Raw genomic sequence first — 94,916 nt, 5'->3', positions numbered from 1 at the left:
TGGGTCAAGCATCGGATGTGACACGATCACCGAGGGCGTTAGGATGGCAATACGGTTAACTCCGTGTTGAACCACGAACATAGACTGAAGACAGGTGTCACGACGGGTAATGTAAGGTAGGCGCTGCTTATTGAAAGATAAGTAATCCACGGATATCAGCATGACAACCGACGAAATTACTTGCTTCATCGACTGTGTTAGCTCAATCCCAATTGAGTCAAAAGAGCAAAAGCAGGCTTAAATATTTAGGCCGAAAGAGTGGTGTTCTGCTTGACGTGGGGAGTCATACCAACGCCCATTTAAGGGGCTGATAATAGTTTGCTAAAATTGTGTAGCGTAGCGAAACCGAGCAAACTGTTAGAAGTCCCGCTTTAAATGCTTGTTAGGCAGTAACTGAAAAGCCTAGGCCTTCAATGATTAAAATAAATACAGTTACTGCAATTAGAAGCAAAACTAAGCAAATAATGCTTGTCCATAAAATCCCCCAGTTTGACTGGTATTTTAGTCCTTCAGATATTTCAATATCTTCTTTAGTAAACTGGAATTTCTCAACTAATGCTTTAGTAATAGTTACAGTCAGTATTGGGATTATCATATTAGGAAAATTATCTGGCAAAAATGGTAAAATTAATAACAAACAAAAAATAATAATACTGCCTAATGCTATAGTGTTTTTTTTGCTCTTTTCACTTTTTAATACTTCAAAGTTAGTTTTGAGAAAATAGAGTGAAGCAAAAGGGCCCCCAAGAAATGATCCAAGAGCCGCCTGAGTTGGCGAATAAACAACCCCTGTTACCCCAATTAATTTTGGGTTTATCGATAGTTTTGTATTGGAGTCTGACTTTTTCGTGAGTCTTTTATTTAGTTCTTCTTGGATTTTTTTAGTTCTTTCTGGGTACGCTTCCCTGTCAATATGCTCAAGTACATCTTCCAATTCTTCTAAATTGTAGTTTTCATAATCTGGTTCAGAACTCACAATGTATCCTTACTGCCTAACGCCTTACTAAGCGGCGATAAAAAGTTGGCTAAAATTGCGAGGTACGAAGCTAGCCAACTGTTTAGCGTCCGTTTGAGTAACTTGTTAGGCTAATTTACAATTTTTCAGTGATAAGTATCATATTATCTATTTCAGATTTTCTCGGAATAGTTAACGATACGCCATGCACCAGATGGTTTCTCTGATCTGCCATTTTCCCCAAAAAAACAACATCACCTTCGTTAATTAAGCTATGTTGTTGAAGTATTCGGATTAGAGACTTACCACCTAAAGGCGCTCGTTGAGATACTAATTGAACTACTTTTTTTCGAGCCACTTTTTCAAAATCTATCCATGCTGTAATAAAGCACGTAAATCCAGAAACAAACATATACTCTTCATTGTTAATATGAGGCAAATGACCTACCACTGATAAAATCATATCATTACGTAAATCAAAAAGATCAAACTCTAGGTCTTTAGCTACGAGAACGCTGGCATCATCCAAACCAAACTCTAACTTTAATTCAGTCATTTTTTGATGAAGTTGTGGTGGAGCACCTTTGTACTTATCATTTAAAACGAAATAAAATTTTTTAACTGGGCACAACGCATCCCAATGATTAAGTAATCCTTCCAAGTCTTTTTTAAGTTTAGTAACGGCACTATTAATACTTTTTGTTACATCGCAAGGTGCATAAACTTGAAAGTATGTATTTTCACTTTCAATCCATCCATCATTTTTCCTATCACCTATATTGCCGTATGGTCTTACAGCTTGGAACCCACGATGTTTGTAACCCATAATTTTGGAGAAAAGATCTTCAAATCTTTGCCCGTCAGCTTCATGGATTTGTAGGTGGAACATATTTCTAGCAATAGCTAAAGTGACATCATTCATATTACATTTACCCTATTCTACTGACACAGCATTTTTGTTTCATTTTAAATGCCTTATCAGGCACCATACACTTTTTCACCTTTAGCCGAGAGAATAAGGTCATCTAATATAGCTGCTTCATCTTCCGTTATTTGGAAACTAGGACAATCCTCAATGAAAACTGTCAGATTGGTATAGTCATAATCAGTTATCTTTACAACCACTTGCTTCCCTGACTTATAGTAGACAGCACCTCTACTTGCAGGGTGTAGCTGTATGGATAAATTATCTATGTCAGCATAGTCAAGATGATATATGCTACCATTTATTAAAATTTCTAAGGTTTCTCCAATCCATTTGATTGGCTTGAAGTTTGATACAGTACAACCGCCATTAAGTCTGAATGGAATTAGAAGTTGGTTTGCACTTTTGTATCTCAAGTATAGATCTTCCACACACGGCAAATCAGTATGATCAATATGAATTATTTTATTTCTAAACTTCCTAAGTTCATGTAACTCTTCAATATGATTGTGCCATTTCTGGTTTTCAGTATCTATATCTGCATAAGGGTTCAAGTCTTTCAGCTCATTAAGTAATCCATACACATTTTTATTCTCAGAGTTGCTATTTTGCAATGAAATACCTTGGTGGGAAGCATAATCCTTGACTCTTTTTTCGAACAGCACTACCTCAAGTTTTAAGTCTTCAACTGAAGGTTTTCCATATCCTGGAAGTTCAACAAACGAAGAGCAAAAAGATGGCTTTCGTTCACTCTTGTTGAGCATCTTCTTTATAAAATCTATCAATGAAACCTCTATCCTTGATAAGGAGCCTAACGACCTAGTTCACGAGCCGTAGGTCTCGTGTAACAGCTTGTTCTTTAATTCGGAGAGAGGAGGTTGAAGCTACTCAATCCGTGAGTTTATATTCCATGCCCTTCGGGCTTAATTGATGCTCCCTGCGGCGTGAGGGAAGCATCGCTTCTTTACTTGAAGTCAATTGCAGATCTCTTTAAAAGCTGCGCTTTACGAGCCTTAGCAAGTGCCTTCAAGCTATCATAAATTAGGCGTTTCTTCCATCGCGTTTGGCTCTATCTATTCCCTCGGCTAGACTTAAATATCACTTCTTTTTTGCTAAAAATCGTCTACCGCAGGTCAAGAACATTTTTATATACGGCTTGCGCGTTTTGCCAAGCCCTCTTGGGAAATCGTGCGCTCAACTCATTGATAAAAGCCTATTTAAAACAATTGAATAACCAAACAAAACTCAAATTGTATCCAATACACTCTTGGTGTAAACGCGCAAGCACATTTTGTTTGCCTGCTATCTCAACTTTTTAAGGTCGCACACTTTTATCTTACTGAATCTACATCTACTTTTCCTTTCGCTCAATAGCAAACTGCGAACTGATTGCGCATAATTTGATGATTATCCGCACAAAGCCAATAATACTGTATAAAAACACAAACACTGATCTTTCTGACTGATGAGAAAAATATTGCAAAGCGGTTAGTGCTGCATTGGACGAATTGCTGACGTAAACACGTTTTGGTGCATAAATGAGTTTGACGCTTCGATGAACTGGCTAGCAGCCTGTGAGCTGAGTGGCGTGCAAGCTTCTAAATCAAGGATGATTAAGCAGAGCCTACATGGAGGTATCCACGGCGGTTTGCAAAGACACTAGCGAATTGACTGCGAAACGTTGAAGTCAGCTTTATCTCACTATGGGGCAATAATGGCTCACAAACTCTGCCCTGAGTTACCAAAAGCTACAATCGAAGAGACAAATAACTCTGTGTAGATACGGCTGAGAGCTTCGGCAGCATGGACGCTGCCGCAGAGGCTATAGGGACGACTCTTATGAAATCAACAGGCGGCGTGTAGCTGAATCTTCTCAAAAAAGAGTACACATGCCCCGCTGGCCAGGCGTTAGGTTGATAATATTCCTGACATCATTCGACATTTTCCTTCATCCATGGAGGTCTGATTCCGGCTTAAAAGCGCTGCCGCAATGACGGTTATATCAACAAAAATGTAACCAGCCTTCATTCCAAGGCTGGCTAATTTTTTGGGAAAGCAGTGTCAAACTCGCTACTTTTTTCTTGGTGGGTCGAAATGGGTTTCGCTCATATCGCTGTGCAGTACGGCGATCTTAGTTGGTGCTCCGTTTTCGGCTAAGTGTACAAGGCCTATTCCGCTTTGGTTCATTAAGCGTTTGCTACGCTCACCATTTGGGCGACGGCCTCGAATAAACATACGTTTACGCTTAGTGAAAAAGTTAAGGGGCGAGAAGTGACCGTAGAGCCAGCCATTAAGCTTATCAAAGATAGGTAGTAGCTTTTCGGGAAACTGGTTTTTTATGCCACTGCAGGTGATCTGATAGATCTTGGGCCCGCCCCTTCTAAAGCGAATACGCACGTCATAAGCAAATGAATAATGCACATCCCCCGACAAGATCACAAATTGCTCAGGCGTCTTTCTGTGCTGAAAAATACTCAGCAAGGTATTGGCAGTACCGGGGTGGGCCATCCAGTTTTCAGCATCAACCAGTAATGAACCGCCAAACATAGTGGCCGTTCGCTGCACTGTTTCTATCAGCTTTACACCAAACATAGGCGCGGCAGAAACAATAATGACATTCTCTTGCCCCACTAATTCTTGTTGAAATTCCATTAAGGCTTCCCAATCCATTAACCCTGAAGGTTTAGCCAGATCGGATTCACTACGCCAGCGGTTGGTACGTGTATCAAGTACCACCAATTTGGGTGAGGTGTTAAGCGTATAGTGCCAATGCTCAAACCTAAGTAGCTCATCGATGAGTTGGTTTTGCTTCTCATCATCGGGTTGTGAAAAGTAGCTGTCGATCAGTGGCGTTATCTCTGCTTGAAACTTCTTAGGCGCGTTGCCTAACCCCTGAAATAGTGCATAACCTATCAGTGCATTACCGATGATCCGTTTTGAGAAGGCGTGGCCATAGGCTGCTTCCTCCCACTTTGCCGTGAGGTTCCAGTCATCAGTCACATCGTGATCATCGAAGATCATATAAGTGGGTAGATGGGCCATTAAACGCCGAACCTGAGTAAGACCTGTTTTAAACTCCAGCAGATGTACCCACTGATTTTCCCAGCGGGTTTTATTTGCTGCCGACAAGCCTGCAACGTCTTTAGGGATCTCAACTTGATCCCAAAGTTCAGGTGACCAAGTTAGCAGGTACAGTGCAATAATCTCACCCAGAGTGACAATATGGTTCTCTGCCATTGAAGAGGTGAATATTGGGTGATTGATATACCATCGCCTGAATGCGCCAGTGGCTGGGTATTGAGTATTGGGAAGCAGGTTTTTATGTCTTTGGTAGAGCGCGGCAGGATGATAGCTAATTGCCTCACTGCCAGCGAGTGAGGCATCGGTAAATGTCTCTTGAGGCAAGCCCAAGAGCTTAATCACCTCTCCAATAGCAAAGATCATCGGCCCAGCAATATCATCAACATAGACTTGATCGCCACTCATCATTAGCAGAGAAGGTCTGGCTTCAATGCTAAGGTCTTGGCTTAGTCGAGTATCGGCTGCAACTAAAGCATCACCACTGTGATGGTGAGGATTACGGCATGAGCCGTGCAGTATATTTTCGACCTTAGGCTTAATGATAAACTCAGGTCTTGTTCGTTCTGGATAGTGTAGCTGTTCGATATTGCTAAATAATGCGCCATGTTGACTATCTTGCAGTTCGTAGCCGATAACTGCATCTGCTTGAAGCAGGGCGTCTTGATTAACTTGTACTAGATATTGCCAAGCATGAGTTCCAAGCTGGACTTGATGGCACTGTTCGGGCTCAAGGACTAAGGTGTGTTCACCTAAGGTTAAGGTCAACTCATTCATTGCTTTTGAGCTGACGAACCATAAGGTGAAGTTATCCTGATCGCAATGACGAAGTGTGGGGCCAGCAAGGACAAGGGGTAATGCAGCGGGCATCATTTAGTGTAAGTTCCAGACGTAATGGGTGAGTTCACAGAGTAAACAAAAGCAATGAATTTGCAAAATATTAATCGTCACAGAGTATGAAGATGAGCAAGGCGAGGTGTTTAACTTTGAGCCTAACCTCTGTAAAGGTAGAGAGTGTAAAGCTAGAGAGTTAAAAGGAAATTAGCGTAAAGGTTGCCAGTTCATATAGGCTTCGTCAGCAAGGGCCAGCATTGACAGATCTTCATGGGTATCACCGTAGGCATAGATCTTGTGGTAATCCTGCAAGGGATAGCGGGCTTTAACTTTACTGGCTTTTCTATCGCCGCTGCAATCACCTGCGAGATAACGGCCTGAGTACTTGCCGTTGATAATCTCCATCTCACTGCAGATCAGGGTGATCGCCATAGCATCACACCAAAATTTCAAATAGATATCTAAAGACGCCGAAACTAGCACGACTTGATCGCCACGTTCGATATGCCAGCGTATCTTGTTTAGGGCAACCTCTCTGATATGAAGCGGAATAATGTGCTTCGCATAATAAGCCCCTAAGGACTCAAGTTGCTGGGCATTGCGTCCTTTAAACGCAATATAAGCCACCATAGGACGCAATACTCGAGCAGGAAACAGACCCGCTTTAAAAGCGATAAAAAAGGGAAGAATAAAGCTGCCCCATAAAATAAAGCGTCTTTTTTTGGCTGAGTGGCGGATAAACTTTGAGAACATATCAGCGTGGGTGATGGTGCCATCAAAATCGAATAGCGCCAAACTAGGTTTGCTGTTTGTCATTATCCCCCCAATTTAACTTATTCGATAGGCGCTATTTTAGCGTGATTTACAGTTGCGAGCGAATGAAGATAAAAGTGCATCATTTATGGTGCAGAACAGAAAACAATCAAGATGTTAGTTACTAGCAAAGTATGTAATTATTGGCATCTCTTTGACGGTTGTGATTATGAGCGATATATGGATATGTTTGCGAGTTCTTATTGGTGTAAATTAAGTAAGTGGGCGCTTGTGTCTGCTTCCTTATTCACCTCATCTGCTTGGGCTGATATTGGCGATACGCCGGTGATTGGTGGAGTATTTAATGCCAGTGAGATAATGAAGCAGCAGATTGTTTCCTCATTAACCTATTCAACTAAGCTGACAAGGGATATTACTCTTTTTACTATCGGCGGTATGTCGCTCGACGCTTACATCTTGACCTTACCTTTGGATAGTAAGACTAAAACCAGAGTCATTGCTCAGCTCAGCGATCCAACCTACGCCATTCCACTCGGGCATTTCCTCTATAGTTTTTATGACAGGTATACGGGACTCAGTGACGCAGATGAGTTTAAGCACTATCTGGCGACTATCTATGATGAAGCGCAGCTCAAGCAGTTTGAGCATAGCCTTTATCACTTTGGATCGGCTCAAGAGAAGCCTTCAGAGCAAGAGACAGGTTCTGCCAAGCATCAGGGGGCACATAGTCAAGGGATAAAGGCAGATCGCCAGTTTATCGCCTCTATGGTGACGATTTACGATGCACTGGTCGATATAGGTATGTGGCAGGATATGGATACCGTACCCGCTAACTATACCTATCTCACTCAAAGCGCTGCCGATCTGCAGTTAGTGGACAAAATACAGCCCATTATTATCGAGCTCACAGCCAAGGCGGCGAGTAGTATGGATGCTGGAGAGATGAAGGCATCGGTTCTGGCGATTATCGAAGACAATAAGCCTGAACATAAAGGCAAGGTCAATAATAAGGCGCAGGCTCTGACCATTACCTTGATAGACTTTGTGCGTTTAAATGTCCTTAAGGCTTACCGTCAATTTGTCTTCAAGACTGAGCGAGAGCAAGCGTTAAATGCCTGGATGCAGGATACGTTCGATGCTGACAGCGATGCCTTGATCGGTTTTCTAGAGTCACAACAGCAACGCCGTTACTCGGTTCAGGTGACTGTCGATGGCTTGCAGCAGAGTTTAATTGAAGGCTTAGTGGATCAGTCTAACCCCTTTATCCATCGCGCCTATCAGATGCACAGTAGAGCTGCTGATTTTAAACCTCAGGTTGAAGTGACCGTAGAGCCAGAGCACCAACAGCAGGTTAAGTTTATGACTCAGCTTGCTAAGGAGACATATCGCGATCCCAATTACCTGCCATTCTTTAAACGTTTATATCGTGATAACCCTAATTCTATAGCGCAAGTTGGTATCTCCTCTACACCAACAATCAGTGTACGTAATCTGCCAATTATCAAAACAGGGGCTAAAGTCTCTGGTGAGGGGGGAACGGGGATCCCTAACTTCCACTTTGTCGATCGCAGTGAAGATCGCGCTTACTACTTTTTTGGCAATGATGCATTGCAACTCGACAGGTTAATGGACAGCCATGGGGTGAGAACCATGTTTGATCGCCTCGATTACCTGATCACACTCAACTGTAATGGCCAGTATGATTGGAATGCACACACAAGCTACGACGGTCTCGTCAACTTAGGCTTAGGTGAAGCGCAGCGAGATTATGGTGAGAAGCGCTGTACCAGGGAGTTGCAGGAGCGGGCTAAGGTTGAAGTAAAGTTGAGGAAGGATAGATCTGAACTTATCGATGATATTCGCGGTTATCAAGGTATCTCGTTCGTCGATATTTTCACTAAATTAACCAAAAAATGGAAGATTGAGCAAGCCATCTCAGAACTGGCGAAGCTTGATGGCCAAGGCATGCCAGATCATACCTTGATCTATAACCCTTGGTCGGATCATTTTGCACATTTCACAGGGCCTTTCAGTGACGAGATTATTATGCCCACCGGTGAGTTGAATCGACTCGATTTTTGGTTAGATAAGACTGAGCAGGTTTATAAAGATGCAGGGATCTACGATCAAACTCTCTGGGGAATGGCTGGCGATCATGGACTGTCTCCAGTTTTTTACGCACTTAACCCTGAGAGGCAAGTGTTTGATAACTTGTCGAAGCAGCTTGGCTACCCGCTTTTAGTGAAGAAGATCTCTTCCGATGAGGGGGAGGGGCCAAAAATGACCAATGCTCTCAATTATGCCAGTAACAAAGGGGTCGATGTCGTGGTGGCCTCGACGGCTGGTGGCAACATGATGATGGACTTTTTCAATGCTAAATCAGGCTGGGATCAACAACCGATCTACAGTGACCTGATTAACTGGACACCTATCAATGCGCCAATGCAATCCGATACAGTCGATATTGTTACTGAAACCGCCAATAGCCTGTCAGAGTCGTTAGATTATATGGTGATTAGGCAAAGGGCTTGCCACGCTGAGGGCTGTCAGGTGCGATTAATTGGCCATCGTGATGGTGTGCGACTCGATGAGCTGGTGGAGCGCAGAGGAGATAAACTGTTTTACTCAAGCACTAAGGGCGGTGTACCCAAGTTACTGGATATCACCAGCCTAAATCCATACAGGCACTCTCCCTCTCAAGCTGAGATAGCACATTTTACTGAGCTGCAAAATCTATGCATGACTCAAGCGAAGGTAGATGATGTGAGCTCCTGGTGCAATGTGGCGCAGTGGCGAGACTTAACGCGCTATACTCCTCGCCCTGATTCGGTGAGCCAGATAGCGAGCTTGTATGATGAACCGCGTGCGGGAACCATCAATCTGTTCCCTAAAGCGGGGATCGGCTTTAACACTAAGGTTCCGGGTCGCCATGCCGGAGAGAGTTTTTCTGAGAAAGATGCGTTCATCGGTTTTTGGGGCACGCCAATAGGGCCTAATGCCAATACGCTCAAGATTGAAGAGAACGGTTCGTTAGCACCAACCCTGTATGAGTTTTTAACGGGTGAGCAAGTGGTACCGGGTGAGAACGGTTGGGGCTACCCATCTTTATTAAATAAACTCGATATTCAGTGAGTTTGGCAGGCATGTGCAGACAGATATGTACAGACAGGCACGTATAGACCGTCATGTACAGAAAGTCATGTACAAAATAGTGATAGCAGCTTGGAGAGCAAAATGGCGAAAATAATGATAACGGGTGCGACAGGATTACTCGGCAGGGCTGTGAAAGCTCAGCTTGAGAAGGAGACTGAGCATCAAGTGATTGCCACAGGCTTTAGTCGTGCTCAAACGGGTATATACAAGTTAGACTTGACCCATGTCGATGAGATAGCGCAATTTATTGCACTGCATAAACCCGATGTGATCGTGCACTGCGCCGCCGAGCGCCGTCCCGATGTCTCGGAGCAAGATCCAAGCGCCGCATTAGCCCTCAATGTCAGTGCGACCAAGGCGCTCGCCGAGTCAGCCAAAAGGCATGGCACTTGGGTTATCTATATCTCCACCGATTATGTCTTTGATGGTACAGCACCTAACTACAGCGAGTCAGATAAACCAAACCCTGTGAACTTTTATGGTGAGTCAAAGTGGCAAGGTGAGCAGGCGTTGTTAGAGGTATCTAACGAGTTTGCTGTGCTTAGATTACCTATTCTCTATGGCCGTGTTGAACAGGTCTCTGAGTCCGCTATTTTAGTTCTGCTTAATCAGTTAATGGATAAGCAGACTCAAGAGATTGACCATTGGGCGGTTCGAAGCCCCACATCGACCATGGATATTGCTCAGGCTATTGAGCAGATGCTGGCGTTAAAACTGAATAATAGTGAGCTGTCGGGGATCTATCATTTCAGTGGCACAGAGACCATGAGCAAGTATCAGATGTTGCTCAGGTTGGGCGAGCTTTTCGAGCTGAGCACACAGCACCTAAAGCCTATCTCAGAGCCAATGGACAGTGCTAAACGCCCTAAAGATTGTACCTTAATCTGTGACAGGCTCGCTAAGCTTGGCATTCAATCTGAGGTATTATTCCGTGAGGGGGCTTTGGCTGCTTTGCGTGAGTCTCCAAACGCGCTTGCAAAAATTGGTTTGAGAATAGAATAATTATGCCGCATAAATTAGTGCCGAGTTTAAAAGCCTCCGATCAGTTGGCTTTTTTAAGAATATTTGGGTTAGTACTTAAGTTAGGTTTGACCTTCTTTGCCGCTGAGACCTTCGGTTTATCTATCCATAGCCCGGTACTCAATTACGCGCTATTACTAGAGGCGGCCTATCTGACGCTGACCTTTGTGATCCGTCAGCCCTTGATGGCGAAAGACTCTGGGCTGTTTATTGCGTTACTGCTAGATACCGCTTTTTGGATCACTTGGCTCTATTTCTCAGGTGGTGCGACAAACGCCTTTATCTCGCTCTTGTTGCTGCCTATTGCGATTGCGGCGATAACACTCCCTCGCTGGGCACCTTGGACACTGACCCTGATTTCGACATTAGCCTATAGTTTGATGCTCTACTCTGTGCCTGATAATCAGATGCAACATCACGGTATGGATATGAGCTCCCACTACTTAGGGATGTGGTTTAATTTTGTTATCTCATCACTGGTATTAACCACCAGTGTGGCCTTTATCGCTAAGCGTATGCGCCGGCAAGACTCAGAGCTCGCCTACATGAGAGAAGCTCAGCTTAGGCAGGAGAAGCTGTTAGCATTAGGCACGGCATCCGCGCAGATGGCTCATCAACTCGCAACCCCTCTATCGAGCTTGCGCCTGCTGGTGGATGAAGTCGCCGAAGAGCTCGAGCCTGACTCGCCCTCCGTTAAGGAGATGGAAGTGGCGCTTTGTCGTTGTGAACAAACGCTGACAGAGCTTAGGTTTGCTACCGAGTCTATCCGTGAGCAAAAACAGGTTGAGGTTGAGGCGAGTAACTTGATTGCTATGCTAAGGCAGCAAGTGACGTTATTGATGCCACAGCTTAAACTAAAGTTAGTGGTCGATTCTGAAGTGAAACAAAGCCCAGTGCTGACCGATACCAGCCTGCTGCCAGCACTGCTCTCGCTGATTGAAAATGCAGCCCGCGCCAGTGAAGATAAAACTGACGAAAAGCGTGTCAGAGTCGAGATTGATTTAGAGCCTGAGCAGTTGAATCTGCGCATTAGAGTACGGGATTATGGCGTCGGCATACCTAAGCACCTATTGTCTCAACTCGGGCATAAGTTAGTCGACAGCCCAACGGGTATGGGGATGGCATTGATGCTAAGTCATGCAAGTTTTGAACGGTTAGGTGGTACCTTAATGCTAGGAAGCCATAGTGAAGGTGGCGCTGTTGCTGAAGTTATCTTGCCAGTTATAGAGCATTAGTTAAGTGCTGTATTCAATAGTAATCTTGTGGAGAGCATGTGACAGAAAACAATAGATTATTGATCATCGAGGATGATCTGGCCTTTGCTGGCATATTGGCAAGGCGCTTAACGCGCCATGGGTTTGAGTGTCAGCTTGCCCATGATGCGACGCAAGGTTTGTTGCTGGCCCGTCAGTTTCAGCCAAGTCATATCCTGCTCGATATGAAGCTTGCAGAAGATAATGGTTTGGCACTGATTGAACCTTTAAGGCAGCACCTGCCTAAGGTACTGATGGTGTTGCTCACAGGCTATGCGAGTATTGCGACTGCCGTTGAGGCAATACGTCTTGGCGCAGATAACTATTTGTCAAAACCCGTCGATACACAAACATTGCTCAATGCGTTGAATGCTCAAGCTGAAGAATCTGTGGTTGCGCAAGTTGATGAGGAGCCGTTAAACCCTAAACGACTCGAGTGGGAGCATATCCAGCAAGTACTTAATGCGAACAAAGGCAATGTATCGGCAACTGCCAGACAATTAGGCATGCATAGGCGGACATTGCAGCGAAAATTGCTCAAGAAACCTGTTTCAGCCAAATCAACATAAGTAAATCAGTCGTTCTCTTCTATGATTAAGGGATATTTCACTGTAGTTTGCTTATATTGAAGATAGAGGGCCACATAAGATGACTCACAGTTCTGTATTTGAAACCGATAAGTTTTTACTCGACAACCCCAACGACCTTATCTCTATTGATAAGTGGCAGAAAACAGTAAACTTATTGGCAAAACTTTTCGATGCGCCTGCAGGATTTCTTGTACAACATACACCTGATGGGTTTCAGGTCACCATTGCCAGTGAGCAAGATTCCAACCCCTATCCCGCGGGTGTAGTGATTGAGCCCGATGTGAATATATTCTGCCGAAAGATCGTTGAAACGGGTGAAGAGCTGTATGTGGCTAATGCCCCTATCGATCCTTGCTGGGATAGCAATCCTGAAGTGCACAATGACGGCTTTACCTCCTACCTTGGAGTTCCTGTCTTTTGGCCTAATGGTACCGCCTTTGGCACCTTTTGTGTGATGGATTATAAGCAGACAGACTATCAAGAGGATTATCTAGAGCTCATTCGTCACCTGAAGGATATTCTTGAAGCTGACCTCGCTATGTTGGGGCTTTATGAGCAGATGCAGAAGTTGGCGATTACTGACCCTTTGTGTGGCATCAATAACCGACGTGGTTTTACCGTATTAGCAGAGCAAAGAGTCAAGTTAGCTAAGCGTACAGGCGGGCTATTGGGGTTACTTTATATTGACGTTGATGACTTCAAGTCAGTCAATGATCTCTATGGGCATAATATCGGTGATACTGTTTTGATACACTTAGCGAATACCATAGAGGAGTGTGTAAGGCATTCAGATGTGATCGGCCGTATGGGGGGCGATGAGTTTGTTGCTTTAGTCGTGATGGAGCAAGAAGATGATCTGAACAAGATTGAACAGCGTATTACTCAAGGGATCGCCTCCAGAGACGCCGCTCTACCTGAGTATGCAGTTTCAATAGGGCATGTGAAAGTTAAATTGCAGCAAGATTTTCTCTCTATTCTCGACAGAGCCGATAAAGAGATGTTGATCCGTAAGCGGGAGAAAAGTTGAGCTCTCTTAACTCTGTGCTTTTGATATAGCGAGTATAAAAAAATCCCCGAGGACTCGAAGTTGAAAATCGGAGTCGGCTCGGGGAGGGAAGTGCAGTGGTGATCCCTAAAGTTAAAATACTTCTACCTTGGCTATCAATCTAGCTGGAAGGCTTAAACGGCGCGTTATTAAAATCTGTACTCTCCAGATAACCAAGCGTTCATTCCAGTACCGGGCATGCGTTCACCTGGCGATAAATCTCCTCCCATTACTCGGTTATATCCCGCTAAGTGATCTTCATATTCAGTATCAAACAGATTGTTAACCCCAGCCTTAAGCATCCAGCTATCAGCATCATAAGCAACAGAGATATTCATCAAGCCATAGCCAGCCGTTCTCTGCTCAAACTGAGTCTTAGAGACCTTATCCTGTGCACTGACACCAAGGCCTTCAACTCTAGCTAACCAGTTGTTGCTTTTATAATTAACGCCAAGAATAACTTTAGGTGGCGAGATGCGATAAAGGTTGTCTTCGATATCACGACGCTCACCACTGACATAGCTGGCATTCATATCTAAGCTCCAGCTGTCATTTAACTGATAGGCGGCTGCTAGGTCCATACCAAAGAGCTCTGCATCGACATTGGCAAACTGCATCGGATTGTCATCGCCCATCATCATAGCTGCCATTTTAACGGCGGGATCAGTGGCGGGTACTCCTTGAATATAATCATCGATACGGTGGAGAAACACCCGAGGGCTTATGGTTAATTTGTCACTACTAAAGTCAGCGCCCAGCTCCAGTTGATAAGCGGTTTCGAGTTCAAGATCCATCTGGCCGACATAAGTGCGACCATCGGCAAGCCCTCCAGTTGACTGCATAGGTACCCAAAGGTATCTCTGCTGGTAGCTAGCACTTGCCTGCTTGCGCGCAAGCCCGAAGATCCAACTTAGCTCGCTGTTCACCTGATAGCGGCCGTTAAGCACCAGATCCACACCTGTTTGTGACTGAGTGCGGTCAGCATTGTTAAACTGGGTCATCAACATCTTAATGGCGGGCATCATCTCTGCCATCGAGTGAGAGACCTCACCCGCATCAGTCATATAATGCTTAACGCGTGCCCCCAACTGCCAGTTCCACTGGTTTATATCTTGCTGCCATTGAGCAAAAGCACTGTAGGTATCGTCTTGAACATCATTGAAGTTGTCGACATTGAACATCGCCATGGTGGGATCGGAGATCACAGAGTTGTGCTGGCTTAGTTGGCTGTCGATACCAAATAACCAAGTATCTTTACCGACAGAGATAGCACCGTCGAAACTAGCGCTATCGGCATTGTTATACCTTGCATTCATGCTAGGCATCTTCATACGTTGGCTAAAGTTATCCATGCCATGCTTGGCATCGCTGTAGGCGAGGTGCCAGTTTAGCTCCCAGCTTGAAAGTGCATGAATACCCTCAAGTTTGACTCTATCGCTACGAATAAAGTCGATATCCATAGGTAGGGCTGGCGTGCCAGCTTCTGTTGTTTCAAGGTGTTGGTAGCCGATAGCGATTGATTCATTACCTGAATCGCCTAAGTTAAAGCGGTATTGCCCGCCAAAGATATTTTTGTCGTACGTGGTGGGGGCTATCTCGTTGCCGCTACCCGAAGTGGTGTTTTCGCTGCCTTTGAGCAGGTCGCCATAAACAAGGAGTGCGTGGTCCTGATTGGCGATATTGGTTTTAGCACCAAGATGACTTCGTTGGCCGTTATCCTGATATTGCGCTGCCACTTTTCCGCTAATCTCATCGAAACTGGCTTGAGACTCTATCACTTTAACACTGCCACCTATGGTGTCTGTGCCTGCGGATACTGGTGCTATGCCACGAGTCATCTCTAGGCGCTCACTATTCACTAAGCTGGCATAGCTAAGTGGTGTATCCATGGCGTTAGGGCCAGCACTGGCAAGTGTCACACCATTAACTTGGGTGTTGACTCTATCGCCATATAGACCTCGGTATTGGGCGATACCTGTTAATGGACCATTACCATTAACAGCGGCGCCTGGCAGCTGCTCTAGTAAGCCACTGATATCGACTTGAGGTGTCGATGAGTCAGTCGATACTGAGCTATAGCTGCCTTCGTGATGACCAGTAACCTCAATCACTTCAAAGGCGGAATCGTCGGCGAAGGCGATAGAGTGAGTGGTAAGGGCGAGTAAAACAGAGGCTGAGATAACCGATAAGCGCAACGTCATAAGTATTTATCTTCGTGTTATGTGACTATTGTTAGTTTGTGCTTTTATGTAAACACCTTGATTCGCAACGGATTGTGTCAGTCATGATAATGGCTGACAAAGGTTAAGGTGCAAACTGCGACAAGCTGTCGCAGGGGAGATGGATATCGGGCTGTTTTTACTGGGGGAACGCCAGATTACTTAGTGATTAAGGGGAAGGCTGTTGAAAATGCTTCAATGCGCTCAATAATAAAGTCTATGGTTTTCCTCGTTTTTAGCGCCGGGTAGTCGGTTTGTAGATAGACCAGTTGTAGCGGAATTTTCTCCGCCAGTTGATCAGGAAAAAGTAGTACCAACTTGCCTTGGTGCACATCGGCTGCGACATCCAACCAACTCTTATAGGCAATGCCTTGACCGGCTAATGCCCATTCATGAATGACGGCGCCATCATTGCTGATCTTATTGCCCTTAACATGTGTTTCGTAACTCTCGCCTTTATGGCTAAAGCGCCAGCGATTCCAAGGCTCTCCGCCTCGATTAAGCAGTAATATTTTATGCTGACTGAGCTCATTCGGGTGCTTAGGCGTGCCATTTTGAGCGAGATAATCGGGAGAGGCGATGGCTACTCTGTGAGTCATGGCCAGCTGGCGACGCTTAAGGTTTGAGTCCTCTAACTGCCCATATCTCAGTGCCAGATGCAGGTTCTGATTGATGAGATCGGATATTTGATCGCCGAAGAAAAGGTTGAGGGTTAAATCGTTTGCCTGACTGGCAAATTCATCTAACCAGCCGCGAATGAGGTTACGTCCTAAATCTGAGGGTAAGGCAATACGTATCTCCCCTTTAAGCTCACCACGATTATCGGCCAGCGCATTACTCGCACCATCGAGGAGTTGCAGCGCCTTTCGACCTGTCTCGATAAAGACTTGCCCCTCCTGGGTGAGTTTCATGCTGCGTGTGGAGCGGGAAAATAGTTGGCAGTCAATCTGCTTCTCCAGCCTTTGTAGCGCGGCGCTGGCGGCAGCTGGTGTCATAGCAAGCTCACGTCCGGCGGCCGAAACACTTTGAAGGTCAGCGATCCTGATGGCGAGGTGGAGATCTTTGAGGTGATACATATCAAATATTTTTTGAAAATGATTCCAATAATAGCTCAATTATCAAAATTTGTTAACGGGAGTAGACTGAGCTCATGTTTTGGAACGATAGGAATTACCCCAATGGCGATCACTTTTAATCATCTCAATCTATTAGCGTCGACGGACAGTGATGCCGCTAAATTGCTTGTGGGTGTGTTAGGGCTAGAGATAGGCAGCAGGCCTAACTTTCCTTTTAAAGGTCAATGGTTATACCAAGGCGATAAAGCCTTAATACACATTATCGAATCAGAGGAGCAGGCCTGTCGACTGGGTCATATCGCGTTTGAGATCAATATGAACCTGACTGAGTTAACCGCGAAGCTGCAAGAGCACAGATTGAAGTACAACATTTTCCAAGTACCCGATAGCAAGATAGTGCAGGTATTCGTCAAGATCGGCGAGCTTGTGTTTGAGCTACAAACCCAGCATGAAAACAGCCAACAAGCATTCGACACTTTTAATCATCACCAGGAGCTATTATGAGTCTTTTTACCCCATATAAAAAATCACATCTGTCATTGAGTAACCGTATGGTGATGGCACCTATGACCCGTTCGAGAACGACTCAGCCAGGCAATACGCCCAATGAGATGATGGCCGAGTATTATGCACAGCGGGCCTCAACGGGGTTAATCATCACCGAGGCGACGCAGATCTCAGATGATAGCCAAGGTTATTCATTTACCCCAGGAGTCTATACGCCTGAGCAGGTAGCGGGCTGGAAAAAGGTCACATCGGCTGTGCATCAAGCTGGTGGCACCATTTTTAATCAGCTTTGGCATGTAGGACGGGTATCCCATCCGGTGTTTCAGCAGGGACAAGCTCCTATGGCCCCGTCGCCAATTAAGCCGACGGATACCCAAGTCTGGGTGGTCGATGAGCGCTATCCCGAGGGGCGGATGATAGATTGCCCAACGCCAAGAGCGATGAATCAAGAGGATATAGACCGTGTGATCAATGACTTTGCTCAAGGGGCAAAAAATGCCATCGATGCGGGCTTTGATGGGGTGGAGATCCATGGTGGTAATGGTTACTTAATCGATCAGTTTTTACGGACTAACTCTAACCATAGAGCTGATGAATATGGCGGCACGCCCGAGAAGCGTATTCGTTTTTTAATCGAAATCGTTAAAGCTGTCAGTGCTGAGATTGGCGCTGAAAAAGTGGGTGTCAGGTTAGCGCCTTTTGTCACCTTTAAAGATATGGCCTGCCCAGAAATTGTTGAGACGATATTGTTAGCTGCCAAGCAATTAGGCGAGATGAATATCGGTTATGTGCATCTCTCTGAAGCGGATTGGGACGATGCGCCGCAGATCCCAGAATCATTTCGCGTTGAGCTCAGAGAGGTGTTTAGTGGCACTATTATCGTAGCAGGGCGTTATGATGTTCAGCGTGCCGATGCGATCTTAGCTCAGGGTTATGCTGACCTTGTCGCGTTTGGGCGTGCCTTTATTGCTAACCCTGACTTACCTTACCGTCTAAGTAACCAACTGCCGTTGGCGAATTTTGATAAGGGCCCACTGTTTGGTGGCGGCGCAGCTGGCTATATCGACTACCCTGAATACCAAAGCTAGCTTACTAGTATGTAGGGAGTGAAGGGCGGGTTTTTCAGTGATTATTGCCGAGTTGCACTAACTAGCTCGGCAATGTTGTGCACTTCAAGCTTCTTCATCACTTTGGCGCGATGAACCTCTATGGTGCGTAGAGAGAGAAATAGCGCTTCAGAGATCTGCTTGTTGGTTTTACCTTCCGTCAGTAAGTGCAGCACTTGATGTTCTCTTGGGGAGAGGGTGCCAAGCTTACGTTTTAGAGACTGCTCCTCAAAGGTCCGCTGGCTATAGATTAATGCCTTCTCGATGGCATCGGCTAACTCAGTGCCTGAAACTGGTTTTTGGAAAAAGTCACAGGCGCCTTTACGAAACGCATCGACAGCCATAGGCATATCTCCGTGACCTGTGAGAAAGATAATACCAAGTGGGCTATCGGCTTTGAGTAAGCGGTTTTGCACCTCTTGTCCGGTGATCTCTGGCATCCTGCTATCTAAGATCACGCAGCCTGCCTGCTCGAGTGAGATCTCAGCTAAAAATTGAGTGCCGCTGCTAAATGTGCTGACCTGATAGTTAAACTGCTTAAGCATAAAGCTCAGTGAGTCGAGGATCGCCGCATCATCGTCGACAAGATACAGTGGCAGGACTGGGGAAGCTTGCTCAGGCATAGTACTCTCAATGTTGTTCACTCACATTAGAGTAATCTTATGTTGTGGCAGACACAATTTCACTCGCTTCACTTTAGAGGCAGATCACGGATTTGCTCGCTCTTTTATTTTTGAACCTGTCTTGTTTCACAACAATATCGCTTATATTAGTTTAATCTTAGGCAGTCACTGAGTTACTTATTCTTGCTGGGTTTATCGATGCAATTGCTGATCCGTGTTTTGCTTGTTTTACTTGCCTTTATGCTATCTCCTGCCTCTGCTCAACATGAGCCGTTAGCGACTCCTCATGTAGAAGCTGTGCAGACGTTTCGAGTGGGTGTGTTAGCCAATCATGGTGTGCAAAAAGGCAAGCTGCGGTGGCAACCTATGATGGAATATCTAGAGCAGAATGTGCCGGGAACCCAGTTTGAGGTGGTGCCAGTCGACTTTGATGAGATGAGTCATCAGCTGCTTAATCATGAAATTCAATTTATTGTGACTAACCCCGGTCAATATCTAAACCTGAGCACTAATTTCCCGCTGTCTTGGCTGGCAACCATGAAGAGCGATCTGCATAACGGGGCGACCTTTGCTATCGGCTCCACAATCATAGTCAGAGCCGATAGTGAGCTCTACACGTTGCAAGATCTTGAAGGTAAGCAACTCGTGGCTAGCGATCCTCAGGCATTGGGAGGCTATCAAGCGGCTATTGGTCTGTTCCATCGCATGGGCTATACCCCAGAGAACTTCTTCCACTCGATTCGCTTTCTAGGTTTTCCTCTCGAGCCTTTGGTCTATCAAGTGCGGGATGGCACTGTCGATGCGGCTATTACCCCTTTTTGTACATTAGAGGAGATGATTAGCGATGGCTTAGTGAGTGCTGATGACTTTAGGGTGATACACCCGACACAGCCCAAAGGTTATGACTGCTTGGTGAGTACCCAGCTGTATCCCAATTGGTCTTTTGCCGCTGCAGACTCAGTGTCTCCTGCAATGACGCAACAAATTGCGCAAGCACTCTATGATCTACCAGCCGATCATATCGCCGCGAAAACGGCGAAAACCTTAGGCTGGACAGCACCTATCAGTCAGCTAAAGGTCATCAAACTATTTAAAGAGCTACAACTCAAGATGCCGCCACCGCCATTGCATCACACTATGCTCAAATGGATGGAGCGCAACAAAGAGTGGGGCATAGCACTGCTTTTACTGTTTCTGGTGTCGACCATCTATCACCTTTGGCTTGAGTATAAGTTCAGGGAGAAAAGTGAGTACCTGCTTGAAACTGAGCGCCAGTTAAAAGATAAGGCGCTGCAAGTCGAGCGCATGCAAAGTGCTGCCATTTTAGGGGAGATTGGTTCAGGTTTAGCCCATGAGCTAAATCAACCCATAGCTGCCATTACTCAATACAGCGAAGGCGGCATGATGAGCCTAAACCATCAAGGTAAAGGCGAGTCAGAGATGTATGAACTGTTGGCCAAGGTTAACGCTCAGTCTGTACGTGCTGGAGCTGTTGTACACCGTATTCGAGGCTTGTTAAAGCGGCGCACTAGTGCCAAAGAGCCGCTAGATATGACTCATGTGGTTAACAATGCCTTGGTGCTGTTTAAGCGTGAGTTTACCCAGCAAGGGATCCACCTGTCACTGCAAACAAGTGGTGAGCCCTATCAGATAATGGGTGATGAAGTGGGCATGAGTCAGGTATTGGTGAACCTGTTAAAAAACAGTTTAGATGCCATGAGTGATATGGCTACCTCCCCTGATAGCGAACAGAAGTTGATCGCTGTGCAACTAAACTTTAACCCTAACCAGTTATCATTTTCGGTTATCGATAATGGCCCAGGGCTTAAAGGGGATGCCAGTGAGCTGATGGCCTCTTTCTACACCACTAAAGAGCAAGGCTTAGGGCTTGGCTTAGCTATCTGCCGTGATGTTGTGACGCAACATGATGGTAAGCTTAGCATCTCAAATTGCAATACCAGCCCGCTAACCACTTGGTCTAGAGGTTGCGTGGTGAGTATCACTATTCCTGTTTAGAAAATCGAGATAAGTGCTAGGTAAAGGCTCGTATCTATCTTGGTATCTCTCCTTACACCTTAGTCAGCACTAAACCACCTACTTCGGTAGGTGGGTTCGCTACAACAGGGCCTCTCTTATGCCATCGAGTTCCCTCTCCCTTGATGAGAGCGCGGTTATGCCGTTTGGTGAACTTCACCTCAGTTGCATCACAATTTTTCAGCAAGTTATTTAAATATCCCTGCGTAAGATCACACTCAGTTTGCCTATGTGGTTTACCACAATACCCTCACATTTCTTATGGGATAACAATGCTCATAAGCCCGCTGAAGAGCTGGGCAACGAAAACCATAATTAGTGAGCGTTCATCTGCACTGCAGGTGAGGAGGAAACAATGATTAAGCTTGATAGGCGTAATTTTATTAAGGGAGCGGGAGCCGGGGGCGCAAGTTGTGCACTCGCAACCATGCTGCCAGGAACGTTAGCTGCACTGGAAAATGCACCACTTAAAGCGGTCGGTAAAGAGGTCGCGAGTATCTGTGAAATGTGCTCGACGCGTTGCCCAATCTCGGCGCGGGTCGTTAACGGCAAAAACGTTTACATCACAGGTAATAAAGAAGCGAAATCTTTTGGTGGCAAAGTCTGCGCTCGAGGCGGCGCGGGTCACAGCTTACTCTATGATCCTCAGCGTATCGTTAATCCACTAAAACGAGTCGGTGAGCGCGGCGAAGGCAAATGGGCTGAGATTAGCTGGGATGAAGCCTACAAGACCATCGCGAATCAGCTCAATAAGATTAAGCGCGAACATGGCGCTGAAGCTGTTGCCTTCTCATCAAAGTCAGGCTCACTATCGGGTCACCTGTTTCACTTAGGTAAAGCCTTTGGCTCACCTAACGCCTTTACCCATGCCTCTACTTGTCCCGGCGCCTATGTTGTCGCAGCCAAAGCGATGTTTGGCACTAAAGTGAAGCGCGACATGGGTAATTCTAAATACATTATCAATTTCGGTCATAACCTCTATGAGGGGATCAATATGTCCGAGACGCGCGCCATGATGGACGCGCAGATGGAGAAAGGCACTAAGCTGGTGGTCTTTGAGCCACGTTTCTCGATTGTGGCCGATAAGGCCGATGAGTGGTTTGCTATTAAGCCCGGCACCGATGTCGCCGTTGCCTTAGCCCTTTGTCATGTATTGATTGAAGATGACCTGTATGACAAGGCATTTATCGAACAATATGTTGAAGGCTTCGATGAGTTTGCTAACGAGGTAAAAGCCTATACACCAGAGTGGGCGGCTGGGATCAGTGATGTGCTCGCCGCTGATATTCGCCGTATCGCCTATGAGTACGCATCCCACGCGCCTCATGCCGTGGTCGACTTTGGCCACCGCGCAACCTTTACCCCTGAAGAGTTCGATATGCGCCGCGCCCTGTTTGCCGCTAACGTCTTAATCGGCAACATCGAGCGTAAAGGTGGTTTATACCTTGGCAAGAAAGCCAAAACCTACAATAAGTTTGCGGGTGAAACCGTCGCTCCGGCACTGGGTAAGCCTGGGGTCGAGGGGCTACCTAAGCCTACGGCCAAACGTATCGATCAGGTCGATGAGCAGTACGCCATGATGTGGTCATCGGGCGGAATTTATCAAACCATTCTAGATGCAACGCTAGAGGCTACACCTTACCAGCTGAAAGCTTGGGTGATGAGCCGTACTAACCCAATGCAGACCATGACAGATAGAGCGCGTGTCGTTGAAACACTGAAAAAGCTCGATTTTGTGGTCAGCTGTGATGTCTATATCAGCGAAACCGCAGCCTACGCTGACATCATCTTGCCTGAGTCGACTTACCTTGAGCGTGATGAAGAGATAGCGGATAAGTCGGGTAAAAACCCAGCCTACTATGTACGTCAACGTGTGGTTGAGACCATAGGTCAAACCAAACCAAGCTGGCAGATATTCAAAGAGCTCGGTGAGGAGATGGGGCTAGGTCAGTTCTTCCCTTGGTCTAGCATGGAAACCTTGCAGATGCTGCAAGTTAACCGTGACACCACAGAGCTTAGGCGCATTAAAGAGAAGGGCTATGTCAGCTACGGCAAGCCATTAATGCTCAGAGAGCCTGAGATGGTGAGCACTTTTACTCAAACCTATAGCAAGGCTAAGCCAGTTGACGCCGATGGCACCTATGGCAGCCAACTTAAGTTTAAAACTCCAAGTGGCAAGATTGAGCTGACCTCTAAAAAAGTTGAGGGAATGGCTGCAGGCCGCGGTGTGATCAAGTACCGAGATGTGTCACTTAAGCAAGCCGATGAGCTCTACTTTATTCAGGGCAAGGTGGCGATTCATACCAATGGCGCCACTCACAATATCCCTATGTTGGCTAACTTGATGTCCGATAACGCAGTGTGGGTTCACCCTGTTACGGCTGGAAAGCTCGGGATCAGTTCAGGTGATGCTATTCGTCTTTCAAGCAGTGTCGGCAGCGAAGAGGGCACGGCCTTAGTTACTCCCGGCATACGTCAAGATACCGTATTTGCTTACATGGGCTTTGGTTCTAAGAACAAGGAGCTGGTGCGTGCAACAGGTAAAGGGGTGCATTGTGGCAACTTGCTACCACATAAGACTGCGCCTGTTTGCGGCATGAATATTCACACCACTGGCGTCAAGCTTGCGAAGATTTAGTAGGAGTTAAATTATGTCTAAGCGACTCATAATGATACATGACGAAAATAAATGTATCGGCTGCCAAGCTTGCAACATAGCTTGTCGCAGTGAAAATGGCACCCCAGATGAGGTGACCAGACTGCAAGTTCGAGTAGAGGGCCCGTTTGGTGATGCCCCTAACCTGCACTTTAAATATAACCGTGTCTCTTGCCAGCAGTGTGAAGATGCCCCTTGCGTTAAGGTTTGCCCAACAGGTGCGGCCTACGTCGGTGAAGATGGTCTAGTGTCTATCAAGGCTGAGAAGTGCGTTGGTTGTATGTACTGTGTAGCGGCGTGTCCTTACAAGGTTCGCTTTATGAACCCTGAGACTAAGGTTGCCGACAAGTGCAACTTCTGTAAGGAGACCCGCCTTGCCAAGGGTGAGTTACCAGCTTGTGTGACAGCTTGTCCAACCGATGCCTTGATCTTTGGTGATGCAAACGATCCGAGCAGTGAAGTGGTCAAAGTGCTCAACACTAAACCTAGCTACCAAGATAAAACACATCTTGGTACTAAACCGAGACTCTATCGTATTCCGACTAAGAGAGGGGGGATCCCATCATGAACAATATCTGGGGCGATATGGCGCAATATGATCCGGTCACTTGGAACTGGATCATCGCAATCTATCTATTTATGGCCGGTCTATCTGCCGGCAGTATCTTAATCGGCATCGGACTGCGCTGGTATCGCAGCGATGAAGATAAAAAAGCGGCTAAAGGAAGCGGCGCACAGGAAAGCGCGATTCTAAAGGCGGCCGCAATCATCAGTCCGATTGCGATAAGCTTAGGTTTGGCCTGTTTGGTCTTCGATCTCACTAAGCCGTTCCACTTCTGGTTGATTCTGATTAACTACAACTTCCAGTCAGTGATGGCCATCGGTGTGTTAGCCCTGCTTGCCTACTCTCCGCTGGGTATCGCCTATGCACTCATCGTGCTACGTGATGAACTGCCTAAGTGGAAACTTGGCTTCCTGCTACCTGTTGTTCAGATGCTCATGCCATTTAGAAAGGCGATTGAGGTCTTGCTGTTTATCTTAGCAATCGGCGTTGGCGCTTATACGGGCTTCCTTATCTCAGCCATGAACGCTTACCCTATGCTGAACACTGCGGTACTGCCTGCGCTGTTCTTAGTTTCAGGCCTATCGGCGGGTGCTGCAGCTAACTCAATCGTGGCGCTGTTAATGTTTAAAGTAGACAGCCATGACAAAGAGCTGAGTAAGATGCACGGACTTGAGCTACCAGTGATGGCGACTGAAATCATGTTCCTGTTTATGCTGTTTTGCGCACTCTACTTCAAAGGCGGCGCAGCGGCATTAGCACTCGCATCGTTGACTACAGGTGTGTGGGCGGCAGTATTCTGGATAGGCGTAGTGGGGATAGGTTTTGGTATTCCACTGCTATCTATGTTGATGCCAGGTTCAGTGCGCCATACCAAAGGCGCTATGGTCATGGTGGCCTGCAGCGGCTTGACAGGGGTGTTAGCACTGCGTCACTTTATTATCTATGCAGGACAGAGCTACATTCATTAGGTATAGGTTCGATTCACTCGACAGATGAAAGCCCAGATTAAACCTCTGGGCTTTTTTTGTTTTTGGTCGGTAGTGAATGTGTATTGAATCGTGTTATTTGAAGTCATACTTCATTGTTATCTAACGCCTGCCCTTTGGACAGAAACATCTTAGTTAACCTTAACCAATATTGGAGTGCAGAGCATGAGCTATGAGTCTTTGCGACAGGCCGTGGCTTTTGAGCTCATAAGAAGTATCCCTATAGGCTCTGCGAAATCAAACAACGTCCATGTTTAAAGGCCAGTTCGGTATCCATACCTCTCGTTCGAAGAGTTCCACTTCGTGAAACCTCACCCTTTTTTCGAAGTTCGCACACCTCTCAGCAAATGCTCAGCTAGCGAGTTCATAGCAGCCCTCTCACTTAACAACACTCTTTCTAACTTAGTTGCGAGCACCTATAACAGTAAAAAGATTGTGGACGCACTGTTAATAGCTTGGCTAGACGTTTTTTTCCCCTTAATTAATAGCTCATCGTACAACTAGTTTCAGACCTCTTAAAAAGACGAACAACAGTCGCCATGGCCATTCGTCACAATCAATAACAAAAATTACTAGCTAAAACAAATTTCATTATTAATCAGTAGATTTGACTTATTTTTTTATAAATCAGTATTCCCAATAAATCGTAAGTCGAATTCTAACTCGCAGCCAGTTGGTTTGAGCTATTAACCAAGTTGAATTTTAAATCGATAATACTCCCAACTTAACAACACAACCTAACTTAAAAGGTAATATGATGAACACTTCTAAATCACTTACGGCACTTGGCTTAATCGCAGCACTTTCACTTTCAGCTTCAACTGCTGTATTTGCAGAAGACACGCAAGTCCATGATGCTGACCCACGTAACACATCTTGGCGCGGTGGTATTGCTACAGACCACAATGGCGAAATTAAGTTAGTCGCAGGTGGTGGTTTTAACAACCTATATGGTGATGGCGAGTATCAGACTCAAACCATTATGATTGGTGAGTACTTCACTCAATCTGAGGACTTCAGATTCCGCCTTGCTAACTTTGATGAGCGCTTTGGTGGTGTTTACCTTGATGTTAATGTCACTGACGCTATGAATTTATATACCGCTGGTTACATGTTGCCACTTACCGCAACCAATGACAAAACCACCTTTTTCCCATCGGTCAACTACACCTACATTGACTTCGATACCAACAAGATTGCCGGAGATTTAAATGCGGGTATGGCTCCTTCACAGCTTGATGGCTATTCATTAGGCAGTGGTAACTCGTTTGCCTTGGAGTCGATGAATATTTCTGGTGGTGACGTAAAATCTATGCTCGGTGGCGATGATGCCCACATGGCGTCAGTTAACGTATATGGGTTGCACCCATGGAATGATACTCACTACACAGTATTTCAAGCATTTGGTGGCTCAACTTACGGCGGTGTAGAGATGCAAATGGTTGACTTAGTATTACTGCAAGGTACACGAACTAAAGTCGGTGATGCAGTATTCAATATCTACTTAGAAGCTAAGTACACCAACATCAGGCTAGATGACATTAACAACCCAATGTCGAACAGCACTTACATTCGCGGTGAAGACACTAAGATTTCTGTCGGTTTCGATTGGCGCTTCTAAGGGCATTAACCCCGTAGCTGCATCAACCTGATAGGGCCTGTATTGGGCCCTTTCGTTCACCCAAGATAATGGTTAACAATTTTATTTCCCTTACTGAAGCCATCGAAGCCGTCAATTAAAGAGCCCCCTATGAATAATTTAGATCTTCGTACCCTGCGCATTTTGTCGGATCTGTATCAGACAAAAAACACTTATCAAACTGCTGAAAACATGGAGGTCTCACAATCATTGGTCAGTCGAGCGCTAGCTAAAAGCCGTCAATCACTCAATGACCCTTTGTTTATATGTCAAGGTAAGCAACTCAACCCAACTCCACTCATGCAAGCACTGGCTATCGAGCTTCCAAACATCGCCGACCGCCTCAACGATATTGTGATGAAAAATACTTTCGACCCGGCCAAGCTGTACGGGCACTACCACCTATTTGTCGCCGCACAATTACCATCTCAAATAAGCACTGCACTGTCACAGCAGCTATCTACACAGGCCCTCAACGCCAGCTGGACGATCACCGATTGGCAAAGTCAAGCCATTGAAAAGTTCCTCGACCAGCGCGTTGTTTTAGGGCTCGACTACGTCAATCAAGATTTACCCAGCTTGATTGTTCAAGATAAAATCGTAAACGATGAATTGGTTGTTTGGGCAAACAATCAACACCCAATACATGACTTACCAGGTGTCACCTTGGCACAACTGGCACAGTATGAATTTATTTCATTGCCATTAAACGCTAACGATAAGTTCAGCAATAACCGCTTAGAGCACCTACTTGGTCAACACTCTCAGATCAGCTCACGGATACACACTCACTCTTTACCGCTGGCGACACAAATTGCCCACAATCAACCATTGTTATTTATCGGCTCGGCACTCAGTCTCGGTGAACAATGCTCAGCGCTAAAAGCGGTCAAACTGGCTGATCATCACATGCCGTTAATGCTCACCTGTGCATACTCGGGTAAACAGGCTCAAGAGCCGCTAACTTTATGGTTAAAATCGCTTATCAAAGAGACCATTACACCGCTGTACAACCCTTCATTGACTGTTGCCACTCGCCCCTGTCAGTCATAACCTATCCAGCTCGCCTTACAGCATTGTAAGGTGTTCGCCCTTACATAGTGTCCAGCACCTATCAATGACAAGTCATTATTCGACTTGTGCAAACTCGCTTAAGGCTATTAAACAAGTCGGTTAAAAACTTCATAATGGCCCCACGTTATTAAGCAGCACACCAACAGCGCTGGGATTAACACTTTACTTTACATAATGAGGCCTCTGATGAGAATCAACGATACAAGCTTACAATTTGAAGCTTTACCGCAGGTATACCCGCTACTCAACTCCATTGAGTTTATGTGGTTTATCGTCATAGTCACTATTGCCATCATCAGCTGGATAGCGGCCAAACTGTGGCAAATACACTCTATTCCTAAGCATTTAGCCAAAGAAAAAGGTCTCGCTCAAGCTAAGCTCATCTTCTGGCTATGTATTCTAGGTCTGGCATGGAAACCCCTATGGTTTCTCGCGGCGCTTGCCATCGTTACCGACTGGGATAAAGTTCAAACTTGGATAAAGGGAACAAGATAATGAAAGAGATAATGCTACCTTACATTCTTATCGTATGGTTATTGTTTAAATTTAAGGTACTTAACCGAACGCCAAAAAATTACTTTATCACTACTTTTATTGGTGTATTACTGGCGTTGTCACTGTTTTTCGGTCACCGGTTTTATTCACCGGCCGATTTGACTAACTCAACCACGGTAAAAGCCCCCCATGCGGTGCTCTCACCAGCACTTGGGCAGCATATTGATAGAGTCTATGTCGATCATAACCAAGCGTTCACTAAAGGTGATGTACTGTATGTACTCAAAGATGATAATTTGACCGCTAAAATTGCAGAGTTAGATGCTAAGCGAGTGAAAGTGCAACGCCAACAAGCGGCCTTACAGGTCACACTATCTCAGGCTAAGCGCGATCATCTGCGCCACCAAGGGTTGCAGCAACATGTCTCTTTAAAAGAGAAAGAGCAAGCTGCAGATCTTGTTGTAAAACTTAAAGCTGACCTCGCTGTTTTTGATGCAGAGAAGCTAAGCTTAGAAGCGCAGCGGGTTAATTTTGAGTTTGAGCTTGAGCGTTTAACAGTTACCGCCCCATTTGATGGCATGGTGACTCATGTGTTTATCGCCGATGGCTCGCGTGTTGGTTCATTGCACCTTTGGGACACAAGCAAAAAGTTTGTTGAGATGCGGATCCCAGATCAAGCTTATCGAAACATCCAGCCAGGACAGTTCAGTGAATTTTTTGTTCACAGCCATCCCGGCGAGATTTTTCGCGCTAAAGTGCACAGCATTGTTAAAGCGACCGGTGAGGCACAAGGAAGCTTATTACCTCAGGAGCAATTTGTTTCTCAGCATATACAGCGAGGCTCGGCACCCGTTGGCAGAACTGTGATTCTAGAAATAGATGCCGAGACGATGGCAAGGCTGCCTATTGGAGCCACTGGCTCAGCCTGGATTAGTGCTGACAAGCCAACACCGTTACTTGGCTTTATAGACATTATTGGTGCTGCGACCGTGAGAATTACTGCAGTGAAATCTTACCTACAAGCGCTGTAATTACGCACGCTAATCATCTTGATGGATCGCTTTATTCTCAGCTTTATTTCACTGATGGGAGTAAGGCGGTTTTTGCACATGTTAAATGGGCGGCAAGCTATCCCCTTTGCCCCCTGCATCACTTTCAAACAAGCTGTGACCAGTTAACAGTAACCCCCGCTAAGCACCAAGCGCTTCGCTCCCCAGTGACTGACTTTCCCTAAATAAACAAATTGTGGCCATTGTTGCGCTTTTAAGCCTAGGTGCTAATTCAAGTCCAAGCTCAAGTTTGACATCTCAAGCCCTAGTTCAACCCCAATACTAAAACTAAAACTAAAACTAAAACTAAAACCTGAGCCATAAGCACAAGTCTAATCTCAAGTACTAATCCGACTCAATGTTAGTCGGTTTAAGCTATTAATCAAGTCGATTTCAGTTGTAATAATAGCACCAGATTTAAACATAACCACTAACAACTTTTGAGGTAAACATCATGAAAAAAACTAACACATTAAGTTCTTTAGCCATCGCTGTTGCACTTGGAATGAGCACTACAGCCATCGCATCAGAAGCTCCAAATGCGCCTGCAAACGACACCAAAGCAGTCACTGTAAATAACTTTGTGGAAGCTGAAATGGATGCTCGCCTTTACCGCTTTTTTGATGAAGGTGGCCTGAATGTAGGCATGGTTTTCAATGAGGTGACCCCAACTGATCGTCAACCTGTACCAAGAATGAATCGCGACACCTTATATGCCGGTATTCAAGTTGATACCAGCAAAGGCTACACCATTACAATCCCAGAGCATGCCGATGACCGCTACGCTTCTGTATACATTTTAGATAATGAGCACAAAACGCTGCACATCCTAAAAGGATCTGGCACCACACATCACTTCGACAAACAAGAAGATACACGCTGGATTGCTGTGATCCCACGCGTTCAGGTCTTTGATGCAAAAGATGATGCTGATGTCGCTATTGCATCAAATATTCTAAACCAGATAAAAATTGAATCAGGCAACATGCAGCCTAAGCCGATGGTCAACTGGGACTGGGAGCAGATGATTGAGCTGCGATCGCAGTATGAGGTCGAGATGCGCGACAGCATTACTCAATATCCAAACGACTGGCAAGGTGCGCGCGGTGAAGTTGACCGATATAAAGGGCATAACATGGCAGTAGCGACATCTTGGGGGTTGTTCCCAAGCTCTGAAACCGTCTACATTGCTCAAGCACCAGAACTAGGTACTGACATCTGTTACAGCTCAACCTATCAAGAGCCTGAAAACACAGCGTTTTGGTCAATTACCGTTTACAACGACCAAGGCTATATGTTCTCAGATGACAATAACATCAACAGCCGTGTGGCGAAACAGAACCAAGATGGCTCAGTCACCATGCACTACGGTAGTGCTGAGGTTTGTGGCGATATCGACAACCGCTTGGACACCACTGAAGGGTGGAATATCTTAATGCGTGTATATGAGCCAGATCAAAGCGTTCGAGACGGCGAATACCTGCTACCGCCAATTATTGCCAAATAAGTGAGATCTAGCTAACTTGAGAACAAGCTAAGCGCTCTGCTTAGCTTGTTTGCTTGCGTTATATTTTCAATTCGCGCTCGGTTTCTGGTAATCTGGCCTAAGTAATAGTCAAGACAACCAGCGACTTCTTCCGCCTGTGTTTGGGAGCGAAATGGATAACTTAGATTTTAAAGCACTTAAGGTCTTACTCAACCTCTACAATACACGTAATACCTATGTGACTGCCGAACAACTGGATATATCCCAGTCAGCGGTGGCTCGGAATCTGGCTAAGTGCCGGCAATCATTTAACGAGCCATTGTTTATTCGCACTGGTAACCAACTCTCACCCACATCATTTACCGAAGCATTAGTAGAAAAACTGCCGAGTCTGCTCAATAGCATTGATGATATCGTCGCAACCAATAGCGAGTTTAATCCATCACAGCTAACCGGGCGCTATGTGATTTATCTGAATCATCAATCGCAACTTATCTATGGCAACAAAATATTTGAACTACTTAACCGCGATGCGCCAAAAGCGACTTGGTGCATCAAAGGCTGGGATCAAAGCTCTGTGGAGCAATTGTTAGATAATCGTGCAGCAATTGGCGTCAACTACTATAGTGCCACTTTACCCAACTCTATTTATCAAGAAAAAATTGTTGATGACGTATTTGCTATCTTTGCTCATAAAGATCACCCACTACATCAATTAGAACAAGTCACCCACAAGGCATTAGAGCAATATCACTTCGTTTCCATTGTCATCCCCAATATTGATGAAAAAAACATATACGTAGATTCAGTTCTTGAAGAAATGGGAGTAAAAGCAAGCGTGGGCTGTCAAACAGACAGTTTAAACCTTGGTATGCAAGTTGCTGAATCACAAAATATGCTACTACTGAGCACGATAGATATTGCTCTTTATCCATCAACTAACCTACGCCCGATCAAATTTAAAGTTAATTCAAAACGATTACCTGATTCGCATATAGTCTGCACCTATGCAAGAAAAAATCGCAATAAACCACTGACTAAATGGCTAAAGAAAATACTAGACGAAACAGCAACTCACTTTCCTCCTTTTGAGTTTTAACCACAGCTTTTAAGCTAACCCTTAGACTAGGCCACCTCTTAGACTAAGTCGCTCTACTCCTTTAGCCATTTATATCCGTTCTATACCCAGTCAAGTTCAAAATAGACTTGAACTAAGTCTTATGCAGCTATTTATCAAGTCAATATTAGCCTTCAAAATAGTCAGCAACTTATTACAACAAGATTAATTAGGTACTGATTATGAAAAACTCAACTGCATTAACTTCACTTAGCTTAGCCATTACTTTTGCCTTGAGTACTCACGCTATTGCCGAAGAAGTTGAACTGCAAGATATGTCCGATCCTCTCGCGGTTTACACCCAAGCAGGGCTTGGCTATACCGATAAGGGACTTAATTTAAAAGTGGGTCAAACCTACGACACAGGTTCTGATACAACGATGGGAATGAATGTATTAGAAGTGAAGGGCTTTGCCGGAGATGCCATTGGCTGGAAAAACCGAGAAGGAACAGACAGCATCGACTCGCTGCGCTTTCGTAACTACAGTGTTGACCTGACTAACGGCCGTGGCAGCCAGGTTGATGTCAACTTTGGTTTCACACCGACCCAAGGTACGCAAGGCAGTGCATCGTATAGCTTCATTCAAGCGCTTCCTAAGATGGGTCCCGTTAGCTTATACCCGTTGGCGGGTCTAGGTGTTGCATTTGGCGAGTCTTTTGATAGCAACAATACCGGTGCAGCGCAAGCACAAGACCGCTGGGATTTACACGGCACATTCTACGTTGCCGGATTATACGGAAAAGTCGAACTCAGTGATAAAATCTGGCTTAACTATAACCCAATGTACATGGGGACCATATCAGGGTCAGACACTTTTAAGCAGCATGGGCTGCAAGGCGAAGATAGCGTGTTGCTGCATGAAGCGGCACTCAGTTACCAACTGAATCCCCGTACTACGATACGATACTTCGCTAATTGGAATGAAAACCTTAGCTTTGAAAATGGTGATCATCGAATAGAAGTTAACTATCAGTTCTAAAGTTAAAAACGCCTCTTATCTTTTGAGGCGTTATACTTTTATGGGTATATGAAAACGTTAAAAATTAAACTTTTCAGGTACTCCATTTAAACGCAAAACACCCTCTAATTGATAAACTAACGATTCATAATTTATGTTTTGCGGTTAGCAGGTCAACCTCTTGGCTACTTATCTCCGACTTCTTAATCTGACGAAAAACTTTCTCAAAACAAGAGTGCACATTCCTCGCCGGATAGGCGTTAGGTTGCTGTGAAGGTACGACCTTCAAATAGCCTACCCAATATCAAAACCGCCCAATGAACCCACCAAAAAGATACTTCTGCCATGTTATCTGACAAGGTAATCCCCCAACCTTGGGAGAGATTTTAATCTCTGGCTCAGATACGTTTATTACAATTAGTGACATTATTGTATCTTTCAAAAGTTAAAAGAGGGACTTGTTATCATGACTACACCTAGCGCCAAGCCAGATCTAAAGACTGCTGCTACCTCGACTCGCCGTATGCCTTGGGTTGCAATCGGTGTTATCACTTCAATCGTGATAGTCGTAGCTATGCTGTTAACTGTGATGCCGAAAGGGTTTAAATCGACCCATGAGCAGATAGGTACGGGTAAACCTGCTTTAGTATTTGTCTATGATCCAAACCTTGCAGTAAGCGGTAGCCAGACTGAGCAGATGAATGAAGTGCGTGCCTCTATGAATAGTGGTGGTGAAGAGCAGATGTTCTTTCTTATTGCTCAAATTGGTACGCCAGATGGCGACAAGCTGATCGCTAAGCACAGAGCCAGACAGGCAGAACTGTTACTTTTTGACTCAGCCGGTAGCCTAATTAAAAGAGACTTTGCATTTAAAAGTGCCAGAGATATAGCCAAGTGGGTCCGCTAGAAGTAGTTAAAGAAAGAGGTTGTAGCAATTTGTTTTTTAAGATCTTGAAGGCGTAAATAGAAACTCGCTTGCTTGTAACATCATCTGGTGTGAACGGGGCTGTGACCTTCGGCAGCAAGGATGCTGCCGTAGAGGCTATAGGGACGACTCTTATGAAATCAACAGGCGGCGTGTAGCAGAACTTTATCAAAACAAGAGTGCACTACCCTCGCCGGGCAGGCGTTAGGTTACTGTGAAGGTGCGACCTTTAAATTACCTGCACAATATCAACCCTGTAAAATGAAACCCACCAAAAAGTATTTCAAACTTGTTATCTGACAAGTTCAGACTTATCTGGGTAATGAGATAAGCCTGAAAGTCAGATAAGCCAATTCAAATGTCTCAAACTAGTGTCTCAAATCGTTGAACACTCTCCACTGTCGACGGCCTGTCTCTAAAATAAAGCCGGCGGCTAATCCTGCGGCGGTATTGACTAGTAAACAGATTGCAGCGGTTGAGAGGATGACGAAGATACAGAAGGGGCGGCCATCGATAAAGCGTTTTGACCAGGCAAGCTGTAAGCCCGCTATGGCTAATAGACTGCCTAAGACTGCTAGTGGAATCAGTGACAATATGGTCGCAATGCCTTCTCCCCAGGTGAGGGCGATAAGCAGGCAAGTGCTGCCAAATATCGTTGGGGCCAGCCAAGTTCTGGCGCCGAAGTGATGCTGCACAGCAAGGCCGCCTGCACCGTGGCACATAGCGGTGGCACCGAAAGGGGCTAACACTAGGTTCATTAAACCTGAGCTGGTGGCAAGGCGTTTGGGAGTGAAGTTCTCTTTACCATTGACCATATCGGCAGGAAACTTATCCTTTGCCATTGCCGTGGTAGCGATAACCGCATTGGTGAGCGTTAGTGCTAGTTGCGGCAATACCAATAGTCCAGCTGCTGAAGTCCACTCATTAAAGCTAGGCCAGCTTAGCTGCCAGCTGGTGTCGACATTGAGATTAAAGCTAGGTGCCATACCACTGTTATATTGCCATATCATGCCCAATCCGAGCACTAAAGGCATAGCAAGGTAGCGTAGTGGCAGGAAGCGGCTGGCAAACAGCATGGCAAAGGCTGCAGCTCCGATAAACCAAGTCTCTCCCATCATCTGGCCACCCATCCAGATAAGTTGCAGTCCAATAGCAAGTTGGATACCAATACTGATCGCGGGAGAAAGCTGCTTTGCCATCCAAGTGATAGCCCCACTAAAAGCGAGCACTAATAATATAACGCCCATCATCATGCCGCTGGCTTGTAACATGCCGGGAGTTAAGCCTTGAGCGATCACTAAGGCGGCAATCACCTTCATAGGTTGAACTGGGATAGGGCGTCTGTAGTAAAAAGCGGTAAATAGCGCAAACAGCCCAAAACCCATAAATATCCCCTGAGGAGAAAAATGGTTAAGGGCAATAAGGCCTAGGACAAGTGGTAAAAATGTCCCAAGATCGGCGAAGGCTCCACTGAGTTCACCTGAGTATTGATCACATCTGTTAAGAAATGTGCTTTTGCATGTCATATAGCTTGCCGTGAGAAAAGAACATCTTATTCTTTACAATTATAGTGCCAATTTTCACTATCACATTTTAGGTACTTAGGGAGCAATTATGGTGGTTATAAACAGTAAGGTGGGACAAAGTGGCCATATAGTATGGTGACCTGTATCTAAATGGGCATTTATCAGGGAATACTAAATATGCTTAGCCTGACGGGTTAAGGTTCAATTTGTGCCGTTGCAGATAGGTGCATGGGATAAAAAGGTCAACCACCCTAAGGATGGTGAGTGGTTGACAAAAGTGCACCCTCTTGGGGGGGGGAGTGCGTACCTAGTTGAAGCTAGTCAGCATGACGAGCTCCCTGCTTATTTTTCATCGGATCGCCATCATAACCGAGCGTTTTCCAGTTCATGCGGGTGCCTTTGCTGTGGCAGTCGTTGCATTTAAGTGACTCCTCTTTGGGCGAGACCATGTGGTTGATGCGCCACCACATCTCAGTTGCTGCAAAGTCGTATTCACCGCTATATTCAAGCCCTTTTTCAACCATAGTTTCATTGGCCTGCATGCCCAGTTTTGCGGCGAGATCCCAATCAAATTCACTCCAGTAACCACCGATGCCGAATGTCTTAGCTGTGATGAAAACATTGAGTTTCTTGTCATATATCTGCTTACCAGTATGGACTTTGAAGGGGTAAATCTTGGCCTTGGAATCGTTAATATCACCGAGAGGATAGGTCAGCTTGGTGACTTGATTAGGCACCATCTTATCGCCCGCCATGTAGGCATCTGCGCGACCATTGAACCAGGCATAAGTCGGTTCAACCATTTTGCCCCACTCAAAACTGCCTTTTTTCTTTTGGAAGGTTTTCTTACCGTATTTGTCCTTGGTTTCAGGCCTATCTTCACCTGCTGTTGACCAGTCCCAACTCAGCTTTGTCGGTTCATTCTTAGCAAAGAATGGGATATGACAGGTCTGACAGGCAACCGTTGCCGTGTGAGTGTTGATGCGCTTGTTTTTATGGGGAGTGTTGTCGTGACAGTTTTCACACCCGATATGATCCAGACCACCCGGTGAGACTCCCATGGCATTACCCGTGATCTGATGCTGCTCGGTCGTATGACAGGCCTGGCATTGGAAGTCATTGCCGTCGGTGTCCATATGCACATCAGTGGCCTTGTCGGGGTAGGACATAGATGAGTCCAGGTCGCCATGCTTCACCGCATCGCCACCGCCACCGTAGAAGTGACAGCTACCACAGTTATCACGTACCGGAGTGCCAACATTTTGCGCGACTCGCTCCAGGTTGACTTTAGCCAGAGGCTCACCGGCGCCAACGGGATCTTTAATATAAGTCCCTGTGGTGTCGTGACAAACCAGACAATCGACCTTAGTCATATCGGTAAAGTCGAAGTTATTGTCTTTCCAGCCATAGCCGGCATGACAACTGGTACATCTGGGCTCGTTGCCTGAGATGGCGGTACAGAAGTTATTGATACTATTTTTCTTACCACGTTTCACCGTACGATCCGGAAGCTTTTGTTCCAGTTCCCAGGTCCAATGCGACGACTTCATAAAGTCTATGGCATGATCTTCATGACATTCGATGCATTGCTGGGTCACTTGAGTCCCTTCGGTGAAGGGGCCTTCAATATAATCTTTATGTTGATTGGCGGCATTCGCAGGGCTGCTGAGTAGAGATAAACCAGCTAGCGCGAGGGCAAAGGGGATCAGAGTGTGTTTCATATTATTTTTCTCCCCCCCCGGCCGAAGCCGGGGGCTTGAGCTGGACTAGAAGTTAACAGTCAAAGATGCATTGATATCAAAAGCGGTATCGACCACTGGCAGCATCGAATATGCATTGCCTGCGATAACGTCATCAATATCTTGTGGAGCACCGACGGGAGTGCCGCTACCTGTGTACTCGAAATCGTAATAGAGGCCAGCGAGCTTGATGAACATACGCGGGTTGATATCGAACATATAGTAGGCTTCACCTACGTGTCCGCGAGTGGCTAACTTACTGCCGATAGGGTCGTCTTGTGCTTGAGTAAATGGCGTCCAATATTTAGATCCATAGTTATATTCGAGACCGAACTTACCGTAAGGGGCTGGGATCTGAATGCCCGTATAGAAACCGTAACCATCTTTCGCACCACTGTCGTCTGCAGCGCTTGGCATCATAATTATTTCACTGCCATCGGCATTGAGCTGGGCTTCAAATACTGCGTCGCTAAGCATGCCACCGAACATTCCGGCATTACCGTTACCGTCGGCGCGCGTCCATCCGCCAGAGACAAACCATTTAACGTCGTTATCTTCTTCGCGAGCGAAGCCGATCCCGCCGAGGAACATGTCACCAATTACACCGCTGGGCTGTACCCGAGTTTCGAAGTTAAAGTTACTGAATTTCTGCATATCTTGATACATGGTTGGCGCAAAGATCCCCGCTAGTTGAGTCGGGAATGCCATGGTGCCTTTGAAGCCATCGTTAACATCTTTAGCGCCAAAGAGGGTAAATTGCAGAAAGTTCTTCCCGTCATTAATCGCATCTATGTTGAAGCCGCCAAGATGAGTATCTTTAGTGACAATATCACCGAACATCTCACCGTTGCCGTATTGAGACTCGAAGCCCTGACCATAACAAAAGCGAACAACTTGGCCTTCTACTCCAGTGATGTCACTTAAGTGATAACCCATGGTTGCGCCATCGAAGTTGAAGTTAACTAAGTGGCCCGAAGGTGTGCCGCCTCGCTTCTCATTTTCACGATACTGGGTCGGCGGGCCATAGGTTGAAGGGCGGCGTCCGATAGAGAGGTAAAGCGGTGAGCCATTGATATTTTTCCAATCGAAGTAGGCGCGCTCTACTCTTAACCAGTCACCGCTTGGGTTACCGCCGTTGGTGCCATCCATGGTGAATGAACGCCAGGAGTCAAATACCTGCACGCCGGTCGAATCTCCCCAGTTTTTGAACATGCTGAGGCGGCCAGCAAAACTGACGTTGTCCCATACCTTGGCTTTCAGGTTCAGTCTGAGCCTAGTGGTATAAAAGATATCGTTATCGATATCCTGCGTGGTCTTCTGGGCTAATAGATAGGGCATGATGCCCTGCAGTTGACCGTTTTGAAATGCTGCCGCTAGGTTAGGATCGGCTGCCATCATCTTACCCAGAGGTGAGGTCGGATCGTTTGGCATACCAAATGCGCCAGACATCGCCTTAGCGCCAAAATCGCTGAAATTCACCTTAATTGCAGGGTTCCAGGTGACATTTTGGTAGTGGAGGGAGTGTGCCTTGGTGCGGAAATCACCTGTGATTAGAATTCTGTCGAGTGCCGAGTGACGTTCGTTGTTATCGACGCGATCGTTGATATCGTCTAATTCACTGGTGATATCTTCTAGCTGTCTTTTTAGGTCGGCAATCTTTTGGTCATCGGTTTCACTCGCATATACCGATCCTGACAGTGCCAGTGCATTTGCAACGAGTAGTGATATTAAGGTTCTCATAACATCTCTCCTTAGGAGTGCTCGATCGTTTTTAGCTGCTTGCCGAGTCACTCATGAGCTAGGGCCCTTAACAAGGTTCAGGCCATAGCTTTATTGATGAAATCTGACTGACAATTAACAAATTTAGGCTGATGGGAGGCCTAGGGAGTCGTCCCCATATTTTTAAATTTGTCTCTAGTTAGTCGTTGATTAGCGTTTAATTGCTAACTCTATTAACCGCAGGTTTGTGGTTGGTCTGAGTCAGCTGCATGGTCATAAAGAAACTGCTGAATATCTTTGAGATCTTTATCAGAAAATGCGTTAAAGGCTTCTTGATCGCCTTTATGCTTCATGCGCTTAAAGAAGCGATCCCACTGACTCATGGTTTTGCTCATTGGGGTCATCTCTTTGCCTACAGCCCCTGGACTATGACAGGCTTTACACTCCTTTTTATACAGATGTTTTCCTTTCTTAGGGTTACCGCCATCTGCTGCGTACACCTGAGCACCAAATGAGAGTGTGAGTAGGATACATGCAGCTGCTTTTATTATCGGTTTCATCATCTTTTCCTCAGTCATCGGACTACGTGACTTTTCTTAGTGTTAGCAGAATTGTTCCGCCTTGTTACGTAACTTATCAAAAAGGGGTAGATGTTAATTTGATGTTGATCACCATTCATTATAAAAATCTAATTGATAAAAATATCATAAATAAAAATCTAATGGATTGGGTTGTTATGTTGTCCTTTGAATTTAAAGGGTTTCTGTTGGTTTGTTTTTGTGGGGTAATTTAGGGTTGAAATATCAGGATGTGAAAAATGAGATTCGCATCACTATTTTTTAAATTTAAATACTACTTAGGTAATAGCTGTGTGAAGAGGGGTTAAGACTTGAGATGAGGTAGTCCAAGGAGAGCGGGGGGATAACCTTTGTTATTATGACACTTCGCAGTCAACATAATTGCAGTGTCACTATGACACCGCGATGTCGAAATGACATTCGTTGAGGATGTCATAATGACACCTTTAAGTCTTGATGGATATGCAAAATCCTTTAAATATAACTAGTTATAACTTTGGCTTGGCTTGTGCAATAGACAGGGTAAGTTTAATAATTTAAATATATTTGAGGTTTTATCATGGCTATTAAGGTCAAAAACAATATTGAATGGGTTGGTCAACGTGATTGGGAAGTAAGGGACTTTCATGGTACTGAATATAAGACCGAAAGAGGGACTAGTTATAACAGTTACCTGATCCGAGAGGAAAAAACGGTACTGATTGATACTGTCGATCACAAGTTCAGTCATGAATTCGTGCAGAACTTAGAGCTGGAGATCGATCTAAAACAGATCGATTACATTGTCATTAATCACGCCGAAGAAGATCACGCTGGCGCCCTGACAGCCTTGTTAGCAAAAATTCCGGGCACACCTATTTATTGTACCGAAAATGCCATTGACTCTATTACTGGCCACCATCATCACCCTGAGTGGAACTTCAATATCGTTAAAACTGGCGATAGTTTGGAGTTAGGTAACGGCAAGCAATTGATCTTCATTGAGACCCCAATGTTACATTGGCCCGACAGTATGATGACCTATATGACCGAGGATGCCGTGTTGTTCAGTAACGACGCCTTTGGTCAGCATTACTGTGACGAGCGCCTATTTAACGATGAGGTCGATCAGACTGAATTGATGGATCAATGTCTACGCTATTACGCCAATATTCTTACCCCGTTTAGTCCCTTAGTGACGGCGAAGATCCAAGAGGTACTTAGCTTCAACTTGCCCGTCGATATGATTGCCACCGCTCATGGCGTAGTGTGGCGTGAAGATGCGACGCAGATTATTCATAAGTATCTGGAGTGGGCCGATCAGTATCAGGAAGACAGGATCACTATCTTCTATGATTCTATGTCTAACAATACTCGCATGATGGCGGATGCCATAGCGCAAGGGATCTATGATGTCGATCCCGGTGTAGCGGTGAAAATTTTTAACGTCTCACGTCACGATAAGAACGAGATCTTGACCAGCTTATTTAGATCTAAGGGAGTACTTGTTGGCTCATCGACCATGAACAATGTGATGATGCCTAAGGTCGCCGGGATGCTGGAGGAGATCACAGGTCTGCGCTTTAAGGACAAGAAGGCCGGGGCTTTTGGTAGCTTTGGTTGGAACGGTGGGGCTGTTGACCGTATTCACGCTCGTCTGACCGATGCAGGTTTTGAAACTGTGTTTGGATTAAAGGCTAAATGGAAGCCCGATGGCAAGGCCCTGTTGGCGTGTCGTGAGCATGGTAAGGAGGTGGCGCGCCAATGGGCTTTACATCCTCTGCAAGCACTCGATACCAAAGCAAATACACCAGCGGTCAACGATCCTGTTATGCCTATGAGTCAGTCAGCAGAGCTAGCGCATCAAGAAGAGGTGACTGTCGACAACGCCACAGATTTTGCTGGGCAGAGTCAAGTATGTACAGTGTGCCAGTGGGTCTACGATCCGGCATTGGGTGAACCTAATCAAGATGTCTCCCCTGGCACTGAATGGCAAGATGTGCCGGAGCATTTTCTTTGCCCTGACTGTAGCTTAGGTAAGGCAGTTTTTGAACCCCTTGCTAAAGAGGTGGCAGCATGAGTCTGCCCATCGTCATTATAGGCAGTGGTTTTGCCGCTTATCAGTTGGTGAAGACGCTACGCAGGCAAAATACAGAGCAGGCGATCACTGTGATCACCGCCAGCGGTGGTGATGATTATGCAAAACCCGATCTGAGCCATGTGTTTACTAAAGCGCAGTCGGCTAACGATCTGATTAAGATGAGTGCCGATGATTTTGCCAAGACCTATGGCATCACTTTGATACGTCATAGCCGTGTAGAGCGTATCGATGCGATACAAAAAACGTTGCGCTGTAATGGTGAGTCGATTGCTTATCGGCAACTGATCTTGGCAACAGGTGCCAAGTCGCTAGTGCCTCCTTTTAAGGGGGACGCGGTGGGGCGAATAATAACGCTCAACGGCTTGGAGGATTATGCGGCCTCCCAAGGTGAGCTTGAAAAGGCGCAATCTGTGCTGGTAATAGGTGCAGGCTTAATTGGCACTGAGATCGCAATGGATTTGGCCAGCGCGGGTAAACAAGTGATATTGACTGACAGATCTGAGGCGCTATTGCCGAGTCTGCTTCCTGATTTTGTTTCTGCGCAGCTCTATCAGTCTCTAGGCAATCAAGGGGTGACGATGGCGCTCAACACGCAAGTTGAGTCGATGCGACAAGATGAAGAAGCGATCGCCATCAGACTGGAAAGCGGTCAAGAGTATCGAGTGGACGCTGTGGTGTGCGCGGTTGGATTGCGGCCGAATATCGGTTTAGCCGCAGAGGCAGGCTTGAAAACCAATCGCGGTATCGTGGTGGATCGTCAATTGCGCACTTCGAATCCATATATTTTTGCGTTAGGGGATTGCGCCGAAATTGAAGGCAATGTGCTAGCTTATTTACAGCCAATTCTGTTGAGTGCCAATGCGTTAGCAAAAACCTTGCTGGGTCAGGACAGTGATGTGGCTTTGCCATCTATGATGGTTAAGATAAAGACCCCGCGTCTCCCCATGCAGTTAAGTGGTCGCACTGCTAGCGCCGATGCTAGCTGGCAAGTGAGTGCAAGTAGGGATGGAATGACGGCCAGAGCCTTAGATGATGAGCAGCAACTGATTGGTTTTGTGGTTACCGGCAGTCACATGAAGCAAGGGTTCTCCTTGTTACGTGAGCTTCCGCCAACTCTTTAATTAACAAACGCGTAAGCATAACCCCAGTATCATTGATGAGACTGGGGTTATCGATATTTACACAGTTTTTACTATGGCTGTTGACGTGTTGGCGCTAAAACGATTTCACGAACACAGACACTTTGTGGCTGCTCAAAAGCAAACAGTGCAGCATCTGCAACTGCTGTTGGCTCGATAACCCCACCCATAGATTCTTTCCAGTCTTGGTAGCCAGCTTTAATCTCTTCGCTAGTCGTGTGACTCAGTAAGGCAGTTTCAACCGCACCTGGCGCTATGGTGATCATACGAACATCGTCCATAGCCACTTCTTCACGGATATTTTCAGTCAGCGCGTGAACGGCAAACTTAGTGGCGCAGTAAGCGGCATGATTTGGGAATGTTTTACGGCCTGCAATTGAGCTGACGTTAATGATAGTACCGGTTTTACGTGCCTTCATATCCGCTAGCACCGCATGAATACCATTGAGTACGCCCATAACGTTAATGTTTAACATCTGGCTCCACTCTGCAGGGTCTTGCACATCTGCTGCACCAAGTAACATCACACCAGCATTGTTGATTAATCCGCCCACTTTGCCGTATTTAGCTTCTGCGGTTGCGATAGCCGCCTTCATTGCTGCTGCATCAGTCACATCGACACTGATGCATAAACTGTTTTCTAGCGCTAATGCCTGCATAGGCTCAACACGACGAGCGAGTAGAAGTAGAGGATGACCTTTCGCACTGAATGCTTGTGCCATTGCTGCGCCAATACCTGAAGATGCACCTGTAATTACGATTAGTTCTTTCATCTGTTTAAGCCTTTTATCTGTTTAGTCAAAGGGAGTGGCTATCTAATCATGCCAATCAGTATTAGCTGCTCCATTAAGTTGTATGCATTATAGGGCTGACGTTATTGTTGATATATGCCTTAAAAAGAACATGATTGTTTCCATATGGTGACAAGTGGAAGTATGCTTTCAGTTGAGAGTGTTATTTATCAAGACTGTTTATCAAAATAGTGATTATCTAGACTGTGGTTATTGAGATAGTGGTTATCAAGACAGTGACTATCGAGACAGTGATTGCCTATAAAGAGGAGAAGTATGAGTAAGCGTGAGATAAACCTAGCTGACATCAAGGCATTTACTGTTATTGCCGAGCAGGGAAGTTTTACTAAGGCAGCTGAGGTGCTCGATTGCTCTCGCTCCCACCTTTCAAAGCAACTCACCCAGTTAGAGGCTTGTCTTGGAGTCACACTTATCACCAGAACGACGCGTGCTCAGCGGATGACAGAGCAAGGCGAAGCGTTCTTTAATCGTTGTCGCGGTGCGTTTGATGATATTGAGCAGGCTATTGAGATCGCGGTCGATAACGCTCAAAGGCTGCAGGGAAGTATTAAGGTTAACTGTGTTGGTGGCTATCTCGGTGAAGAGGTCGTCGCACGCTTAGTGAATGAATTTATCGCTAAGTATCCTGGTATCTCGGTTGAGCTGGATTTCAGCAGTCAAAGGGTCGATCTCTTGGTGGATCAATTTGATCTGGTATTTAGGATGGGGGAGTTAGAAGATTCCGGCTTAGTGGCACGTAAGTTAATGGATATCACCAATATGACCCTTGCCTCACCTAAATATGTAGATGCCCGAGGTTTACCTGGCGATCCTAAAGCACTCAAGGCGCACCAATGTATTACTGGCTCAGTCAATAACTGGTCGTTTTTTCATATTGCTAACAGGGCTCAAAAGCTTGATGTGCATATTAATGGTGCCTTTCGTTGCCGTAATGGCAGGGCGATGAAGCAAAGTGCCTTAATGGGTAATGGGATTGTGAGGTTGCCTGAATTGTATTGTAGCGATGAGCTTGCCCGTGGCGAGTTAGTCTCTGTATTTGATGATTGGCAGGTCGCCGATACGCCTTTATACCTGCTTTATCATAAGGACAGGTATCAGCCAGCCCTATTAAAGGAGTTTGTGGGTTTTACCATTGATCACTTTAAGGAATACCTTGCCTAAATAGGTGTTAGATCCCGCTTTGATCTTAGCTTGAATATAGGCAGATCTAAGTTGGATCATAGTCAGATCTGACGAGAGTTCTTAATTAAAAATGCTCTGCTTTAGTCTTGGCTAAAGTAGGTTTTTGCATGATAGAAATAGAGTGAATCTTGTTATTTATTATGTGGTTAGTTTTTATTCATATTGGATGTAAAAAGCGGCACAAAAAAAGATCAAAATAAATTGCCGGAAGTGTTGGTTTTTTGAGCGTTTGTCGTACACAATCCTAAATGTTGGACTATCTTTAAATTCGACTGTTTTTTTACCTCTTCTGCTTATTTTGAACGATATTATTGAGTGCGCTAAGCTGAATTTTATTGAGTAGGAAGGGGATTGATGAACATCAGATAATAAAAATAAAGATAAGGGCTGAATGGATGAAAATGCTCAAGTTGGCACTTTATAGTGCACTCTTACTTTCTGGCTTACTCTCTCCTGCGATAGCTATCGCAGGGCAGCACTACTATGAGGCGCGAAGCGATGCCATGGGCGGCGCAGGCGTAGCCTCGTCAAACCGAGATGGCGCTGTTTTTATTAATCCTGCGCTGTTGGCACTACAAGCTCCTAAATTTAATGATTTCGCCACGCTATTACCTGCCTTTGGATTTGATGGGGCTAATAGCGAACAAGTGCTTGATAAATTTGGTGCATTACAATCTTCCTATAAAGGGCTAGATACGCCCATTGGTACAGTTGATGCCGCAAAGGTATCGCTATATCGTGATGAGTCACTGCAAAATAAGCATGCCTACGCCAGTGCAGGCCTTGGTTTTTCTGTTGTACTGCCTACTCATAAAATGCCGATGGCGGTATTTTATAAGAGTTATATCGATACCTTAGGCGTTGCCGCGATTGCACACTCAGATATCGACAGCTTAAATACATTAGCTTCCAATAATCCCCCCATGCTTACAGAGCTAGACGCTCAAGGACTAGGTTCTCAAGGATTAGGCTCACAAGGAACAGTCGTTACGGCCAGTGTTTCAGATCTAGGGGTGGCGTTAAGCTTTCCGCTATCAATAGTGAATATGCCTATTGCTATTGGGGTATCACCTAAACTGCAAAGAATAGATACCTACAGCAATGTGGCTAGCGTTAGTCACTTTGAGTCGAATGATTTTGATGACGCCCAATATCGCAATGATGGGACGGCATTTAATGTCGACTTAGGTGTGGCGATGGAGCCTGTTGATGGATTAACCGTTGGCCTATCGGGGCGTAATCTGATCAGTCAGGAAGTTGAAACGATAGAGGCACAAGGCAGACGGTTTACCTTCCAAGTTGAGCCCATGTATGCCGCTGGAGTGGCTTATGATTGGGAAAGCTTAACTTTGACCTCTGATATTGATCTTAATGCCCAAAAACGTTTTGAAGAGGTGGGAGATACCCAATATTGGCACTTAGGTGGCGAGATGCAAGCGACCGATTGGTTAGCGCTTCGCTTAGGTTACCGCCATGATATAAAAGATAATACTGCTAACATCTATTCACTCGGTACTGGCTTTGAGTTTGGTCGAGTCTTTTATCTCGACTTTACCGGCATGGTAGGCAGCAATGAAGCGATAGGTGGCGTGCTGCAAACTTCATATCATTTTTAGTTTACAGAAGTTTCGAGAGCGCTTCGCTTCGAGTCCGTTCGTAAACTCACTTCGATGACGCCAACAAGGTGAATATGGTGAAGCCATGAGCTTATGAACGAGAGACATGGATGACTAACTGGTTTAGTCAATGGATTTACACTGGCTGCGAGCTAAAAGCCCATCGCTTTTGATTTTTCTTGAGCTAGCAGTCGCGTAGCGACGTACTCGAAGGTGTTTCCCAGCCGTTCTCGAAGGGCGAAGCCCGAACTCGTAGCTGCTTTTCTCCCTTTACCCTAACTCCATTATCGACTTCACAGTTAACACCAAAGCGCTGATTGAGCAAAGAATCAGTGTTGCGCTGCGAGTTCTGTTTTTATCGACTCGGCCAACAAGTTTACCTGCAACTAGGTAACCTAATATCACAGAGGGGAGTAGGAACAGAGATAACCACAGGTGCTTAATCGTGAGTAAGCCTGTGATTGCTAGAATAACGAGGGCGATCATCGAGCTGAAGATGAAGAATGCTGATAGCGCCGCTCTAAACTGACTAGCATCTCTGCCCGAGAGTAAAATCGCCATAGGTGGCCCGCCTATGGCGGCGATATTGCCAAAAATACCCGACACTACACCCGCTGAAAATAAACTGGTTCGGTTAACCACAATATTGAACTTAAGTAAGCTTAGAATGACGGCCGCTGCAACTATGCCGGCAATTGCCAGACCTAAGATCGGTTGGGGGGCAAATATCAATAAGGCCGCACCGAGAAAACCACCCGGTATTCGCCCGAGTAGGGCATATTGCAAACCGTTAAATTCAAGGGCACCACGTTCACGAAATAGCGTTAGCAGTGAGATAGAAAAACCCATGATGATAACTGGTGCTGGCACAAGTTCAGGGTCAACGATGTAGAGTAGTGGCGATGCCACAACCGCTAAACCAAAACCGATAAGGCTTTGAGTCATTGCACCAAAGAAGATGATCAAGGAAGCGAGGGCGAGTGTGGTTGGATCTATCATAGCAAGCACGGCATTTACTCTTAACTATTTTCAGATATACCGATTGCGATTAAAACAACCGAGTTTTGATGGCGAACATGGACGACGAACTGAGTGTAACGCTTATTGGCGTTTAAGTATTGAGATAAGGTAAAGGCGTAGAAACAACTAAGGATCGCAAAGCGATCCTTAGAAATTGACTGGGAGTGGAGTAAGTGTGAGGTTACTCGACATCTTCCCATTCAATGCCCATCTCATCCATCAAGCGTTTCACTTCTGCTGGAATCGTATCAGGCTTATCTTTAGAAAGATCTTCATCATTCGGTAGGGGCTGACCCGTATACGCATGTAAAAATGCTTCACAAAGTAGTTCGCTGTTGGTAGCGTGGCGCAGGTTGTTTACCTGACGACGAGTACGCTCATCGGTAAGCACCTTGAGTACCTTAAGAGGAATGGATACGGTGATCTTCTTTACTTGTTCATTTTTTTTGCCGTGTTCAGCATATGGGCTGATGTAATCGCCATTCCACTCAGTCATTGACTCACCTGTAATTTCAAAATTCGGGGCAGATTTTAACCCTTTAAATTGTGTAGTCAAATTATTGCCTCTTATTTATGACAAATGCAAATAGATTTCTATATGTTTGGACGTCTAAACGTCTATAATTAGTTGACGCTAGCGCTCCCCTTAGGTACATTTAGACGTCCAGACATCTCTTTGTACCTTTTGATGTCGAAAAATATAACAATTGAAGTTCAGTATTATTTCTAGGAGTTGTAGATGAGTGAACGTAAACTAGCCACAATTGCAGTGCGCCAAGGGATTGAGTCCGATACCCAACATGGTGCCGTGGTGCCTCCCATCTATCTATCTACTAATTACTCCTTTGACGGGCATAAGAACCCAAGAGATTTTGATTACAGTCGTTCAGGTAACCCAACGCGATCAATTCTTGGGGATGCCATTGCAGGCCTTGAGAAAGGCGCGACTGGCGTTGTGACCTGTACCGGTATGGCTGCGATAACCTTAGTAACGAGTTTACTGGGCCCTGATGATCTATTGATCGTTCCTCATGATTGTTATGGTGGCAGCTACCGTCTATTTACCAACTTAGCGAAGAAGGGCGCATTTAAGCTTGCTGTCGTGGATCAAACTGACGGCGCGGCACTTGAAGCCGCTATTGCCCAAAAGCCTAAGATGGTTTGGCTAGAAACCCCCTCTAATCCGCTGCTACGTGTTGTTGATATCGAAGAGATAGCTAAAGCAAGTAAAGCCGTTGGCGCCCTTGTGGTAGTTGATAATACTTTCTTGTCTCCTATTTTACAGCAGCCGCTTTTGCTAGGCGCTGATATCGTTATTCACTCAACAACTAAGTACATTAACGGTCACAGTGATGTGGTTGGCGGCGCAGTGGTTGCGAAAGATGCCGAGCTGGGTGAGTTATTGCATTGGTGGTCAAATACTTTGGGGCTGACAGGCTCTGCATTTGATAGCTACCTAACTCTACGTGGTATTCGCACCCTTGCAGTACGAATTCGTGAACATCAAGCGAATGCTCAGCGAGTGCTTGAGGTGTTAACATCAAGTGCGGCGGTGGATAAAATTTACTATCCAGGGCTTGCTGATCACCCAGGTCATGAGATCGCAGCGAAACAGCAGAAAGGCTTTGGTGCTATGCTGAGTTTCGAGCTAAAAGGTGGTGAAGATGAGCTGGTAGCTTTTCTTGACAAATTAACTGTATTTTCAGTGGCAGAAAGTTTAGGTGGGGTAGAGAGTTTAGTCGCAGTTCCTGCGACAATGACCCACAGAGCTATGGAGCCAGAGGCTCGAGCAGAAGCTGGGGTAAAAGAGACCCTAATCCGTCTTTCTGTCGGTATTGAAGATGCTGACGATTTAGTTGCCGATATTGAAGCTGGACTTGCCGCAGCAGCCGCTGCAAGTTGTTAATCTCGGTAGAGTAGGAGTTAAAGATGGCGCGTGGTCATTTGCATAAATTTGGTGGTTCTAGCTTAGCGGATGCTGATTGCTACCGCCGTGTTGCTCATATTCTTCTTACTCATGGCAATAGCGACGATCTGGTCGTTGTATCTGCCGCGGGTAAGAGCACCAATTTTCTTTATAAGTTATTAGAACTCAAAGACAGCAAGCAGCTGTGGCAAGAGGAGCTACAAGTATTAATTAGCTTCCAACAGAATTTGATTGAGCAGCTGCTCTCCAATGAGCAAGCAAGAAGTTTAAGAGAGCGCTTATCTATCGATAAGTATCAGTTGATCAGTCTTTTCTCTCTCGATGAGCTAAATGAATACAAGCGCAGTGAAGTGGTGAGCTTTGGTGAGCGCTGGTCGGCGCGATTACTCGCTGCCTTGCTAAGAGAGTCTGGGGTTGCTGCATCGGATATCGATGCCAGAAGCTTGCTGATTGCCGATGAAGGCGCAGTGCCACAAATTAGACTCGATGAGTCTAGCGCTCGCGTTCAAAAAGCCGTTGAGACACACCCTAATGAGCGTTTGATCATCACAGGTTTTATCTGTGCTAACAGACAAGGTGAAACCTTGCTGCTAGGGCGTAATGGCTCTGATTACAGTGCAACCTTGATTGCCAGCCTAGCTAATATTGAGCGAGTGACAATTTGGACGGATGTTGAAGGGGTATTTAACGCCGATCCAAATAAAATTAATGATGCTAAGTTATTAAAAAGCTTGTCTTTAGATGAGGCTAACCGTTTAGCTCACTTAGGCTCTCCAGTACTGCACAATCGTTCACTACAGCCACTATTTGATACTGAAGTCAGCCTAGCGGTGCGCTCAAGTTACGCCTCCCATACCGATTTTACCTTGATTGCGCCTAAAAGCTCTCAAGCTAGTGCACCTGTGGTCACCAACCTGTCATCTGTGTCTCTGTTTAACTTCAGAATCGCCAGTGACGTTGCTCAATTAGCGGCTCTGCTGGAAGAGGCTGGGCTTATCCCGTTAGCTCACTGGAAGTTAGCACATAACCGGGTTGAGCTTGCTTTTACCCATGAGAATCAAAAGCAGGTTCAAGCTATTTTAGACACTGAAGAGCTGGCGATCTCAGATCTATCACTGCGTGAAGATCTTGGGCTTGTGGCACTTGTCAGTGCTGATGCTGGTTTATATCGTCGTGGCTTTGCCCGTCTGCTAAGCCGAGATGCAAGACCGCTATTTAAAGATGGCTTAAGTTTAGTCACCTTAGTGCCAGGCTCTCAGGTTAACTTGTTAACGCAGAAGGTACATCGCCGCTGCGCTGGTCCTCGTAAGCGTATTGGCGTGCTACTGCTTGGTGTTGGCAATATTGGCGAGGCTTGGGTCGATCTCTTTAACCGTGCTAGAGGCACGCTTAATAAAGAGCTAGAGGCGAGTGTTGAACTGGTGGGGCTACTGAGCTCGAAAAAGGCGTTACTCAAGGAGGAGGGGATTGAACTCGACTCTTGGAAAGAGGCGTTTGAGCAGCAAGCTACGCCTTGGTTATACGATCACATGTTTGAGCAGTTACAAGCGCTTGAATGTGATGAAATTATTGCCTTAGATATCAGTGCTAGTGCCGATCTTACCTTGCAATATCCTGAGTTTTTCTCTCGAGGTATTCATGTTGTCAGTGCTAACAAGCTCGCAGGTTCAGGTCCGCTAGCATTCTATCGTGAGCTGAAACAGCAGCTGGGTAATCGCCGACTATTTTGGCGTTACAATGCGAGCTGTGGTGCAGGACTTCCGGTGCAACATGCACTGAATGATCTACACAATAGCGGCGATAGCATTGAAGCGGTTGGTGGCATATTTTCTGGCACCCTCTGCTGGTTATTTGAAAACTATGATGCCAAAAAGCCGTTTTCTGAGTTAGTCATGGAAGCTAAAGGTTTAGGTATTACCGAGCCTGATCCGCGCGACGATCTTTCTGGTCGTGATATGCAGCGAAAACTACTCATTCTTGCCCGTGAAATAGGTCATGAAATTGAGCTGGAAGATATTGAGCTCAACTCGTTAGTCCCCACTGAATTAGCCGATATTCCATTAGCACAGTTTATTGAGCGAATTAGTGAACTTGACGGCGAAATGTTACAGCAGTTCCAAGCTGCCGCTGAGCAAGACAAGGTACTTAGATATGTCGCAGGGCTAGACCTTGTTGATGGCCAACTCAAAGCGGCTGTCGGCATTGAATGGGTTGACACTGAGCATGCTTACGCTAACTTAACCCCAGGTGATAATGTGTTTGTTATACGTAGCGCATTTTACCAAGACAACCCGCTAATTATCAGAGGCCCAGGTGCAGGGCGTGAAGTCACTGCAGCTGCGGTGCAATCTGATCTTGCCCAGATCTGTCGGGATCTGGTGCAGGAATAAAGCAGGACGCTGCGCTTCGAGTCTGTTCGCAGGGTGAATATGGTGAAGCCATGAGCTCATGAACAAGAGTCATGGATGACGAACTGGCTTAGTAAATGGATTTACATTCACTTCGAGGGCGCAGCGCTTCGAGTCCGTTCGTAAACTCACTTCGCTTTTGACTGTTCTTGAGCTAGTAGTCGCTCACTGCTAGCTGACCTATCTTTTTCTCGCAGTCGCGTAGCGACGTACTCGAAGGTGCTTCACAGCCGCTCTCGAAGGGCGAAGCCCGCACTCGGAGGCGTTTGGCGAAGCCCGAACTCGCAGTGACGAAGTCACAGTCTCGTTGCCCCCTGTTATATCTTATTTGAATTTACTCATCTTTTTACTATTGACTTCAACCTCAGCTTCTTTAATATAGCCATTTAGACGTCCAAACGTCTAGATGGATTTGTGCTAGATATCTTCAAGAGTGGGTTTTATTACCGCTAGTGCGAGCGTTTAGCTAATTTTTAGAGTGTCGTAGAGGGATAAGAAATGGGTTTTCATCATGCACAACATGCAACATCACTAAACCAGAGCTTAGCTGAGCTTAATGGTGATATTAACGTTTCTTTTGAGTTTTTCCCCCCTGCGTCACCTGAGATGGAAAAGATCCTCTGGAATTCGGTGAGACGACTAGAGCCACTTAACCCTAAATTTGTCTCTGTGACTTACGGTGCTAACTCTGGTGTTCGTGATCGTACCCATGGGGTGATTGAGCGTATTCAAAAAGAGACAGACTTGGTTGCAGCGCCTCACTTAACCTTAGTCGATGCCAGTGATGAAGAGCTAAAAGAGCTGGCTAAGCATTACTGGAGCTCAGGTATTCGTGACATAGTGGCTTTGCGCGGCGATCTACCCGATGGCAGCCCAAAGCCAACGCGCTTTGCAAATGACCTTGTTCGTCTGCTTCGCTCTGTTGCTGATTTTGATATCTCAGTCGCTGCTTATCCTGAGGTTCACCCTGATGCAAGAAATGCTCAGGCAGATCTTATTAACCTTAAAAAGAAGATTGATGCAGGTGCTAACCGCGCCATTACTCAGTTCTTTTTCGATGTAGAGTCTTACTTAAGATTCCGTGATCGCTGCGTTGCTGCAGGCATCGATGTTGAAATTATTCCTGGTATCTTACCAGTCACTAACTTCAAGCAACTTAAGCGCTTCGCTGGCATGACCAATGTGTCTATTCCAGCTTGGTTACATAAGCAGTTTGAAGGTTTAGATGACGATCCAACGACGCGTCAGATGGTCGGTGCTAACGTGGCTATCGATATGGTTAAAGTGCTGTCTCGAGAAGGGGTGAAGGATTTCCACTTCTACACGCTTAACCGTGCTGAACTCACTTATGCAATCTGCCATACATTAGGCGTGCGTCCTAACGTCTAGTTTTAGCTCTTGTTATAGCTCTAGCAAGAGTGCGTTAAACACTACTTTCATAAAACGCTAATGCCCCGTCTTTTGATGGGGCATTTTTGTTTCGATATTCTCTTAATTCTTTATCGATATAGGCTTAACACTTAGCAGTGGGTGAACTGTATTCGCTGTTTAGTCATTTTAGCTATGCTAGTGTGTTCAATTGACGTTAGCATTAATGCTAGATATTTAAGGAAGAATGTCATGAAAACCTTTGTGTTATCGCTTTTAGCTGTCTCAATATCGGCTTGTAGTGGAGTCAAATTTCAAACGAATATGAGTCCAGATATCAATGAGCATATTCAAAGTGCAGCCAGTGCTGACAAAGTTATTGAGTACAGCGCTGAAGAGATTCAACGTTATAGGGCTGACTCTCTTGGGCTATTAGTCTCCTCCTTTTGCCAGTCAGATCTTAACTCACCTAAACCTTCTAGGTATTCACTCAAGCAAGATCTAAAATATCAGACTCAGAAAGCGGGTGGGAATGGGTTTGTGGTTATGGAGTGCATTGATAACCCCTATCCTGGCTGCAATGCCTTTCTTGAGTGCCGAGCACTCGCCTATAGTGTGAGTTATGATGGCTAGAGGGAGAGGTCAGTGATTAACAAGAGAAGTTATACAGCGTCTTGTCATTGCGGTAGCGTCGAGCTGTCGCTTCAGCTCGGCGATGAGTTAGTCGATCCGCGCAGATGCGATTGCTCCATGTGTCGACGTCGCGGTGCAATCGTTGCGTCTGTTGCTTTAGCCGATCTTGAGGTGGTGAAGGGAAGCGAGCTGTTAACGCTTTATCAGTTTAATACCATGAGCGCTAAACATTACTTCTGCTCAAAGTGTGGTATTTATACCCATCATCAGAGGCGTTCTAACCCTCATCTGTATACTTTTAATCTGGCTTGCCTAGTGGGAGACAATCCATTCTCATTGCATCAGCTACTACGAGAGGGCGTTACACTAAAAGATGGGGTTAACCACCCAAGCGACACTTAACTATGTATCGGTAATTAACTAAGGTGTTGAAAATTAATTTGAATAACAAGCAGGGTGACAGCTTGAGTAAGCAAAAAGGTAATCAGACTTTATGCCCACTGTGCCAAAGTAGTAATGAGTGCGCAGTTAATTCAGGTGGAGATATTAATGCGTGTTGGTGTAGCAAAGTCTCTTTTCCATCGAAAGAGATAGTGGCTAAATCTCTGCTCTCTAAAAATACCTGTATTTGTAGAGCCTGCATCGAAAAACTTAAGCAAGAGGAGCAACTAGGTATCAAACGTGTAGATTGATACCCATTTTTAATGTAGCCCCGTGTCTATTTAACACGGGGGATATCAAACTTACAGCTTGGAACTTACAACTTACGGCTTAGTAAACTGCAGAAGCGATCAAGTTAACCCCACGCTGAAAACAGCCATCAGTCAGCCTTTTATGGGCAATACCGTGGAGCATAAAGGAGATATTATATCGATCGCCTTTTACAGGTAGCTTGCTAATGGCTGAGCCCCTTACGATAAAGCTTTCAGTATGGGTTGCGACATCTTTTTTACGCTCTATTGCTGTCACCTTGTACACTGTGGTGTCGAGCTTTTCATTTCCATCAACGACCATCGCCATCTGGCCTGGCTTGACCTGTTTCCAGTCTTCGTTCATTGCGTCTATGGCTTGATTATCATCAAGATCAAAGATGATTGGGTCACTGATTATCTCTTGCTTGTTGCCAGTTTTATTCTCTGTTTCGCTCTCTGTTTCACCGTAGGCTCTTTTGTAGTCGCGGCCTTTTAAGTTATTAAAGTAGATCATTTGTGTCTCGAGATAGATTAGCTATGCTTTAATAATACATAAAGATATACACTTGTATAGCTTGTTTTTGTAAAACTCTGATTTTAAGTGTCAATGAGCGTAAGTAAAAATTTACTCTTGTCGATCAAAACTGGCTTAACCCAGCTTAATACAAGGAGGTGCTGATGGCGGTCTTGAAACAAGTTTCTAAGAAAGAAGCGCACAACTACCGAATAGCTCTATTGACTTATATAGTGATAATGCTTTGTGTGTTAAGTGCTTGTCAATTGAATCGAGAAAAGCCGATGGGTAAAAGAGATGCTGTCATTGTGCTGCTTGCCCACCCAGATGATGAAACTTGGATTTCGGGAACATTGGCCAAGTTAGCGGTTAGGGGGCTTGAGGTTATTCCTGTATATGCAACCTCAGGCGATAAGGGCAGTGATCGTTCTGGCCGGGGACTATCTGGGGATCAGCTCGCTGAAGTGAGGGAGCGTGAAGCCATTATGGCTTGCCAAACCCTGGATGTAAGCTCACCGATTTTTTTACGTTTTGCTGACGGCAAGTTAAACCAGTTTCAATCTGAGTTACTCGCTAAATTTCAAGAGGTCGTAGAACAAGTTGAGCCTGCATGGATCCTATCTTTTATACGCGGTGGAATAACAGATAATCGGGATCATAAAGTGGTCAATAAACTCGTGTCACAACATTACTCATCCCGCGCTGTTTATTTTGCTGTTTCAGATACTCGCGCCATTGCTTTGAGGCGTTCTGCTGAAAAGTTTGGCATCAACTATTCAGTTGCGGTGCCTATCGAAAATAGTTTGGTTACCCATAGAGTGGATGTCTCTCAGTATCAAAAATTGCGTACTCAGGCTATGTCTCAGCATGTCAGTCAATTTCCGCCTGTTATGGTTAGCGCTTTTGGCGACTTTACGCAAAACACTCACTATGAAGAGCTAGTGTTAGGTGAGAATGAGGAGCTTAATGGGCTACTGCAATACTTAGACTGACATACTTAGACTGAAATAGGTTTACCTTTTTACTCCTATCAACTATTGCTGAAACCTTGTTCAATAACCATTATTTAGTCTGTTGTTAATGTTTCCGTATGAGCATTTGCGAGTGCTTTTTATAAAGCGTACTGGTTATAAGAATGATTATTATGAAGTGTGATCATTATGAGATGAAATCAACATGTATGCGTTCACGGAGTGGCTTATTTTCTATCTGGCGAGGGGAGACTCGATGAGCATACTGTATGACTATCGATGGCCAGTATGGCTACTAGATTACTGAGAGTTACCTTTGGGTACTTAACTGTTATAAAGGCGAGCTTGATGACTCCTTTAATAAGATGGGGCCAGCGTTAATCAACCTGCAGCATAGCCATTAGCTATACAGAATGGCCATTAGCTCTAGATAACAACCATTAGCTTTGATAACAGCTGCGCTAAAACTGGCGTAGCTGTTATCACGTTTATTGCTAGCGATTATCGATTACTTAAATCGATCATCTTTTGGGTAATGTCGCCAGCAAGCTTAGGATCATCGAGTTTGATACTCACGGGCTTGCCGTTTTCAATCAGATCGTAGAAGTTGACGTTAAAGCGGGTAAATACATCGCCCCAAGTATATTCTAAGAAGGTTGTTCCAGTCTCCAGACTCTGGCTAATAGTCCACTCGGTGGCGTACTCGGTCATCTCGCCATTTACAATGCGATTCGGCGCATCATGGGGCACTTTTACCATAGTCGCTTGTAACTTCATTAAGCCATTAATCGTGCTTTGCGGCTCGGTTAAATGCGAGAGAAAGTAACGAGCGTGCAGGTATCTTTGCTCGGGGTTAACGTTACCTTTTGCGCCTATGATGCTCTTAGCATTTGATGACTGTAGATCTTGTTTAGACCAGACCTTATCCCAGTTATCGATATGTGCTTTTACGCTAGGTTGATTAGTCATGACTTTAGCGTCATCACCGGTATATACATTCACACCTTCAGGATCTAGCTCTATGATGGCGCGATCGCCGCTCTTGTCTGTCACAGTCCAGTGAAACTTAGGCGCAATAGGTAAGCCAGGTAGATCCACTAAGGTGGACTTTATCTGATCAATATTAGCGATGACCTCTTTTACACTGGCAAAGTTAGTGGCTAAATACTCACCGTAGGTAAGTTGAGATACACTGCCTTTTTTAGGCTCACCCATAGTCATAGGGCCGTAATACAGTACGCTTGCTCTCATTCCTTCACTATTGACCACATCATGTACTAAGCCGCCGTAAGAGAAGATCCCTGCTATGGTGTACTTAGTTTTATAGCTGCCACCTGTTTTATCTAATCCTAGTAATAAGCGCTCAGAGCCAGCAGGCAATACTCGAATTTCACCTTTGGTCGGCTCGAGCCAATCATTGGTTCGACTGATCAAGGTGCCGAACTCTTTGGTGTTCCAAGCAACGTCAGTACAAGCTTCAGCGTTAAAGGAGCTAGCACTTGCTAGGCCTAAGGTGATCATGCAAGCCAGTGCTGTAGAGTGAATTTTCATATCTATGCCTCTAGTCATCAATGTAGGGCTATCATATGTGGTATATTTCATTAAAACACATCAGATATGTTGGGTTTAATCCACGATCTAGGGAAAGGCTATGAGCTTAAGTTATGAGCAGGTAAGGGCGTTTGTTACGGTTGCTGAAACAGGTTCTTTCAGTGCCGCTGCTAGGGCTCTAGGCAGAGATAGGTCAACCCTCAGCCAAGTCATTGCTAACTTGGAGATAGATCTGGGCTACGGGCTGTTCGATCGTTCGGCAAAGCTTCCCGTGCTGACACGAGATGGTCAGGCTTTGTTAAGTCATGCTAAAAACTTAGCGGAATATACCTCCTCTTTTGAGTCATTAAGCGCCAGCATAGGTAAGGGGATTGAGAGTGAGTTAACGATCGTGCATTGCGATCTTATCCCCAAAGAGTTGATAACCTTAAGTGTTCAAGCCATACGAGCGCAATTTCCCGATACCGATATTCATTGGCTTCATAGGAGTCGAGAGGAGATCATTGCAGAGCTAGAGGCGGGAGAGGCTGATTTAGGCTTAGGCATCGCTTTTAAAGCTAAGGCGATAAGTCGGATGCAGTATATTCACTTAGCTAACTTACATTTTATCCCGGTGGTTGGAGCGGCTCATCCCTTGGTAAAAGCCAGTGCTGTTGAAAAGGTGGGTATTACCCAGCTCAAAGAGGTTCGGCAGCTGGTGCCCGAAGATTGCATCACCGCAGAGATGCAAACCACAGTCGTTTTATCTCCTCATTATCAAAGAATAGAAAATATGAGCGTGCTTAAATCTTTATTGGAGGTTAATGAAGGTTGGGCGCTACTGCCTAAAGGGCTTGTTCATGAGGAGCTGCAGCAAGGAAAACTTGTCAGGTTGGAGGTTAAAGAGTTGAATCAGCCGATCGCATTTCCGTTAAGCTTGTGGTCATTTAAATCTAAAAACCCCACACCAGTTAGGCAAGCCTTAAGTAAGCGTATTTGTGAGGTAATGAGTGAGCTTGTCGGCAAGTACCAGCAAGTTTAAATGGGTTTAATGCTTCTTTTGAGTACCGATACTTTTTTCTGTTGTCCCATGATCTCAAATAGAACATGACAGCGCTTTTCACCACTTTTCTCATCGAAAATAGCTTCTAGATCAACAAAAGGCCCCTCAGTAAAGCGCACCTTATCGCCTGAGTTTATTTGCGGTAAATCAGCATCAGCTTTTGGGGGCAGCTCTGATTGCAGCGCATCGGCAATTCTTTGCTCGCGGATCTTGATGTTCTCAATGATATCATCGTCAATTGCAGTCATCAGCTCACTACAGCCTACAATTTTACCCACTCCGCGTGTTGAGTGAATTCTAGCGACACTAAACACCTTAGGGTCGAAATGAATGAATATATAGCCAGGAAATAAAGGCACATGTTTGATGCCAGCCTTGCCTCTAGTCACTTTTTTCTCGGCGAGCGTCGGCAAGTATGTTTCAACGTCCTGAAGAGCAAGGTTATGTACGGCTCTGGCTTCAGAGCGGAGTTTACAATAGAGGAGGTACCAAGCTTTCATTAATATTCATCATTTAACAGTTGGCTACAGAAAGGAACTTTCACTTTGAACCCATAGATCATAGCAAAACTCGATTTTTAAGTACAAAGTTAACCGCATTAAATTAATGTTACTGTGAAGGCTGTTCGCTAAAGGCCTATGGTTAAAGTGAGTGACCATAAAGGTTTTGCTGTGGCGCTGTTGTTAGTAAGTATAAGTTTATTAGGCTCCAATATTAGTAATATTCTCCATATTTCCATTTAGAAAAATGGAGAATATATAGGGGGAAGTAAACTGTACTCAAGAGGCGTAGGTATGATTATCTCGACCAACGGAAACCAGAAACTAAGATGAGAGCTCAAGTTGTTTCTCCGTTAAGAGTTGCTCTTCTAACCAGTTAATCGCTGTTTTGCTTCCGTCATTCACACCGGAAAACAGGCGTATGTTGAGCTCATCAACTTGGCGTCGTTCTGTGAGTTGCTGGGGGAGCTTGGCGTCTTGCTCATCATAAAAAACCACAGCAGTAGCCTTGAGGCGCTCGTGGGAGGCCATACAAAGTTGCGCCTCGAATGAGTAGGTATATTTGTGCTGTTTGTTCACTAAAAGGGCGTAGTCATGATTGAATGTTTGACTCATATACTCATCAAACTCGCCTAGCATCTCTAAGGTGATTTCAACACCAGGCTCTATCGTTACTTGGGCAATATTGTGAGTTAATAGCTCGACCGAACAACCAAAATTGAATTTGTGCATCTTATTCTTCCTTGTAATTATTATCTTTATAGCGCTTTAACAGCTTAGTCTACAGCTGATAAAACCGTGAAATGTATCCGGTTACATTTTTGTCAGTTTACACAATTTAGTACATGAGGCTTTGTCGTGATATAAGCTTCACTAAGTATCTCAAAGGGTTAGAGTCACAAGGTTTGATGAAAGTTCAGGGATTAAAAATGATTAATTTAAAATGGTCTTTAACCAACTCAAGGCAGCCTTAGTACCTAACTTGGTGGCAGGAAAACTCTTAATAGTGATGTTATCCATTTTTCGTCGCTTATCGAATTGTGACGGGATCGGGTTTTCATTCAACTCATGGTAAAGCACGGCGATAGCTTTTTGTTTATCTAAAGAGGCGAGGCAGAGTTGAGCTTCGTAGGTGTAGGAGTAGCGGTTAGCTTTATTAACTAATAGCGCAAAATGCACGCTGTAATGTGCGTCCAGGTAGTCATCAAGCTCTTCAACCATTTCAATAGACAGTTCGATCCCTTGGTCGACAATCACTTCGGCTATGTTATTGTCGAGGTGGTTGATCGTACAGCCAAAACTTAATCTGGGCATCGCCTCTCTCCTTTGAGCTTTTTATTAATATAGTTCAATCAGGATATAGGGTAAATATGTACACTCTTTGTTGGTTTCAGAAACTGTTTATTTTGAGCTAGATTTAGCTTTTTATGCAAAAGGGGAAGTTGTGGAGCAACTTGATGCCGTCGTGGTTGGTGCTGGGGTGATTGGGCTAGCGATTGCTGCTCGGTTGAGTCGCCAATTAGAAGATGTACTTGTTATCGACAAAAACAGCCATTTTGGTGCGGAAACCAGTAGCCGTAATAGTGAAGTGATCCACGCTGGGATCTATTACCCTCAACATAGCCTGAAAGCCAAATTATGTATTGAGGGCAAGCAGGCCTTATATCGCTACTGCGACTTAAGAGGGGTCGCTTATCAGCGTTTAGGTAAGTTGATTGTGGCGACGTCACAAGCTCAAGAAGCCAGCCTTGAAGCTGTGATGACAAAGGCTGCTGCAAATGGGGTTACAGATTTAGTCAGGCAGTCGACTGGTCAATTATGCTCATTTTCATCAGAGTTAAATGCCTCTGCTGCATTACTCTCTCCCTCTACTGGCATTATCGATAGCCATAATTATATGCAAAGCTTGCTGGCTGAAATTGAAAGTCATGGAGGCTGCTTTGTGCCAAATACAGGCTTTATTGCTGCAGACCCTGATGATAAAGGCTTTATTGTGCATTTAGATATCGATGGGGAGCGGTTAAAAGTTAGAACTCGATATCTTATCAACAGTGCGGGTTTATATAGCACTCAGGTCGCCTCAGGTATTCAGGGAGTGCAAAGCAAGCATATTCCAAGGCTTTATTGGTGCAAAGGGCATTATTTCTCTTATAGCGGAAAAAAACCTTTCTCTAAGCTTGTTTACCCAGTCCCTGAAGCGAATGTAAAAGGGTTAGGTATTCATGGGACTCTAGATATGGGCGGACAACTTAAGTTTGGGCCCGATACCCAATACCTTAGCGAGACACAGCACCCTGATTACCATGTCTCTTCAGCATTAAAACCAAAATTTTTTGAGGCTATTAAGCAGTACTTTCCCAATATTGACATTAATAAGCTGCAGCCAAGTTATGCTGGTATACGCCCAAAATTACAAGGGGCTAATGAGAGTTTTAAAGATTTTCAAATTCAGAGCCAAGCTGACCACTCAATTAACGGCTTGGTTAACCTACATGGCATAGAGTCTCCTGGTTTAACGGCAAGCCTAGCTATCGCCGGCTATGTTGCTGCCAGCTTAGGATTAACAAGCTAAGGAGAAATAGATAAGGGTAAAGAGTGAGGGCTAAAGGCACAAAAATCGAGCAAGATAATAATGCCATGCTCAAAACTGTACTAAGTTTATAGTTAGTTAGTGCAGTACAGGACCTCTCTTATGGAAAAGTTTATCGCTAGATTGAGGTGTTCATATGCGAAACGTCAAAATCGATTGGTATCGATTACTCGCTTATAGCTTACTCTTTTTATTTTTTTCTCTTATCGTAACCGTAGGCTTTGTTTTATCATTAACTGGTGAGGTTAAACACCTATCTCAGCTCAGAGTGCACCTATCGGGTATTGAGCTGGCGTTCTCCTTAGCCATGTTTATCAGTATTCCCGTATTACTGATCCGCTTTGGCTTCTTCTTTTATCAGATGATAAAGCGAGGAAGGCGAAATGGTATCGGCATCATCTGTTATCAAAACCTGTTCAACCCCTTCAACTTTCTGCTCTTCCCCAGTCTGCTTAACCACAATGGCCTTGAGTCCAGAAGGCGATGTATCGTCGCTGTCACACTGCTCCTCATACTCTACCTAGTGGTGTTTTTTGACACACAGATAAAGCCCGCATTGATGGGACTAGCTTGATTTTAAAGATGAGATAGTTGCAAATTTATTTTAACTTAAAGTTTATGTTTTTTTCGGTGACTTTTTGTTACTTGTTCACTTTGATTGATAGGTTTTCCCCATGTTTAAACCGAAGGTTTCAGGTTGGTATATTGTTAAATGTATTCTTGTTTGATTTTTATTTATTTTAATTGTTTTTAATTTTTAAGGTGAGTTCTGTGGATTGCTCTGCTTAGGTGTAAAGGAATGTGAGGTTTTATGTTTACAGTATACAGTTGAGTATATCACTTTGTATGTTTATGTTCTTTGGGGAGTTGTGTTGATCGTTAAATAATTTTAATAGATGTTGTTTTACGGTGCCGTTTGCTTGTGTTTAATAAGTGGTTTGTTTACATGTGGGGGGTAGGTCAAAATTAATTAATATTATTCATAATATATTTTAAGTTAATGTTTAATTAATGTTTTTGGTTGAACATGAAAACTCTTACCTATAAAGTAATAGTCGAGTGGTTACTGTTTTATAAGTAAATATAAACCTGGTTGAGTAACCAATTTATTAAGAGTTACAGCTTAATGTATATGGGGTTGGTGAGTTAATTCAAAACTTTCCGACGCCTAGTCATGTCATAAGTTTTTTACGTTCAGATTGTGAGTTAAATTTCACTCATCGTGCGGTAGCTATGCTTAAAATTTATGCTTTACACTCTGGGAATGGCTAAATAGTCATTGCCGTGCGGTAGCTATGTCTTTAATAAAATAAGTTTTTCTATGTTTAAATGTAAAGTCTTCTCTTTGTTTTATTGGCTTGTGTCTATAGTAACAATAAATTGAATGATAATTTAAACTATGAATCTTAGTTTGTTTCTGATTGATAATAGAAAATTCCCTCTACATTAAATTTAATTTTTCTAATATTTGTCTCTCAGCTGTATATGGAGTTAAGCCTTTAAAGGTGTTTTTAATTTGCCCTTTATATTTGCATGCCTATTATTTAATAAGAGTTATTAATGTTAATTAAAAAACGTACCTCAATTAATATTATGTGCGATACCGTACATGCATTAATGATGCGGGAAATAAAAACACGATTTGGTTCAAATCGACTTGGTTATTTCTGGGCGATTGCAGAGCCTGTAGCAGCTGTTGCCGTATTAGGGATTATTTTTACCCTGATGGGGCGTAGTAGTATCGCAAATATACCCATTGCCCTGTTCCTGTTTACAGCAATATTACCCTTTAATCTTTTCAAAAAGTTACTAACCCAACTTTCCGCAGCGGTTGAGTCCAATAAAGGCCTGTTAAGTTATCGCCAAGTCAGTGCCATTGACCCTGTTATTACTCGAATTCTTATCGAGCTTGCGACTTACTTAGTGGTTTATGTGTTGATTTTTGGATTTATGGCCTGGCTTGGGTTTGAGGTGATTCCCTATGACCTGTTAGGTGTATTGGCTGCAAGTGTGCTGGTCGCTATAACGGCCATCGGGTTAGGACTTATGTTTTGTAGTGCTGTTACCTATTGGAAAGATGCTGGCAAGGTGGTGAGCTTAATCAACCGACCTATGTTTTTCATGTCAGGTATCTTCTTCTGCGCCCCTATGATTCCGCCACAATATTGGTACTTGCTTGATTGGAATCCAATATTCCATGCTATTGAGCTTAGCCGTGACAGCTTCTTTAGCGTTTATGTCACGCCGGTAGGCAGTTGGGTTTACCTATCAGTTACTGCACTGATTAGCTTTACCTTGGGCTTATCTATATTCCAACTCAGTCGTTTTAGGTTTATCCGCACATGATCCACTTCGAATGCTTAAACAAATACTACCCCACTAAGCGTGGACGGCACTATGTATTTAAAGATCTGACGATTAGCTTACCAACAGATAGAAACATAGCCGTACTAGGGCCTAACGGTGTGGGTAAATCGACGCTAATACGCATGATGGGCGGATCCGATATGCCCAACTCAGGTCGAATTCATTCCGATAAAAATATCTCCTGGCCGCTCGGGTTGCAAGGTGGCCTTCAAGGCTCAATGACTGCCCGTGAAAATGTGCGCTTTGTAGCCAGAATTCATGGTTATAAAGACACCAAACCGATAGAGCAACAAGTTCAGAGATTTGCAGAAATTGGTAAGTTTTTCGATGAGCCAGTGAAGACCTATTCAAGCGGCATGCGCTCTCGTATCACCTTTGGTCTCACTATGGCTTTCGACTTTGATTTCGATGTGTTGCTGATCGATGAGTTAGGCGCTGTAGGTGATGCCAACTTCCGTAAGAAGAGTGAGAAATTACTCTTAGATAAATATGACCAGACCAAGCTTTTTATGGTGAATCACTCTATATCAGGTTTAAAAAAATTCTGTGATTCAGGGGTCGTCATTAAAAACCAAAGCTTAGTCTTTTTTGAAAAATTAGACGATGCAATCGAAGAGTATCAAGAGGTTTACGTTAAATAGTATGGTAAATAAACAAAACACTCAGTTAAAGAAGGCTGAGGCAATATCAGAGACTGAGGTTATTACACCTTTACAGCGAAAGGTACGAAAGCTGAAACGTAACCCTAAAGGTTTTATTGCAGACTCTAAGGCTTATGTGGGGGCTAAACGAACTGTATATCTTACTCATGCCAAATTAGGCTCCTTTGCCTTAGTGCTACTGGCATCGCTACTGGTCATTATCTATTACAGTGTTATCGCTTCCCCTAGATATGTCAGTCAGGTTCAATTTGTTGTAAAGCAAGCCACTAGCAATGAGTTGCCTGTTATAGGTTTAGCCGCTATGGGGACAGCTTCACCATCGACAAGAGATGCACTTATTTTACAGGAGTACATTCAGTCAAATGAGATGGCTCAAGCGCTCGATGAGCAGCTGGAACTAAAATCTCATTATCAACAAACAAGTTGGGATATGCTAAGTCGCTTAACTGCTGACAGTACTCAAGAAGAGTTTGTTGAGTTCTATCAAAAGCATATCAAGGTTACCTACAATGATATGTCTGAAATCTTGCATGTGGAAGTTCAAAGCTTCGACGCTGAGTACTCACTAAAACTTGCCCAAGCAGTACTTGCTACCAGTGAACGTTTTATAAATTCTCTGGGTGAAAATATGGCAAACCAGCAGATGAAGTATGCACAAAGTGAGGTGCAGCGAGCCTATAAAGAGTTAAAGCGACAACAAGTACAACTACTGAAGTTTCAGGATGAAAATATTCTATTTAACCCAGAAATTCAGAGTGCGGCATTAGTCGAAGCAATTAACCAACTTGAGTCATCAATCATTTCACAGAAAACTGAGCTTAAGTCACTAGAAGCCTATATGCGTTCAGATGCAGCGCAGATAAAAAGTAAGCAGTTTGAAATTCAAGCCCTAGAGCAGCAACTTAGTGAAGAGAAGCTAAAGCTTACTAGCCAAGACCAAGATGCGCTCAACAAGGTCAACGTCGACTTTAAAGATCTGGAGCTTAATAACTTATTGGCAGCAGATCTCTACAAGTCTGCTTTAGCTAGCCTAGAGCTTATTCGCGCCGAGGCATTTAAAAAACTTAAACATCTGTTAGTGGTTGAACACCCAAGACTGGCTCAGCAGGATAAATACCCTCAACGTCTCTACAGCATATTTACCTGGTTTATCTCACTCATACTCATCTATCTAGTAGGCCGCTTAATCGCCTCTGTGATTAAGGAACACAAAGAATGAAACCATTAACCAAAGTCGTAAAGCTAACAACTGCAATCGCCTTGATGTGCAGCCTAACTCTTAGCGTATTTAGTAGTACAGCTAACGCTTCAATGTCTATGCAGGCCGATGTTGATGATCAACAGCAGCAAAGCATCACTGAATCACTAGAAAATCAAAGATACGGTAATTGGCTTTTTAAAGGCGGGTTTAAAGGGCAGTCATTTTCAGCCATTAACCCAGAGTACCGCATCAGCCAAGGTGATAACCTACTTATTCAGCTATGGGGGGGGATAGATCATCAAGCCGAGATAACCGTTGATGCTCAGGGCAATATCTTTATCCCTAAAGTGGGCCCAATAAAGGTGTTAGGCGTTAAGAATGCCGATCTTAACGAAGTGATTTTTAAAAGTGTTAAGCGTGTTTATAAGTCAAATGTAGAAGTGTATGTGTCACTGGTATCTAGCCAAAAGGTAAAGATCTTCCTATCGGGCATGGTAGTTAAACCAGGTTTATATGAGGGACAAAGTGCCGATAGTGTATTGCGTTTTATCGATCAAGCTGGCGGTATTCGAGATGATTTAGGTAGCTACCGTAATATTCAGGTTAAGCGCAACAACAAGTCTAAGTATAAGATTGATCTCTATGAGTTTTTGCAAAGCGGTAATATGCCTGCCATTCAGCTTCAAGACGGCGATGTTGTCTTTGTTGGTGCAAAACAAGCTGAAGTCACACTTGAGGGCGACCTTGGTTTTGCTGGGAGATATGAACTTAGTAGAAATAAACAGGGACAACTCGAAAATCTCAGTCAGGTGTTAGCGGCAGTGGTTGCAAATAAAGATGCCACCCATGCTACCGTCATTGCGCCTGATAGTAATCGTGGCCCTAACATAACCTCTTCCGGCATTAGCGCTTCTAGTGACAGCGCTTCGAATATGAGTAATAGCAGCCAAGTGCGTGAAGTTACTGCTAAGCAGTACCTAATCGAGCAAGCACCTAAGGTTAACCTGCAAGCGGGTAGCCTAATCAAAATAACCTCACAACTGCGAGCGACCAGCATTAGTGTCGAGCTGTTGGGTGAGCATAACTCAGCGAAAGAGATGGTAGTGCCGTGGGGCTCAAGTGTTGCAGATCTGCTCGAGCAGATGGAATTTAGTGCTCTGTCTAACACTGGGGCAATCCAGCTTTACCGTGAATCAGTCGCTAAACGTCAAGCTGAGATGTTACAGGCATCACTAAGTTCGCTTGAGCAGAGTGTTCTTACAGCGCGTTCAGAGACTAAAGAGGCGGCACTGCTACGCCAAGCTGAAGCGGACATCATATTGCAGTGGGTGGCCAAAGCGCGTCAACAAACGCCAAAAGGGCAAGTGCTGCTGTCTGAAGGCTATGATGCCAGCAAGATCATTCTCTCCCAAGGTGACAAACTGGTTATTCCTGCTAAGCGTAACCTGATTATGGTACACGGTGAGGTGATGTTCCCTACTGCAATTACCTACCAAGATGGCATGTCTATTAACGACTTTATCAACAACTCTGGTGGCGCGACTCGAGATTTGAGTGACATGAATATTCTAGTGATGAAGCCCAATGGCAGCTTTATCGATATGAACGGCCAATTGAAAAAAGACTCTGTAATCAATCCTGGTGATGAAATTTTTGTGTTGGCCAAACCTGACTTTAAAGGCTTTCAGCTAACTAAAGATATCACGCAACTTATCTACCAGTTAGCTATGTCAACGGCAGTAGTGTTGGCGTTGTAAAAGAAACTGCTCCTATTTTATAAATATTGCTTAACCGCTTCTAACATGCGGGTTTTACTAAGAATGAGGAAGAATTAATGCTAAATAAATTTAAAAAGTTAGTAACGAAACCAAAATTATTTATTCGAGATAGCAAACTAATTCGTAAAATGAATGAGCCTAGTGACAATCTTAATATTCAACCAGTTAGTACTAACCATATAAATGCTGAACGAACGGGTGAAAAAGATATTAAACTATTCGTAAAAAATCATTTGTCCACACATTCTAGAGTTGCATTCATCGATCCAAAACCAGGTAAAAGAATGATTGCATTTACAAGATCTAACTATATTGAAGAATTATGTTGTTCTATTTGTAGTTTAGAGTCTAATGATTTTGAGCTAAGTCATATTACGAGGGAAGGGTTAAAAAAAGGAGTCTCACAAAAAGAACTTTATAATTCATTCTGGCTAAAACCAATTCAGCAGTTTAGACTTACAAACAAGTCGAATCGTGTAGAGAGGGTGTATTTCGAGGTACAGAAATGGACTGAAGATGAAGGATTTATAATGTCACCCTCTTCAAATCATATTTCAAGGAAGTTATGGGAATCAACTATAGATACCCATCAGTTATTTGACAAAGGAAAAGTTAATAATTATAGCAAAATACTTGGAGAATCTTGTGAAACAGAATGTAACTTTGATATTGACTACGTATTCACCTGGGTGAATTCTGAAGATAAAAACTGGCAGTCAATGTACAAGATTCATTCTTCCACCGAAATGACTGATTCTGATAATGAGTCTCGATTTTACTCGAGAGATGAGTTGAAGTATGCATTGAGATCTATAGAACTGTATGCTCCATGGGTCAGAAATATTTTTATTGTAAGTAATTGTCAACCACCAAGCTGGTTAAAGGTTAGCGATAGGTTACAGTGGGTCAATCATGAATCAATTATTAACGAAGAGCACCTTCCAACCTTTAACTCCCATGCTATTGAGTCTTGCCTTCATAAAATAGTGGGGCTGTCGAATCACTTTATATATGCAAATGATGACATACTTCTCATGAGACCTACTGACAAGTCTGATTTTTTTGAGCCTAATGGCAATTGCAAAATAAAACTTGAACCATATGGTAATGTTAATGGTGAGGTATGCGATAGCAGTCCTGATTACTTAAACGCATCGAGGAACAGTCAAAGGTTATTAGCTTCAAAATTTTCAATTATGCCTTCACAGCTTCATCGGCATACCCATCAAGCATTAAGAGTTGATATTCTAAACGAAATTGAGTCAGAGTTTAAGCATGAGTTTGAAAGAACAAGAAGTAGTAAATTTCGAACTATCTACGATATAAATATAACCTCATTCCTATTCCATCATTACTCATACTACTTAGGTCGATCAATTAAAGTCTATCCAACAGTATTACTAGCCAAAGAAAACTCAAAATATGTAGAGCAGTTTAACAGCCTCCTTAATCAGAAAAGTGAAGTGATATTCAATGATAAGTCAAGAGCACTGACGGTTTGTATTAATGACGGAACTGATAGCCACAAGAATGAGCACTGGAATAAAACAATTGTATCATTTCTTAATACATATTTTAAAGAAAGGTCTGTGTTTGAAGTTAATTTAAATAATAATGTAGGTTAATTGAGGTCACTGGTATGAGGGAGGGGTTGATATAAAAATTAAACAATATTCGTTCTACTAATGTATATTGAAGAAAAGCAAGTAAGACTACAATGATATTCTAATAGTTTCTCCTGAAGCCAGTGGTACCCAAGATGAGTTAATCGGTAACGATACCCTCTCCAGCAGTTATATGCTTGAATCTGCAGTTGAGGTAGGGCTATCTGCTCCAGAGTCAATGTTACCTTACTTGCCTCAATACCATCTTTGCAATTGCTTGCCGAATATTCACATTCAGAGTGGGTGCTGGAGTGGTAATAAGATCTTCGCATAACTTGTTAATAATATTAGCATCAAGTTTCTCTTATTACTGACTGTAGTGCCTACCTGCGCTTAAGTTATGTTATTTCTTAGTTTAAGGTTCATCTCGAATAATGCATACAGCTTACCCCCCACCAATTCTCGCCTTTATAGTGCCTTATACTCAGCGGCCCTATTTAGCTGGTGACAATAGACTCACTGAATTGGTAGATATTTTACTTAGAGTAGATAACTGCGAAGTTGTACTACATATTACAGGTGAGTTACCGAGAGAGAGCGTAGCGCTGATAAATTTGCTAAGTGTTGAAGCTGCAGGGAAGTTAACTGTACTAAATAAACAGATGTGTAGTTCAACTCCCTATTCCCCAGGCCAAGCAAGGAATGAAGCTGTAGGCAGTGCTAAGGGGAAATATCTGTTTTTTATGGATGTTGACCTTATAGCTTGCCCTAAGCTGCTTGCAACCATTGTCGATAGAGCAGAGCGTCTTACCTCAATTGGTGAGCAGGCCTTTGAGATGTTTCCCTGTTTGTACCTAAGTCAGCAAAAGTCGGCTGAACTGCAAGTACAACTTCAAGAGCTGGCTCAATCACAAGCTAAAGTGGTTTTGGCTGCTGATATGTCAGCTAACTTTAAAAGCTACCTTGAATCATTTATGCAGGGAAGTAACTGCAGCACAGACGGCATAGCATTAGCGAGTAGTTGTTTATTGGTAAATAAAGCATGGTTTAAAAAGCTTGGTGGATTTGATGCCTGTTTTATAGGTCATGGTGGTGAGGATCTGGAGTTCGTTCATCGTCTTTGTATGCATTATTCTATAGGTAAGCTACCTGAAGATTACACTGCAAATATTAAATCACAGCATCCTGCCCACTATCAGGGCTTTCGACGGTACTTCAGTTTATATGCTGTTCAGCACCTATTTGAGGAGCGATATTTTGTCCACCTTTGGCATCCTCGGCCCCTTGCAAGTTATTACCACAGGCGGCGTAACAGCAACGATCATCTACTTGAGGTGAAGTTAAAGAGTAGTGTTGAACAAGTGCGTCTAGAATCAAGTCATTCACCAGCGATCAAAAGTGCTTGTGGGGTTGATGAAAGAACAGTTTTAGTGCTTAAAACTCAATTTCATAAGTGGCTAGAAGAAACTCAGACAAGGTATGGCTTTGATAGAAAAAGCTATCCAGGGTTATTTCACTGGGCTGAAGGTGTAACAGTTAAGCGTACTAGGTCGCGTAAGTTCAGGAAGCTATTGTTAAAACCTAGATTGTTTTTTACTGATCTTTTTATGAAGCACCTATAAAGGTGACAAAATCTAAATAATTCAATGAGATTTTTGTTCATTCCCCTCTAATTATATAACCCTGATAAAACTATGAATTATAAAATCATTATTCCCTCGAGAATGGACTCTACTCGCTTGCCTGGAAAGCCTCTTAAGCTAATTGATGGAAAGCCCATGGTCTGGCACGTGTATCAGCGTGCGCTTGAAACGAATATTGGAGCTGAAAATATTATTATTGCAACCGATAGCGAGGCGATCTTTGCTGTGGCGAGTGATTTTGGCGCGCAGGTGATGATGACCTCGAGTGAGCATAGAAGTGGCACTGAGCGGTGTGCTGAGGTTGCTCGTAAATTAACTTGGTCGGATAACGAGATTGTGGTTAACCTGCAAGGCGATGAGCCATTAACCTCTGCTGATGTCATTGAGCTTGCAGCATCAACACTGTCTGATACATTTTTAGCTGGCATTGCAACCATCGCGTGCCCTATCAAAAGTGAAGCGGAGATAAGGGATCCTAACTGTGTTAAATTGCTTACGGATAGAAGCAACAAGGCCATGTTGTTCTCACGCTCTCCTATGTTTTCTGGTGTTAATGCACTCGATAGATGTGGCTCTAAAATAAATCAACAAGAAAGCGCTAACCAGAACTTCGGACCTTGGCTACGCCATATTGGTATTTATGCATACAGGGTATGGACTTTAGAGAGCTTAAGCTCGTTATCAGAAACTCAAATTGAGAAGTTTGAGCGCTTAGAGCAATTGCGAGCTATGTGGCACGGTATACATATTCAGGTTGCCAATATCAGTGAAGCACCAGGTCATGGTGTGGATACTCTAGAAGATCTAAAGCGAGTCAGAGAAAGGATAGCGCAACTTTGTTGCGTCTAGGGGGCTGGTAAGCGTCTTCGAGTACGTCGCTTCTGTTTTTCGAAGCGTAGCGATCTTGGTTGTTGCATTTTCTCAAAGTGAGTTAACTAACGATCTCGAAGGGAACTTGTTCCCGTACTCGTAACTCGACGCCACTTGTGGCGCACTTCCTTTTATAGATTAGAGAGTTTTATGATTTCCCCGCGGACTAGTACAATTTGGACAGGTTCTAATGGCATTGCGAAAGATGCGCATATCGCTAAGTTTTTTGAACAGAAAATCGAGAAGTTTACCTCTTTGACTCAAGTTGTTGATGGCGATGTAGTCGTGGGCTGGGGCAATAAAGCCAATACTAAAAAAGCTTGTCAGTTTGCCAATGAAGAACAGTTACCGTATCTGCGCTTAGAGGATGGTTTCATCAGCTATCTGGCTCATCCTTTAGATAACTCTCCTCGTTTGTCTTTGATTAAAGATTGCTCTGGTATCTACTATGATGCGGGGAGTGCTAGCGATCTAGAAAATTTGTGTACTGATATAGATGCTTGGTATGACAGTGACTATGAGCAGCGAGCATTAGCACTTAAAGCTAAGCTCACTCAATTAGGGATCTCAAAATATAATCACCTGCGTGAAGCGCTTCCGGATTGGCTAGTGCAGCAAGCAGATAACTCAGCGATTTTGGTCGTGGATCAAACTCAAGGTGATGTCTCTGTTACCCAAGGGATGGGGACATCGGCGAGCTTTTCTCAAATGATTGAGGAGGCGTTGGCAGCTCACCCTGAGCAAAAGGTGATAGTAAAAACTCATCCCGATGTGATTAAGGGAAAAAAGTCGGGCTTTGTAAATATTGCTGCTTGTAGCGACCCTAGAGTTCATCTACTTGGTGATGACTGTGAGCTTAAGGCGCTGCTTTCTAAAGTGGAACGTGTCTATACCGTCACATCGCAACTCGGGTTTGAAGCGCTGCTCTATGGTTTGCCTGTTCACTGCTATGGTTTGCCTTTTTATGCTGGCTGGGGACTTACTGAGGACAAACAGCGTTGTGATAGACGTACAAACACTCTTACGCTAGCACAGCTTATTGCGGCAACGCTTATCAAATATCCCAATTACCTCGATCCAGAAACCCAAGAAAGCTGTGAGGTGGAAGCGGTTGTAGATTGGTTGGCATTACAGCTTGAAGATCAACATCAAGCCGTTGATACCTGTTATGCATTTGGCTTTTCGTTATGGAAGCGCGCATTTATTAAACCTTTTATAGGTAGGAAGGCGAAGCGGGTTGTTTACATTAAAAACCAGCAGAAATTAGAGGCGCTAATTCAGTCTGATACTAATGCTGCCGTATTATTATGGGGGAAGAGCCGAGCTAAATGGGCCGAACAGTTGAAACAATATTGCCCCGTTTGGTTTATGGAGGATGGCTTTATACGCTCGGTAGGCTTAGGGGCAGATCTGCGTCGACCATCGTGCTTAGTTATTGACCGTCAAGGTATGTATTATGCGCCAGATGGGCCATCAGATGTGGTGGAAAAGCTTAACAATGTTAGCTTAAGTGATACTCAGAGTCAGCGTGCAAAACAACTAGCAGAAACCTTAGTAAAAAGGGCGCTGAGTAAATATAATGTCGGGCAGAAACATACAGCCAAACCGCTATTAGAAAAGATAGGTCAGCTAAAGCGCGCTGATAAGCAGCGAGAGCTTATTTTAGTGCCTGGTCAGTTTGAGCAAGACCAATCAATTGCTTCAAGCCGCGGAAAGGTGAAGAGCAATTTAGCGCTAATAAAGCAGGTGAGACAAGATTATCCCGATGCTTTTATTATGTATAAAGAGCATCCCGACCTCTATTCAGGTGTTCGACCCGGTGCGCTAGGCGAGCAGGCTGCACAGCAATATGCCGATATCTACTTAGCTGATATCGATATTGTATCTGTGCTTATGCTATGTGACCGTGTATGCACTATTACTTCGTTAACGGGCTTTGAAGCCTTGCTACGTGGCAAAAAGGTGACGACCTATGGCTCACCCTTTTATGCCGGTTGGGGGCTGACTGATGATGCGATTGTGTTTGCTGAAAGAACAAATAAACTGAGCTTAGAGCAGCTTGTTTATGTCACCTTAGTCAGCTACCCCAGTTATGTTGATTGGACTACGGGCAAGCTCACTTCACCTGAGAGAGTGATCCGTTTATTGAGTGAGGAGAGGGCGCAATATGAGCAGCAGGGAAAGGCGGGTTTACAGCTAAGCAGTTCATGGCTTTCACGCTTTAGCAGAAAAGTTAGATATTTTTATGAAGCCTGGAAGGTTTAAGCAGTGACGTTGTTATGAGCGCGTGCTCCTCTTCGTGTTCACTATGTCCTTCGTGGTGAAAAGCTTTTTATAAGATAAAGGCTTTTAGAAGCCTAGGCTTAGCTGTTGATTTTACTAGAAGTGAGTCTGCGAACGAACTCGAAGGGAACTTGTTCCCGCTCTCGTAACTCACAGCGAGATTACGACCGTCCTCGTAGCAAACTTGTTTGCGTTATCGGGGGGCGAAGCCCGTTCTATCATTGGAATTTTATGAGTCAGATTTTGTTTTTACAGGGGCCATTAGGGCCCTTTTTTAAGTTATTGAGCAGCTACTTTTCAGCTAAAGGGCACGCTACACATAAGATCAACTTTAATGGTGGTGATCGTTTTTATGCTGGTGCCGAGCATATTACCGACTATTACGGAACACCTGATAAGTGGCAGGCGTTTTTAACTCAATATATTGATGAGCATAAGATTGATAAAGTTGTGGTGTATGGAGATTGTCGTTTTTACCATAAAGTTGCGCGGCAGGTAGCTCAGGAATCTAATGTTGAATTTTGGTCATTCGAGGAGGGTTACCTCAGAGCTGGGTTTGTCACGCTAGAGAGAGGCGGTTGTAATGCGAACTCCCCGCTCTTTAACCAACTCGATAACTTAAGCGATGAAATTGATGTGGCTGAGAGTGTCAGTAGCCATAAAGTCACGCCTACTTTTGCACGTCGAGCCTGGTTTTCATTTTGTTATTACTCCTGGCTAACGATTTTAAGGCCACGTTTTAAAAACTACTTTCACCATAGACCTTGGCTATTTAGGCAGGAAACCTACTTCTGGATTAAGAGTATCATTGAAAAGTGGTCCGCTAAGTTAACAGACCCCCCTCGTTATAAGCGATTTATCAGTCAGTTTGATAAACAGTTCTTTCTGCTGCCTCTACAGGTTGAAGTAGATTTTCAACTTAGAGAGCATTCAGAGTTTGATTCAGTTAAACAAGTGATTGAGCATGTTCTGCGTTCCTTTTCGATGCATGCCAGCAAAGAAGCTGCATTACTGATTAAACACCATCCGCAAAATCGTGGTTTTGAACATTATGGCGCTTTGATTAATGCGCTGGTGACTGAGCTCGGCCTTGAAGGGCGCGTGCTATATGGTCACGATTTTAATCTGCCAGATGTTTACCATCATGCCAAAGGCGTGGTTACTGTTAATAGTACGGTGGGGATCTCTTCGTTGCTGCACAGCTTACCTACAAAGGTTCTTGGTAAAGCGCTTTATGATATCGAAGGCCTAACTTATCAAAATCATCTAGATAGCTTTTGGCTGAGACCTGCAGAGGTTGATGAGCGCTTATTTGCCAAGTTTAGAGCTTATCTTTGCGCTGAATCTCAAGTCGCTGGTGATTTTTACAAGGACTCAAAATTGTTAGTCGAAAGAGCGGAGCTAAAAATAATGGCTAGATGAACTTAGCCTTAGACTTAACCTTTGTAGAAAATCGCCAGTTAATTAGTCACTTATGTGTCAATTTGAAACACTTGCCTCCACCTTGTTGTTAACCAGTTCGTAACTTCGTATTATCCTTTTGTGGTCATAAGTATAACCTTGATGTTGGCTGCTTAAGGAATTGAATTGTTATGAAAATACTCTCAAGTAAATCTACTTTTTTGGGCATAATTGCGCTATTACTCTTCTCTCATGCATCTGCGAATGCAGCTAGCAATATACGTTGCCTATACTCCACGCCTACCACTAAACAAAATATTGATATTGAGATCGCTGAGTGTAGTTACCTGCACAAGTTTTCATTTGGAGAAAGTGTCCCAAGCTTATCTTGGTATCCCGTTTTTAATCTAGGTACCCAGATAACCGATAACGATAATGGCCTGATGCTTGGGGCTGGTGGAGGCTTTGGCTGGCAGGCCATTTTTGATATTGAGATATTTATTGAGGGAGGGATGTATTGGCTAGAGGAGTATGAATACGGCATACAGGGCCTTGCTTATAAAGATTACGGTGGGCCCTGGCAGTATTTTGGTAAGTTAGGTGCGGGTTATCATTTTACTGATCATTGGTCGATGGGGTATGCATATCTGCACGTCTCAAATGGTGGGGAATATGACATCAACCCTTCATTCGATGGTCACAGTGTATACCTGCAATATCAGTTTTAGTTGAGTCGTTGCTGAGTTGACTGTGTAGGCGAACGACTATCGTTCGCCTAGCAAAACACAAAAAAGTTAGATGCTACAAACATCTTTGCTGGTATGAAGTTCTTCGAGCTTAGCATGAGCTTTTGCGGCGCTGAAATGCGCTTTTGAATGCTCTCTTGCAATCTTTTCGCTATTTTTCTTGGCTCTTCTTCAATGTGCTTAAGCTTCCATAATACCTTGTGATAGTAGATCACCTTCTTACGTTTAAGCGTGAGCTTTCCGGTTGGATTCGTGCAGAGGGTTTTATGATAAAAATCCAGTTCTCGTCTTCCTTTGACTAACCTTGGGAAGTTTTCTGTATCTAATTTATTATCAACAAAATCGAGGACGATTTTTTTTAGTAAACCAAGGTCTCTTAAGGTACGAGCTATTCGATGGCCTACTCCTGAAATCTTGAGTTTATGGACTTCGCAGCGAAAGCGTTGCATATGCAGACGATCAGCTTTAAATAGGGGATCGTAGATAATCGTCAGTGGTGTTTTACACTCTGCACCATCATTGTTGTACCCACAGTATTGTGTTGCCTTTTCAGCTTTTAGCACTTTTGGATCCCAAGGAGCGACTTTTGCTGAATAAGAGCTTAAAGGCATCATAAGTAGGGCTCTATCTAACTTTAAAGTATTAGCGTGTAAGGCGACCGCAAACCCCCCCCTACTAACCCCATAGCCTATTCGTTCAGAGAAATCGGTAAGATTAGAGCCAAGATATTTAACAAAGTTCTGCAACTCGATAGAGCGATAATATTCATCTTTGCCTATATGAGTAAATGAGATGATGTTTTTATGCTGTTTAGTAAAAAAGTTATAACTCCAAGGAGCTGTCCCTTCACGTGCCTCTTGCTCTGTGAGCCCATCAGAGCCGGGCGGGAAAGTGATCACTACTGGTTCATTGATATTGAGCAGTCGATATTGAACGATCACATTGCCTATGCGTTGGCGGACAGTCTTATGGAAAGTTAGCAAAATACAGCCTTGGTTATGGATGATGAACGCATCAAATTTTGATATCTAGAGCATCGCTTGATATCTCTGTGGCTTATTGTATTTTTAAGTGCGCCTTAAAATCTTTGATGGATTTGAATGAGTGAGATCTAGGTCTCACTTTATCTTCGCCTTGTTAAGGTTATGTATTTTATGGTTTTTGTGAGGTTTTTCTCTTGTTCTTTTAATGCTTACTAAAGGTTTTTGGTTTGAGTGTTGAAGGTTGCGTTGACGTGTTGTTAGTTACTTTTTTTAACGTACGTATCGTAAATTCTAGGGGATGATTAAGTTATAGTGACTCGGCCCATGGGGATTCACACTTTTTCGACATCACTTGTGCTAATTCGATAGGGCCGTTCAGTTTTTAACTAGATTAATTTTGTGGAAGCATAAATCTAGAGACATAAAAAAAGGAGCCTTAGGCTCCTTTTTTTATGATCAAATCGCTTTTATTAAGCGGTATTAGCTCTCTTTAGAGGCGTTACCCTTACGATGTGACTTTCTATCGCCTGATGGGCGACGATCGCTTGAAGAGCGACGTGGGCGACGTGCTGGACGGCTATCACCAGTAGGGATTTCAGCGCCTTCAGCTTCGCGGATATTCAATGGTCTGCCACATACACGCACCTTTTTAAGGTGTTGTAATACATCTTTTGGCATACCATCTGGAAGATCAATTGCAGTAACTTGATCAAACAGTTGGATCTGACCGATGTAGCGGCTGTCGATGTTAGCTTCGTTAGCAACTGCGCCTACGATATTACCAACGCCAACACCGTTATCACGTCCTACATCTATGATGTAACGACACATCTTAACGTCTGGGTTGTCTTTAAGTGAGTCAGCCTTACCTAGGTCAGTAGGAGTTGGGCGAGAGTCACGACGTGGACGATCACCACGGTCACGAGAGTTACGGTCATTACGATCGCGTGAATTGCGATCATCACGATTGTCACGCTGACGCTCATGGATAGATGGTAACTGTAGTGGACGGTCTTTCTGTACCTGCTGTAGAAGTGCTGCAGCAAGGATATCGGTATCAACTTCTAGTTGCTGACAAAGTTGTGCAACTGCACCCTTCATGAAATCTAAAGAGTCTTTAGCGATAATGTCAGACACTTGCTCACCTAGGCGAGATAGACGACGTTCAGTCACTGTCTCTGGGCTAGGTACATCCATTGGCGAGATGCGGCTCTTAGTTGCACGTTCGATAGTGCGTAGCATACGCATCTCTCTGTGTGTAACGAAAAGGATCGCCATACCAGTACGGCCAGCACGACCTGTACGGCCGATACGGTGAACGTAAGCTTCAGTATCATATGGGATATCGTAGTTTACTACGTGTCCGATACGCTCAACATCAAGACCACGGGCCGCAACGTCAGTAGCAATGATGATATCTAGCTTGCCACGCTTAAGTTGGTCAACTGCGCGCTCACGGGCTTGTTGGTTCATATCACCGTGTAGTGGTGATGAAGCGTAGCCACGTGCTTCTAGCTTTTCAGCCAGTTCAACACAGCTGTTACGAGTACGAACGAAGATAATAATACCTTCAGTCTTCTCAACTTCTAGAACACGTACAAGTGCTTCTAGTTTGTTGTGTTGTGAAACTTGTACAAAACGCTGTTCGATGGTTTCAACAGTCGTTGTTGTTGCAGCAATTTTAACGTGTACTGGCTCAGCCAAGTACTTGTTAGCTACACGCTTAATCTGCTCAGGCATAGTTGCTGAGAATAGTGCTAGCTGACGCTGCTTAGGTGTGTGCTCAAGGATCCATTCGATATCATCGATGAAACCCATTTTTAGCATCTCATCGGCTTCATCAAGCACCATAGCTTTAAGCGATTCTAGCTTAAGCGTACCGCGGCGCATATGATCCATAACTCGGCCTGGAGTACCCACGATGATCTGTGGTCCACGACGCAAGGCATTCAGTTGCTGATGCATGCTCTGTCCGCCGTAAATTGGCAGTACGTGTAGGCCCTTCATGAATTTTGCGTAGCTGCCGAACGCTTCAGCAACCTGAACAGCAAGTTCACGTGTAGGTGCAAGCACTAAAATTTGAGGTGCATTAGTTGTAGGATCAATGCTGTTTAGTAGAGGCAGTGCGAAAGCACCTGTTTTACCTGTACCAGTTTGAGCTTGACCTAAAATATCTTTACCGGCCATGAGAGGATCGATACTCGCGGCCTGAATAGGAGTTGGTTTTTCGTAGCCGAGCTCGTCAAGAGCACGCAACAAAGGCTCGGCAAGACCGAGTTCGCGGAAAGTTTGTTCATTGGATGACATGGGTTGTAGCCTTGTGGTATAGCAGAGAGGCAAAGGCCTCTGGGTTTAAAGACAGAAAATCAACCCCGTGTCGACTTCCCGCACCGAAAAACTTATCAGTAAGCCGATTATTATAGCAGGGTGCAAATGGTATTACCAATTAATAATGGCTATTGAGCTGTGTTATATGAAAAAACCTAAGCAAATACTAAGCCAATTAATAAGTTAGGTGATTAAAAAATAATTTTAAGAGATAGTTTTCAGTGTTTTTTTAGCTTTAAGCTGTCAATTATCAGTAGTTGATAGGCCGATTCGCTCACAGCGGCCAGAAAATTAAGATCGATCTTTTCTGCTGTGTCAGTTTGGGAGTGGTAGTCCCTGTGTGGTGCTACGCCAAAGTAGAGCCAGGGGATGCCAGCCTTATGGATTGGGTAGTGATCTGATGCTCTGAGCCAATCGACCTTTTGAATACTTCTTCCAACTGGTCTTGGGTGTTTAGTCTTGATGCATAAGCCAGATACATCGGCTAATTGTGATTTTATCTCATCGAAATGTTGAAAATTTTTCCCACCCACTAAATAGATCACATAAGGACGACCTGGCCGGCCAATCATATCCATATTGATCGCAAGCTCTATTTGAGCAATTTGCGGATTTGTGCCCGATTCATTGAGCTTATCAGTTAAGGCATAGCCACCAAACAGCCCAGGTTCTTCAGCATCTGTGGCAACAAAGAGGTAATTAATTGGCTCACTGGTGCCCGCTTTTGCATCTAGTGATAGTTGATTCGCAAGCTGCAGTAAGGCGGCAACACCTGAAGCATTATCGTCGGCACCGGGATAGATCCGGCTTCCTTTTATGCCTAAATGATCGTAATGGGCTATCACCAGTCGCCATTTATCTGATGCTTCCTCTGCGGGTAGCACTCCAACCATATTGATGCCTTCATGCTCACTGAAGCCAAGTTGGTAATCAAAAGGCATGCCGTACTCAGCTTGCCATGGTTTAAGGCCAATCTCTTTATACCTTTTTGCAATAAACTGCCTGGTTTTTTCTGCGCCAGCTGTACCGGTTTTTCTTCCTTGAAACACGCGAGAGCTGAGTATAGTTAGATCTTCTTGAAGTTTATCTGTTGTAGCCCAGTTTAATGATAATTGAGAGCGGCAGGTTGGGGAGTTGCTTGTGTTTAGCTGGCTGCAAGCAGATACAAGCTGAGCAAGTAGCAATAGAGCCATGAGTCTGCATAGTGGTTTTATGCTGAACGAGTTAACGCATTTTTGAGGGATTGGATCCATCCGGCACCTTTCAATACGAGCTTTTATCTGTTTAAAGTATCTAACTTAGTTGCAATATTCGACAACTATTTATGTCTACATCTATTTCTTTCGGAAACTGATAGTGACAGCTACTTCTATCAAACGGCTACTTATACCCGAGTCTCATATCTTTCATCAGACTTTATTCATCAGGCTCTATTCAACAGGGATTCAATATATAGAGTTACAGTGCGCTCCTCTCATCAGGCCCTCTATTCTCCGTTCCCCAGCTGGTATTACTCAGTGCTATTTACTGCAGCCTCTCCTGAGATGACCATGGCTTCTTTTTGTGAACTCTTATCGGAGTAATAATCTGAACTTGGCTTAGCTTCAGAGATAACTGATTTGAATTTGTACTCTTCAACACCTGACACTAACCGAGATTTAGCCGCGACTTTAATCTCGCTATTGGGCGTTAAGTTACCTTTATCGAGTACGGTGACACGTCCATTGGGTAGGGTGATCGTGCTCGATTGGGCATCGCTTGTGATCACCTTAGCTTCGAATCGATGACACGCGCCGAATAGTGGGTCAATAACGGTAATAACAAGTAAGCCAAAGCTGGTTGCTAAAGCAAGTGTTAGCAGAATATTTTTCAATGTGAACATAAGCGAGCGTGGTATTTCTCTATCTGTTATAAATCTTAAAGTAAGCCCAAGCTATTGAAGCTTGGGCTTATTAATAGTCGATAGACTAGTTTAACAGATGATTTTACAGCAAAGGCTTAAGAAAGCGAGCAGTATGAGAGTCAGGGTGCTGAGCCACTTCCTCTGGTGTGCCACTGACTAAAATCGTTCCCCCACCAGAGCCGCCTTCAGGCCCTAAGTCGATGATCCAATCTGCAGTTTTTATCACATCTAAGTTATGCTCAATCACCACTATGGTATTGCCGTGGGATTTTAGTCGATGTAAGACATCTAGTAGTAACTGAATATCGGCAAAGTGCAGACCCGTTGTTGGTTCGTCGAGTATATAGAGGGTTTGACCTGTATCGCGCTTCGATAGCTCTTTAGCCAATTTTACTCGCTGTGCTTCACCGCCCGATAGAGTCGTTGCACTCTGTCCTAGCCCAATATATGACAAGCCAACTTCCATTAGCATCTGTAGCTTACGCGCGATTGCCGGTACTGCATCAAAGAACCCTCGGGCTTCCTCTACAGTCATCGACAATACTTCGTGGATGCTCTTACCTTTATATCTAATCTCTAAGGTTTCACGGTTATAGCGTTTACTCTTACAGCTGTCACAAGGAACATAGACATCGGGCAGGAAATGCATCTCAACTTTAATTAAGCCATCCCCCTGACAGGCCTCGCAGCGTCCGCCTTTAACGTTAAAGGAGAAGCGGCCAGGTTTATACCCTCGAGCACGAGACTCATGAGTTGCTGCAAACAGTTCACGAATAGGAGTGAAGATGCCGGTATAGGTTGCAGGGTTTGAGCGCGGCGTTCGGCCAATCGGGCTCTGATCGATATCGACCACCTTGTCACAATGATCCATGCCCTTAATACTTTCATAGGGGGCTGGCTCATCCACCGTGGCGCCGTTAAGTTGCCTGTGAGCGATTTTGTAGAAGGTGTCGTTGATCAATGTCGACTTACCTGAACCTGAAACGCCGGTGACACAGGTAAATAGGCCAACAGGAATCGTCAGGTCAACATCTTTTAGGTTGTTACCACTGGCGCCAAATAGCTCGATAAGTTTGTCGCCATCGTACTCGACTCTATCTTCAGTGATGTGGATCTGCTTAGTACCAGAAAGGTACTGACCTGTGATTGATGATTCACACTTGAGAATATCATCAAGGGTACCGTCGCAGATCACTTCGCCACCATGAACACCAGCACCTGGCCCGATATCGATAACGTGATCAGCCATTTTTATCGCATCTTCATCATGTTCAACTACGATAACCGTATTGCCAAGATCGCGAAGGTGTATCAAGGTCTGCAATAAGCGCTCGTTATCTCTTTGGTGTAAACCAATAGAAGGCTCATCGAGAACATACATCACACCTACCAAGCCTGCACCGATTTGACTTGCCAATCTAATGCGCTGCGCTTCACCACCCGATAGTGTATCTGCAGAGCGAGATAAACTGAGGTAGTTTAGGCCGACGTTGACTAAGAACCCGAGTCTGTCTCGTACCTCTTTAAGGATTTTTTCGGCGATCTGAGCTTTCTGCCCCGTAAGCTCTAACTGACTAAAGTAATCCATCGCTTCACCGATAGACCACTCAGTGAGTACAGGAAGGTTGAGATCTTTAATGAAGACGTTTCTTGCCTCTTCACGCAGACGTGAACCGCCACAGCTTTGACAAGATTGAGTGTTGATGAATTTTGCTAGCTCTTCACGGACTGCATTAGACTCAGTTTCTCGATAGCGGCGATCCATATTATTTAGGATGCCTTCAAACGGGTGGTTACGCGCCACGACATCGCCGCGATCATTAATATATTTAAAGGCGATGCTCTCTTTGCCTGAGCCATAAAGCACCAGCTTTTGAACCTTGTCGGTAAGCGACTGGAAAGGCGCTTCAACGTCAAACTTATAGTGTTCGGCCAGTGATGTGAGCATTTGAAAGTAGTAAAAATTACGTCTGTCCCAGCCACGTATAGCTCCGCCAGCGAGTGACAGTTCACCGTTAGTGATCACGCGGTCAGCATCGAAAAACTGCTGTACACCCAAACCATCACAGGTGCCACAAGCACCTGCTGGGTTGTTAAATGAGAAAATGCGCGGTTCAAGCTCTGCCATCGAATAGCCACATTTAGGGCAGGCAAAGTTAGCTGAAAATAGCAGTTCTTCAGATTGATTTTTTTTGTCGCTATCCATGCTGGCGACGGTGGCAATACCACCAGAAAGCTCTAGGGCAGTTTCAAATGACTCAGCAAGGCGTTGCTGAATATCATCTCGTACTTTAAATCGGTCGACGACAACTTCAATGGTGTGTTTTACATGTAGTTCTAATTCCGGTGGATCGGTCAGATCACAGACATCACCATCGATACGGGCACGAATGAAACCTTGAGCGGCCAAGCTATCGAGTAGTTTTACATGTTCACCTTTTCGGTTATTGACCACAGGAGCGAGCAACATCTGACGGCTGCCTTCAGGTAGCTCAATCACTTTATCAACCATCTGGCTGACGGTCTGTGCAGCTAATGGCTGGCCATGGGTTGGACAGCGAGGTTCACCGACTCGAGCAAATAGTAGTCGCAGATAATCATAGATCTCAGTGATGGTGCCGACCGTAGATCTTGGATTATGAGATGTCGATTTTTGTTCAATCGAGATAGCGGGACTCAGACCTTCAATTAAGTCGACGTCAGGCTTCTCCATTAAGCTTAAAAATTGGCGAGCATAGGCTGATAATGATTCAACATAGCGCCTCTGCCCTTCAGCATAGAGTGTGTCGAAGGCGAGAGAGGATTTCCCTGAACCTGAAAGGCCGGTGATCACAATCAACTTATCTCTAGGTATGGTTAAGTCGATGTTTTTGAGGTTGTGGGTACGAGCGCCACGTACTTCAATTTTGTCCATCTGTCTCTCTATTGCCGAATAAAAAAGAGATCGATTATCGCACAAAAATGGATAAAAGCAGAGTAGCTTTAACTATGAAATATGAGAGTGTTCGTAAACTCACTTCGAGGTCGTTCGCTGGCTCACTGCGAGAACGCTGCGCTACGAGAGCGGGAACCCGTTCCCTTCGAGTTCGTCAAAAAGGTGAATATAGTGAAGCCATGAGCTCATGAGCGAGAGTCATGGATGACGAACTGCCTAAGTAAATGGATTTACACTGGCTGCGAGATAAAAGAATAATTGTGTCCTCGTAGCAGCTTTGCTGCGTTCTCAAAGGGCGAAGCCCGAACTCGGAGTGACTAAGTCACGTTCTCGTCGCTGTTCTTCAGCGCCCTTAAAGGGCTAAGTCACACTTTCGCAATCTCGAAGCTGCATTCAGTTAGCTGCTTTGCGCTTGTAAACTTCTTCGTGATAACATGCGCGACTTATTTATGAATTCAGATCAGGGCGGAACATGGCCAATAACGGACTCTCAAAGACTGAGAAAAAAGTCGCGTTTTCTTTAGCCAGTGTATTTGGTTTACGCATGATGGGCTTGTTTATGATCATGCCCGTTTTTGCACTTTATGGACAACATTTAGAAGGCTTTTCACCACTTTGGGTGGGTATTGCTATTGGTGCATACGGTCTGACTCAAGCTGCGTTGCAGATCCCAATGGGGATTTTGTCGGATAAGTATGGCCGTAAGCCTATTATTCTTATCGGCTTGCTGATGTTTGCTTTTGGTAGCTTAGTTGCTGCCAATGCTGACACGATTTATGGTGTCGTTGCCGGTCGTGCACTGCAAGGGATGGGCGCCATAGCAGCGGCAGTTCTTGCTTTAGCAGCTGATTTAACACGTGATGAACAGCGCACAAAGGTGATGGCAATTATAGGCATGTGTATCGGATTCTCCTTTGCACTTTCACTGCTTGTTGGCCCGATTGTCGCTCAGCATCTTGGTTTATCTGGGCTTTTTGCTATGACGGCCGGCCTTGCTGTACTTGGCATGGTGATCGTTCAGGTTTTAGTGCCTAATCCCATATCACAGGCGCCAAAGGGTGATACGGTGGCAACGCCGACTAAGCTCAAAGCCATGTTAAAAGACCCTCAACTATTTAGACTCGACGCTGGTATCTTCATTCTCCACTTAGTTTTGACTGCCGTTTTTGTGGCATTACCTTTGGATCTGGTTGATGCAGGGCTAGTCAAGGAGAAGCACTGGATGCTTTATTTCCCTGCTTTTATTGCTGCCTTTTTCTTGATGGTGCCGCTTATTATTGTGGGCGTGAAGAAGAAAAATACCAAAGCGACCTTCCAAATAGCCTTGATGATTATGATGGTTGCACTTGGCGCAATGGCAATGTTTGCCAACAATTTAGTGGTGCTTAGTATTGCAGTGGTACTCTTCTTTACCGGGTTTAACTATTTAGAGGCTTCACTGCCAAGCTTGATTGCTAAGTTCTGTCCTGTTGGTGATAAAGGCTCTGCAATGGGCGTTTACTCAACGAGCCAGTTTCTCGGGGCTTTCTGTGGTGGTTTATTAGGCGGTGGCGCTTACCAACTTGTTGGGGCTGAAGGCGTGTTTGCGGTCGCATTAGGCTTGATGGTCATATGGTTATTTTTGACACTTGGCATGGAAAATCCAGTACTACTGAAGAGCTATACCCTTGAAGCTGCAGTAGAAGGTAAGGAGCAGGCGCGAGTTATGGCTACAGAGCTTTCACAGTTAACAGGTGTAGCAGAAGCGATTGTCGTTTTAGAAGAGAAAGTCGCATATTTAAAAGTTGATGAGCATTTCGATTTAAGAGAAGCGCGAGCTGTGTTAGGCTCTGTCAGCTAACTCGTTTGTTCGATGTTTTTTTACTCGAATTGAACGCAGAATTTATCGTAATTTTGAAAGAGAATCTCAGGAGATTTCAATGGCCAGTCGTGGTGTCAATAAGGTAATTTTGGTCGGTAACTTAGGGAAAGACCCTGAAGTTCGTTACATGCCAAATGGCAATGCCGTAGCCAACTTTACAGTGGCGACGAGTGAGTCTTGGAAAGACCAACAGGGTCAACCACAAGAGCGCACTGAGTGGCACAACATCGTCATGTACCGTCGCTTAGCTGAAGTAGCTGGTGAGTACCTGAAGAAAGGCTCAAAAGTCTATATCGAAGGCAAGCTACAAACAAGCAAGTGGCAAGATCAAAGCACGGGTCAAGATCGTTATAAGACTGAGATCAATGCTAACGAGATGCAGATGCTTGATAGCCGTGGTCAAGGTGGCGGTCAACAAGGTGGTTATGGTCAGCAACAGGGCCAGCAGCAACAGTCAGGTGGTTACGGTCAGCAGGCGCCTCAACAGCGTCAGCAAGCACCTCAGCAAGGCGGTTACAACCAGCAGAATGCTCAGCAACAAGCCCCACAGCAAGGTGGCTACCAGAATGCTCAGCAAGGTGGTCAACAGCAACAGGCTGCACCACAGCAGGCTCCTGCTTATGCACCTAAGCCTCAAGCTGCGCCACAGCAAGCAGCACCAAAAGCGGCTCCGCAGCAGCGTCCTGCACCTACGCCGCAACAGCAGCCACAAGGTCAACAGCCTCAACAGAACTTCACGCCAGATCTTGATGATGGCTGGGATGACGATATCCCGTTCTAGCAGACAGTCTATTTAAAACTGTAAAGTTAAAGCTAAAACCATATATAAACCCAGCATAAATGCTGGGTTTTTTATTAATCTGTTTGTGGTTTTAGTTCTGGTTTTAGTTCTGGTTTTAGTTCTGGTTTTAGTTCTGGTTTTGGCACTAGTGCTTATGGCCACTTGTTGACTGACTTGGTATGTAGGGTTTATCAACGCCTGTGGCAACCTCTAGTTGAGTCACTATCTGATTAAACTCACCGGTTATCTCACGCATCTGAGCTTGGACTATTTGGCTGGTTTGTCTAAGAGTGGCAGGCATATTCTTAAGGTATTTCTTACCAGTTTTTGTTTGGTAAAAAGCCGCGATATCTTTAAGCTCCTGCTCGCTATAAGTATCGGTATAAAGCGTGATAAATTTGGGCTGCACTTGCTCCCAGTTCAGGCGTTTTTTAGCTAAGTCGAAGGCTTTTTCTCTGTATTGGGTTTCTATTTCTCTATGCTCCTTTTTTAAGGGCATATCTTTAACCATATGAGCGAAACTGGCTTTAAGCTGATACATAGCCTGAGGAATAACATCTTGGGCATAGGTGGCATCCAATACTGCTTGTGCCGCAGCTTGGTGCGAGGTTTGCTCTGCATGAACAGCGCTGCTGAAGGCTGGTACTAGGGCGAATGCTAGGGCTAGCTTTAGGGAGGTAGGGCCGAGTAATTTCATGACAACTCCAGGTAAGGAGCCTAGTACTGCCCTTGGCGGGAAGTGCTAGGCTCCTTTATTAGTTACTTCAGGTCTGCTTGTATTGCGATACCTGAACTTGTGATTTCACTTTCAAGGGTGATGTAGTACCAACCTTCGCTTGGATTGGTGACAGTGAATGTTTCACTGGTACTGTTAGCGTTAGTCGATGAGGCTGAGTTAGACTGGGCACTCGGCCAGCTAGTACCGCCATATAGGCTAACATCGCCAGTGCCATGCGCTGTGCTCACCGTTAGCTCACTGCTTCCAGCATCAACCCACATGCTGTAGTAGTTCATGCCATCAGCACTACAAACAGCTTCGCCAGAGGTTAAACGACCATCACTAACCGCGCCTTGAGTTTGGCAAGCGTTAGCAATGTTTCCGCCATTAGGAGGAGTTACTGGTGGCGTGGTTGCGCCGCCAATACTGACATTGATAGTTGCACCGCTATACTCACTGTCGGTATCAACCACTATGTAACGCCAGCCGCGATTGGCAGTGACTTGAATCGACTCTTCATTACCTGCATTGGTAGAGCGCGCTTGGGCATTACCACTATCGGCCCAAGTATCGGCATTGTAATACAGGCTAGCATCACCAGTGCCACCTGAGGTGGTAATGGTTAACTGAGTATTATCTTCTTCGACATATACATAAAAGCTACTTCTACCGCCGCTGATACACTCATCTTTACCGAATGTCAGCTGGCCATAACTCATGGTTGCCGCGCCGCAATCAGGTGCTGGATCTGGGTTTGGATTAGGGTTGGTTCCGCCACCTTGTGCAGGGTCAGGCTCGGCAAATACCTCAGTGGTACTTACCAGTAGATCCGCACCGCCAAACTCACCCGATAGCGTCAGGTAGTGCCAGTATTCATTTGGATTGAGGGTAACCTGAATCACTTCATGATTGCCGTTACCTATGCCAAAACCTTCATTGCTCTCGCCGCTCGCCCAGCCTGTGCTGCTGAAGTAAATATCTGCATCACCCCAACCACCGCCTGTTTTAATCCAAAGTGTTTGGTTGCTTCCGTCTACGTTAGCAAAGGCAAAGCTTGCTCTACCGTTTTGTGAGTCAATACACTCCATAGGTTGATCGATAACAAGCGATGTATCTGGTGTATAGCGGAAAGCTTCGCTGGTAACGGTACAAGGTGAATAGTCTTTACTTATGGTCGATACAGGTCCCGTCCAGTTGCCTTCAGTGCCACTTGCCAAAGCAGCCGCATCAGATGGGCCATGATCAACGATACCGTTATCGACGCTGCTTAAGCCACTGGTTAGCCAGCCTGCCCACTCGTTGTCATAACGTGTGCCGATACCGTCCATAAAGGCTTGGTATTCTGTGTATTGATCGTTTCTTAGGAAAGCTAAGATCTGATCCACATCGGTTTTATGATTCTCAAACATAAAGCGTACAGCTAGGTAGCCCCAGCGATAGATACGGTCTTGGCCTGAGTTATAGTTATTTTTGAATATCGTTGATAATGGGAACTCACCCGTTTCACCCATAGTTATCGCAGAAGTATTTGCATCACGATATGAGATGTACTCCGCTAAACCTTCAATCCACCAGATAGTGTCGGCAGAGATCCCGCGGCTAAAGTCACCCTGTAGGTTGTAGCGACCATCAAGGTAGTGCACATACTCATGTTGTAGGTTCCAGATATGAAAATCAGGCTGACGCCATTCAGCTTCATAGGCGATAAACCTTGCTTGGTTTTTGAGGCCAGCAGGTGAGCCCTCTAAGTACATACCACCGTTATTGGTTGCTATGCCGAAGAAGGTACCAGCATAGGACTGATAGTCGCTTGAGCTATCGAAGACAATCAGCTCCAACGCACTATTGTTATCATTGGCAACTGGCGTATTGTTGGTGGCGAGCTTACTGTGGAAGTATACCTCTTGACCGCCAAGTACATCACAGGCCCAAGTTGCTTGGTCTCGATACATGCTTTGTGCCCGCATGGTGAGGGTATCTGAACACTTCCAGTTGAAGGCTAAGGTTTCAGCTTCTAGTTGTGCCTTAAATCCGCAGATATCGTAGTAGTTACAGTTGCTGCGGTCATAGTAATCAGCCATTTCTGCGGCTGCCATCCAGACAACTTTTGAGGCGTCATTTTTACTGCTGCTGTCTAGAATTGCTTTCACTAACGTGGTGACTCGGCTCTTCATCTCAGGGATATGATAGAGGCGAGAAAGCTCACGGACCCCATTAGTCAGTACATATTCTGCATCAGTACCGACTAAGTGGCGGTTAGCTAGTTGAAAGTTATTGAGGCTATCTAAAATGCTTTGATCGGTAGCAAATAGTGCCTTCATTGGCTCATCCCACTGAGCGCGAAACAGTGTGGTGAAGATAGAGTTCGCTGCGGCGTTCATGCCCCAGTTAACTTCCCAGCTTGCATCATAACGACTAAGCACTTCTTTAGTGATGTGGTTAAAATCAGCACCTAGCCCCATTGAATCAATCAGGATCAGTGTCTCCTTTAGCACACCAGAGTTTTCGGTTGAGACAGTCCAGATATTGCTGTTATTGAATAAGCCTGTTATCTGAGTTTTTACATCTGACTTCACTGCACTTGAATAGGCTGGTACATCATTTGGGCTATAGAATTGCACATAAAGTGCGGCTCGCTGGAAGTAGATAAGCGACTCTATACCTGTGGTATCTACGCCGGTATAGCTTGGCGCGCGATCGCGCACTGCTGCGGCTACGGTGCGCATATTAGACTCACTGAAAAGCGCCGTGGCATCCGCGCCTTTTAGGTTATACAGAGGGCTGACGCACTGGGGATCTGAACTTGCAAGCTCAGTGACAAGTGCATTACCGCTAAGGCCTATAAATGCACTGCAACCTGTCGCTGCTTGTGGGCCCACATTGCCAATAGGCCCTGGGGCTGATTGTGCCTGTGTTGATTGTGACCAAGGTGAGCTTGTTTGTATTGAGGGGAGTGAAGCATTATTGCTTAGGCTCTCCACATTTGCTTGTGCGCCATAGCTTGTTGCCAAGCTTAGGGCTACGACCAGAGTTTTAAGTTTCATGGGGTCTCCATTACTGTTGATTGCTCCCGAGTCTGTTTGACTGGGAGATAACTGTCTGCTGAGCAGATCTTGTTGGTGTTATAGAAATGAAAGAAGTGACCACATGCATGACAGCTAACTACGCAACACTTATCTCAGGTGTTCGTGTAACATGAATGTAACAATATATAAATGAGATATAATATACAATATAAAGTTGTTCGTTTTTGTTGTTCTTGAGCGGATTAAATAGCAAATACCCATGATAGTTGTCTGATTTTAAACCGCTTTGTCTTGCTGGTTTTTTTATCACTTTATTTTGAAATTCAGGTTTTTTTTGCTGATAAGCGCTAACTGATAGCCAAAAATTGAGTGCCTTTTTGTTGTAAATAGATTGAACCTGATCACTTAGGCGTGTATCAATATTGAATACTCAAGCTAATATGAAACTCGTCATGACTAAGTCCCCACTCCCCGCAAATTTTCTACATGTTGATTACCCTGAAGTCGGCGACACTAAGGTGATGTGCCTTAAACACTCACCAATACCTAAAGTGGCTAAAGGTCAGCTTATGATAAGAGTGGCTTATGCTGGAGTGAATGGTCCTGATATTGCGCAGCGAAAGGGGCTTTATCCCGCGCCTAAGGGAGCCAGTCCTATTTTAGGTTTAGAGGTGGCTGGTGAAGTCTGTGCCCTAGGCGATGAAGTGACTCAGTGGCAATTAGGAGACAAAGTGACCGCACTAGTGCCTGGCGGAGGATATGGTGAGTATGTGACGACCCACGCCGCTCACTGTTTACCTGTCCCCGAAGGCTGGACGCTTGCTCAAGCTGCTGCAATCCCTGAGACCTTCTTTACGGTATGGGGAAACCTATTTGTGCGCGCTGGCTTAAAAGCGGGTGAAACGGTATTAATTCATGGTGGGTCTGGGGGGATTGGCAGTGCAGCGACTGTGCTGGCAAAAGCATTTGGTGCCAAGGTGATAACAACATCTGCAAACAGTGATAAATCTGCTTACTGCCGTAGCCTGGGAGCGGATCTTGCCCTTAACTACAATGATGATTTTGTGGGAGCTGTGATGGCATTTACAGAGGGCAAAGGCGTGGAGCTGGTTTTTGATATGGCTGGTGGCGACTTTATCAATCAAAATCTCAAAGTGTTGGCACTAGATGGTCGCATGGTTTCGGTGGCGATGCAGCGCGGTGCTAAAGCTCAAGTTGATATTTTTCGACTGATGGCAAAAAGAATTACCTGGACTGGCTCGACCCTCAGACCACAGAGTATTGCAGCGAAAGCAAGTATTGCTCAGGAGTTACACTGCAAAGTATGGCCTCTACTCAATACTCCTTGTACAGACAACAAGCTCGTGCCCAATATTTTTGCGCAGTTCCCGCTCACTGAAGTTTGTCAGGCGCATGAGTTGATGGAATCGGGAGCGCATAGAGGCAAGATAGTACTGTCACTATCAAAGTCATAAGCGCTTATTGGCTGACATCTTTTTGTCATCTTGTTAGTTCACAGTAATGCCAATCGGTAATATACAAGTTGCTATGGGTATTAAAAGTCAGCCTTAAACTGGAATGCTAGCGCGTACAGTGAAAACACTTTTTTTAGCTGAAAAACTTGAATAACTGATTCTATCTACTAAATTCGATATTAGCTGAGGTATTAAAATTTTGTATCGTCCTGAAACAAAAAACTTAGATATCTCTTTATAATCTCAGGTAAATGTTGAGTAGTTATTTACCAAAATTAAACTTAATAGGCAGGAAAGGTCAGTACTAACTCTAGTTACTCGTTACTTCCCTCCTGTATGTGTTGATTTAAGGGTATTAGCATATATGTATAACACGACTAAAACTTCACTTTGGTATGGTGAGCTGAGAACGGCCCGTGGCAACGCTATTGTCATTCATGATAAAGCATTTCCTGAAGCTCAAGAGGGGCGTATCTACCTCTATAATGCAGTCAAAGACTCTATTATCGAGTATGCAGAGAATATAGTCGCCGGGAACTTACATGACCTAGATAAGGAAACGGTAAAAGCCGCCGAGGACACCTATGGGGCTGCGTGGAATTCGGCGCGTTCTGAGTTTATGGAGAAGCATCAGGGCTGGGTTGAGGCGAATGCAACCAAGCATAAACCGTTAATCTCTAAAGCTAAGGCTAAAGTGAGTGATGAGGTTGATAGTGAGCCAGGTACCGATGGTGACGATAGAGAGTTTGCTAACGGTTGGTCGGGTGGTGTTGAAGAGTAATAGGTCGTTTATTTCGAATTGATGAAATTAGAGCCTAGGGACTTATACGCTAAACGTTAGCACCTAGGCTTACTGGTTTAAAATGCCTCAAATTGATAGCGGCTAATATGATGATAAACATCACCTGGTGCTATCCAAGGATCTGCTGCAAGTGTTGGCTGGTTAGCCCCGTCGGGTAACTGCTGAGGTTCGATGCATACAGCTTGATGCTGCTTTAAAACCTGTCCACCTTTCCCCTTCGTTCCCTGTAGAAAGTTCGCGCCGTAGATCTGTACACTTGGCTGGTTAGTGTAAAGCGTCATACTCCTGCCAGATTCTGGTGCATAAAGACGACCAAATCGCGCTAACTCAGCACCTGATGTTCCTGTTAGGTAGCAGTTATCAATACCGGATGTACATGCGAGCGGTGGCTGATGTTGAAAATCAGCAAAGCGCTTTGCTTGTCTAAGATCTAGCAAGGAGCCTTTGGCATCTGTGGTATCTGTGGGAATGCCTGTTTCATCAAGCTTGAGGAGTTGAGTGCTATCTATCTGTAGCTGGTGGTTACCATTACTTGTCGATTGGCTTCCCTCTAAGTTGAAATAGCTATGCTGAGTCAGGCTAATGGGACACGCTTTATCGACTGCGGCAAAGATCTCCATGTAAAGGTTGTTGCCGACAAGGCGGTAATCGAGTTGGACATTACATTGCCCTGGAAAGCCCATATCGCCATCTGGACTCACCAAATTGAGCCGTACACCATCAGAAAGCTGCCCCATATGCCAGTGTTTCTGATTGAAGCCCTTACTGCCACCATGTAAGCAGTTACCCGCTTGGTTGATATCTAAATGGTACTCTTTGCCATCAATTCCCATCTTGCCCTTAGCGACTCTATTTGCATATCTTCCTGCAATAGCACCAAGGTGCGCTTGTTGTTCAAGATAATCTTCTAAACTGTCACAGCCAAGTACGATATTAGCCCGCTCTTGTTTACGATCTGGTGTCCATAATGAGCGTATGATCCCCCCTAAGCTAATGACCTCCATGGCGATAATGCCATTATCTATGATGACACGCTCAACTTGACCTCCACGGGGATCAGTCCAAGGAGCTAATGGGCGAAAACGTACCATGGGGAGGTCCTTAAAATTATTGAAGTAAATTACAGGGATATAACACGAGTTTGTGACCAAGCGATCCTAGGCCCTAAAGCCTAGGGTCAAATAGCGTTAATAAACGTCCTCATCGACACGCGTCGCGCCAGCACTCGCAGAGCAGAGATAGACAGTGGCTTCCAAACCCGTTTTCTTGGCGTATTGGCACTCTATAGCCTCAACCACTGCATCGGTTAGCTCATGGTCAACAAGGGCAACGATACAACCGCCAAATCCTCCTCCAGTCATTCGAACGCCACCGCGCATGCCAATTACTTCAGATACTATCTCTACTAAGGTATCTATCTCAGGGACTGTGATCTCAAAGTCATCTCGCATTGAGGCGTGTGACTGAGCCATTAATTCGCTTAACTTAGGAATATTGCCAGCTTCAAGGGCATGGGAGGCATTTTGAGTACGTCTATTTTCGCTAAGTACATGACGGGCACGTCTATAACAGACATCAGACAACTCAGATTTGGCCGCTTCTAATTGAGGTAATTCGACATGCCTTAGGCTTTCTACACCGAAGTGCTGTGCAACCTCTTCACACTGCTCGCGTCTCAAGTTGTACTCAGAGTCGACTAAGCCACGCTGCACATTAGAGTTGACGATGATCAGGCTTAAGTTTTCTGGGATATGTACCGGTTCGCTGTAGAGGTCTTCACAGTCGATAAGTAGGGCGTG

General features: G+C 44.7%; 76 protein-coding genes (1 of these 76 only partly in view). 47 read left to right on the top strand and 29 right to left on the bottom strand.

The annotated features are described in order from the left end of the window. Positions 1-382: 382 nt before the first annotated feature. The 5 genes from BM736_RS17280 to BM736_RS17260 form a co-directional block, all read right to left on the bottom strand. Positions 383-976: a hypothetical protein gene (locus BM736_RS17280; RefSeq protein ID WP_076414438.1), complete on the bottom strand. Its 594-nt coding sequence runs from the start codon at positions 974-976 to the stop codon at positions 383-385. Positions 977-1,091: 115 nt separating this feature from the next. Continuing rightward, on the bottom strand, positions 1,092-1,877 hold the full coding sequence (locus tag BM736_RS17275) for a hypothetical protein (RefSeq protein WP_076414436.1): 786 nt from the start codon (positions 1,875-1,877) through the stop codon (positions 1,092-1,094). 56 nt (positions 1,878-1,933) lie between these two features. Then, on the bottom strand, positions 1,934-2,665 hold the full coding sequence (locus BM736_RS17270; RefSeq protein WP_083700275.1) for a hypothetical protein: 732 nt from the start codon (positions 2,663-2,665) through the stop codon (positions 1,934-1,936). A 1,285-nt stretch (positions 2,666-3,950) separates the two neighbouring features. Further along, entirely contained in the window at positions 3,951-5,828 is a 1,878-nt protein-coding gene (locus tag BM736_RS17265) for an alkaline phosphatase D family protein (protein WP_076414466.1), read from the bottom strand. 171 nt (positions 5,829-5,999) lie between these two features. Further along, entirely contained in the window at positions 6,000-6,608 is a 609-nt protein-coding gene (locus BM736_RS17260) for an HAD-IB family hydrolase (RefSeq protein ID WP_076414435.1), read from the bottom strand. Positions 6,609-6,836: 228 nt separating this feature from the next. On the opposite strand from BM736_RS17260, the gene BM736_RS17255 reads away from it, so the two are divergent. The 5 genes from BM736_RS17255 (at position 6,837) to BM736_RS17235 (ending at position 13,609) form a co-directional block, all read left to right on the top strand. After that, complete coding sequence (locus BM736_RS17255) at positions 6,837-9,698, top strand: alkaline phosphatase family protein (RefSeq protein WP_256717946.1); 2,862 nt, start codon at positions 6,837-6,839, stop codon at positions 9,696-9,698. Between the two features lie 102 nt (positions 9,699-9,800). Next, on the top strand, positions 9,801-10,721 hold the full coding sequence (locus tag BM736_RS17250) for an SDR family oxidoreductase (RefSeq protein ID WP_076414431.1): 921 nt from the start codon (positions 9,801-9,803) through the stop codon (positions 10,719-10,721). A gap of 2 nt (positions 10,722-10,723) precedes the next feature. Then, on the top strand, positions 10,724-11,974 hold the full coding sequence (locus tag BM736_RS17245) for a sensor histidine kinase KdpD (protein WP_076414429.1): 1,251 nt from the start codon (positions 10,724-10,726) through the stop codon (positions 11,972-11,974). A 38-nt stretch (positions 11,975-12,012) separates the two neighbouring features. After that, the gene (locus BM736_RS17240) at positions 12,013-12,561 is read left to right on the top strand and encodes a response regulator transcription factor (RefSeq protein ID WP_076414428.1); all 549 of its coding nucleotides are present in this window, start codon (positions 12,013-12,015) and stop codon (positions 12,559-12,561) included. A 79-nt stretch (positions 12,562-12,640) separates the two neighbouring features. Continuing rightward, on the top strand, positions 12,641-13,609 hold the full coding sequence (locus tag BM736_RS17235) for a sensor domain-containing diguanylate cyclase (RefSeq protein ID WP_076414426.1): 969 nt from the start codon (positions 12,641-12,643) through the stop codon (positions 13,607-13,609). Between the two features lie 167 nt (positions 13,610-13,776). Here BM736_RS17235 and BM736_RS17230 read toward each other — a convergent pair whose 3' ends face one another. Together BM736_RS17230 and BM736_RS17225 are read right to left on the bottom strand one after the other, a co-directional pair. Continuing rightward, complete coding sequence (locus BM736_RS17230; RefSeq protein ID WP_076414424.1) at positions 13,777-15,828, bottom strand: TonB-dependent receptor; 2,052 nt, start codon at positions 15,826-15,828, stop codon at positions 13,777-13,779. 176 nt (positions 15,829-16,004) lie between these two features. Continuing rightward, positions 16,005-16,922, bottom strand: a complete 918-nt coding sequence (locus BM736_RS17225; protein ID WP_076414422.1) for a LysR family transcriptional regulator — start codon at positions 16,920-16,922, stop codon at positions 16,005-16,007. A gap of 102 nt (positions 16,923-17,024) precedes the next feature. On the opposite strand from BM736_RS17225, the gene BM736_RS17220 reads away from it, so the two are divergent. After that, entirely contained in the window at positions 17,025-17,426 is a 402-nt protein-coding gene (locus BM736_RS17220; RefSeq protein WP_076414420.1) for a hypothetical protein, read from the top strand. After that, on the top strand, positions 17,423-18,517 hold the full coding sequence (locus tag BM736_RS17215; RefSeq protein WP_076414418.1) for an alkene reductase: 1,095 nt from the start codon (positions 17,423-17,425) through the stop codon (positions 18,515-18,517). Before BM736_RS17220 ends, BM736_RS17215 begins: the two co-directional genes overlap by 4 nt. 41 nt (positions 18,518-18,558) lie before the next feature. Here the strand turns inward: BM736_RS17215 and BM736_RS17210 are convergent, their stop codons facing one another. Further along, positions 18,559-19,158, bottom strand: a complete 600-nt coding sequence (locus tag BM736_RS17210) for a response regulator transcription factor (protein WP_076414416.1) — start codon at positions 19,156-19,158, stop codon at positions 18,559-18,561. Positions 19,159-19,398: 240 nt separating this feature from the next. Here BM736_RS17210 and BM736_RS17205 point away from each other — a divergent pair, with 240 nt between their 5' ends. From BM736_RS17205 to BM736_RS17150, 12 genes are all read left to right on the top strand, one after another. Next, positions 19,399-21,174, top strand: coding sequence for a PhnD/SsuA/transferrin family substrate-binding protein (locus BM736_RS17205; protein WP_372828705.1), 1,776 nt, complete (start codon positions 19,399-19,401; stop codon positions 21,172-21,174). A 373-nt stretch (positions 21,175-21,547) separates the two neighbouring features. Continuing rightward, positions 21,548-23,830, top strand: a complete 2,283-nt coding sequence (gene phsA, locus BM736_RS17200; protein ID WP_076414412.1) for a thiosulfate reductase PhsA — start codon at positions 21,548-21,550, stop codon at positions 23,828-23,830. A 13-nt stretch (positions 23,831-23,843) separates the two neighbouring features. Next, entirely contained in the window at positions 23,844-24,416 is a 573-nt protein-coding gene (locus BM736_RS17195; protein ID WP_076414410.1) for a 4Fe-4S dicluster domain-containing protein, read from the top strand. Next, on the top strand, positions 24,413-25,381 hold the full coding sequence (nrfD, locus tag BM736_RS17190) for an NrfD/PsrC family molybdoenzyme membrane anchor subunit (RefSeq protein ID WP_076414408.1): 969 nt from the start codon (positions 24,413-24,415) through the stop codon (positions 25,379-25,381). The genes BM736_RS17195 and nrfD overlap by 4 nt, the downstream gene beginning before the upstream one ends. 775 nt (positions 25,382-26,156) lie before the next feature. Next, complete coding sequence (locus BM736_RS17185; RefSeq protein WP_076414406.1) at positions 26,157-27,020, top strand: hypothetical protein; 864 nt, start codon at positions 26,157-26,159, stop codon at positions 27,018-27,020. 129 nt (positions 27,021-27,149) lie between these two features. Beyond that, positions 27,150-28,091 (top strand): LysR family transcriptional regulator, encoded by a 942-nt coding sequence (locus BM736_RS17180; RefSeq protein WP_076414405.1) that lies wholly within the window; start codon positions 27,150-27,152, stop codon positions 28,089-28,091. Between the two features lie 207 nt (positions 28,092-28,298). After that, entirely contained in the window at positions 28,299-28,607 is a 309-nt protein-coding gene (locus BM736_RS17175; RefSeq protein ID WP_076414403.1) for an Mg2+ and Co2+ transporter, read from the top strand. Continuing rightward, positions 28,607-29,638 carry an HlyD family secretion protein gene (locus BM736_RS17170; RefSeq protein WP_076414401.1) on the top strand — a complete coding sequence of 344 codons (1,032 nt, stop codon included), beginning with the start codon at positions 28,607-28,609 and terminating at the stop codon, positions 29,636-29,638. The genes BM736_RS17175 and BM736_RS17170 overlap by 1 nt, the downstream gene beginning before the upstream one ends. Positions 29,639-30,110: 472 nt before the next feature. After that, on the top strand, positions 30,111-31,163 hold the full coding sequence (locus tag BM736_RS17165; protein WP_076414400.1) for a DUF1214 domain-containing protein: 1,053 nt from the start codon (positions 30,111-30,113) through the stop codon (positions 31,161-31,163). A 151-nt stretch (positions 31,164-31,314) separates the two neighbouring features. Next, a complete protein-coding gene (locus tag BM736_RS17160; protein ID WP_076414398.1) occupies positions 31,315-32,241 on the top strand; it encodes a LysR family transcriptional regulator in 927 nt (308 codons plus the stop codon). Between the two features lie 200 nt (positions 32,242-32,441). Beyond that, entirely contained in the window at positions 32,442-33,239 is a 798-nt protein-coding gene (locus BM736_RS17155; protein WP_076414396.1) for a hypothetical protein, read from the top strand. A 445-nt stretch (positions 33,240-33,684) separates the two neighbouring features. Continuing rightward, positions 33,685-34,125: a hypothetical protein gene (locus tag BM736_RS17150; protein WP_076414394.1), complete on the top strand. Its 441-nt coding sequence runs from the start codon at positions 33,685-33,687 to the stop codon at positions 34,123-34,125. A 386-nt stretch (positions 34,126-34,511) separates the two neighbouring features. On the opposite strand, the gene BM736_RS17145 is transcribed toward BM736_RS17150, so the two are convergent. The 4 genes from BM736_RS17145 to BM736_RS17130 form a co-directional block, all read right to left on the bottom strand. Next, positions 34,512-35,669: a putative sulfate/molybdate transporter gene (locus tag BM736_RS17145; protein WP_076414392.1), complete on the bottom strand. Its 1,158-nt coding sequence runs from the start codon at positions 35,667-35,669 to the stop codon at positions 34,512-34,514. A gap of 317 nt (positions 35,670-35,986) precedes the next feature. After that, the gene (locus BM736_RS17140) at positions 35,987-37,390 is read right to left on the bottom strand and encodes a tetrathionate reductase family octaheme c-type cytochrome (RefSeq protein WP_076414390.1); all 1,404 of its coding nucleotides are present in this window, start codon (positions 37,388-37,390) and stop codon (positions 35,987-35,989) included. Between the two features lie 45 nt (positions 37,391-37,435). Beyond that, positions 37,436-39,148: a DUF3373 domain-containing protein gene (locus BM736_RS17135; protein WP_076414388.1), complete on the bottom strand. Its 1,713-nt coding sequence runs from the start codon at positions 39,146-39,148 to the stop codon at positions 37,436-37,438. A 212-nt stretch (positions 39,149-39,360) separates the two neighbouring features. After that, the gene (locus BM736_RS17130) at positions 39,361-39,690 is read right to left on the bottom strand and encodes a c-type cytochrome (RefSeq protein ID WP_076414464.1); all 330 of its coding nucleotides are present in this window, start codon (positions 39,688-39,690) and stop codon (positions 39,361-39,363) included. Positions 39,691-40,264: 574 nt separating this feature from the next. Between BM736_RS17130 and norV the strand changes: the two genes are divergently transcribed. Both norV and norW read left to right on the top strand, forming a co-directional pair. Then, positions 40,265-41,764 carry an anaerobic nitric oxide reductase flavorubredoxin gene (gene norV, locus BM736_RS17125; protein ID WP_076414386.1) on the top strand — a complete coding sequence of 500 codons (1,500 nt, stop codon included), beginning with the start codon at positions 40,265-40,267 and terminating at the stop codon, positions 41,762-41,764. Further along, positions 41,761-42,906 (top strand): NADH:flavorubredoxin reductase NorW, encoded by a 1,146-nt coding sequence (norW, locus tag BM736_RS17120; RefSeq protein ID WP_076414384.1) that lies wholly within the window; start codon positions 41,761-41,763, stop codon positions 42,904-42,906. Before norV ends, norW begins: the two co-directional genes overlap by 4 nt. A gap of 71 nt (positions 42,907-42,977) precedes the next feature. On the opposite strand, the gene BM736_RS17115 is transcribed toward norW, so the two are convergent. Continuing rightward, positions 42,978-43,697 (bottom strand): SDR family oxidoreductase, encoded by a 720-nt coding sequence (locus BM736_RS17115; RefSeq protein WP_076414382.1) that lies wholly within the window; start codon positions 43,695-43,697, stop codon positions 42,978-42,980. Positions 43,698-43,991: 294 nt separating this feature from the next. Between BM736_RS17115 and BM736_RS17110 the strand changes: the two genes are divergently transcribed. Beyond that, positions 43,992-44,897, top strand: a complete 906-nt coding sequence (locus BM736_RS17110) for a LysR family transcriptional regulator (RefSeq protein WP_076414380.1) — start codon at positions 43,992-43,994, stop codon at positions 44,895-44,897. Between the two features lie 416 nt (positions 44,898-45,313). Next, a complete protein-coding gene (gene traF / locus BM736_RS17105) occupies positions 45,314-46,534 on the top strand; it encodes a conjugal transfer protein TraF (protein ID WP_076414379.1) in 1,221 nt (406 codons plus the stop codon). A 270-nt stretch (positions 46,535-46,804) separates the two neighbouring features. On the opposite strand, the gene BM736_RS17100 is transcribed toward traF, so the two are convergent. Further along, positions 46,805-47,542: a sulfite exporter TauE/SafE family protein gene (locus BM736_RS17100; RefSeq protein WP_076414377.1), complete on the bottom strand. Its 738-nt coding sequence runs from the start codon at positions 47,540-47,542 to the stop codon at positions 46,805-46,807. Positions 47,543-47,735: 193 nt separating this feature from the next. Beyond that, on the bottom strand, positions 47,736-48,050 hold the full coding sequence (gene metJ / locus BM736_RS17095; RefSeq protein WP_076414462.1) for a met regulon transcriptional regulator MetJ: 315 nt from the start codon (positions 48,048-48,050) through the stop codon (positions 47,736-47,738). A gap of 243 nt (positions 48,051-48,293) precedes the next feature. On the opposite strand from metJ, the gene metB reads away from it, so the two are divergent. From metB to BM736_RS17065, 6 genes are all read left to right on the top strand, one after another. Next, a complete protein-coding gene (gene metB, locus BM736_RS17090) occupies positions 48,294-49,460 on the top strand; it encodes a cystathionine gamma-synthase (RefSeq protein WP_076414375.1) in 1,167 nt (388 codons plus the stop codon). Positions 49,461-49,483: 23 nt separating this feature from the next. Beyond that, positions 49,484-51,871: a bifunctional aspartate kinase/homoserine dehydrogenase II gene (locus tag BM736_RS17085; RefSeq protein ID WP_076414373.1), complete on the top strand. Its 2,388-nt coding sequence runs from the start codon at positions 49,484-49,486 to the stop codon at positions 51,869-51,871. A 516-nt stretch (positions 51,872-52,387) separates the two neighbouring features. Then, the gene (gene metF, locus BM736_RS17080) at positions 52,388-53,278 is read left to right on the top strand and encodes a methylenetetrahydrofolate reductase (RefSeq protein WP_076414371.1); all 891 of its coding nucleotides are present in this window, start codon (positions 52,388-52,390) and stop codon (positions 53,276-53,278) included. Between the two features lie 231 nt (positions 53,279-53,509). Further along, a complete protein-coding gene (locus BM736_RS17075) occupies positions 53,510-53,890 on the top strand; it encodes a hypothetical protein (protein ID WP_076414369.1) in 381 nt (126 codons plus the stop codon). A 12-nt stretch (positions 53,891-53,902) separates the two neighbouring features. Next, complete coding sequence (locus BM736_RS17070; RefSeq protein WP_076414367.1) at positions 53,903-54,292, top strand: GFA family protein; 390 nt, start codon at positions 53,903-53,905, stop codon at positions 54,290-54,292. Between the two features lie 62 nt (positions 54,293-54,354). Beyond that, a complete protein-coding gene (locus BM736_RS17065; protein WP_083700289.1) occupies positions 54,355-54,582 on the top strand; it encodes a cysteine-rich CWC family protein in 228 nt (75 codons plus the stop codon). Between the two features lie 79 nt (positions 54,583-54,661). Here BM736_RS17065 and BM736_RS17060 read toward each other — a convergent pair whose 3' ends face one another. Next, positions 54,662-55,096 carry a hypothetical protein gene (locus tag BM736_RS17060; protein ID WP_076414363.1) on the bottom strand — a complete coding sequence of 145 codons (435 nt, stop codon included), beginning with the start codon at positions 55,094-55,096 and terminating at the stop codon, positions 54,662-54,664. A 164-nt stretch (positions 55,097-55,260) separates the two neighbouring features. On the opposite strand from BM736_RS17060, the gene BM736_RS17055 reads away from it, so the two are divergent. Further along, entirely contained in the window at positions 55,261-56,088 is an 828-nt protein-coding gene (locus BM736_RS17055) for a PIG-L deacetylase family protein (protein WP_083700272.1), read from the top strand. 480 nt (positions 56,089-56,568) lie between these two features. Here the strand turns inward: BM736_RS17055 and BM736_RS17050 are convergent, their stop codons facing one another. Further along, positions 56,569-57,669, bottom strand: coding sequence for a linear amide C-N hydrolase (locus BM736_RS17050; RefSeq protein WP_218638769.1), 1,101 nt, complete (start codon positions 57,667-57,669; stop codon positions 56,569-56,571). Between the two features lie 49 nt (positions 57,670-57,718). On the opposite strand from BM736_RS17050, the gene BM736_RS17045 reads away from it, so the two are divergent. Next, on the top strand, positions 57,719-58,639 hold the full coding sequence (locus BM736_RS17045; RefSeq protein ID WP_076414359.1) for a LysR family transcriptional regulator: 921 nt from the start codon (positions 57,719-57,721) through the stop codon (positions 58,637-58,639). Here BM736_RS17045 and rfaH read toward each other — a convergent pair. The 3 genes from rfaH to BM736_RS17030 form a co-directional block, all read right to left on the bottom strand. Then, positions 58,636-59,160, bottom strand: a complete 525-nt coding sequence (gene rfaH, locus BM736_RS17040; RefSeq protein WP_076414357.1) for a transcription/translation regulatory transformer protein RfaH — start codon at positions 59,158-59,160, stop codon at positions 58,636-58,638. The two genes, BM736_RS17045 and rfaH, sit on opposite strands and share 4 nt — an antisense overlap. Positions 59,161-59,484: 324 nt before the next feature. Beyond that, positions 59,485-59,892, bottom strand: a complete 408-nt coding sequence (locus BM736_RS17035) for a hypothetical protein (protein WP_076414355.1) — start codon at positions 59,890-59,892, stop codon at positions 59,485-59,487. Between the two features lie 201 nt (positions 59,893-60,093). Further along, complete coding sequence (locus BM736_RS17030) at positions 60,094-60,474, bottom strand: hypothetical protein (protein WP_076414353.1); 381 nt, start codon at positions 60,472-60,474, stop codon at positions 60,094-60,096. Positions 60,475-60,604: 130 nt separating this feature from the next. Here BM736_RS17030 and BM736_RS17025 point away from each other — a divergent pair, with 130 nt between their 5' ends. From BM736_RS17025 to BM736_RS16970, 12 genes are all read left to right on the top strand, one after another. Further along, on the top strand, positions 60,605-61,732 hold the full coding sequence (locus tag BM736_RS17025; protein WP_076414458.1) for an NAD(P)/FAD-dependent oxidoreductase: 1,128 nt from the start codon (positions 60,605-60,607) through the stop codon (positions 61,730-61,732). Positions 61,733-61,886: 154 nt separating this feature from the next. After that, positions 61,887-62,324 (top strand): hypothetical protein, encoded by a 438-nt coding sequence (locus tag BM736_RS17020; protein WP_076414351.1) that lies wholly within the window; start codon positions 61,887-61,889, stop codon positions 62,322-62,324. A 986-nt stretch (positions 62,325-63,310) separates the two neighbouring features. Next, positions 63,311-64,096, top strand: a complete 786-nt coding sequence (locus BM736_RS17015) for an ABC transporter permease (RefSeq protein ID WP_076414350.1) — start codon at positions 63,311-63,313, stop codon at positions 64,094-64,096. Next, on the top strand, positions 64,093-64,758 hold the full coding sequence (locus BM736_RS17010; RefSeq protein ID WP_076414348.1) for an ABC transporter ATP-binding protein: 666 nt from the start codon (positions 64,093-64,095) through the stop codon (positions 64,756-64,758). The genes BM736_RS17015 and BM736_RS17010 overlap by 4 nt, the downstream gene beginning before the upstream one ends. Before the next feature lies 1 nt (position 64,759). Further along, positions 64,760-65,998, top strand: a complete 1,239-nt coding sequence (locus BM736_RS17005; protein ID WP_256717943.1) for a lipopolysaccharide biosynthesis protein — start codon at positions 64,760-64,762, stop codon at positions 65,996-65,998. Next, on the top strand, positions 65,995-67,737 hold the full coding sequence (locus tag BM736_RS17000; RefSeq protein ID WP_076414346.1) for a polysaccharide biosynthesis/export family protein: 1,743 nt from the start codon (positions 65,995-65,997) through the stop codon (positions 67,735-67,737). Before BM736_RS17005 ends, BM736_RS17000 begins: the two co-directional genes overlap by 4 nt. 77 nt (positions 67,738-67,814) lie before the next feature. Beyond that, positions 67,815-69,383: a stealth conserved region 3 domain-containing protein gene (locus BM736_RS16995; RefSeq protein ID WP_076414344.1), complete on the top strand. Its 1,569-nt coding sequence runs from the start codon at positions 67,815-67,817 to the stop codon at positions 69,381-69,383. A gap of 413 nt (positions 69,384-69,796) precedes the next feature. Continuing rightward, complete coding sequence (locus BM736_RS16990; protein ID WP_218638768.1) at positions 69,797-70,984, top strand: galactosyltransferase-related protein; 1,188 nt, start codon at positions 69,797-69,799, stop codon at positions 70,982-70,984. Positions 70,985-71,056: 72 nt separating this feature from the next. Next, positions 71,057-71,854: a 3-deoxy-manno-octulosonate cytidylyltransferase gene (kdsB, locus tag BM736_RS16985; RefSeq protein WP_076414342.1), complete on the top strand. Its 798-nt coding sequence runs from the start codon at positions 71,057-71,059 to the stop codon at positions 71,852-71,854. 171 nt (positions 71,855-72,025) lie between these two features. Beyond that, positions 72,026-74,140, top strand: a complete 2,115-nt coding sequence (locus BM736_RS16980) for a capsular polysaccharide biosynthesis protein (RefSeq protein WP_076414340.1) — start codon at positions 72,026-72,028, stop codon at positions 74,138-74,140. 249 nt (positions 74,141-74,389) lie between these two features. After that, positions 74,390-75,580, top strand: a complete 1,191-nt coding sequence (locus BM736_RS16975; RefSeq protein ID WP_076414338.1) for a capsule biosynthesis protein — start codon at positions 74,390-74,392, stop codon at positions 75,578-75,580. A 170-nt stretch (positions 75,581-75,750) separates the two neighbouring features. After that, positions 75,751-76,287: an acyloxyacyl hydrolase gene (locus tag BM736_RS16970; protein WP_076414336.1), complete on the top strand. Its 537-nt coding sequence runs from the start codon at positions 75,751-75,753 to the stop codon at positions 76,285-76,287. Between the two features lie 47 nt (positions 76,288-76,334). On the opposite strand, the gene BM736_RS16965 is transcribed toward BM736_RS16970, so the two are convergent. The 5 genes from BM736_RS16965 to uvrA all read right to left on the bottom strand — a co-directional run bounded on the left by BM736_RS16965 (position 76,335) and on the right by uvrA (position 84,433). Beyond that, entirely contained in the window at positions 76,335-77,288 is a 954-nt protein-coding gene (locus BM736_RS16965) for a hypothetical protein (RefSeq protein WP_076414334.1), read from the bottom strand. Between the two features lie 480 nt (positions 77,289-77,768). Next, complete coding sequence (locus tag BM736_RS16960; protein ID WP_076414332.1) at positions 77,769-79,595, bottom strand: DEAD/DEAH box helicase; 1,827 nt, start codon at positions 79,593-79,595, stop codon at positions 77,769-77,771. A 239-nt stretch (positions 79,596-79,834) separates the two neighbouring features. Further along, positions 79,835-80,809 (bottom strand): M28 family peptidase, encoded by a 975-nt coding sequence (locus BM736_RS16955; protein WP_076414331.1) that lies wholly within the window; start codon positions 80,807-80,809, stop codon positions 79,835-79,837. Positions 80,810-81,126: 317 nt separating this feature from the next. Continuing rightward, the gene (locus BM736_RS16950) at positions 81,127-81,498 is read right to left on the bottom strand and encodes a hypothetical protein (RefSeq protein ID WP_076414329.1); all 372 of its coding nucleotides are present in this window, start codon (positions 81,496-81,498) and stop codon (positions 81,127-81,129) included. A 103-nt stretch (positions 81,499-81,601) separates the two neighbouring features. Further along, positions 81,602-84,433 (bottom strand): excinuclease ABC subunit UvrA, encoded by a 2,832-nt coding sequence (uvrA, locus tag BM736_RS16945; RefSeq protein ID WP_076414327.1) that lies wholly within the window; start codon positions 84,431-84,433, stop codon positions 81,602-81,604. Between the two features lie 493 nt (positions 84,434-84,926). On the opposite strand from uvrA, the gene BM736_RS16940 reads away from it, so the two are divergent. Further along, positions 84,927-86,294 carry an MFS transporter gene (locus BM736_RS16940; protein ID WP_076414325.1) on the top strand — a complete coding sequence of 456 codons (1,368 nt, stop codon included), beginning with the start codon at positions 84,927-84,929 and terminating at the stop codon, positions 86,292-86,294. Positions 86,295-86,373: 79 nt separating this feature from the next. Continuing rightward, positions 86,374-87,096 (top strand): single-stranded DNA-binding protein, encoded by a 723-nt coding sequence (locus BM736_RS16935; RefSeq protein ID WP_076414323.1) that lies wholly within the window; start codon positions 86,374-86,376, stop codon positions 87,094-87,096. Between the two features lie 145 nt (positions 87,097-87,241). On the opposite strand, the gene BM736_RS16930 is transcribed toward BM736_RS16935, so the two are convergent. After that, the gene (locus tag BM736_RS16930) at positions 87,242-87,793 is read right to left on the bottom strand and encodes a DUF2059 domain-containing protein (RefSeq protein WP_076414321.1); all 552 of its coding nucleotides are present in this window, start codon (positions 87,791-87,793) and stop codon (positions 87,242-87,244) included. 62 nt (positions 87,794-87,855) lie between these two features. Then, entirely contained in the window at positions 87,856-90,858 is a 3,003-nt protein-coding gene (locus BM736_RS16925; protein WP_076414319.1) for a M9 family metallopeptidase, read from the bottom strand. 434 nt (positions 90,859-91,292) lie between these two features. Between BM736_RS16925 and BM736_RS16920 the strand changes: the two genes are divergently transcribed. Beyond that, on the top strand, positions 91,293-92,315 hold the full coding sequence (locus BM736_RS16920; protein ID WP_076414452.1) for an NAD(P)H-quinone oxidoreductase: 1,023 nt from the start codon (positions 91,293-91,295) through the stop codon (positions 92,313-92,315). A gap of 364 nt (positions 92,316-92,679) precedes the next feature. Continuing rightward, on the top strand, positions 92,680-93,096 hold the full coding sequence (locus BM736_RS16915; protein ID WP_076414317.1) for a hypothetical protein: 417 nt from the start codon (positions 92,680-92,682) through the stop codon (positions 93,094-93,096). A gap of 77 nt (positions 93,097-93,173) precedes the next feature. Here BM736_RS16915 and BM736_RS16910 read toward each other — a convergent pair whose 3' ends face one another. Beyond that, positions 93,174-94,208 (bottom strand): aldose epimerase family protein, encoded by a 1,035-nt coding sequence (locus tag BM736_RS16910; RefSeq protein ID WP_076414315.1) that lies wholly within the window; start codon positions 94,206-94,208, stop codon positions 93,174-93,176. A gap of 96 nt (positions 94,209-94,304) precedes the next feature. Next, positions 94,305-94,916, bottom strand: partial view of a galactokinase gene (gene galK, locus BM736_RS16905; protein WP_076414313.1) — the 3' portion only. The gene runs 555 nt beyond the window's last position; only the last 612 of its 1,167 coding nucleotides appear in the window; its start codon lies beyond the right edge, outside the window — the gene reads right to left on this strand; it ends in the stop codon at positions 94,305-94,307.

The organism is Shewanella sp. UCD-KL12 (assembly GCF_001957125.1).
In the GTDB taxonomy this organism is placed as follows: Bacteria; Pseudomonadota; Gammaproteobacteria; order Enterobacterales; family Shewanellaceae; genus Shewanella.
The sequence above is the reverse complement of the archived record's forward strand: the minus strand, read 5'-3'. Positions and strand labels throughout refer to the sequence as shown.

Bases quoted from the DNA above. Each gene is read 5' to 3' on its own strand.
- phsA (WP_076414412.1), top strand. From the start codon at position 21,548: ATGATTAAGCTTGATAGGCGTAATTTTATTAAGGGAGCGGGAGCCGGG.
- BM736_RS17045 (WP_076414359.1), top strand. From the start codon at position 57,719: ATGAGCTTAAGTTATGAGCAGGTAAGGGCGTTTGTTACGGTTGCTGAA.
- norW (WP_076414384.1), top strand. From the start codon at position 41,761: ATGAGTCTGCCCATCGTCATTATAGGCAGTGGTTTTGCCGCTTATCAG.
- BM736_RS16980 (WP_076414340.1), top strand. From the start codon at position 72,026: ATGATTTCCCCGCGGACTAGTACAATTTGGACAGGTTCTAATGGCATT.
- BM736_RS17085 (WP_076414373.1), top strand. From the start codon at position 49,484: ATGGCGCGTGGTCATTTGCATAAATTTGGTGGTTCTAGCTTAGCGGAT.
- BM736_RS16930 (WP_076414321.1), bottom strand. From the start codon at position 87,793: ATGAAATTACTCGGCCCTACCTCCCTAAAGCTAGCCCTAGCATTCGCC.
- BM736_RS16925 (WP_076414319.1), bottom strand. From the start codon at position 90,858: ATGAAACTTAAAACTCTGGTCGTAGCCCTAAGCTTGGCAACAAGCTAT.
- BM736_RS17250 (WP_076414431.1), top strand. From the start codon at position 9,801: ATGGCGAAAATAATGATAACGGGTGCGACAGGATTACTCGGCAGGGCT.
- metF (WP_076414371.1), top strand. From the start codon at position 52,388: ATGGGTTTTCATCATGCACAACATGCAACATCACTAAACCAGAGCTTA.
- BM736_RS17145 (WP_076414392.1), bottom strand. From the start codon at position 35,669: ATGACATGCAAAAGCACATTTCTTAACAGATGTGATCAATACTCAGGT.
- uvrA (WP_076414327.1), bottom strand. From the start codon at position 84,433: ATGGACAAAATTGAAGTACGTGGCGCTCGTACCCACAACCTCAAAAAC.
- BM736_RS17150 (WP_076414394.1), top strand. From the start codon at position 33,685: ATGACTACACCTAGCGCCAAGCCAGATCTAAAGACTGCTGCTACCTCG.
- BM736_RS17015 (WP_076414350.1), top strand. From the start codon at position 63,311: ATGTTAATTAAAAAACGTACCTCAATTAATATTATGTGCGATACCGTA.
- BM736_RS17195 (WP_076414410.1), top strand. From the start codon at position 23,844: ATGTCTAAGCGACTCATAATGATACATGACGAAAATAAATGTATCGGC.
- metJ (WP_076414462.1), bottom strand. From the start codon at position 48,050: ATGACTGAGTGGAATGGCGATTACATCAGCCCATATGCTGAACACGGC.
- BM736_RS17245 (WP_076414429.1), top strand. From the start codon at position 10,724: ATGCCGCATAAATTAGTGCCGAGTTTAAAAGCCTCCGATCAGTTGGCT.
- BM736_RS17060 (WP_076414363.1), bottom strand. From the start codon at position 55,096: ATGATCTACTTTAATAACTTAAAAGGCCGCGACTACAAAAGAGCCTAC.
- BM736_RS17265 (WP_076414466.1), bottom strand. From the start codon at position 5,828: ATGCCCGCTGCATTACCCCTTGTCCTTGCTGGCCCCACACTTCGTCAT.
- nrfD (WP_076414408.1), top strand. From the start codon at position 24,413: ATGAACAATATCTGGGGCGATATGGCGCAATATGATCCGGTCACTTGG.
- BM736_RS17170 (WP_076414401.1), top strand. From the start codon at position 28,607: ATGAAAGAGATAATGCTACCTTACATTCTTATCGTATGGTTATTGTTT.
- BM736_RS17205 (WP_372828705.1), top strand. From the start codon at position 19,399: ATGCTATCTCCTGCCTCTGCTCAACATGAGCCGTTAGCGACTCCTCAT.
- BM736_RS16950 (WP_076414329.1), bottom strand. From the start codon at position 81,498: ATGTTCACATTGAAAAATATTCTGCTAACACTTGCTTTAGCAACCAGC.
- BM736_RS17230 (WP_076414424.1), bottom strand. From the start codon at position 15,828: ATGACGTTGCGCTTATCGGTTATCTCAGCCTCTGTTTTACTCGCCCTT.
- BM736_RS17115 (WP_076414382.1), bottom strand. From the start codon at position 43,697: ATGAAAGAACTAATCGTAATTACAGGTGCATCTTCAGGTATTGGCGCA.
- BM736_RS16975 (WP_076414338.1), top strand. From the start codon at position 74,390: ATGAGTCAGATTTTGTTTTTACAGGGGCCATTAGGGCCCTTTTTTAAG.
- BM736_RS17130 (WP_076414464.1), bottom strand. From the start codon at position 39,690: ATGATGAAACCGATAATAAAAGCAGCTGCATGTATCCTACTCACACTC.
- BM736_RS17035 (WP_076414355.1), bottom strand. From the start codon at position 59,892: ATGCACAAATTCAATTTTGGTTGTTCGGTCGAGCTATTAACTCACAAT.
- BM736_RS16910 (WP_076414315.1), bottom strand. From the start codon at position 94,208: ATGGTACGTTTTCGCCCATTAGCTCCTTGGACTGATCCCCGTGGAGGT.
- BM736_RS16915 (WP_076414317.1), top strand. From the start codon at position 92,680: ATGTATAACACGACTAAAACTTCACTTTGGTATGGTGAGCTGAGAACG.
- BM736_RS17075 (WP_076414369.1), top strand. From the start codon at position 53,510: ATGAAAACCTTTGTGTTATCGCTTTTAGCTGTCTCAATATCGGCTTGT.
- BM736_RS17260 (WP_076414435.1), bottom strand. From the start codon at position 6,608: ATGACAAACAGCAAACCTAGTTTGGCGCTATTCGATTTTGATGGCACC.
- BM736_RS17135 (WP_076414388.1), bottom strand. From the start codon at position 39,148: ATGAGAACCTTAATATCACTACTCGTTGCAAATGCACTGGCACTGTCA.
- BM736_RS17160 (WP_076414398.1), top strand. From the start codon at position 31,315: ATGGATAACTTAGATTTTAAAGCACTTAAGGTCTTACTCAACCTCTAC.
- BM736_RS16970 (WP_076414336.1), top strand. From the start codon at position 75,751: ATGAAAATACTCTCAAGTAAATCTACTTTTTTGGGCATAATTGCGCTA.
- BM736_RS16940 (WP_076414325.1), top strand. From the start codon at position 84,927: ATGGCCAATAACGGACTCTCAAAGACTGAGAAAAAAGTCGCGTTTTCT.
- BM736_RS17030 (WP_076414353.1), bottom strand. From the start codon at position 60,474: ATGCCCAGATTAAGTTTTGGCTGTACGATCAACCACCTCGACAATAAC.
- traF (WP_076414379.1), top strand. From the start codon at position 45,314: ATGAAAATGCTCAAGTTGGCACTTTATAGTGCACTCTTACTTTCTGGC.
- norV (WP_076414386.1), top strand. From the start codon at position 40,265: ATGGCTATTAAGGTCAAAAACAATATTGAATGGGTTGGTCAACGTGAT.
- rfaH (WP_076414357.1), bottom strand. From the start codon at position 59,160: ATGAAAGCTTGGTACCTCCTCTATTGTAAACTCCGCTCTGAAGCCAGA.
- BM736_RS17020 (WP_076414351.1), top strand. From the start codon at position 61,887: ATGCGAAACGTCAAAATCGATTGGTATCGATTACTCGCTTATAGCTTA.
- BM736_RS17010 (WP_076414348.1), top strand. From the start codon at position 64,093: ATGATCCACTTCGAATGCTTAAACAAATACTACCCCACTAAGCGTGGA.
- BM736_RS17055 (WP_083700272.1), top strand. From the start codon at position 55,261: ATGGCGGTCTTGAAACAAGTTTCTAAGAAAGAAGCGCACAACTACCGA.
- metB (WP_076414375.1), top strand. From the start codon at position 48,294: ATGAGTGAACGTAAACTAGCCACAATTGCAGTGCGCCAAGGGATTGAG.
- BM736_RS16990 (WP_218638768.1), top strand. From the start codon at position 69,797: ATGCATACAGCTTACCCCCCACCAATTCTCGCCTTTATAGTGCCTTAT.
- BM736_RS17185 (WP_076414406.1), top strand. From the start codon at position 26,157: ATGAACACTTCTAAATCACTTACGGCACTTGGCTTAATCGCAGCACTT.
- BM736_RS17165 (WP_076414400.1), top strand. From the start codon at position 30,111: ATGAAAAAAACTAACACATTAAGTTCTTTAGCCATCGCTGTTGCACTT.
- BM736_RS17000 (WP_076414346.1), top strand. From the start codon at position 65,995: ATGAAACCATTAACCAAAGTCGTAAAGCTAACAACTGCAATCGCCTTG.
- BM736_RS16935 (WP_076414323.1), top strand. From the start codon at position 86,374: ATGGCCAGTCGTGGTGTCAATAAGGTAATTTTGGTCGGTAACTTAGGG.
- BM736_RS17005 (WP_256717943.1), top strand. From the start codon at position 64,760: ATGGTAAATAAACAAAACACTCAGTTAAAGAAGGCTGAGGCAATATCA.
- BM736_RS17050 (WP_218638769.1), bottom strand. From the start codon at position 57,669: ATGAAATATACCACATATGATAGCCCTACATTGATGACTAGAGGCATA.
- BM736_RS17225 (WP_076414422.1), bottom strand. From the start codon at position 16,922: ATGTATCACCTCAAAGATCTCCACCTCGCCATCAGGATCGCTGACCTT.
- BM736_RS16955 (WP_076414331.1), bottom strand. From the start codon at position 80,809: ATGGCTCTATTGCTACTTGCTCAGCTTGTATCTGCTTGCAGCCAGCTA.
- BM736_RS17180 (WP_076414405.1), top strand. From the start codon at position 27,150: ATGAATAATTTAGATCTTCGTACCCTGCGCATTTTGTCGGATCTGTAT.
- BM736_RS17215 (WP_076414418.1), top strand. From the start codon at position 17,423: ATGAGTCTTTTTACCCCATATAAAAAATCACATCTGTCATTGAGTAAC.
- BM736_RS17155 (WP_076414396.1), top strand. From the start codon at position 32,442: ATGAAAAACTCAACTGCATTAACTTCACTTAGCTTAGCCATTACTTTT.
- BM736_RS17175 (WP_076414403.1), top strand. From the start codon at position 28,299: ATGAGAATCAACGATACAAGCTTACAATTTGAAGCTTTACCGCAGGTA.
- BM736_RS16995 (WP_076414344.1), top strand. From the start codon at position 67,815: ATGCTAAATAAATTTAAAAAGTTAGTAACGAAACCAAAATTATTTATT.
- BM736_RS17210 (WP_076414416.1), bottom strand. From the start codon at position 19,158: ATGCCTGAGCAAGCTTCCCCAGTCCTGCCACTGTATCTTGTCGACGAT.
- BM736_RS17110 (WP_076414380.1), top strand. From the start codon at position 43,992: ATGAGTAAGCGTGAGATAAACCTAGCTGACATCAAGGCATTTACTGTT.
- kdsB (WP_076414342.1), top strand. From the start codon at position 71,057: ATGAATTATAAAATCATTATTCCCTCGAGAATGGACTCTACTCGCTTG.
- BM736_RS16960 (WP_076414332.1), bottom strand. From the start codon at position 79,595: ATGTCATCCAATGAACAAACTTTCCGCGAACTCGGTCTTGCCGAGCCT.
- BM736_RS17220 (WP_076414420.1), top strand. From the start codon at position 17,025: ATGGCGATCACTTTTAATCATCTCAATCTATTAGCGTCGACGGACAGT.
- BM736_RS17275 (WP_076414436.1), bottom strand. From the start codon at position 1,877: ATGAATGATGTCACTTTAGCTATTGCTAGAAATATGTTCCACCTACAA.
- BM736_RS16920 (WP_076414452.1), top strand. From the start codon at position 91,293: ATGACTAAGTCCCCACTCCCCGCAAATTTTCTACATGTTGATTACCCT.
- BM736_RS17140 (WP_076414390.1), bottom strand. From the start codon at position 37,390: ATGAAACACACTCTGATCCCCTTTGCCCTCGCGCTAGCTGGTTTATCT.
- BM736_RS17235 (WP_076414426.1), top strand. From the start codon at position 12,641: ATGACTCACAGTTCTGTATTTGAAACCGATAAGTTTTTACTCGACAAC.